Origin of the sequence: Microbispora sp. ZYX-F-249 (assembly GCF_039649665.1) — a bacterium.
Lineage (GTDB): Bacteria > Actinomycetota > Actinomycetes > Streptosporangiales > Streptosporangiaceae > Microbispora > Microbispora maris.
The window spans coordinates 1-110,817 of the sequence record NZ_JBDJAW010000026.1 but is presented as its reverse complement, the minus strand read 5'-3'; the positions used below and the strand labels follow the sequence as shown (position 1 = coordinate 110,817).

At 71.4% G+C, this 110,817-nt stretch carries 115 protein-coding genes, 2 tRNA genes and 1 riboswitch (1 of these 118 only partly in view); of the genes, 60 read left to right on the top strand and 57 right to left on the bottom strand.

Annotated elements, in window-relative coordinates; translation table 11 throughout:
• Positions 1-15, bottom strand: partial view of a DinB family protein gene (locus AAH991_RS27405; RefSeq protein ID WP_346228791.1) — the start only. The gene continues 543 nt to the left of window position 1, outside the view; the window shows 15 of its 558 coding nt (coding positions 1-15); the start codon lies at positions 13-15; the stop codon falls past the left edge of the window.
• 95 nt (positions 16-110) lie between these two features.
• Here AAH991_RS27405 and AAH991_RS27400 point away from each other — a divergent pair, with 95 nt between their 5' ends.
• A complete protein-coding gene (locus AAH991_RS27400; RefSeq protein ID WP_346228790.1) occupies positions 111-1,064 on the top strand; it encodes a helix-turn-helix transcriptional regulator in 954 nt (317 codons plus the stop codon).
• Between the two features lie 44 nt (positions 1,065-1,108).
• Here AAH991_RS27400 and AAH991_RS27395 read toward each other — a convergent pair whose 3' ends face one another.
• Positions 1,109-2,281, bottom strand: a complete 1,173-nt coding sequence (locus AAH991_RS27395; RefSeq protein WP_346228789.1) for an RNA-binding protein — start codon at positions 2,279-2,281, stop codon at positions 1,109-1,111.
• A gap of 41 nt (positions 2,282-2,322) precedes the next feature.
• Positions 2,323-4,593, bottom strand: coding sequence for an LLM class flavin-dependent oxidoreductase (locus tag AAH991_RS27390; RefSeq protein ID WP_346228788.1), 2,271 nt, complete (start codon positions 4,591-4,593; stop codon positions 2,323-2,325).
• A 90-nt stretch (positions 4,594-4,683) separates the two neighbouring features.
• On the opposite strand from AAH991_RS27390, the gene AAH991_RS27385 reads away from it, so the two are divergent.
• On the top strand, positions 4,684-5,196 hold the full coding sequence (locus AAH991_RS27385; protein ID WP_346228787.1) for a MarR family winged helix-turn-helix transcriptional regulator: 513 nt from the start codon (positions 4,684-4,686) through the stop codon (positions 5,194-5,196).
• Positions 5,197-5,250: 54 nt separating this feature from the next.
• On the opposite strand, the gene AAH991_RS27380 is transcribed toward AAH991_RS27385, so the two are convergent.
• Positions 5,251-5,703 (bottom strand): MarR family winged helix-turn-helix transcriptional regulator, encoded by a 453-nt coding sequence (locus tag AAH991_RS27380; RefSeq protein ID WP_346228786.1) that lies wholly within the window; start codon positions 5,701-5,703, stop codon positions 5,251-5,253.
• 91 nt (positions 5,704-5,794) lie between these two features.
• On the opposite strand from AAH991_RS27380, the gene AAH991_RS27375 reads away from it, so the two are divergent.
• Positions 5,795-6,265, top strand: coding sequence for an SgcJ/EcaC family oxidoreductase (locus tag AAH991_RS27375; RefSeq protein ID WP_346228785.1), 471 nt, complete (start codon positions 5,795-5,797; stop codon positions 6,263-6,265).
• Between the two features lie 31 nt (positions 6,266-6,296).
• On the opposite strand, the gene AAH991_RS27370 is transcribed toward AAH991_RS27375, so the two are convergent.
• Positions 6,297-6,743, bottom strand: a complete 447-nt coding sequence (locus AAH991_RS27370; protein ID WP_346228784.1) for an Lrp/AsnC family transcriptional regulator — start codon at positions 6,741-6,743, stop codon at positions 6,297-6,299.
• A gap of 93 nt (positions 6,744-6,836) precedes the next feature.
• Between AAH991_RS27370 and AAH991_RS27365 the strand changes: the two genes are divergently transcribed.
• Positions 6,837-7,688, top strand: coding sequence for an LLM class flavin-dependent oxidoreductase (locus AAH991_RS27365; protein WP_346228783.1), 852 nt, complete (start codon positions 6,837-6,839; stop codon positions 7,686-7,688).
• Positions 7,685-8,110 (top strand): nucleoside deaminase, encoded by a 426-nt coding sequence (locus tag AAH991_RS27360; RefSeq protein ID WP_346228782.1) that lies wholly within the window; start codon positions 7,685-7,687, stop codon positions 8,108-8,110. The genes AAH991_RS27365 and AAH991_RS27360 overlap by 4 nt, the downstream gene beginning before the upstream one ends.
• Positions 8,111-8,117: 7 nt before the next feature.
• Here AAH991_RS27360 and AAH991_RS27355 read toward each other — a convergent pair whose 3' ends face one another.
• From AAH991_RS27355 to AAH991_RS27340, 4 genes are all read right to left on the bottom strand, one after another.
• On the bottom strand, positions 8,118-8,666 hold the full coding sequence (locus tag AAH991_RS27355; RefSeq protein ID WP_346228781.1) for a dihydrofolate reductase family protein: 549 nt from the start codon (positions 8,664-8,666) through the stop codon (positions 8,118-8,120).
• A gap of 106 nt (positions 8,667-8,772) precedes the next feature.
• A complete protein-coding gene (locus AAH991_RS27350; RefSeq protein WP_346228780.1) occupies positions 8,773-9,312 on the bottom strand; it encodes an NUDIX domain-containing protein in 540 nt (179 codons plus the stop codon).
• Positions 9,313-9,350: 38 nt separating this feature from the next.
• Positions 9,351-9,899 carry a dihydrofolate reductase family protein gene (locus tag AAH991_RS27345; RefSeq protein WP_346228779.1) on the bottom strand — a complete coding sequence of 183 codons (549 nt, stop codon included), beginning with the start codon at positions 9,897-9,899 and terminating at the stop codon, positions 9,351-9,353.
• Positions 9,900-10,121: 222 nt separating this feature from the next.
• The gene (locus AAH991_RS27340) at positions 10,122-10,289 is read right to left on the bottom strand and encodes a hypothetical protein (protein WP_346228778.1); all 168 of its coding nucleotides are present in this window, start codon (positions 10,287-10,289) and stop codon (positions 10,122-10,124) included.
• On the opposite strand from AAH991_RS27340, the gene AAH991_RS27335 reads away from it, so the two are divergent.
• Positions 10,279-11,673 (top strand): WD40 repeat domain-containing protein, encoded by a 1,395-nt coding sequence (locus AAH991_RS27335; protein ID WP_346228777.1) that lies wholly within the window; start codon positions 10,279-10,281, stop codon positions 11,671-11,673. The genes AAH991_RS27340 and AAH991_RS27335 overlap by 11 nt on opposite strands.
• A 10-nt stretch (positions 11,674-11,683) precedes the next feature.
• On the opposite strand, the gene AAH991_RS27330 is transcribed toward AAH991_RS27335, so the two are convergent.
• From AAH991_RS27330 to AAH991_RS27300, 7 genes are all read right to left on the bottom strand, one after another.
• Complete coding sequence (locus tag AAH991_RS27330) at positions 11,684-12,166, bottom strand: hypothetical protein (RefSeq protein WP_346228776.1); 483 nt, start codon at positions 12,164-12,166, stop codon at positions 11,684-11,686.
• Positions 12,167-12,490: 324 nt separating this feature from the next.
• Positions 12,491-13,369 (bottom strand): SMP-30/gluconolactonase/LRE family protein, encoded by an 879-nt coding sequence (locus tag AAH991_RS27325; protein WP_346228775.1) that lies wholly within the window; start codon positions 13,367-13,369, stop codon positions 12,491-12,493.
• The gene (locus AAH991_RS27320; protein ID WP_346228774.1) at positions 13,366-14,310 is read right to left on the bottom strand and encodes a sugar kinase; all 945 of its coding nucleotides are present in this window, start codon (positions 14,308-14,310) and stop codon (positions 13,366-13,368) included. The genes AAH991_RS27325 and AAH991_RS27320 overlap by 4 nt, the downstream gene beginning before the upstream one ends.
• Positions 14,307-14,939 (bottom strand): bifunctional 4-hydroxy-2-oxoglutarate aldolase/2-dehydro-3-deoxy-phosphogluconate aldolase, encoded by a 633-nt coding sequence (locus AAH991_RS27315; RefSeq protein ID WP_346228773.1) that lies wholly within the window; start codon positions 14,937-14,939, stop codon positions 14,307-14,309. The genes AAH991_RS27320 and AAH991_RS27315 overlap by 4 nt, the downstream gene beginning before the upstream one ends.
• Positions 14,940-14,944: 5 nt before the next feature.
• On the bottom strand, positions 14,945-16,090 hold the full coding sequence (gene dgoD, locus AAH991_RS27310) for a galactonate dehydratase (RefSeq protein ID WP_346228772.1): 1,146 nt from the start codon (positions 16,088-16,090) through the stop codon (positions 14,945-14,947).
• Entirely contained in the window at positions 16,087-16,791 is a 705-nt protein-coding gene (locus AAH991_RS27305) for a FadR/GntR family transcriptional regulator (protein ID WP_346228771.1), read from the bottom strand. Before AAH991_RS27305 ends, dgoD begins: the two co-directional genes overlap by 4 nt.
• 18 nt (positions 16,792-16,809) lie before the next feature.
• Positions 16,810-17,574, bottom strand: a complete 765-nt coding sequence (locus AAH991_RS27300; RefSeq protein ID WP_346228770.1) for an SDR family NAD(P)-dependent oxidoreductase — start codon at positions 17,572-17,574, stop codon at positions 16,810-16,812.
• 135 nt (positions 17,575-17,709) lie between these two features.
• On the opposite strand from AAH991_RS27300, the gene AAH991_RS27295 reads away from it, so the two are divergent.
• From AAH991_RS27295 to AAH991_RS27270, 6 genes are read left to right on the top strand one after another with little or no spacing between them, the layout of a single operon-like run.
• Positions 17,710-18,723 carry a substrate-binding domain-containing protein gene (locus tag AAH991_RS27295; protein WP_346228769.1) on the top strand — a complete coding sequence of 338 codons (1,014 nt, stop codon included), beginning with the start codon at positions 17,710-17,712 and terminating at the stop codon, positions 18,721-18,723.
• A gap of 48 nt (positions 18,724-18,771) precedes the next feature.
• On the top strand, positions 18,772-20,265 hold the full coding sequence (locus AAH991_RS27290; protein ID WP_346228768.1) for a sugar ABC transporter ATP-binding protein: 1,494 nt from the start codon (positions 18,772-18,774) through the stop codon (positions 20,263-20,265).
• Between the two features lie 8 nt (positions 20,266-20,273).
• Positions 20,274-21,290, top strand: a complete 1,017-nt coding sequence (locus tag AAH991_RS27285; protein ID WP_346228767.1) for an ABC transporter permease — start codon at positions 20,274-20,276, stop codon at positions 21,288-21,290.
• The gene (locus AAH991_RS27280; protein WP_346228766.1) at positions 21,287-22,354 is read left to right on the top strand and encodes a zinc-dependent alcohol dehydrogenase family protein; all 1,068 of its coding nucleotides are present in this window, start codon (positions 21,287-21,289) and stop codon (positions 22,352-22,354) included. Before AAH991_RS27285 ends, AAH991_RS27280 begins: the two co-directional genes overlap by 4 nt.
• On the top strand, positions 22,351-23,304 hold the full coding sequence (locus AAH991_RS27275; protein ID WP_346228765.1) for a DUF4380 domain-containing protein: 954 nt from the start codon (positions 22,351-22,353) through the stop codon (positions 23,302-23,304). Before AAH991_RS27280 ends, AAH991_RS27275 begins: the two co-directional genes overlap by 4 nt.
• 24 nt (positions 23,305-23,328) lie before the next feature.
• Entirely contained in the window at positions 23,329-24,195 is an 867-nt protein-coding gene (locus tag AAH991_RS27270; RefSeq protein ID WP_346228764.1) for a DUF72 domain-containing protein, read from the top strand.
• On the opposite strand, the gene AAH991_RS27265 is transcribed toward AAH991_RS27270, so the two are convergent.
• From AAH991_RS27265 to AAH991_RS27250, 4 genes are all read right to left on the bottom strand, one after another.
• The gene (locus AAH991_RS27265) at positions 24,196-25,362 is read right to left on the bottom strand and encodes a methyltransferase (protein WP_346228763.1); all 1,167 of its coding nucleotides are present in this window, start codon (positions 25,360-25,362) and stop codon (positions 24,196-24,198) included.
• Between the two features lie 89 nt (positions 25,363-25,451).
• Entirely contained in the window at positions 25,452-26,162 is a 711-nt protein-coding gene (locus AAH991_RS27260; protein WP_346228762.1) for a hypothetical protein, read from the bottom strand.
• The gene (locus AAH991_RS27255; protein ID WP_169983967.1) at positions 26,159-26,497 is read right to left on the bottom strand and encodes a PadR family transcriptional regulator; all 339 of its coding nucleotides are present in this window, start codon (positions 26,495-26,497) and stop codon (positions 26,159-26,161) included. Before AAH991_RS27255 ends, AAH991_RS27260 begins: the two co-directional genes overlap by 4 nt.
• A gap of 30 nt (positions 26,498-26,527) precedes the next feature.
• Entirely contained in the window at positions 26,528-27,262 is a 735-nt protein-coding gene (locus AAH991_RS27250; protein WP_346228761.1) for a CPBP family intramembrane glutamic endopeptidase, read from the bottom strand.
• 276 nt (positions 27,263-27,538) lie between these two features.
• Here AAH991_RS27250 and AAH991_RS27245 point away from each other — a divergent pair, with 276 nt between their 5' ends.
• Complete coding sequence (locus tag AAH991_RS27245) at positions 27,539-27,661, top strand: hypothetical protein (RefSeq protein WP_346228760.1); 123 nt, start codon at positions 27,539-27,541, stop codon at positions 27,659-27,661.
• A 52-nt stretch (positions 27,662-27,713) separates the two neighbouring features.
• Positions 27,714-29,159 carry a recombinase family protein gene (locus AAH991_RS27240; protein WP_346228759.1) on the top strand — a complete coding sequence of 482 codons (1,446 nt, stop codon included), beginning with the start codon at positions 27,714-27,716 and terminating at the stop codon, positions 29,157-29,159.
• Here the strand turns inward: AAH991_RS27240 and AAH991_RS27235 are convergent.
• Entirely contained in the window at positions 29,156-29,311 is a 156-nt protein-coding gene (locus AAH991_RS27235; protein WP_346228758.1) for a hypothetical protein, read from the bottom strand. The two genes, AAH991_RS27240 and AAH991_RS27235, sit on opposite strands and share 4 nt — an antisense overlap.
• Before the next feature lie 766 nt (positions 29,312-30,077).
• Between AAH991_RS27235 and AAH991_RS27230 the strand changes: the two genes are divergently transcribed.
• Both AAH991_RS27230 and AAH991_RS27225 read left to right on the top strand, forming a co-directional pair.
• On the top strand, positions 30,078-31,310 hold the full coding sequence (locus AAH991_RS27230) for a hypothetical protein (RefSeq protein WP_346228757.1): 1,233 nt from the start codon (positions 30,078-30,080) through the stop codon (positions 31,308-31,310).
• A gap of 1 nt (position 31,311) precedes the next feature.
• Positions 31,312-31,764, top strand: a complete 453-nt coding sequence (locus AAH991_RS27225; protein ID WP_346228756.1) for a hypothetical protein — start codon at positions 31,312-31,314, stop codon at positions 31,762-31,764.
• Between the two features lie 394 nt (positions 31,765-32,158).
• On the opposite strand, the gene AAH991_RS27220 is transcribed toward AAH991_RS27225, so the two are convergent.
• Positions 32,159-32,764, bottom strand: a complete 606-nt coding sequence (locus AAH991_RS27220; protein WP_346228755.1) for a MerR family transcriptional regulator — start codon at positions 32,762-32,764, stop codon at positions 32,159-32,161.
• A gap of 1,207 nt (positions 32,765-33,971) precedes the next feature.
• Between AAH991_RS27220 and AAH991_RS27215 the strand changes: the two genes are divergently transcribed.
• On the top strand, positions 33,972-34,982 hold the full coding sequence (locus AAH991_RS27215; RefSeq protein WP_346228754.1) for a pentapeptide repeat-containing protein: 1,011 nt from the start codon (positions 33,972-33,974) through the stop codon (positions 34,980-34,982).
• A 138-nt stretch (positions 34,983-35,120) separates the two neighbouring features.
• On the opposite strand, the gene AAH991_RS27210 is transcribed toward AAH991_RS27215, so the two are convergent.
• Positions 35,121-35,336, bottom strand: coding sequence for a hypothetical protein (locus AAH991_RS27210; RefSeq protein ID WP_346228753.1), 216 nt, complete (start codon positions 35,334-35,336; stop codon positions 35,121-35,123).
• 266 nt (positions 35,337-35,602) lie between these two features.
• Between AAH991_RS27210 and AAH991_RS27205 the strand changes: the two genes are divergently transcribed.
• From AAH991_RS27205 to AAH991_RS27170, 8 genes are all read left to right on the top strand, one after another.
• Complete coding sequence (locus tag AAH991_RS27205) at positions 35,603-36,682, top strand: site-specific integrase (protein ID WP_346228752.1); 1,080 nt, start codon at positions 35,603-35,605, stop codon at positions 36,680-36,682.
• Between the two features lie 611 nt (positions 36,683-37,293).
• On the top strand, positions 37,294-37,512 hold the full coding sequence (locus AAH991_RS27200) for a hypothetical protein (protein ID WP_346228751.1): 219 nt from the start codon (positions 37,294-37,296) through the stop codon (positions 37,510-37,512).
• 492 nt (positions 37,513-38,004) lie between these two features.
• The gene (locus tag AAH991_RS27195; RefSeq protein WP_346228750.1) at positions 38,005-39,297 is read left to right on the top strand and encodes a pentapeptide repeat-containing protein; all 1,293 of its coding nucleotides are present in this window, start codon (positions 38,005-38,007) and stop codon (positions 39,295-39,297) included.
• Positions 39,298-39,702: 405 nt separating this feature from the next.
• A complete protein-coding gene (locus AAH991_RS27190) occupies positions 39,703-39,975 on the top strand; it encodes a helix-turn-helix domain-containing protein (protein WP_346228749.1) in 273 nt (90 codons plus the stop codon).
• A gap of 32 nt (positions 39,976-40,007) precedes the next feature.
• Complete coding sequence (locus AAH991_RS27185) at positions 40,008-40,355, top strand: hypothetical protein (protein ID WP_346228748.1); 348 nt, start codon at positions 40,008-40,010, stop codon at positions 40,353-40,355.
• Between the two features lie 201 nt (positions 40,356-40,556).
• On the top strand, positions 40,557-41,000 hold the full coding sequence (locus AAH991_RS27180) for an HNH endonuclease (RefSeq protein ID WP_346228747.1): 444 nt from the start codon (positions 40,557-40,559) through the stop codon (positions 40,998-41,000).
• 52 nt (positions 41,001-41,052) lie between these two features.
• Positions 41,053-41,295, top strand: coding sequence for a hypothetical protein (locus AAH991_RS27175; protein ID WP_346228746.1), 243 nt, complete (start codon positions 41,053-41,055; stop codon positions 41,293-41,295).
• Entirely contained in the window at positions 41,285-41,575 is a 291-nt protein-coding gene (locus AAH991_RS27170) for a hypothetical protein (protein ID WP_346228745.1), read from the top strand. Before AAH991_RS27175 ends, AAH991_RS27170 begins: the two co-directional genes overlap by 11 nt.
• A gap of 246 nt (positions 41,576-41,821) precedes the next feature.
• On the opposite strand, the gene AAH991_RS27165 is transcribed toward AAH991_RS27170, so the two are convergent.
• Entirely contained in the window at positions 41,822-42,100 is a 279-nt protein-coding gene (locus AAH991_RS27165) for a GntR family transcriptional regulator (RefSeq protein WP_346228744.1), read from the bottom strand.
• Positions 42,101-42,192: 92 nt separating this feature from the next.
• Here AAH991_RS27165 and AAH991_RS27160 point away from each other — a divergent pair, with 92 nt between their 5' ends.
• Positions 42,193-42,492: a hypothetical protein gene (locus tag AAH991_RS27160; protein WP_346228743.1), complete on the top strand. Its 300-nt coding sequence runs from the start codon at positions 42,193-42,195 to the stop codon at positions 42,490-42,492.
• Between the two features lie 257 nt (positions 42,493-42,749).
• Here the strand turns inward: AAH991_RS27160 and AAH991_RS27155 are convergent, their stop codons facing one another.
• The 4 genes from AAH991_RS27155 to AAH991_RS27140 all read right to left on the bottom strand — a co-directional run bounded on the left by AAH991_RS27155 (position 42,750) and on the right by AAH991_RS27140 (position 47,281).
• Positions 42,750-44,936 (bottom strand): hypothetical protein, encoded by a 2,187-nt coding sequence (locus AAH991_RS27155; RefSeq protein ID WP_346228742.1) that lies wholly within the window; start codon positions 44,934-44,936, stop codon positions 42,750-42,752.
• Positions 44,926-45,891, bottom strand: coding sequence for a hypothetical protein (locus AAH991_RS27150; RefSeq protein ID WP_346228741.1), 966 nt, complete (start codon positions 45,889-45,891; stop codon positions 44,926-44,928). Before AAH991_RS27150 ends, AAH991_RS27155 begins: the two co-directional genes overlap by 11 nt.
• A gap of 107 nt (positions 45,892-45,998) precedes the next feature.
• Positions 45,999-47,018 (bottom strand): hypothetical protein, encoded by a 1,020-nt coding sequence (locus AAH991_RS27145; RefSeq protein ID WP_346228740.1) that lies wholly within the window; start codon positions 47,016-47,018, stop codon positions 45,999-46,001.
• A gap of 77 nt (positions 47,019-47,095) precedes the next feature.
• Entirely contained in the window at positions 47,096-47,281 is a 186-nt protein-coding gene (locus AAH991_RS27140) for a hypothetical protein (protein ID WP_346228739.1), read from the bottom strand.
• Between the two features lie 50 nt (positions 47,282-47,331).
• On the opposite strand from AAH991_RS27140, the gene thrS reads away from it, so the two are divergent.
• Positions 47,332-48,477 carry a threonine--tRNA ligase gene (gene thrS, locus AAH991_RS27135; RefSeq protein WP_346228803.1) on the top strand — a complete coding sequence of 382 codons (1,146 nt, stop codon included), beginning with the start codon at positions 47,332-47,334 and terminating at the stop codon, positions 48,475-48,477.
• A 39-nt stretch (positions 48,478-48,516) separates the two neighbouring features.
• Here thrS and AAH991_RS27130 read toward each other — a convergent pair whose 3' ends face one another.
• Positions 48,517-49,569: an LCP family protein gene (locus AAH991_RS27130; protein ID WP_346228738.1), complete on the bottom strand. Its 1,053-nt coding sequence runs from the start codon at positions 49,567-49,569 to the stop codon at positions 48,517-48,519.
• A 2-nt stretch (positions 49,570-49,571) separates the two neighbouring features.
• On the bottom strand, positions 49,572-50,150 hold the full coding sequence (locus tag AAH991_RS27125; RefSeq protein ID WP_346228737.1) for an RNA polymerase sigma factor: 579 nt from the start codon (positions 50,148-50,150) through the stop codon (positions 49,572-49,574).
• 139 nt (positions 50,151-50,289) lie between these two features.
• Between AAH991_RS27125 and AAH991_RS27120 the strand changes: the two genes are divergently transcribed.
• Positions 50,290-50,937: a PadR family transcriptional regulator gene (locus AAH991_RS27120; protein ID WP_346228736.1), complete on the top strand. Its 648-nt coding sequence runs from the start codon at positions 50,290-50,292 to the stop codon at positions 50,935-50,937.
• 168 nt (positions 50,938-51,105) lie between these two features.
• A complete protein-coding gene (locus AAH991_RS27115; protein ID WP_346228735.1) occupies positions 51,106-51,765 on the top strand; it encodes a class I SAM-dependent methyltransferase in 660 nt (219 codons plus the stop codon).
• 48 nt (positions 51,766-51,813) lie between these two features.
• Here AAH991_RS27115 and AAH991_RS27110 read toward each other — a convergent pair whose 3' ends face one another.
• The 3 genes from AAH991_RS27110 to AAH991_RS27100 form a co-directional block, all read right to left on the bottom strand.
• Positions 51,814-52,326, bottom strand: a complete 513-nt coding sequence (locus AAH991_RS27110) for an SRPBCC family protein (protein ID WP_346228734.1) — start codon at positions 52,324-52,326, stop codon at positions 51,814-51,816.
• Between the two features lie 92 nt (positions 52,327-52,418).
• Positions 52,419-53,648: an MFS transporter gene (locus AAH991_RS27105; RefSeq protein WP_346228733.1), complete on the bottom strand. Its 1,230-nt coding sequence runs from the start codon at positions 53,646-53,648 to the stop codon at positions 52,419-52,421.
• Positions 53,649-53,779: 131 nt separating this feature from the next.
• Positions 53,780-54,577 carry a glycerophosphodiester phosphodiesterase gene (locus AAH991_RS27100; RefSeq protein WP_346228732.1) on the bottom strand — a complete coding sequence of 266 codons (798 nt, stop codon included), beginning with the start codon at positions 54,575-54,577 and terminating at the stop codon, positions 53,780-53,782.
• Positions 54,578-54,983: 406 nt separating this feature from the next.
• Between AAH991_RS27100 and AAH991_RS27095 the strand changes: the two genes are divergently transcribed.
• From AAH991_RS27095 to AAH991_RS27075, 5 genes are all read left to right on the top strand, one after another.
• Positions 54,984-56,462, top strand: a complete 1,479-nt coding sequence (locus AAH991_RS27095) for a SpoIIE family protein phosphatase (protein ID WP_346228731.1) — start codon at positions 54,984-54,986, stop codon at positions 56,460-56,462.
• Positions 56,462-56,845, top strand: coding sequence for an STAS domain-containing protein (locus tag AAH991_RS27090; RefSeq protein WP_346228730.1), 384 nt, complete (start codon positions 56,462-56,464; stop codon positions 56,843-56,845). Before AAH991_RS27095 ends, AAH991_RS27090 begins: the two co-directional genes overlap by 1 nt.
• Before the next feature lie 110 nt (positions 56,846-56,955).
• The gene (locus tag AAH991_RS27085; RefSeq protein ID WP_346228729.1) at positions 56,956-57,432 is read left to right on the top strand and encodes a hypothetical protein; all 477 of its coding nucleotides are present in this window, start codon (positions 56,956-56,958) and stop codon (positions 57,430-57,432) included.
• Positions 57,429-58,604: a zinc-dependent alcohol dehydrogenase gene (locus tag AAH991_RS27080; RefSeq protein WP_346228728.1), complete on the top strand. Its 1,176-nt coding sequence runs from the start codon at positions 57,429-57,431 to the stop codon at positions 58,602-58,604. The genes AAH991_RS27085 and AAH991_RS27080 overlap by 4 nt, the downstream gene beginning before the upstream one ends.
• 437 nt (positions 58,605-59,041) lie before the next feature.
• A complete protein-coding gene (locus AAH991_RS27075; RefSeq protein WP_346228727.1) occupies positions 59,042-61,303 on the top strand; it encodes a HelD family protein in 2,262 nt (753 codons plus the stop codon).
• A gap of 235 nt (positions 61,304-61,538) precedes the next feature.
• Here AAH991_RS27075 and AAH991_RS27070 read toward each other — a convergent pair whose 3' ends face one another.
• Positions 61,539-62,039 carry a hypothetical protein gene (locus AAH991_RS27070; protein ID WP_346228726.1) on the bottom strand — a complete coding sequence of 167 codons (501 nt, stop codon included), beginning with the start codon at positions 62,037-62,039 and terminating at the stop codon, positions 61,539-61,541.
• Positions 62,040-62,178: 139 nt separating this feature from the next.
• On the opposite strand from AAH991_RS27070, the gene AAH991_RS27065 reads away from it, so the two are divergent.
• Both AAH991_RS27065 and AAH991_RS27060 read left to right on the top strand, forming a co-directional pair.
• Positions 62,179-62,712: a peptidylprolyl isomerase gene (locus tag AAH991_RS27065; RefSeq protein WP_346228725.1), complete on the top strand. Its 534-nt coding sequence runs from the start codon at positions 62,179-62,181 to the stop codon at positions 62,710-62,712.
• A gap of 117 nt (positions 62,713-62,829) precedes the next feature.
• Complete coding sequence (locus AAH991_RS27060; RefSeq protein ID WP_346228724.1) at positions 62,830-63,693, top strand: rhomboid family intramembrane serine protease; 864 nt, start codon at positions 62,830-62,832, stop codon at positions 63,691-63,693.
• On the opposite strand, the gene AAH991_RS27055 is transcribed toward AAH991_RS27060, so the two are convergent.
• Positions 63,686-64,399 (bottom strand): TetR/AcrR family transcriptional regulator, encoded by a 714-nt coding sequence (locus tag AAH991_RS27055; RefSeq protein ID WP_346228723.1) that lies wholly within the window; start codon positions 64,397-64,399, stop codon positions 63,686-63,688. The genes AAH991_RS27060 and AAH991_RS27055 overlap by 8 nt on opposite strands.
• Before the next feature lie 113 nt (positions 64,400-64,512).
• On the opposite strand from AAH991_RS27055, the gene AAH991_RS27050 reads away from it, so the two are divergent.
• Positions 64,513-65,247: an SDR family oxidoreductase gene (locus AAH991_RS27050; protein ID WP_346228722.1), complete on the top strand. Its 735-nt coding sequence runs from the start codon at positions 64,513-64,515 to the stop codon at positions 65,245-65,247.
• A 47-nt stretch (positions 65,248-65,294) separates the two neighbouring features.
• Positions 65,295-65,501 carry a 4-oxalocrotonate tautomerase family protein gene (locus AAH991_RS27045; RefSeq protein ID WP_346228721.1) on the top strand — a complete coding sequence of 69 codons (207 nt, stop codon included), beginning with the start codon at positions 65,295-65,297 and terminating at the stop codon, positions 65,499-65,501.
• A 141-nt stretch (positions 65,502-65,642) separates the two neighbouring features.
• Here the strand turns inward: AAH991_RS27045 and AAH991_RS27040 are convergent, their stop codons facing one another.
• Positions 65,643-65,888 (bottom strand): cell division protein CrgA, encoded by a 246-nt coding sequence (locus AAH991_RS27040; RefSeq protein ID WP_169983986.1) that lies wholly within the window; start codon positions 65,886-65,888, stop codon positions 65,643-65,645.
• 196 nt (positions 65,889-66,084) lie between these two features.
• On the opposite strand from AAH991_RS27040, the gene AAH991_RS27035 reads away from it, so the two are divergent.
• Positions 66,085-66,663: an anthranilate synthase component II gene (locus AAH991_RS27035; RefSeq protein WP_346228720.1), complete on the top strand. Its 579-nt coding sequence runs from the start codon at positions 66,085-66,087 to the stop codon at positions 66,661-66,663.
• Positions 66,664-66,833: 170 nt separating this feature from the next.
• Here AAH991_RS27035 and pknB read toward each other — a convergent pair whose 3' ends face one another.
• The 7 genes from pknB to AAH991_RS27000 form a co-directional block, all read right to left on the bottom strand.
• Positions 66,834-68,768 carry a Stk1 family PASTA domain-containing Ser/Thr kinase gene (gene pknB, locus AAH991_RS27030; protein WP_346228719.1) on the bottom strand — a complete coding sequence of 645 codons (1,935 nt, stop codon included), beginning with the start codon at positions 68,766-68,768 and terminating at the stop codon, positions 66,834-66,836.
• A 67-nt stretch (positions 68,769-68,835) separates the two neighbouring features.
• Complete coding sequence (locus AAH991_RS27025) at positions 68,836-70,341, bottom strand: serine/threonine-protein kinase (RefSeq protein WP_346228718.1); 1,506 nt, start codon at positions 70,339-70,341, stop codon at positions 68,836-68,838.
• Positions 70,342-70,348: 7 nt separating this feature from the next.
• Positions 70,349-71,803, bottom strand: a complete 1,455-nt coding sequence (locus tag AAH991_RS27020) for a peptidoglycan D,D-transpeptidase FtsI family protein (RefSeq protein WP_346228717.1) — start codon at positions 71,801-71,803, stop codon at positions 70,349-70,351.
• Positions 71,800-73,146, bottom strand: a complete 1,347-nt coding sequence (locus tag AAH991_RS27015) for an FtsW/RodA/SpoVE family cell cycle protein (protein ID WP_346228716.1) — start codon at positions 73,144-73,146, stop codon at positions 71,800-71,802. Before AAH991_RS27015 ends, AAH991_RS27020 begins: the two co-directional genes overlap by 4 nt.
• A gap of 26 nt (positions 73,147-73,172) precedes the next feature.
• Positions 73,173-74,447: a Stp1/IreP family PP2C-type Ser/Thr phosphatase gene (locus AAH991_RS27010; RefSeq protein WP_346228715.1), complete on the bottom strand. Its 1,275-nt coding sequence runs from the start codon at positions 74,445-74,447 to the stop codon at positions 73,173-73,175.
• A complete protein-coding gene (locus AAH991_RS27005; protein ID WP_346228714.1) occupies positions 74,444-74,908 on the bottom strand; it encodes an FHA domain-containing protein FhaB/FipA in 465 nt (154 codons plus the stop codon). Before AAH991_RS27005 ends, AAH991_RS27010 begins: the two co-directional genes overlap by 4 nt.
• 17 nt (positions 74,909-74,925) lie before the next feature.
• Complete coding sequence (locus tag AAH991_RS27000) at positions 74,926-75,666, bottom strand: FHA domain-containing protein (protein ID WP_346228713.1); 741 nt, start codon at positions 75,664-75,666, stop codon at positions 74,926-74,928.
• A 157-nt stretch (positions 75,667-75,823) separates the two neighbouring features.
• Here AAH991_RS27000 and AAH991_RS26995 point away from each other — a divergent pair.
• Positions 75,824-75,909: transfer RNA gene (locus AAH991_RS26995), tRNA-Leu, on the top strand.
• A 332-nt stretch (positions 75,910-76,241) separates the two neighbouring features.
• Here AAH991_RS26995 and AAH991_RS26990 read toward each other — a convergent pair.
• A complete protein-coding gene (locus tag AAH991_RS26990) occupies positions 76,242-77,246 on the bottom strand; it encodes a hemolysin family protein (RefSeq protein ID WP_346228712.1) in 1,005 nt (334 codons plus the stop codon).
• Positions 77,243-78,715 carry a hemolysin family protein gene (locus AAH991_RS26985; RefSeq protein ID WP_346228711.1) on the bottom strand — a complete coding sequence of 491 codons (1,473 nt, stop codon included), beginning with the start codon at positions 78,713-78,715 and terminating at the stop codon, positions 77,243-77,245. Before AAH991_RS26985 ends, AAH991_RS26990 begins: the two co-directional genes overlap by 4 nt.
• A gap of 255 nt (positions 78,716-78,970) precedes the next feature.
• Between AAH991_RS26985 and AAH991_RS26980 the strand changes: the two genes are divergently transcribed.
• Positions 78,971-80,221: an LCP family protein gene (locus tag AAH991_RS26980; protein WP_346228710.1), complete on the top strand. Its 1,251-nt coding sequence runs from the start codon at positions 78,971-78,973 to the stop codon at positions 80,219-80,221.
• Positions 80,222-80,351: 130 nt separating this feature from the next.
• Here the strand turns inward: AAH991_RS26980 and AAH991_RS26975 are convergent, their stop codons facing one another.
• Positions 80,352-81,002 (bottom strand): GOLPH3/VPS74 family protein, encoded by a 651-nt coding sequence (locus AAH991_RS26975; RefSeq protein WP_346228709.1) that lies wholly within the window; start codon positions 81,000-81,002, stop codon positions 80,352-80,354.
• A 43-nt stretch (positions 81,003-81,045) separates the two neighbouring features.
• Here AAH991_RS26975 and AAH991_RS26970 point away from each other — a divergent pair, with 43 nt between their 5' ends.
• From AAH991_RS26970 to AAH991_RS26955, 4 genes are all read left to right on the top strand, one after another.
• Complete coding sequence (locus tag AAH991_RS26970; protein ID WP_346228708.1) at positions 81,046-81,651, top strand: TenA family protein; 606 nt, start codon at positions 81,046-81,048, stop codon at positions 81,649-81,651.
• 88 nt (positions 81,652-81,739) lie between these two features.
• Positions 81,740-82,618, top strand: a complete 879-nt coding sequence (locus AAH991_RS26965; RefSeq protein ID WP_346228707.1) for an Fpg/Nei family DNA glycosylase — start codon at positions 81,740-81,742, stop codon at positions 82,616-82,618.
• Positions 82,619-82,692: 74 nt separating this feature from the next.
• Positions 82,693-83,016: a rhodanese-like domain-containing protein gene (locus AAH991_RS26960; RefSeq protein ID WP_346228706.1), complete on the top strand. Its 324-nt coding sequence runs from the start codon at positions 82,693-82,695 to the stop codon at positions 83,014-83,016.
• Between the two features lie 38 nt (positions 83,017-83,054).
• Positions 83,055-83,171, top strand: a riboswitch (TPP riboswitch).
• Entirely contained in the window at positions 83,162-84,511 is a 1,350-nt protein-coding gene (locus AAH991_RS26955; protein ID WP_346228705.1) for a purine-cytosine permease family protein, read from the top strand. Its footprint overlaps the riboswitch before it by 10 nt.
• Here the strand turns inward: AAH991_RS26955 and AAH991_RS26950 are convergent.
• Positions 84,508-85,101, bottom strand: a complete 594-nt coding sequence (locus tag AAH991_RS26950; RefSeq protein ID WP_346228704.1) for a methylated-DNA--[protein]-cysteine S-methyltransferase — start codon at positions 85,099-85,101, stop codon at positions 84,508-84,510. The genes AAH991_RS26955 and AAH991_RS26950 overlap by 4 nt on opposite strands.
• Before the next feature lie 192 nt (positions 85,102-85,293).
• Between AAH991_RS26950 and AAH991_RS26945 the strand changes: the two genes are divergently transcribed.
• Positions 85,294-87,210: a PAS domain S-box protein gene (locus AAH991_RS26945; protein WP_346228802.1), complete on the top strand. Its 1,917-nt coding sequence runs from the start codon at positions 85,294-85,296 to the stop codon at positions 87,208-87,210.
• Positions 87,211-87,318: 108 nt separating this feature from the next.
• On the top strand, positions 87,319-87,780 hold the full coding sequence (locus AAH991_RS26940; protein WP_346228703.1) for an ATP-binding protein: 462 nt from the start codon (positions 87,319-87,321) through the stop codon (positions 87,778-87,780).
• Between the two features lie 9 nt (positions 87,781-87,789).
• On the opposite strand, the gene AAH991_RS26935 is transcribed toward AAH991_RS26940, so the two are convergent.
• From AAH991_RS26935 to AAH991_RS26920, 4 genes are all read right to left on the bottom strand, one after another.
• Positions 87,790-88,314, bottom strand: coding sequence for a GNAT family N-acetyltransferase (locus AAH991_RS26935; RefSeq protein WP_346228702.1), 525 nt, complete (start codon positions 88,312-88,314; stop codon positions 87,790-87,792).
• A 27-nt stretch (positions 88,315-88,341) separates the two neighbouring features.
• A complete protein-coding gene (locus AAH991_RS26930) occupies positions 88,342-89,004 on the bottom strand; it encodes a YidC/Oxa1 family membrane protein insertase (protein WP_346228701.1) in 663 nt (220 codons plus the stop codon).
• Between the two features lie 75 nt (positions 89,005-89,079).
• On the bottom strand, positions 89,080-89,361 hold the full coding sequence (locus tag AAH991_RS26925; RefSeq protein WP_346228700.1) for a DUF6412 domain-containing protein: 282 nt from the start codon (positions 89,359-89,361) through the stop codon (positions 89,080-89,082).
• Between the two features lies 1 nt (position 89,362).
• Positions 89,363-89,530, bottom strand: coding sequence for a hypothetical protein (locus AAH991_RS26920; RefSeq protein ID WP_346228699.1), 168 nt, complete (start codon positions 89,528-89,530; stop codon positions 89,363-89,365).
• A gap of 337 nt (positions 89,531-89,867) precedes the next feature.
• On the opposite strand from AAH991_RS26920, the gene AAH991_RS26915 reads away from it, so the two are divergent.
• The 3 genes from AAH991_RS26915 (at position 89,868) to AAH991_RS26905 (ending at position 92,425) form a co-directional block, all read left to right on the top strand.
• Complete coding sequence (locus tag AAH991_RS26915; RefSeq protein WP_346228698.1) at positions 89,868-90,416, top strand: nitroreductase family protein; 549 nt, start codon at positions 89,868-89,870, stop codon at positions 90,414-90,416.
• 183 nt (positions 90,417-90,599) lie between these two features.
• Positions 90,600-91,313, top strand: a complete 714-nt coding sequence (locus AAH991_RS26910; RefSeq protein ID WP_182905073.1) for a response regulator transcription factor — start codon at positions 90,600-90,602, stop codon at positions 91,311-91,313.
• Complete coding sequence (locus AAH991_RS26905) at positions 91,310-92,425, top strand: sensor histidine kinase (RefSeq protein WP_346228697.1); 1,116 nt, start codon at positions 91,310-91,312, stop codon at positions 92,423-92,425. Before AAH991_RS26910 ends, AAH991_RS26905 begins: the two co-directional genes overlap by 4 nt.
• 3 nt (positions 92,426-92,428) lie before the next feature.
• Here AAH991_RS26905 and AAH991_RS26900 read toward each other — a convergent pair whose 3' ends face one another.
• The 3 genes from AAH991_RS26900 to AAH991_RS26890 all read right to left on the bottom strand — a co-directional run bounded on the left by AAH991_RS26900 (position 92,429) and on the right by AAH991_RS26890 (position 95,093).
• Positions 92,429-93,976, bottom strand: a complete 1,548-nt coding sequence (locus tag AAH991_RS26900) for a multicopper oxidase family protein (protein WP_346228696.1) — start codon at positions 93,974-93,976, stop codon at positions 92,429-92,431.
• A 10-nt stretch (positions 93,977-93,986) separates the two neighbouring features.
• Positions 93,987-94,457: a hypothetical protein gene (locus AAH991_RS26895; protein ID WP_346228695.1), complete on the bottom strand. Its 471-nt coding sequence runs from the start codon at positions 94,455-94,457 to the stop codon at positions 93,987-93,989.
• A 198-nt stretch (positions 94,458-94,655) separates the two neighbouring features.
• On the bottom strand, positions 94,656-95,093 hold the full coding sequence (locus AAH991_RS26890; RefSeq protein WP_346228694.1) for a hypothetical protein: 438 nt from the start codon (positions 95,091-95,093) through the stop codon (positions 94,656-94,658).
• Between the two features lie 224 nt (positions 95,094-95,317).
• Here AAH991_RS26890 and AAH991_RS26885 point away from each other — a divergent pair, with 224 nt between their 5' ends.
• From AAH991_RS26885 to serS, 7 genes are all read left to right on the top strand, one after another.
• Complete coding sequence (locus AAH991_RS26885; protein ID WP_030511009.1) at positions 95,318-95,668, top strand: STAS domain-containing protein; 351 nt, start codon at positions 95,318-95,320, stop codon at positions 95,666-95,668.
• A gap of 4 nt (positions 95,669-95,672) precedes the next feature.
• On the top strand, positions 95,673-96,413 hold the full coding sequence (locus AAH991_RS26880) for a glycosyltransferase family 2 protein (protein WP_346228693.1): 741 nt from the start codon (positions 95,673-95,675) through the stop codon (positions 96,411-96,413).
• A 334-nt stretch (positions 96,414-96,747) separates the two neighbouring features.
• On the top strand, positions 96,748-98,208 hold the full coding sequence (gene mptB, locus AAH991_RS26875) for a polyprenol phosphomannose-dependent alpha 1,6 mannosyltransferase MptB (protein ID WP_346228692.1): 1,461 nt from the start codon (positions 96,748-96,750) through the stop codon (positions 98,206-98,208).
• A gap of 2,244 nt (positions 98,209-100,452) precedes the next feature.
• A complete protein-coding gene (locus AAH991_RS26870) occupies positions 100,453-101,706 on the top strand; it encodes a glycosyltransferase 87 family protein (RefSeq protein ID WP_346228691.1) in 1,254 nt (417 codons plus the stop codon).
• Positions 101,707-101,728: 22 nt separating this feature from the next.
• On the top strand, positions 101,729-102,148 hold the full coding sequence (locus tag AAH991_RS26865; protein WP_346228690.1) for a DUF4446 family protein: 420 nt from the start codon (positions 101,729-101,731) through the stop codon (positions 102,146-102,148).
• Positions 102,149-102,375: 227 nt separating this feature from the next.
• The gene (gene pheA / locus AAH991_RS26860; protein ID WP_346228689.1) at positions 102,376-103,296 is read left to right on the top strand and encodes a prephenate dehydratase; all 921 of its coding nucleotides are present in this window, start codon (positions 102,376-102,378) and stop codon (positions 103,294-103,296) included.
• Between the two features lie 38 nt (positions 103,297-103,334).
• Entirely contained in the window at positions 103,335-104,600 is a 1,266-nt protein-coding gene (serS, locus tag AAH991_RS26855) for a serine--tRNA ligase (protein ID WP_346228688.1), read from the top strand.
• Between the two features lie 456 nt (positions 104,601-105,056).
• Here the strand turns inward: serS and AAH991_RS26850 are convergent, their stop codons facing one another.
• Complete coding sequence (locus AAH991_RS26850; RefSeq protein ID WP_041952879.1) at positions 105,057-105,260, bottom strand: cold-shock protein; 204 nt, start codon at positions 105,258-105,260, stop codon at positions 105,057-105,059.
• A 240-nt stretch (positions 105,261-105,500) separates the two neighbouring features.
• Here AAH991_RS26850 and AAH991_RS26845 point away from each other — a divergent pair, with 240 nt between their 5' ends.
• A complete protein-coding gene (locus tag AAH991_RS26845; RefSeq protein WP_346228687.1) occupies positions 105,501-106,298 on the top strand; it encodes a Cof-type HAD-IIB family hydrolase in 798 nt (265 codons plus the stop codon).
• A 19-nt stretch (positions 106,299-106,317) separates the two neighbouring features.
• Here AAH991_RS26845 and AAH991_RS26840 read toward each other — a convergent pair whose 3' ends face one another.
• Positions 106,318-106,845 carry a bacterial proteasome activator family protein gene (locus tag AAH991_RS26840; protein WP_346228686.1) on the bottom strand — a complete coding sequence of 176 codons (528 nt, stop codon included), beginning with the start codon at positions 106,843-106,845 and terminating at the stop codon, positions 106,318-106,320.
• A 126-nt stretch (positions 106,846-106,971) separates the two neighbouring features.
• Positions 106,972-107,934, bottom strand: coding sequence for an NAD(P)H-quinone oxidoreductase (locus tag AAH991_RS26835; RefSeq protein ID WP_346228685.1), 963 nt, complete (start codon positions 107,932-107,934; stop codon positions 106,972-106,974).
• Positions 107,935-108,048: 114 nt separating this feature from the next.
• Here AAH991_RS26835 and AAH991_RS26830 point away from each other — a divergent pair, with 114 nt between their 5' ends.
• Together AAH991_RS26830 and AAH991_RS26825 are read left to right on the top strand one after the other, a co-directional pair.
• On the top strand, positions 108,049-110,625 hold the full coding sequence (locus AAH991_RS26830; protein ID WP_346228684.1) for a nucleotide-binding protein: 2,577 nt from the start codon (positions 108,049-108,051) through the stop codon (positions 110,623-110,625).
• A 100-nt stretch (positions 110,626-110,725) separates the two neighbouring features.
• Positions 110,726-110,814 (top strand) — tRNA-Ser (locus AAH991_RS26825).
• Positions 110,815-110,817: the final 3 nt, after the last annotated feature.

Here is a 110,817-nt window from a genome sequence, read left to right as displayed (position 1 = left end):
CTCGTTGACGGTCACAGTCGTCCGCCTTTCGTTGGTCCGCTTCGGTCGAGAACCACGCTAGGAGCGATAACGGTCACTTTTTGACCTGAATCGACGAGACAATCGCGTCCATGGCGAACACCAGCACGCGGACGCTGCGGCTGCTCTCCCTGCTGCAGACCCACCGCTACTGGCAGGGCGGCGAACTGGCCGAACGGCTCGGAGTCTCCGTACGCACCCTGCGCCGGGACATCGAGCGGCTGCGTGAGCTGGGCTATCCGGTCCAGGCGCAGCGCGGTGTCGACGGCGGTTACCAGCTCGCCGCGGGCGCCGCGCTGCCGCCGCTGGTGATCGACGACGAGGAGGCGGTCGCGCTGGCCGTGGGACTGCAGACCGCCGTCCAGGGGGCGGTGGAGGGCATCGCCGAGTCCTCGGTGCGGGTGCTGGCCAAGGTGGTGCAGGTGATGCCCACCCGGCTGCGGCACCGGGTCGAGGCGCTGCGCACGATGACCGTGCCCGCCGGGTGGGACGGCCAGGCCGCGACGAGCGTCGATCCGGACGTGCTCACCACGGTCGCGCTGGCGTGCCGGGACCATGAACGGCTTCGCTTCACCTACACCCCCGCGGACGGCCGGCGGACCGACCGGCACGTCGAGCCGCACCGGCTGGTCCGTCTCGGCCGCCGCTGGTACCTGGTCGCCTACGACCTCACCCGGCACGACTGGCGGAATTTCCGGGTCGACCGGCTGGTCGAGCCGGAGGGGACCGGCTCCCGGTTTCGTCCCCGGGCCCTGCCCGCCGCCGACGCCGCCGAGTTCGTCCGCGCCGCCATGGACAACCTGCCCCGTCCGTACCGGGTGGAGGCGCTCGTCGAGGCTCCGGCGGTCACGGTGCGCCGGCGGGTCGGGCACTGGTGCACGGTCGAGGAGGTCGACGCCGGACGCTGCCGCATCCGGATGGTCACCCACTCCCTGCACTGGCCGGCCATGGCATTGGGCATGGCCGGCGTGGAGTTCCGCGTCCTCGCCCCGCCCGAACTGCGCGACGAGCTCCGTGAGTGGGCGGCCCGCTTCCACCGGGCCTGACACGGCCCGCTTCCACCGGGCCTGACACCCCGCCGGGAGGCGCTCTACCAGTCGCGTACGGAGTCCACGCCGGCCGCGAGCATGTCCGCCGCCGATTCGAGCCGCACGCCGAGAGCCTCTTCGGCGTCGCTCACCATGACGTCGAGGGCGGCGAAGAGTTCCTCGCGTTCCACCGTCTCGATGAACCCCGTCCGGCGGTCGAGCAGGTTGAAGCCCTCGCCGTACTCGCGGCCGATCTCGTGCAGCCGGGCCGGCCGGTCCTCCTGAGAGCCGTCGGAAAGCGCCGCGATCAGTGCCGCCCGCGTCTTCCTGTACTGCGCCACGGCCTTCTTGAAGCAGGTACCGCTGATCTGCTCGCGACCGTCCCAGTCGCGCAACGGGTTGCCGCGGTTGTCCGCGACCCATTCGGGTTTGCGGGCGGCGGTGATGTCGACGTAGGTGCCGTACGCGACCTGGGGGCGCCATCTCGACCGCATCGCCACGGCGTACTCGTGCGGGATGCTGTGCAGGCACACGAACTCCAGCGCGGGAACGCGTTCGGGCAGCAGCGCATCGGACGCGCTCATGCCGAAGAGATCGGTGATCCACAGCTCTCGAAGCGATGCCAGCCGGTTGAGACCCGACGCGTGGACGAGCAGGCCGAGGTCGCCGGACAGGCAGAGCGTCCTCAGCTCGGGAAAGCGCTCGGCGAGCCGGTCGCAATCGAGCGACTCGACCTCGGTGACGCGCAGGCGACGAATGTCCCGGCGCGGTTCACCGGGGTCGCTCGTCATCCGGCCGAAATCGGCGCCTGTGGTGATCATCTCGCGCGGATCCGGACAGGGGCCCCGCTCGCCCCTGTCCCAGCGCCTCTGCCGCGCGAGCTGGTCGCCGAGCCGCCAGCCTGTGGAGTAGCTCTGTGAGGGTGTGGCGCACAGCAGCGGCAACGAGCCGATGACCTTGTAGCTGCGCGGAAGGACCCACTCGTAATTGCAGTGGGACAGGCTGTCGGCCCAGTTGGCATGCGTCAGCACCAGGGGCGACACCTCGCCGAGGTCCGCCACCGAGGCGGGCTCCGGCCCCGACCAGTCCAGCTCGAGCACCCCCGCCGTCCGCCAGTCCGGGTTGAGGTCGGTGATCTGCGCGGCCGTCCACGCGCCGAGAGACTCGGAGAACGTCGCCACGACGTCCCCCGGTGCGATCGGCCGCGGGGGCGAGGTCGGTCTCCGGGCAGCCATGTCCGGAAGGGTAGTCGGCGAATGGATCACTCGCACGATGCTCAGTCGCCGGCGGGCTCGACGGGGAAGTTGGCGCGGAACACGTTGTCCGGGTCGTAGGCGCGTTTGACCTGCCGGAGCCGGGCGAGGTTGGTTTCACCGAACGCGTCGACGAGCCGCTCGGGCCGGGTGTCGGTGTCGAAGGACAGGTAGAGGCCGTCGGTGAACGGCGCCACCTCGGCGTCCCACGCGGAATTCAGGGCCGGCTGCGCGGCGCCCATGGCGGTGAGCAGGAAGTTCTGGTGCCGGTGCGGATAGGCGGTCGCGTCGGGAGCCAAATCGTGCGCGGCGCCGCCGGTGGCGCGTATCTGCAGGAAGTAGGACAGCCCGGAGCGTGCGATCCTCTCGAAGGCGCGGCTCACGTCGCCGTCCAGGTGCGTGACCAGGCCGGAGCGTACGGCCGGGTCGCCGCCGCCGGTGTGGTGCCTGTCGGCCGGCTGCACCACGCCCGAATAGGGCAGCACGTATCCCTGGTGCCCCAGCAGCGGGCCGGCCTCGGCGAGCCGCTCCAGCTCGTGCACCGCGGCGGTGGTGTCCGCGCCGGCGTAGACGGTCATGAGCTGGGCGACCGCGTCCTGGCCGCGACGCGGCGGGGACAGGATCAGGAAGCTGGTCAGCTCGCGCGGCGCCTTCTCCACGGCCGCACCCCAGCGCTCGAGCAGCCCGGCCGTGTCGCGGGCGTCCAGGGTCATCTGGGAGAAGACGACGTCGCCGAGCTCCATCGCCTCGATCTCGACCCAGGTCACCACCCCGAGATTGCCCCCGGCGCCGCGCAGGCCCCAGAACAGGTCGGGGTTCTCCTCGCGTGAGGCGTGCAGCACCCGCCCGTCGGCGGTCACGACCTGCGCGGCGACGACGTGGTCGATGGTCAGGCCGAACCTGCGCCCGAGCAGGCCGATCCCGCCCGTGGTCGCGAGGCCGCCCACGCCCACGCCGCCGTAGTCGCCCGAGCTGATCGCCCATCCGCGCGGCGTCAGGGCCTCGGCGACCGCGCCCCAGGTCGCGCCCGCGCCCAGCCGCACCCGGCGCGTGGCCGGGTCGACGACCTCGACGGCGCCGAGCGCGCCGACGTCCAGCACGATGCCGCCGTCGTTCGTGGACCGGCCGCTGATCCCGTGCCCGCCGGAGCGAACGCCGAGCGGCACGTCCTGGGAGCGGGCGTACGCGAGCCCCTCGACGACCTGGTCGACGGTCCGGGGGCGCAGCACCAGGCCGGGGGACCCGGCGCGCAGGTAGTTGTGCCGCACGGACTCGTACGAGCGGTCGCCGGGCTCGACGGCGCCGGCCGCGAGGCTCACCGGGACCTTGTCGTAGTCGATCCCGTCGCGGCGCAGTGCGAGCGCGGCCGCTCCGCGGCGGGCGGCCGCGGGGACGGTGCCGGTGGCCGCCCGCTCACGCGCCACCGCGTCCCGGACGGCGGGGGCGATCTCCTCGCCGTACACCTGGATGAGCCGGGGGTCGTCGGTGCCCAGGATGAACGTGCCGATGCCGTCCTCCAGCGCCAGCGCGGTCAGCTCCTCCACCCACTGCCCGACCGGCCCCCGCAGGAAGCCCTCCCGGGTGCCGGCGACCGCGCCGCCGATGTTCAGCAGGCGGCGCACCTGAGCGGGGTCGCGCCCGGCCTCCTCGGCGGCCTCGTCGATGACCTCGTTGCCGCGCCGCAGGTCGCCGTCCTTCAGGTAGGCGAGCGAGGGCAGCCAGCCGTCCGCCGCGCTCGCCACCAGGCGCAGCATGCGCGGCTTGTAGGCGCCGAGCCAGATCGGGATGTCGTGCGCGGGGGCCGGGCCGCGCTTGGCCCCGGCGACGCGGTGGTGTGCCCCGTCGACGCGCAGGACGCGGCGCTCGCCTATGTCCCAGATGCCGCGGATGATCTCGATGGCCTCCTCCAGCGCGGTCACGGACTCGGCCGGGGTCAGGCGCGTGCCGCCCATCGACGCGATCGCGTCCCAGAAGCCACCCGCGCCGATGCCGAGCGCGAACCGGCCGCCGGAGAGCAGGTCGAGCGACGCCGCCGCCCGGGCCAGCACCGCCGGCGGGCGCAGCGGCAGGTTCAGCACGTTGCCCGACACGGTGATCCGCTCGGTCCGCGCGGCCACCCAGGACAGCAGCGTCCAGGTGTCCAGGAACCCCGGCTGGTACGGATGGTCCTGGAACGTCACGAGATCCAGCCCGGCGGCCTCGGATACCTGGGCGAGCCGGACCGGCCCCTGGGGGTCCTGGTTCTGGGGTGTGAGGAACGTGCCGAAGGCCAGATCGTGGCCGTAGTCCGTCATGCCGGGCCTCTCCGAAAGTAATCTGTCGTACAGACTATATGCGGCACAACTTATCGGAGGATCAGCGTATTCCGGGTTAGGGTGGGAGCTGTGACCGCGCGCGAACAGACCGACACCCCGACGCCGTCCACGCAGGGATCCGTGTTCGGGTGGTCCCTCACCGTGCTGCTGAGGGAGTGGAGCACGCGTGTCGAGGACATCTCGCGCGACCTGCCGCACGGGGTGCGCGGCTACCAGGTGCTCTCCGCGGTCGTCCACGAGGCCCCGCCCACGCAGGCCGCGCTCGCCGCCCGCCTCGGCATCGACCGCACGGTCATGACGTATCTGCTCGACAAGTTCGAGGGGTGTGGTCTCGTGCAGCGCAGGCAGGACCCGGCCGACCGCCGCGCGCGGCGCATCGTGCCGACCGAGCACGGCCGGGGCGTCCTCGCCGAACTCGACGCGCGTGTCGCACGGGCCGAGGACGAGCTGCTCGCCGGGCTTCCGCCCGAGGATCGGCGGGTTCTCCTGGCGCTGCTGGAGCACGCCGCCACCGGGGCGGCCCCCGGCGAGGACCGCTGCGCCGCCGTCGCGAGGTCGGCCGCACTGACACGGGAGCCGTGACAGGGGAGCCGTGACACGGGAGCCGTGACGCCGGGCCGTGCGCGCCGGTGGCGGCTAGTCGGTCCGCTTGTCCTGGAGTTCCATGGTGGCCTCCAGGTACGCGTCGGCGGCGCGGGCGAAGTAGTCGAACAGGACGGCCTGGTGCTCGGGCGAGTAGCCCTGCACGATGGCGCCGATCCTCCGGCGGGCCGGGGCCAGGGCCTCGTCGAGGCCGCTGGGGTGGGCGACGAGCTCGACGATGACCTTGCGCCGGTCGCCCGGGTCGGACGCGCGGCGCACGTAGCCCGCCTGCTCGAGACGGTCGATCAGCCGGGTCGTGGGCCCGGTGGTCAGGCCGGTGCGCCGGCCGAGCTCGCCGGGGGTCATCGCGCCGCCCAGGCCCAGGACGTTCAGCGCGTACAGGTCGGTCGCGCCCAGGCCGACGGCCTTGGCGCCGGCGTGACCGTGCAGCATCACGGCGCTGAGGTAGCGCCGGTACACGACTCCCGCGTCGTCGCGTGTTGACACGTGCCCACCCTCTCTCTAATCTCTTCCTCTAGGAAGATAAATCTTCAAAGCAGTAAATGCTCAGAAGAAGCTATCATGAGAGGGAAGGGTCATGAACGCCTTCGAGACCACGCCGGAAACCGCCACCCGCCCCGGCGACACGGCCGCCGTCACCGCCGTCCTGGACCGTCTCACCGCCGCCTGGAACGCCGGCGACGGCGCCGCCTACGGTGCCGAGTTCACCGCCGACGCCACCTACATCACCTACGTCGGCACCCTGTACGTCGGCGCCGCCGAGATCGGCGCCGCGCACCAGGCCCTGTTCGACAGCTTCCTCAGGGGCACCCGGCTCGCCAGTGAGATCGTCGGCATCCGTTTCGCCGGCCCCGGCACCGCTCTGGTCGTCACCCGCGGCGACGTCCACAAGGGCAGGCCCGGCAAGCTCGGCAAGATCCAGACCTACACCGTGGTCCGCCAGGCGACCGGCGAGTGGAAGGTCGCCGCCTTCCAGAACACCAAGCACAAGGCCCTCATGGAGGCCATCTCCTTCAGGGCGCAGCCCGCCACCAGGCCCGCCGCCTGACGCCACGGGGCGTCGCGGGGCGTCGCGGGCGTCACGGGGCGTGCGGTCCGCGGTACGGCAGGGTCTCGCTGTAGACGATGTTGGTCGTGGTGCTGCCGAACTGCGCCAGATCGTCCACCACCTTCTCCAGGTGGGCCATGGAGGTCGCGGCGACCTTGAGCGTGTAGCAGTCGTCGCCGGTGGTGCGCAGGCACTCCAGGATCTCCGTGCGCTCGCCCAGCAACCGGTGCAGCGGCTCGTGCCGGCTGCCCGGATACTTGAGCCGCACCACGGCGAGCACGGGGTATCCGGCCTTCCCCAGGTCGACGACCGCACGGTAGCCGCGGATGACGCCGGCCGCCTCCATCCGCCGTACCCGCTCGGTCGTCGCGGAGGCGCTGAGGCTCACCCGCCGGGCCAACTCGGTGAGCGGTACGCGGCCGTCACGCTGCAACTCGGCCAGGATGGACCAGTCCGTCACATCAAGACTCTCGGCCATCGGCCGAATATACCGTGGAATCCACGGCCAGAGGGCCTCCAACCAGGGAGTTCTCTCTTCCGTACGGCCTGATCGCCTGAATAGGCTGGACCGGTGAAACTAGGCGTCAACGTCCCGAACTTCGGACCGGGCACCCGGCCGGACGTGTTGCGCGGCTGGGCGGAGACGGTGGAGGGGCTCGGGTTCGACCTGCTCATGGTCTCCGACCACGTCGTGGTGACCCCCGACGTGGCCGAGCAGTATCCCGCGCCGTTCTACGAGCCCTTCACCACGCTGTCCTGGCTCGCCGCGATCACCACCAGGATCAGGCTCGGCACCACCGTGCTGATCCTGCCCTACCGGCACCCACTGCTGACCGCCCGGATGGCGGCCAACCTCCAGCAGCTCAGCGGGGGGCGGCTGGTCCTCGGTGTGGGGGTGGGCTGGGCGCGGCAGGAGTTCGAGGCGCTCGGCGTGCCGTACGAACGGCGGGGGGCGCTGACCGACGAGCACCTGCGGGCGATCCGCCTGGCCTGGCGGGACGAGGCGGACTACCGCGCCGGGCACGTCCCGATCTGGGTCGGCGGCGGCAGCGACGCCGCCCTCCGCAGGGCGGTGCTCCTCGGCGACGCCTGGCACCCGCTGCGGTTCACCCTCCCGTGGCTGGACGAGCGGCTGGACCGGCTGTCCGCCGTCGCGGAGAGCCTGGGTCGCCCCGCTCCCGTGTTCGCCCCGCGCATCCTGCTGCGGCTCACCGGCACCCCGGTGACCGGCGAGGGGCGCCGGGCCGGCGAGGGCAGCCTCGACCAGATCATGGGCGACCTGGAACGGCTACGCCTCCTGGGCGCCGAGACCGTCCTGCTCGACCCCTTCCACGGGGATCCCGAGGAGACGAACCATCCCGAGACGGCGTGGCACATGCTCGAGGCAGTGGCCGCCGCGTACACCGAAGCGGAGCAGTCATGACACCCGACGACGAGAAGTTCCTCCGCAGGGCGATCGAGCTGGCCGCGCAGGCCCGGGCGGGTGGCAACCCGCCGTTCGGCTCGCTGCTGGTCGGCCCGGACGGCGACGTGCTCGCCGAGGAGCGCAACACGACGCTCACGGAGTCGGACATCAGCGCCCACCCCGAGCTGAAGCTCGCGCGCTGGGCCGCCCGTGAGCTCGACCCCGCCGCCGCGGCCGCGACCACCATGTACACGAGCTGCCAGCCGTGCGGCATGTGCGCGGGCGCGATCGAGCGTTCCGGGCTCGGCCGAGTCGTCTTCGCCCTCTCGGGCGAGCAGCTCGCCACGCTGAAGCCGCCGGCCGGCCCGCCGTCCGTGCGGCAGGAGGGGCCGGCGCTCTTCGACGAGGCGCGCCTGCCCGTCGAGGGCTACTACGCCTGACCGGCCGTCAGCCGGCGTCCGGGACGTACCTGAGGTTGAGCACGCCGGTCTTGAAGGTCTCGGACTTGACCAGCTTCAGCTTGTGCGTCGGGGTCTCCTCGAACAGCCGCTGCCCCTGGCCGACGACGATCGGGTGGACGAGCAGGTTCAGCTCGTCGAGCAGCCCGTTGGCGAGCAGCCACCGCACGGTGGTCGCGCTGCCCGACATCTGGAGGTCGCCGCCCTCGATCCGCTCCTTGAGCTCGCGCACCCTGGCCGCGACGTCGCCGTTGACGACGGTGGTGTTGTTCCAGTCCGCCTTCTCCAGGCTGTTGGACAGCACGTACTTGGGGGCGCTGTTGAAGGCCGCGGCGATCTCCGGGTCCTGGTCCGTCGTCGTCCAGTACGCCGACCACTCCTCGTACAGCGTGCGGCCCATCATCATTCCGGCCGAGTTCTGCATGCCCGCCTGGACCACGGCGCCCATCTCGTCGTTCCAGTACGGGAAGTGCCACTGCTCGGGCGACTCGACGACGCCGTCCAGGGAGATGAAGAAGTTCGCGACGATCCTGGCCATGTTGCTCTGCTCCTTTTTCCATGTGCCGGTGGCTGCGAAACAGGAGATTAGGCGACGCCGCTCGCTCCGGTCTTGTACAGAAACGACACGGCCGTGCCGTACGGCCTCATGAGCGGCGCAGCCGCCAGAGCATGTAGGCGGCGACGGAGGACGAGTCGCTGACGGCGCCGTCGAGGATCATCCGCTCGAACTCGGTGCGGTGCACCCAGCGCTGGCGCATGTCCTGCTCGGTGTGCTCGCGGCGGGGCTCGCCCCTGGTGAGGCCGGTCGCCACGTAGACGTGCAGCCCCTGGTCGGTCATCCCGTGGGCGCTGTCCATGCGCCCGAGATAGCGCAGCCGGTCGGCCCGGAGCCCGGTCTCCTCCACCAGCTCGCGGCGGGCCTCGTCCTCCCGCGTGTCCGCCTCGGCCCCGCCCTGGGGGAAGCTCCACGAACGGCGGCCGATCGGGTACCGGTACTCCTCCACCAGGTGGAAGCCGTCGTTCTCCTCCGGCACGATCAGCACGAAGTCGGGCCTCACCACGTATCCGTACAGGCCGGGAGAGCCGTCGGGGTGCTCGATCGCGTCCTCTCGTACGGTCATCCACGCGTTGCGGTAGACGACGCGAGAGGAGACCTGCCGGATCACGGGCTGCGCTTCGGTCACGTGGCCGGATACTACCGACGCCCGGACGGCCGCGGCGGTCACTTCTCCGTGGGCCGGTAGGCGAGGGAGAGCACGCCCGTCGGGAAGGCCTCCGAGGAGGCGAGCTTCATCGGGATCTCCAGGCCCTCCTCGAACAGCCGCTGGCCCTTGCCGACCACGATCGGGTGGACCAGCAGCCGGAGCTCGTCGAGCAGGCCGTGCCGCATCAGCGAGCGGACGAGGTTGGTGCTGCCGCTGATGCCGATGGTCCCGCCGGGCTGCCGCTTGAGCTTGGTGATCTCCTCCGTCAGGTCGCCGCTGACGAGGGTGGAGTTCTGCCATTCGACCGTGCCGAGGGTCGAGGAGACGACGTACTTCCGGATGTCGTTGATGAAGCCGGCGAAGGGGTCGTCCGCGTCGGTCTTGCCCGGCCAGTAGGCCGCCCAGGCCTCGTACGTGACCCGGCCCATCATCATCGCGTCGGACTCCGTCATCAGCGCGCCGACGGCCGCGCCCATCTCCTCGCTGAAGTAGGGGAAGTGCCACTGGTCGGGCGACTCGACGACCCCGTCGAGGGACATGAAGAAGCTGGCGACGAGCTTGCGCATCTGGATCTCCTCTGTCTCGCGCTTGCGTGACTCCAGACTCGCATCCGACGATCGGAACTGTCAAGACAAATTAAGTTTTCGGTGCGACGCCGGTGCCCGCATGGTGCGCGCGGAGAGGAGCGCCAGGAGGGGTATGCCCCTGCGTATACCCCGCCTGGCGATCCGGCGGCGCCCCTCCGGCGACGGGCGCGGGTCGCGGCCCCGCGCCCACCGTCCTCCCGGTCAGGTCCAGTTGCGCAGCCGGATCGAGAGCATGCAGTTGTCGGACGTGGCCTCGAGCCGGTAGTAGTGGCCGACGTTGAGGCCGTAGACCTTGAACGTCGTGCTGCTGCTCGCGAGATACTTGGTGCCTCCCGCGGCCCAGCTCCAGTTGTTGCTGGTGTCGGCCACGGGCGGAACCGAGCACCCTCTCGTCTGGGACGTCGCCTCCGGGGCGAAGGTCGCGGCGCTCGACGCCGTGAACGTGCACAGGCTGGGCTTCGACCCCGCCGGCGAATTCCTCGCCACGGGGTCGTCGCACTACGGCGTGCGGTTCTGGCGGATCGCGGACGGCCAGGTGACTCGGCTGCCGGGGCTGCCGAAGAGGTCGCCGTACACCTGGGACATGTCCGCTCCGGCCGGCGGCCGGATCGCCGTCGCCGACGAGGACGGCCTGATCACGATCTGGGACGTGGCGCGACGGCAGCCTGTCGAGACCTACCAGGACAGAAGCCGCACGGAGACGCTGTCCCTCGCCCTGAGCGCCGACGGCTCGATGCTCGCCTCGGGCGGGCTCGGCCGGACCATCGTGGTCCGCGAGCGTGCCGTTCCCCCGTTCAGCGGACACAACCAGGCCGTGAACGACATCGAGATCAGCCCGGACGGCCGGGTCGTGGCGTCGGCGAGCAGCGACAGGACCGTCCGGCTGTGGGACGTGCGGGGGAACCCGGTCGCCACGATCGGCGACCACCCCGACCATGTGCGGGCCGTCGCCTTCAGCCCGGACGGGCGCAGGCTCGCGACCGTCACCCGCAGTCACACGCTCACCCTCTGGGACGCCGGCAGCGGACACCGGCTCGGCACGGCCGCGTATCAGGGGCTCGGCGCGTCCACCGACGTCGGCTTCGACCCGCGCGGGCGCTTCGTCGTCGCCACCGCGCTCGGCCGGTTCCGCTGGGACGTCAGCGATCCGGGAAAGCCGGTCGAGGCGCCGCTTCCGGGCGGATACCTCGTCTCGGCGCTGGCGTTCAGCCCCCGCGAGCCGCTGCTCGCCACGACCGGCCCCGCCGGCGACCTCATCGTCTGGGACCTGGCCAGGGACAGGGAGGTACGCGCCCTCAGGACCGGGCAGGGCTCGGTGCTCGACGTCGCCTTCGGCCCGGACGGCACGTCCATCGCCACGGCGGGCGCCGACCGCACCGTCAGGCTCTGGGACACGCGGACCGGCGCGGGCCGCGGCACGCTGACCGGCCACACGGCCCCGATCCAGGTCCTCGCCTTCAGCCGCGACGGCCGTTCGCTCGCGTCCGCGGGGGACGACCGCACGATCGTCGTCTGGGACCTCCAGGCGATGCGGCCGTCGGCCACGCTGACCGGCCACACGGCTCCGATCAGGGGCCTGGCCTTCACCACCGACGGGGACCTGATCTCCGGTGGCGAGGACGGCAGGATCATCCGGTGGGGGCTGCGGCCCGAAGCGCTCGTGGGGCGGCTCTGCGCGGAGATCGGCCGGGGCCTCACCCGCGCGGAGTGGACCGCCCACTTCCCCACCGTGGACTACCGGCGCACCTGCTGAGACCGAGGGGTCAGACGAACGTGAGCGCCATGGTGTCGGTGTGTCCCGACCAGCTCAAGGTCAGGCGCCAGCACCCGGCCGTGGGCAGGCTGACCGACGAGGGCCCGGCGCCTCCCGTGATCTCACGGGTCACCGAGGTCGTCGTCCCGTCGAGGCGCGCCTCGATCGTCAGCGGCCGCATCGGCTCCTGCGGCAGCCGCGAGACCCACAAAATCTTGTTGCTCTCGTCGGGATCGGCGGACGCCTTCGGCGGATACTCGAACAGCACGGCGAGTATGTCGCCACGCTCGCCGAACACGTGCGGAATCCCCGACCCGTCGTCGCTGAAGCCCGCCCGCGCCCAGGCCGGCAGCGCCTCGCGGCTGACGGCGGACGCGCACGAGCCGGACGGCCGCCCGGCATCCCGGGCCCCGGGCTCCGCCTGACCACCCGCCGAGCATCCGGCGGCCGCGACGAGTGCGCTCAGGGCGCACAGGCCCCGTCTGATCACCACACCGACCTCCTCGTGGAGGGAGCCCGCGGCCCGTCCCGGCGTGCGCGCGGGACGGCGGCGGGAGCCCCCATCGGAACGCTGCGGCGGCTCCCGGCCCGCGAACGTCGTCCGTACCGGCGGCAGGGCTCTGCCCGGCCGGCTCCGCGTCCACGTCCGGGACCGCCGCGATGTCGTTCTCCATACGGCCGCCGGCCGCCGGAGGTTCCTTCCTCGCGGCAATCACGTCCGTGACGACGAGCGGCCCCGCGCCTCGGCCCGGTACGCGCCGCCCACGGCGATCGGCGGCATCGGCCGGCCCGCCGCCCGGATCAGCGGGCCGGGGGCCTATCCGGGAAACCGCGACAGGACGGCGGCGCGGGCCGGTGGGGCGGTCACCCCCGCGTCGCACGTCCACAACGCGCCGTCGGCCGGGGCCGGGTCGTCGAGGCCGTACCGCGCGGAGGTCACCAGAAGCCGCCTCCCGTCCCGGCCGCCGATCGCCACGGACGACGGCTGACGGCACGGCAGGCCCACCACGCGGTCGATCTCGCCGGACGGGCTGACGCGCAGGACACGGGACTCGCCCCAGACCGCCGTCCAGACGAAGCCCTCGTCGTCCACCGTCATGCCGTCGGGGCTTCCGCGGTCCAGCCGGATGAGCGGTTCCGGCGCGCCGAGCGCTCCGGTGCGGAGGTCGAGAGGGTAGGCGCCGACGACGCCGCGTGCGCTGTCGGCGAGATAGAGCCTTGTGCCGTCCGGGGAGAACGCGGGCCCGTTGGCGATGGTCACCCCGGTCAGCGCGGTGACCACGGTCCCGTCGGGATCGACGCGGTAGAGGCTGCCCGCGCCGGGCGTGCCGTCGTAGGCCATGCTGCCGGCCCAGAACCGGCCGCTGGGATCGACCGCCCCGTCGTTCATGCGGCAGCGCACGCTCTTGCCCGCCTCCGGGCGGGCCAGCCAGTCGGCGGCGCCGTCCGGGCCGAGGACGGCGACGCCCTCGCCTGCCGCCGCGAGCCAGTGCCCGGGACGGCCCTCGATCGGGGCGACCGCGCCCAGCGGCTCACCGCCGGTGCGCAGCAGCCGCGTCAGCGACGCGCCGGGTCCCGGGGAGACCTCGTACAACGCGCCGTCGAGGATGTCCACGACGACGAACCGATCCCCGAGCCAGCGGGCGCCCTCGCCGAGCTCGAGGCCGGCGTCGACCAGCATCTCGGGTGACGTCATCGCAGTGTCTCCCCTTCCGGCAGGGCCAGAGCGGGCAACTCGGCCCGGGTCGGCAGACCCTCCCAGTCCCCGGCGCAGGCCACGGAGGCGGCGCCGAGCAGGGTCGCCCGTTCGAGCCGGCCGTACGCGTCGAGCCCGTCGAGCCGTCCGGACAGGTATCCGGCGGTGAACGCGTCGCCCGCGCCGACGACGTCCACCACGGGCACCGTACGAGCCGGGGCGTCGATCGACGTCCGCGCGTCGTGGTAGCTCGCGCCCGCCGCGCCCCGCTTGACGACGACCTCCTCGACGCCGGCGTCCAGCAGGGCCGCCACGCGGTCGCGTTCGCCGTCGCCGTCCGCCACCAGGTCCAGCTCGTCGTCGGAGGCGATCAGCACCGTGACGTACGGCAGCAGCGGGCGCAGCGCCCGGGCGGCCGCCTCCCTGGACCACAGCAGCGAGCGGTGGTTGACGTCGAGGCTCACCCAGGCGCCGGACCGGTGCGCCTGCCGGGTGGCGGCGGCGACCGCCTCCAGCGGTGCGGGCCCGAGCGCCGGCGTGATGCCCGTGAGGTGCAGGCCCGCCTGACCCGCCTCGACGGCGGGGCGGACCTCCTCCCACGACAGCGTCGAGGCGGCCGAGTCCCTGCGGTAGTAGTGCACGCGGGCCCGGCCCCCGGCGGCCGTGTCCCGGAGCAGCAGGCCTGTCGGGGCGTCGGTACGCCGCACGACGTGATCGGTCAGGACGCCTTCGGCCCGCAGCGTGCGCAGGACCAGCTCGCCGGGCTCGTCGCTCCCGAGGGCGCCGGCCCAGCGGGCCGTGTGCCCGAGGCGGGACAGGGCGATCGCGACGTTGGCCTCGGCGCCGGCGGTGGACACCCGGGAGTCGCCGCCGAGGCGCAGCGGCCCGGCGCAGCGGACCGTGACCATCGCCTCGCCGATCGTCAGGACGTCCGCCCTCATGGCGCGCCCACCAGGTCGAGCGCCTTTCTCACGCGGCGGCGCAGGCCGTCCAGGTCGCCGCCCCGCGGGGCGTCGCCGAGCAGCGGCGAGCCGAGGCCGACCGCGACCGCGCCGGCCTCCAGATAGGCGTGCACGCTGTCGAGGCCGACACCGCCGACCGGGACGAACGGCACGGCGGGGAACGGGTCGCGCAGCGCGCGCAGATAGGAGGCCCCTCCCACCGAGGCGGGGAAGAGCTTGACGGCGGCGGCGCCCCGCGCGGTCGCGGCGATGACCTCGGTGGGGGTCATCGCCCCGGCGAGCACGGGCAGTCCGAGGCGCAGCGCCTCGTCCACCCCTTCGCCCAGGCCGGGCGTGACGACGAACGTCGCGCCCGCGTCCCCGGCCGCGACGGCGTCCCGCGCGGTCAGCACGGTCCCGGCGCCGAGGTGCACTCCTTCGCCCAGGGAGGAGGCCGCCTCCCGGATGACCGACAGCGCGTCGGCGCCGCTGAGCGAGACCTCCATCAGGGTCACGCCCTCTTCGGCGAGCACGCCGATGCTGCGCAGCGCCGCCGCCGGGTCGTCGCCGCGGACGATGGCCAGGAGGCGCCTGGTCGTGAGGAGATCGAGCAGGTCGTGTGATTGCACGCCGGTCACCATTCTGCGAAGGAGCGGTCGGGGTATCGCCAGATCGGCGAGCGCCAGCGGTGACCCCGCTTGTCGGCCTCACGCACCGCGGCCTCGTCGACCACGATGCCCAGACCCGGCCCGGTCGGCCGGGAGATCCGGCCGTCGGTGAAGGCGAAGACGGATGGGTCGATTAGGTAGTCCAGCAGTTCGTTGCCGTCGTTGTAGTGGATGCCGATGCTCTGTTCCTGGATGAGGAAGTTGGGGGTCGCGAACGCCACCTGCAGGCTGGCCGCCAGGGAGATCGGCCCCAGCGGGCAGTGGGGTGCGAGCAGGGCGCCGAACACCTCGGCCTGGGCGGCGATGCGGCGGACCTCCGAGATGCCGCCGGCGTGGGACAGGTCCGGCTGCGCCACGGCGACGCCCGCCTGGAACGCCGGCAGGAAGTCCCAGCGGGAGTAGAGCCGCTCACCCAGGGCGATGGGGATGTTGGACGCCTCCACGAGGCTGCGCACCTGGGGCATGGACTCCGGCACGACCGGTTCCTCGACGAACAGGGGCGTGAGCGGTTCGAGCAGCGGCAGCAACCGCCGGGCGTTCGGATAGGACACCCGGCCGTGGAAGTCGACCGCGACGTCCCGGCCCGGGCCGAGCACCGCGCGGACCGCCGCGACGCGGTCGACGACCTGGTCGATCTCGCCCGGGCCCGCGATGGGGGACATGCGGCCGCTGGCGTTCATCTTCACCGCGGAGAAGCCCGCCTCCACCTGGCGCCGGGCCTCCTCCTCGATCTCGCCGGGTTCGTCGCCGCCGATCCAGGCGTACGCCCGGACGTGCTCGCGTACGGGACCGCCGAGCAGTTCGTGGACGGGGACGCCGCGCGCCTTGCCCGCGATGTCCCACAGGGCCTGGTCGAGACCGGCGACGGCGCTGGCGAGCACGGGCCCGCCGCGGTAGAAGCCGCCCTTGGTCATGACCTGCCAGTGGTCCTCGATACGCAGCGGGTCGGCGCCGACGAGCAGTTCGGCGATCTCGCCGACCGCCGCCCTGACCGAGTGGGCGCGTCCCTCGACGACCGGCTCGCCCCAGCCGACGTGTCCCTCGTCGGTCTCCACCCGGCAGAACAGCCACCGGGGCGGGACCAGGAACGTTTCGATGCGCGTGATCTTCACCGGTCTCCCTGGAGGCGGGCCGCGCGGTCGACGTCGGCCGTGGACTTGTCGAGCAGCGCGAGCGCGCGCGTTCTGGCGGCCTCGCCGTCCCCCGCCCGGATCGCGTCGAGCAGGGCCCGGTGGCTCGGCACCGGGTCGTCGGCGGTGACGACGTCGTGGACGATGCGGTCCCGCTCCGCGAGCACGGACTCGATGACGACCTCCATGCGGACCAGAAGTTCGTTGCCCGTCGCCGCCAGGACGGCGCGGTGGAAACGCAGGTCGGCGGAGGCCGCCTCGGCCGGGGTGCCGGCCGCGGTCATGTCCTCCAGGGCCGCCTCGAGTTCGGCGAGGTCGGCCTCGGTGCGCCGGTCCGCGGCCAGCGCGGCGGCGGCCGGTTCGAACATCCGCCGCACCTCGGCGAGCTGCCCGAGCATCTCGCCGCCCCGGCTTTCGAACTCCCAGCTGATCACGTCGGGATCGAGCAGGTTCCACTCGCTGCGGGGGCGCACCACCGTGCCCCGCTTCTGCCGCGAGTCGACCAGGCCCTTGCCGGCCAGCACCTTCAGCGCTTCGCGCACCACGGTGCGGGACACCTGCAGCTCGGCTTCCAACTCGACCAGGTCGATGCGCCCGTTCTCGGCGAACTGCCCGGTGACGAGGCGGCGGCCGATGGTCTCGACGACCTGGCCGTGGATGCCACGCCCTTTGTAGGTGCTCATGCTCTGCGGTCATCCCTCTCAGGAGGAGTTCTTCGTCGCGCTCCAGCCGCCGTCGACGACGAGGGTGGTGGCGGTGATGTAGGACGCCTCGTCCGAGAGCAGGAACGCGATCGCCGCGGCGACCTCGGCGGGCTCGCCGAACCGCTTGGCGATCGTGGCCTCCACGCTCAGCCGCCGGTCCTCCTCCGCCACCCGGTCCCACGCGGGGGACATGATCGGCCCGGGCAGCACGGTGTTGACGCGCACCCCGGGACCGTAGTCCACGGCGAGCTGGCGGCCGAGACCCACCAGCGCCGCCTTCGTCGCGGCGTACGCCGGATGACCGGGCAGGCCGACGAGCGCGTGCACCGACGAGACGAGGACGACCGCCCCCGACGTCGCCTCCAGATCCTCGTGTAACGTGCGAAAGGCCAGGTAGGAGGCGGTGAGGTTCACTTCCAGCTGGCGGTTCCACGATGCCGCGCCCAGGTCGTGCAGGGGTTTCACGTCCACGACGTAGGCGTTGCTGACGAGGTGCCGCACCGGGCCGTACTCCCGGTGGGCGAAGCGGCGGAGTTCCCCCCACGCGCTCTCGTCGCTGACGTCCATGCGCACGAATCTTGCCGTGCCGCCCGCCTCGGCGACAGCCGCGGCGACGTCCTCCCCTGCCGGGGAGATGTCGCACAGCAGGACGGGCATGCCCGTCGCGCCGAGACGCCTGGCGGTGGCCGCGCCGATGCCGGAGGCGGCACCGGTCACGACCGCGCAGCATCCGGTCTCCGTTGAAGGTCCGGGGAGGTTCACGGCGCCACTCTACGATAAGTGTTTTTTTATGACAATTTATTGACAGGCGCGTTACGCCCGCCGCATCATCTGACGTGGCGCAGCGCGCCCTGCCAGTGGCGTCGCCAACCGAAGACAGACTCAGGGAGGCCATTCGTGGCATCAGTTCGACTCACGGTGATGCGGAGCATCGCCCTGCTGGCCGTCGGCGCCGTGCTCGCCGCCTGCGGTCAGTCCGCCGGGTCCGGCGGCGCCTCGGGAGCGAAGGAGCAGCTGCGCGTCGGGGTGATCTACCTGGACTCGCAGGGCTTCTACGCCGGTGTGAAGAAGGGCATCGAGACCGCCGCCGCACAGGACTCGCAGCTCAAGCTGCTGGGCAACAACGCGCAGGGCGACGCGGCCAAGGAATCCTCGTTCATGTCGACCCTGGTCGCCTCCAACGTGGACGCGATCATCACCTCGGCCGTCTCCGCCACGGCGTCCACCCCGGCGATCGCGGCGGCGAGCAAGGCCGGCATCCCGGTGGTCTGCTACAACACCTGCATCAACGACGCGGACGCCAAGAAGTACGTGTGGGGCTACGTCCTGTCGGACCCGTACGTCTTCGGCAAGAAGCTGGGCGAGCAGGCCGGGAAGTACTTCACCTCCCAGAAGATCGACAAGCCGAAGATCGCGATCCTGAACTGCGACTTCGTGGAGGTCTGCAAGGAGCGCAAGCGCGGCTTCAAGGAGGGCCTGGCCACGTCGGTGCCCGGCGCCCAGTACGTCGCCGACCAGGAGGGCGCGGTGGTCGACAAGGCCACTCCGGTCGCCGAGAACATCATCACCGCGAACCCGGACCTCGACGCGTTCTACGCCGTCGCGGGCGGCGGCACACTGGCGGGCATCAAGGCCGTCACCACGCGCTCCCGCGTCGGCAAGACCGTCGTCTTCGGCAGCGACATGACCGTCGACATCGCCAAGGCCCTGGTCGACGGCAGCATCCTCAAGGCGGAGATCGACGTCCCCGCGCAGACCGTGGGCAAGCTCGCGTACGAGGCCGCCCGCAAGGCGTCGAGCGGCGCCAAGAACGACTCGTTCGTCATCCCGGTGGACCCGGTTCTCTACACCGCCGACGACAAGGCGACGAACGAGAAGTGGCTGACCGAGCACGCCGACGGAATCCCGTAAGCCGCCCAAGGTCCCCTGTCCCCACCGAAGGCTCCCAGGAAGGCTCCCATGTCGAACACCGACGTCGTCGCGGAGGTGCGCGCGGGCACCAAGCGCTACCCCGGCGTCACCGCTCTCAGCGACGTCGACTTCGCGGTGCGGCGCGGCGAGGTCCGCGCGCTGCTGGGCAAGAACGGCGCCGGCAAGTCCACCCTGATCAAGGTGTTGTCCGGCGCCGAACACCTCGACTCCGGTGAGGCGCTCGTACGCGGCAAGCCGCTGGCGGGGCTCGGGACGCGGGACGTCGCCGCCCTGGGGGTCGCGACCGTCTACCAGGAGCTGAGCCTGGTGCCGGAGATGACGGTCGCGGAGAACCTGTTCCTGGGCGCCTGGCCGCGCTCCCGCGGCGCGCTCGACGTGCGCAGGATGCGCGCCGACGCGAAGGAGGCGATGGCGCGCATCGGCGTGGACATCGACGTCGACAGCCCGGTCGGCTCGCTGGGCTCCGCCGGGCAGCAGCTCGTGGAGATCGCCCGCGCCGTCAGCCAGCGGCCCACCCTGCTCATCCTCGACGAGCCGACCAGTTCCCTGGCCGCCGCCGAGGTCCGGCAGGTGATCGACGTCGTACGGACCGTCGCCGAGCAGGGCGTGGCGGTCATCTACGTCAGCCACCGGATGGACGAGATCCGGCAGGTGGCCGACACCGCCACGGTCGTCCGCGACGGCAGGATCGTGGAGACGCTGCCGGTACGCACGGCCTCCACGCACGAGATCGTCGCGATGATGCTCGGCACGGCGCCCGAGACCGTGGCGTCCCGGGACCGCCGCCCGAGCGCCGAGCCGCCGGTGCTGTCGGCGCGCGGTCTGGTGAGCGACCGGCTGAACGGCCTGGACATCGACGTGCGGCCCGGCGAGATCCTGGGCATCGCCGGCGTTCTCGGCTCGGGCCGCACGGAGACGCTGCGCGCGCTGGTGGGGCTCGACCGCCCGTCCGCCGGTGAGATCCGCCTGCGCGGCGAGACCGTACGGCCCGGCGCGTTCGCCGCGATGCTCCGCAGGGGCATCGGCATGACGCCGGAGAACCGGCGGCGCGAGGGCATCGTGCCGCTGATGGGCGTCGACGAGAACATCGTCATCAGCGACCTGCGCGGGGTCAGCAGGTCCGGTGTGCTGGACCGACGGGCGATACGGCAGGCCGCGCGGGCGCTCATCGACCGCCTGGCGATCAAGACGGCCCGTCCGGGGACGCCGATCGGCACGCTCAGCGGCGGAAACCAGCAGAAGGCCGTGCTCGCCCGGTGGCTGCACGCGGGCAGCGAGGTGCTGCTGCTCGACGAGCCCACCCGCGGCGTGGACGTGGAGGCCAAACGCCAGATCTACGACCAGATGCGCCTGCTGGCCGACGACGGGCGCGCCGTGGTCTTCGTGTCCAGCGAGGTGGAGGAGCTGGCCGACGTCTGCGACCGGATCGCCGTCCTGCGCGGCGGACGCGTCGTGGCGGAGCTGAGCGGCGACGAGATCGAGCTCAACCGGGTCATGGCCCTAGCGATTGCCGAGGAGTGAGGGAGAACATGAGCACGACCACGCCCACGGGCCCGCCCGTGGCCGGCACGAACGCCCGTGCGCGGGGCGGGCTGGGACGCAACACGCAACGGCTGAACGAGATCGGGCTCATCGGGGCCATCGTGGTGCTGTTCGTGGTGCTCTCCGCCACGGCGCCGGGGTTCCTGTCCGTGACGAACCAGCTGGCCATCCTGCGCGACGCGGCGACGATCGGCGTCGTGGCGTGGGCGATGACCCTCGTCGTCGTGGCCGGTGAGATCGACATCAGCATCGGCCCGGCCGTGGCGTTCTCCTCGGTCCTGCTGGCCAAGGCGACCGGGGAGTGGCACATCCCGTTCGCCCTCGCCGTGCCGGTCTGCCTCGCGGTGGGCCTGCTGCTCGGCGCCGCCGCCGGCTTCCTGCGCGCCCGCTGGGGCATCCCGTCGTTCGTGGCCACGCTGGGCCTGTGGAGCGCCCTGCGCGGTCTGGCGCAGTACATGACGGACGGCCTGCCGGTCCCGCTGGAGGCCAACGGGTTCCTCGACGTCCTGGCCGGAAGCATCCTCGGCATCCCGACCCCGGCCATCATCATGGCGGTCCTGTTCGCCGTGTTCCTCTTCGTGGCCAACCGCACGGCCTACGGCCGCTCGGTCTTCGCGGTCGGCGGCAACGCCGAGGCCGCCCGCCTCGCGGGAATCAACGTCTCCCGGATCCGGGTCCTCCTGTTCGCGACGACCGGCCTGCTCGCCGCGATCAGCGGCCTGCTGCTGGCCGCGCGCCTCGGGTCCGGCAACGGCGGCGCGTCGGTCGGCCTCGAGTTCGACGTGATCGCCGCGGTCGTGATCGGCGGCACCTCCCTCGCCGGCGGCAAGGGGTCCCTGCTCGGCACCCTGCTGGGCGTCGCCTTCATCACCATCATCGGCAACGGCCTCGTGCTGCTCGGGGTCAACGCCTTCTTCCAGGACGTGGTCCGCGGCGTCATCATCGTCGGCGCCGTGCTGATCAACGTGATGCTCTCCCAGCGGAACGGAGCCCGTAGCTCATGACCACCATGAAGGGCGTCTTCCTGCCCGGCGACTTCACCGCCGTGCTGCGCGACGTCGAGGTGCCCACGCCCGGTCCCGGCCAGCTGCTCGTACGGGTGGGCGCGTCCGGCATCTGCGGCAGCGACCTGTCCTACATCTACCGGGGGCACAAGACCCACGTCGGTCAGGAGGGCGCCGCCTACAAGGGAGTCGTCGCGGGGCACGAGCCCAGCGGCCAGGTCGTGGAGACCGGTCCGGGCTGCCGCCGTTTCGGAGTGGGCGACCGCGTGATCGTCTACCACATCTCCGGCTGCGGGCGCTGCGCCAACTGCCGCCGCGGCCACATGATCAGCTGCTCCGACCCCGAGCGCAGGTCGGCGTACGGCTGGCAGCGCGACGGCGGGCACGCCGAGTACATCCTGGTCGAGGAGAGCACGGCCGTGCCGCTGCCGGACGAGCTGTCCTACGTGGACGGCGCCCTGATCGCCTGCGGGTTCGGCACGGCGTACGAGGGCCTGCTGCGCACCGGGGTCGGCGGGCGCGACGACCTGCTGGTGGTCGGCCTCGGGCCGGTCGGGCTGGCGGCCGGCATGATCGCACGCGGCCTCGGCGCGACCCGGGTGCTCGGCGTGGAGCGGTCGCCCGAGCGCGCCGCGCACGCCCGTTCCCTCGGCCTGTTCGACGAGGTCCTGATCGCCGACGACGGGGTCGCCGAGGCGGTGGACGAGGCGACCGGGGGACGCGGCTGTTCGGTGACGATGGACTGCTCGGGCTCGGCCCCGGGCCGGAGCGTGGCGATCCGGGGGGCGGCCGAGTGGGGCCGGGTCTCCCTGGTGGGCGAGGGCGGCCGGCTGGAGACCGAGGTCTCCGATCTGCTGCTGCACCGCCAGCTCACCCTGTACGCCTCCTGGGTCACCTCGCTCCAGGCGATGGAGGAGCTGGCCTTCCGCCTGGTGCGGTGGGGCGCCAGCCCACAGCGGCTGGTGACCGACGTGCTGCCGCTGGAGAAGGCCGACGAGGCGTACCGCCTGGCCGACTCGGGGCGGACCGGCAAGGTCTGCCTGGTTCCCGCGCGAAGCGAATGATGAGGCCGGAGCCGCTGGTCAGGCTCGCCGCGCCCTGGGGGGAGGCGGTCGTCCTGCCGGGGCGCGGCGGGCGGATCATCTCGCTGCGCGCCGCGGGCCGCGAATGGCTGTGGCGCAACCCCGAGCTGCTCGACGCGTCGCTCGCGCTCACCCCCGCCGCGCGGCGGCTGCCCGCCCCCACCGGCTTCGCGAGCTGGGCGAACTGGGGCGGAGACAAGACCTGGCCCGCCCCGCAGGGGTGGTCGTCGGACGAGGAGTGGGCGGGGCCGCCCGACCCGGTGCTCGACGCCGGCGCCTACACCGTGCTGGAGCGCGACGGCCTGCGCGTACGGATGCGCAGCGGCGACGACCCGCGCACCGGGCTGGCCGTCACCCGCACGGTCACGATGTCGGCCGGCGAGCCCGTCCTCGTGGTGGACAGCGAGCTGGAGAACGTGAGCGACCGCCCGGTGCGGTGGGCGGCATGGACGGTCACCCAGTTCGAGACCGAGTCGTTCCACGACCACGACGATCCCCGCTGCGGCGTGTGGGTCGGGCTGACCGAGCGGCACCGGGTGCCGGTGACGTTGTTCGCGCCCGACGGCGCGCCGGTCCTGGAGCGCGTGTCCCCCTCGGCGGGCCGGGTGCCGGTGCGCGACGTGGTCGGCAAGATCGGCATCGGCGGCACGGCCGGATGGCTCGCCGTGGTGGCCCCCGGCGGGGCGACGCTGACGCAGCGGTTCGACGTGCGGCCGGGCGCGCCCTACCCGGACGAGGGCTCCGAGATCGCGATCTGGATGCAGTATCCCAAGGAGGAGGAGCTGGAGGGGCTGGAGGGACTGCGCCCCACCGCCCGGCTGGCCGAGGCCGAGACCATGTCGCCCCTGACCCGGCTCGCGCCCGGGGAGGTGCTGCGTCACCGCGTGACCTGGTCGGTGGCGGACGCGCCACCGCCCCTCGCCGGGGAGTGATCCGAACCGGATAGCGTCGGGGCCATGCGGCTTCATGTGGGATGCGCGATGTGGACGCACGCACCGTGGCGGGGGCGTCTGCTGCCGCATCCGCTTCCTCCCGACGAGCGGCTGCGGGCCTACGCGACCTGGTGCAACGCGGTCGAGGGCAACACGACGTTCTACGCGACGCCCTCGCGGAGCACGGTCGAGACGTGGGCGCGGCAGACCGATCCCGGCTTCCGTTTCGTGGTCAAGCTGCCCAAGCCGATCACCCATGAGCGCCGCCTCATGGGGGCGGACGAGGACCTGCACGCCTTTCTCGACGCGATCGAGCCCCTGGGCCCGCGCGCCCACGCGCTGTGGATCCAGCTTCCGGGCTCGTTCGGCCCGGCGGACACCGGTGTGCTGGCGGCCTTCCTCGGCCGCCTTCCCCGCGCGTACCGCTACGCCGTGGAGGTCCGGCACCGTGCGTTCTTCGACGACCCCCGGGCCGCGCGGCTCCTGGAGCGGGTGCTGTCCGGGGCCGGCGCCGAGTGGGTGCCCTTCGACACGACCGTCCTGTTCCGCAGCCCGCCGACCAGCGACGCCGAACGGGACGCCTGGTCGAAGAAGCCGCGCGTGCCGCTGCGTACGGCGGCACTCACCGACCGGCCGATCGTCCGCTACATCGGCCGCGACGACCCGGAGCGTACGGCCGAGGGCTGGCGGCACTGGGTGGACGCGGTCGCCGGGTGGCTGCGCGAGGGCCGCTCGCCGACGGTGTTCGTCCACACTCCCGACAACGCCGACGCGCTGACGCTCGCCCGCCGGTTCCACGACGACGTGCGCGCCGAGGTGCCCGGCGTGGAGCCGCTGCCCGAGCCCGTTTCGCGGGGGCCGGCGCCGGAGGAGCCGCTCACCCTGTTCTGATCACCGTTTGACGGCCCGCAGCACGACGAACTTCGGGTCGCTCGCGACCACCTCGCAGCCGCCGAAGAGCCGGCGCAGCTTGACGTGGTAGCCGAGGTGGCGGTTGCCGACCACCCACAGCTCGCCGCCCCGGCGCAGCGCGGCGCGCGAGCCGTTGAACATCCGCCAGGCGGTCGCGTCGGTCCTGCCCCGGTGGGAGTGGAACGGCGGGTTGTTCAGGACCAGGTCGGCCGTGCCGGGAGGGAAGCCCGACAGGCCGTCGGCCGCCACGAACCGGGCGGTGGCGCCGGCCGGGGCGTTCGCCCGGAAGGTGGCCTCCGCCGAGGCCAGCGCCTGGTGGGACTCGTCGATGAACGTCACCTCGGTCTCCTCGCCGGCCAGCGCGGCGGCGAGCCCGACGACGCCGTTGCCGCAGCCGAGGTCGACCACGTGGTCGCTCCCCGTACGCGCGGGCAGGTTGCGCAGCAGGAGCCGGGTGCCGGCGTCGAGGCGCTCGGCGGAGAAGACACCGGCGTGGTTGACGACGGTCAGGCCGGAGACGACCCCGGCGTCGGCGGGCAGCGGGTAGCTCCGCGGCCACGGGCTCACGCCCCGGGGCAGCCCGGGGCGGGGGGAGCAGAAGACGAGCCGCGCCTTCTTCACGGCCAGCGAGGTCCGGGTCGGCCCGAGGAGGCGTTCGAACAGCTTCAGCGTCGAGGTGTGGATCTCGGTGACCATCCCCGTGCCGGCGACGACGGTGTCCTCGTGCACGTGCGGGGCGAGGCGGTGCAACTGGTCCTCCAGGAGGGCGAGGCTCTTGGGCACCCGCACCAGCAGCACGTCGATCCGGTCCGGCGGCTCGTCCCTGGTCGTGCGCAGCCGTACGGCGCTCGCGTCCAGGCCGTTGCGTTCCAGGTTGGCGCGGGTGGCCTGCTGACCGAGGAAGGAGTCGCTGATCTGGACCGGCCGGTGGACGGGGCGGCGCGCGGCGAGCGCGGTGACGAGGGCGCCCCACCGGTCGCCCAGCACGACCACGGTCCCCGACAGGTCCACCGGCCCGCCCTCGCGTTCGTCGAGGTGCCGCAGCAGGTACTCGTCGGCCGCGTCCCACGCGCGGAGCGGGTCGCGGGGATCCTCGGGAAAGCGGGCGAGGTCGAAGTCGCCCCGCGCCGTCGTCATACGGTCCATCAGAGCCCCAGGCTAGTGCCGCGACCGACGAGGTTCGCCCGGGCGAGGACCGGCGAGGAGTCCGGGTGCCCGGGTTCGGGGACGGCGCTTCAGGGACGGCGGCGGGCCATCCAGAGCCACAGCGTGGCCAGGGCGGCGATCGCGACGCAGCCCCCGACGGCCATGCCGGCGAGGAAGCCCGGCCCGCCGTCGTCCGACGGCCCCCACAGGATCCCGGGCACGACCAGGGCGAGCAGGGCCACGGCCAGGACGAGGTAGAACCGCCGGCTGAAGAAGACGTTGCGGCCGGGGGCCGCAGGAGGGGAGTCGAGCTGCGCGGCCGGTCCCTCGCTGGCTGCCCTGGGCCGCTTGAAGTAGCGGTAGTACAACCAGGTGCCGCAGGGCTCCCAGCCCTCGGGCGCCAGCCGCGCCGCCAGCGCGCGGCCCCCGCCCGGAGGCACCAGCTCCCTGCGGTACTCCCACCGCTGCGGCCGTTCCGGATCGCGGTGGCCGACGAACCTGCCGAGGTGGTCGATCCGGTCGATCTCCCAGCCCTGGTCGCCGAACCGGGCCAACGTCTGCCGGTCGGCGAAGATGTCCGCGGTCCACCGCCATTCGGCCGCGTCCGCCGGGTCGGCCCCGGGCGCGCGCGCCGTCAGCAACTGGCCCGCGAAGTCGCCGACAGGCCCGAACTCCTCCTCCGGGTCGGCGCCGGTCTCCGCGACGTACGCGGCGAGGTCGGAGACGGTGGCCTCGATCTGCTCCGCGGGCACGCCGCCCTCGCGCAGCAGGGCCTTCAGCTCGTCAAGGTAGCTGCTCACTTCAGCCCTCCCGAGGCCAGCACCGTGCGTACGGACTCGTCGAACGCCAGCCACAGGCGGCCCTGCTCGGCCAGTGTCTGCCTGCCCTGTTCGGTCAGCCGGTAGTAGCGCCGGCCCGGCCCGCGCTCGGTCACCCGGAACTCGGCCGACACCAGGCCCGCCTCCTCCAGACGGTTGAGCACGGGGTAGAGCGTGCCGCCGCGGATCTGGCCGAGCCCGGAGCCGGCGAGCATCTTGGCGATCTCGTAGCCGTAGTTCTCGCCCTCCGTCAGGGTGGCCAGCACCAGCAGGTCGAGGACGCCCTTGAGCCAGCTCGCGCGGCGGTCGGTCGCCATGGAGTCATCCTCGCACGGTAGGACTACTACCTAGGACGCTTGACCGACCGTCTTCCGGGGAGGCGCCGGCAGGCACACGAGCCCCCGGACGTCGATCAGGACGTGCATCGCGATCGGCAGCAGCAGGCTGCCGGTGGCCAGGTACACGATGGTGAGCCAGAAGCCGAGGAGAGCCACCACGGCCATGCCCTTCCAGCCCTGGTACCAGTGGCCCGCCACGAAGACCGCCAGGGCCAGGGCGGCGGCCGCGGTGGTGCTCAGGCCCAGCGCGCCGACGCCGAGCGCGATGAGCAGGCCACGGTAGACGATCTCCTCGCAGACGCCCGCGGTGACCGCCATGGCCAGGCCGTGCCACCGCTCGACGGCAGTGCGGGGCAGCAACTCCGCCACGGCCGCCTGGCCGGGTACGACGCGGCCCGAGCGGGACAGGCGGTGCAGCAGCACGGTGCCGATCACGATTGCGCCGGTCATGCCGGCGACCGCCGGGGCGATCTGGCTGAGGTGGGTCGGCGTCGCGAAGCCCAGATCCGCGGCGCGGACCCCGGGGGACAGCACGAGGATGACCGCCGTCACGGCGACCCAGACCCACTCCTCGGTGATCCACAGCCGGTACGCCCGCACCAACGCCCCGGGCTCGTGGTCACGGCGTCGTGCCAGCCGGTCGTACTGACGCTTGCCCAGCAAGGGGGCGGCGACGGCCAGATAGGCGGTCAGCGCGCCCGCCAGGAGCAGGCCGGGGGTCGAGAAGCTCGCAGAGATGTTCATGGATCGCCGTCCTTCTTACCCGTGTTGGCGACTTAGACGATAAAGCGAGCTAGTTAGGAATGCAACATAGGTAGCAGAGAGGGGAGATCAAAACGGTTCGGAGACGATCAACGGCTGTGCTAGCGTTCGCGGCATGAAGCGCGCCTGCCTGACGACGACGCCGGAGACCGTCCCGGCGCGCTGACACGTACTTTCATCGAAGCCCCGGGGCGAGCGCCCCGGGGCTTCGCCGTCCGGTCACTCGCCTCGCCGCAGACGACACGCGAGGAGACCGCGATGCACGACCACCGGAAGCTCGGCCGCGAGCTCGGCCTGTTCGACACCGACCCGCTGATCGGCGCGGGACTGCCCTACTGGCTGCCCGACGGTGCAGGGTACTTCAAAGGACTATGCCGCTGATACCCTCCAGGGCCAGAACCCCCTCGTTCAGCACATAAAGGGACAGTCCCCCATGGTCCAGCAGCGCCGCCGTCGCGGCAAAGGTTACGTCAGGGTGTCGGCCATCATGGGCCGCGAAGAGCTGTTCTCTCCGGAGATCCAGGAGGAGTCGATCCGGCGGCTCTTCGAGCGGGAGAACATCGAGCTGCTCGACGTCGTGATGGACCTGGACAAGTCCGGCCGTGGGTTCGCTGAGCGCAAGATCAAGCAGATGATCCAGGAGGTCCAGCGCGGGGACTACGAAGTCGTCGGGGTCTGGAAGTGGAACCGCTTCGGCCGGAACATGCGCCTGTCGCTAGCCAACATTCACGAGCTGGAGGAAGAGGCCGGCGGCGAAGTGATGGCCGCGACCGAACCAGGAGACGGCCGGACCACCATGGGCCGGTTCAGCCGTAACCAGATGCTCAGCGTCGCGGAACTACAGTCGGACATGATCTCCGACTCGTGGAAGGACACCCATGCTGTCCGGCTCCGCATGGGGCTTCCGCATAGCGGCCATGCGCGCTTCGGCTACGTCAGGGACGGTAAGGGGTTCCGGCCGGACGAGGAGTTGAACGGCCCGGCGCTGGCCGAGGTCTACGAGCGTTGGGTCTCCGGTGAGAAGCTGTGGTCCGTGGCCCGAGACATGACCGAAATGGGTGTCCGGGCACCGAACGGCGACATCCTGGACAACAGTCGATGGCTCACGATCCTAGACACCGGGTTCGCGGCGGGCCTGATCCGCAAGCGCAAGCCGGGCAGCAGTTCCAAGCGGTTCGACAACTGGGACTGGTTCCCCGGGGCCCATGAGGCGCTGATCTCGCGGGAGTTGTGGGAGGCGTACACGCGCAAGAGGCTGGCCAGCCTCGGCCGGAACTGGGCTGACCCCAAGGCGAAGTACTCGCTGTCCGGACTGGTCACATGCGGCCGGTGCTTCCAGTTCAAGTGCGGAGCGACAGGCACGCCGAAGAAGCCCGGCGACGTCATGTTCCGGTGTCGGGGTGTGGTCACCAAGGAGTGCAAGGGCGTGTACGGAAACCTGAGCCTCGGCGAAGCCGCCGTCCTGGAGTGGCTGGAGAACCGCGCGACCGACGGCGGCAAGGTGGAGAGCCTGGCCCGGAAGGCGGCCACGGTGAGCCGCGAGGCTGCGGCGGCCCGGCGGCTGGAGAAGGTTATCGCTGACACCAGCTCGGCCCTGGACCGGCTTCTCGACCTCTACGAGTCAGGCGGGCTGTCCAAGGTCAAGTACCTGGAGCGGAAGGCCAAGCGTGAGGAAGAGCAGAGGCAGGCCAGGAGGGACCTGGAAGAACTGCGAGGGGACCGGGTCAAAGTACCGGCGACGTTCTATCGGGACCTGCACAACGCCTGGCCGAGGCTCTCGGACGACAGGAAGCGGCAGATGCTCAAGCAGGTAGTTAAGGAGATCGTTCTCCATCCGGCTGGCCACCCGGGCGAGCGCTGGGAAGTCGTTCCGTATTAGGCCGCCATGGGCTCCTCGGGGCCCTGGGCATCCGACAGCCGGCCCTCACGCCAGGCTTCGACAAGGCCGAGCGCCAGCACCGCATAGAACCGGTCCCAGCGCTCCTGCTCGGTGCATTCGCTGGGGTCCTTCGACCAGTCAATTTCTGTCACGAGTCCGAGGCTGCCTCAGCCGGCCCAATTCCGTTAGTTGGGATGCGGCGTGAGGAATTCCACACCCGGGGCGAGTTGGTCTGAAGCTGAGCAGGTCGGAGAATGGCCCTGAGGTCGCGCTGACGGCAATTCGGCCGGAGGCCGGGCATGCGACCCAAAGGCCGACGGCGGGAACCCGGCCGGAGGTGATCTGGTGGCCGGTCATTCCCGGCCGTAGGCCGATCTACCCGTTTCCGGCCTCCGGCCCTGTAGGTGGCCGGGAGTCCATTCCCCTCCACCCCTCGGCCCCGGGTTTGTCAGGTCCCCTCCGGGGTTCCCCACCCGGCGCCGGAGGCGCTGGGTGAAGTGCGAAGCACTTCTCTACACCCTCTAGAACCTCTTTATTTGGGGAGTCTCCGTGCACCCCAGCCGGAGTCCTGGTGCACCCCACCCGGAGTCTCCGTGCACCCCCCTGTACGCCAGCGCGTACAGAGGTGCCGTGCGACGCCCCGTAACTTCCCAGCACATCCAAACTTGCCGCCTGGCCTGGTGCGCCATTCGGTGGAAACGGGACTACAGACTTCCATCCCCGTCGAGTTGGGATTTCCTGTGGGATTCCTACAAGCGGCGGCCGGGATGGCCAGTCATCCGCTGGAATCGGCACCAGCGGCGATCATGTCGCCACGTATTCGGGGAGATTGCCCGCTATCCTGGAGATAGGTCCAAATGAAAAGGCCCGCGCGCTCTGGGAAAGCGCCGGGCCTGTGAGATGAGGAGTGTTCATCTGATGACCAGTATAGCAGGTCAGAGCGGCAATGAGCGATTCGCGCAGGCACGTCTTCGGGTTGCGCTCTCAGACCATCTAACAGCTTTCGACTGCCTGGTGTATTGGTACCTCCAGTCGACCACTGACTTCTTCAACGGCATGATCCCGCCGTTCACGAACGGTAATCTGGCCGCCGTTTTCGGCGTGAGCAAGGACACCGTCAAGAGGTCGATCTCACGGCTCAGGTCCTCCGGCTGGATCCTCTTCCAGGATCTCGGTCAGGACGGCCAGCGGCCGTTCCTCAACGACTTGCCGTCCAAGCCGGACACGTTCCACGGCATCGCCGACACGAAGTTCGCCGGGTACCTGGAGGGCACCGGTTGGGCGAGGCTCACCCGCGAGATCATGTTCAGCGGCCTGTCGTCTCGGCAGATCCGGGCCTGGGTCGTCCTGATGATCACCAAGGGGCACGACAAGAACCGGCCGGAGAGCTATGGCTGGGCCTACATCACACATGCTGAACTGGCCGCGCTGATCCACAATTCCGGGCCCGGGGCCAAGCTGCACCCGAAGACCATCAGCTCAGACATGGATCGACTGGAGGAACTGGGCCTCATGGAGGTTGACGAGTACGCCGTCCATGGCCGGATGAACCGGTTCCGGCCGAGCGGTCGTATTCAGATCATCGTGGCCGAGGCCGAGGCCGAGGCCGAGGCCGAGGCCGAGAACGAGACCCACGAGTACCGCGAGGACCAGAACGACGAGGACGACGCTGAGGACACGGTGGTGGACTACCTCGCCTTGTGCGCGAAGGACGACACGTCGAAGGGCATCGCCCGGTACTTCGATCGCCTGATGGCGCGGAACGGCCACCAGCTCGACACGCCCTGCGGGCTGATGTCGAGCACGTTCGACTACTGGCTGAGCAAGTTCACGGCTGACGAGATCAGGGACAAGATCGGCACGTTCGTCGAGAAGGCCGAGTTCGGTCCCCACGGCAACGCCTGGTCCTACTTCATCGAGACCTGCGGGCCGAAACCTGAACCACTGGTCACCCCTGATGAGGGAGCGCCGATAGCGAGGGTCTTCGCGCGCCTGTCCGCTCGTCATGAGGACACGGACCGCCACGAGTACCCGGCGCTGACAGAGGAGCACCGCGAGGTCGAGCTGGACGACGTCGAGAATCTGTCCTCAAGGGCCAGCATCGAGCAGCGCATGAACCGGTACCGGGCAGCGGCGGAAACGGCGGCCTGAGATGACCATGCAGCCCTTCCCGGCCGCGCCGTACGGGGATGTCCTGTTCCCGGACGATGACTACCTCGTCGTGCCGATGGCCCTGGCGGACGCCGACGTACCGCCCGGCGCCGCCGTGCTCTGGCTGCTGCTCGCGCGGCTGGCAGAGGGACATCCGGAGGTGTCGGTGTCGGCGGGGCAGCTTGAGCGGCATACGGGCTCGACCGCCGACGAAATCGGGGAGTACGTGCGCGCCCTGGCTGCTGATGGCTGGCTGAAGATGCGCCAGGGCCGCATGCCCGGCACGGTCGTCTATCGGATCCTCCGCAGGCCGACCGTCGAGCAGGTCAAGGACTGGGCCGAGGATCTGGCCGAGCCGGTACCGCCGACTCCGGAGGTACCGGTACACCGGCCGAGCGGACCACCAGCAGGCCCGAAGCACAGCGCGGCGTTCTGGCGCGGGATGGCCGACTGATCCACGACCCGGCGGCCGAAATTCGGGCCAGGCCGAGGCGCCGGAGGCCTCCTCGAACACCATCGGATACATAGCCGGAGGCCTCGGCCAGCTCCCCGCGTCGGCTACCGTGGCCAGCCCTCGGCCCCAGGTCGGATTTTCCCCGCCGCCAGTCCCTCGGCCGAGACCAGATTTTCGCTGCTGGACCACGTTTCCGCAGGTCAAAAATCCGGGGCCCATCAGCCGGCGAAAATCGGCGAGGGCCGAGGCCGATCCCCTTCCGTCCCCTACAGCGTCACCATCACGTCTGGTGCCCACCCTGGCCCCGTCGCCCAGCTCAGGGCCCGTTTTGAGCGCACGACCCCAAGACCCCCAGTCAAGCGCTCTGCCAAACGCCGGCCGTCGTCCCCGTGCATCAGGGGTTGAGTTCGGGCGGCTCCTCGTGGAACACCGCTCGCACGCGCTCGACGAAGCGGGTGTCCCGAAGACGCCGGGCGTGGGGCTTGAGAACGCCTTCCTCCTGAGCGATGCGGTAGATGGCCAGAATTTGGGCGCGCGTGTAGTGACGGCGTGTACCACGTTCGTCGTGACTGAAGGAACGGTCTCGGGCGGGAGGCAGGATGCCATCCTGCTCCCACTGCCGGAGCGTGTCGGGCTTACGGCCCAGAGCAGCGGCTAGCGCTCCAATGGGGAAGAGGTCGAATTCTCTGCCGCGCTCGGAGAAGACCAGGGCCCTGCGGCCTTGCAGCGGATCTGCCGGAGGCTCGGGAGCAGGCGGGACGGAGCCCGCGGAGTCGTCGTCGACGTCCTCTTGGTGCTGAAAATCGGCCTGGTCCCGATGGGCGTTCCGGAAGGCGAAGCGGAGCACATCACTGCGACGGGCACGAAGGTTGTTCCCGCCGATGTCGAATAGCACCAGGCCGTACTCCTCGGCGAACCCGAGGACCCAGGTAGGGCTCACGTCCAGGTACTCAGCGATCCGCTTGACGCTCCACAGGGGATCGTCCTCGTGCGGGACCATGCCCGCCATCCTGCGCCGCTCGCAGCCGGACGCCGCCGCCTACTGCCGACAGTTGACCAACTGCGGCGAACTTCCGGCCTTCCGATTACCAGGGCTTGGGCGCAGACGAGCGCATATCGGTCGGACACAGTGGCCCTTTCGGTCGCCGAGGCTCGAATGCTGCATCGCGTACAAATAATGTGATATAGATCACACTCAGTGTTCCCATTTGCTTTCCTGGCGAGCATGTCCAGGTCCGATGGCGCCACTTCGGGTGACTTCAGGACGCAGCTCCGTTATTTATCGGCCGACTTGGCGCCCCCGAATGCTGCAAGAGCCACGTGACCCGGCCGGGACGATTACGCTGTGAACAGTCGCATCGACGACATCTCTGACTCGGTCGGTACTCCCGCGCGGGATCGACCGGGGAAGGGCCTCACGGCGACCCCGAGAACACGAGGCCCACAGAGAGAGGGGAGACCCTATGTCGCCAGGGCGACACAGAAAGAAGCCGGCTTTAGCCGGCCGCAAGATCCCGACTTCCCCCGAGGGGCGCGTGCTCGCGATCAGAGCGGCGCTCACCCTGGCGGAGGCGGTTGTGCGGATGTTCTGGCCCTTCTAGGCCCGCCAGCCTGAAGGACCGAGAACATCTCGCATGAGGGGCCTCGGCTGATCGTTTCCGCGCTAAGCCGGGGCCTCTCCCCTTGTCGGGCCTATGCCCCACGGCATAGCCCCGCTCGTTAGACTAACCGACCTGCCGAATAATTGTGTACCCACACGATTATTTATTGACCCTTCCGCTGACCCCAGACCGCCCGCAAAGCCGTTAGACGCGACCTGAGGGCCGTCCAGAGGCATCGCGGATGGGCGGCGAGCGCCAGGCCAACGCCACCTGTTGAGAAGTGCGGCGCAGAAAGGGCTGTGATCGGCTACCAGGACCGCTCGCTGACGGTCCCACCGCTTGCGGATCGGGTTCGATGCGCTCCTTGCAGATCTCGCAGACGTACTCGTCGCCGCCGACGCTGCGGGACGCAGACCCCAACGGGGCGCCTTCCGACAGGCAGCGTTGCGGGTCTCCGACCCATTCCGAATTTCCATGTCTCTCCACGGGCCGTCGGGCAAAGTAGGCGACATGCCACGTCTCCCCCAGATCGTTCGGCGAGTCCTCCGCCGCCGTCAGCGCGGTCCCGATCCGCAGGCAGTCCGCCTGCTACCAATCGGCCGGGCCTTGGCCATCACTCTGGCGGTCGCCATCACCGCGACAGGCTTGCTGCTGCTCGGTGCGTTGGCCTGGCTTGGGCTCCCCTCAACCACCGGCCAGAAGCCAACCGTCGCCGAATTCCTCGACACTCTGAAGATCGTGCTCGCAGTCGTCGGCGGAATCGGCGGTGTGGTCGCCCTGGTGGTCGCCTACCGCAAGCAGCGCATCACCGAGGAGGAGAACCACCGCGCCCGGGAGACGGCTCGGCGCGAGGACATCAAGCTGTACGTCGACCGCTTCGATAAGGCATCCGGCAAGCTCGGAGACGCCTCTGCTGCCGTACGCCTAGCCGCCGTTCACGCCCTCGCCGCTCTCGCTGATGACTGGGAGGGCGGTCGGCAGATGTGCATCGACGTCCTGTGCGCCTACCTGCGCATGCCTCCCGACCCCGAACCTGACCGCGAGATCGATCCGGGCGCGCACACCGCCTGGCAGGCTATGGGCGAAGTACGCACCACCATCTGGCGCCTGATAGCCGTACACCTACGGGCTGACGCCCCAATACCCTGGCACGGCGCCGACCTGGACTTCACCGGGGTCACAATTAACAGCGACATTGACTTCACCTACACCGTCTTCTCCGGCCAGGTCTCCTTCGACCACGCCAGGTTCGCCGACGGTATGGTCTCGTTCCTGGGCGCAAGGTTCGTCGGCGGGCACGTCTCCTTCGAACACGCGGCCTTCTCGGGTGCCATGGTCTGGTTCGGCTCCGTCTTCGCCGGCGGTCATGTCTCCTTTGGACACGCGAACTTCTGCGGCAGCGAGGTCTGGTTCCGTGGCGCGATCTTCGCCGATGGCCGCGTCTCCTTCGACGACACGGCCTTCTCTGGCGGAGAGGTTTCCTTCGACCACGTAGCGTTCGCGGGTGGCCAAGTCTCGTTCCGCAACGCGAACTTTTCGGGGGCCAAGGTCTCCTTTACCGAGGTTGCCGACTGGTCCCATCCGCCTGAGGGCCTTCCGCCGGATATACAGACTTGAGGCATGCGCGCCGGGGTCTGAAGCCCTTCACCGGGCATACGGGGCATGTCCGCACCACGGCCGCGCAGTCACGATCGCTCTGCAGCGGATGGGAATCGAGATCGTCCGCTCGCGCCTGGGCACGCTTCGACCAGGCGTCTAGGCCGTCATGTCTTGCCACGTGAGCTGGTACTCGCCGAAGCCGACCTGGTCGTCGTACGGCGTCCGCAGGTCCGGACGGCAGTCCCGGTGACACGGCACCGGGCCCCAGACCCATGCCTTCGGCGCGCTGGAGTGCGTGACGCCCTCCACACGGACCTTGCCCCGGCCGTCGGGCTCGATGCGCTCCTTGCAGACCTCGCAGACGTACTTCATGAGGCCGAACCTACGTGACGAGCACGCCACCCGTTCGTGGTTCGCTGTCGGCGATCCTCCGTCGTCGGGCCCGGCCGAAAAGTCGACGGCATGGCGTACGTCACCGTCACCGGTACGTGAAATCGGTGATGTACCGAGGCTCGGCCGGACGACCCCGAAGTCACGCCGCCACCGACATCTGATCGTGACTGCTCAAAATCCGCTCTCGCTCTGGCTCCTGATAAACTTTCTTATCAGGAGTTAGCAGGAGTACCCAGGAGCCCCCCGTGACCGACCTTCTCCCCGCCCCCATCGTCTCGGCCACCGCCCCCGCGATGACCGCCGACGCCCGGCCGGTCTACTCGGCCGCCGATTTCGCCGTGAGCGAGGCCACGAGGGAAGCCATCCTGGCGGGCATGCCCGCGTCGACCCGGCGCGCGTACGCCGCCGACTGGACCGCTTTCGAGCGGTGGTGCGTCGAGCACGGCCGCGTCCCGCTTCCGGCGACGCCGGAGACCGTTGCCGGGTACGTCACGCACCTGACCAACACGCCCTCGGCCAAGACCGGTCGTCCGCTGGCCCCGTCCAGCATCGAGCGGGCCCTGGCCGCCATCCGCACGGCCCACCGCACGGCCAACGCCACGCCGCCGGAGACCAAGGCCGTCCGGAAGGTGCTCGACGGTTACCGGGAGCGCCTGGCCCTGGCCAAGGACCCGGCCGCCGTCACTCGCAAGGCTGACCCTGCCGTTCCGGACGCCCTGCGCGCGATGCTGGCCACGCTCGACCGCTCGACCCTGGCAGGCAAGCGTGACGCCGCCGCGCTGCTGCTCGGCTACTCCTGCGCCGCCCGTGTCTCCGAGCTGGTGGCCCTGGACATCGCCGACGTCCGCGAGACGCCCGAGGGCCTCCTGGTGACCATCTACCGGCGCAAGATCAGGAAGTTCACCGAGGTTGCCGTACCGTACGGCCGCGTCCCCGCGACCTGCCCTGTTCGCGCGGTGCGCGCTCTGGTGGCCGCGATGGCCGAGGCTGGCCGCGCGTCGGGCCCGCTGCTGGTTCGCATCGACCGCCACGGCCGCATCGCCCCGCCGATCACGCGGAACGGCAAGGAGATCGGCGACCCGAGCGGCCGTATGACCGCCGATGCCGTCGCCGACATCGTCACCCGCATCGCCTCGGCCGCCGGGTTGGAGGGCCGCTGGACCGGTCATAGCCTCCGGCGCGGGTTCGCCACGGCCGCCCGGCGCGCTGGCGCCGCCCTGGAGAGGATCGGCCGCCATGGCGGCTGGAAGGACGGGTCCACGGCCCTGCTCGGCTACATCGAGGAGGCCGATAGGTGGGAAGACAACCCCGTGAGCGGCCTGTAGTCGCCCGGCCTCGTCGGCCGTCTGGAGCGCCTGCCCTGCCGTGGGTGGGCGCTCTTGTCATGCCTGGCCCCCTGCTGCTCGGCCTCGTCGGCCGCCGGCTTCGCCCCCCCTTGACAAATGGCGACCCGAGGCACCCTTAAGTGCCCGAGCCCGGGAGCCCCCGGCCTGGTTTCCCATGTACGAAAACGCCCGGCCTGTCTGACAGTGGCCGATTCCGAAATGGGGCCGAGATCATTTCTGTCACTTGAGCCCCGCGAGTGGATCGCTCCAAGTTAAGCTCCCTCTCCCCCCCGATCAGGAAGGTAGCTGCGTTGCCGACCCCCCGTGCACCCAAGCAGCCCAAGCCAGCAACCAAGGCCCAGAAAGGATGCGGCTGCCTGCTGCTTCTCGCGGTGATGTTCGCGTTGTTCGCCGCGTGCGGCGCGATATTCGGGGACTCGGCTCCTCCACTTCCGTCACCGTCCCCGTTCCCGTCCTATACGGCGACCGACCTATTCGAACCGACCGATCCCACTCCTACCGAGACGCCAACGCCCAGTCCCTCTCCCACGGACGATTTCGACGGGGATGGGATCCGCGACCGTAGGGACCGCGACGCCGACGGCGACGGAGTGAACAAGTCGGTCGACCGGGACGACCTGGACCCCAGCAAGGGCCGCAAGCCGAGGTCGAAGCCCTCGCCGAAACCGGCGCCCCGCGAGACCGAGGACGACACCCCGTCGGTCATCTCCGGCGTGAACCCGGGCGGGTTCTGCGGCAACGAGGGGGCCGTCGGGATGAGCAACCGCGGCCGGACCTACGTCTGCCGGGACGGCCACTGGCGACGCTGAGCGCGTCCGGCTGGTGTGAAGGCCGGCATCTCCCTGTCAGGGATAACGATCGGAAGACACGCACGGCGAGATCGGGCGGTGTCGGATGGGATGGCGGTCATGCGTGGTGTGGGGTGGCTTCGTCGGCGTGCCCGGCCGGAAACGCCTGGGCCGAAGGCCGACCAGTCGCGGATCGAACTCTTGGAACAGCGGCTATCCCGGCTCCGCGAGCCACGGTCGGCCGGGTGGTGGATCGCCCTGGCAGTGCTGCTGACGGTATCGACCGTCGCGCTCACCAGTTGGCTGCTCCTGCGTGGCGTCGCCGCGCCCAGTCCGAGACCGGTCTCCACGGGGACCGCGAGCCCCGCCCCCACACCGACAGGGCCGACAAGCGTCGAAGTCTCAACGGCTACCAGCGAGGCCATACGTACCGCGCTGACTGCCGGGGCGGCGGTGGGGGCCGCGTTCACCCTGGCTCTAGCGTTCCGCCGACAGCGCCACCAAGAACTCACGATGGTGTTGACCGCGCTGCAGGCCGAGCGCGACGCAGCCTTCGCCGAACGCGACGCGGAGCGAGACGCCACGCACGCCGAGCGTGTCGCCGAGGACAACCGGCGCGACGCGCTCGAACGACGTATTACCGAGTTGTACACCAAGGCCGCCGAGCAGCTCGGCCACGGCAAGGCCGCCGTGCGGCTGGCTGGCATGTACGCGCTGGAGCGCCTGGCTCAGGACAACGAGGGCCACCGTCAGACGATCGTGAACGTCATCTGTGCCTACCTGCGGATGCCCTACAGTCCTCCCACGCCCTCCGATCCAGAGCAGGAGCGGCGGGAAGCGCTACGGGCCGCACGGCGCCGGTACCACGCAGCCCGCAACGGTCATTCTGGCGTCACTCAGCCGGCCGACCATGGGGTCCAGGGAGGAGACCCGGAAGGAGAGCGGCAAGTCCGGCTCGCAGCCCAGCGCATTCTCGCCGAGCATCTACGGGATAACCGGCCAGCCGACCAGCGTGACGGCCCCTCGCCTGATCCACGCTTCTGGCATGGCATGCGGATCGACCTGAGCGGCGCTACGCTCATCGACTTCCACTTCACGCGATGCCACGTCGCCGAAGGCATCTTCCAGGGGGCGACCTTCTTGGGAGGGGCATCGTTCGCTTGGGCGGACTTCACAGGCACGGCCGTGTTCGACGAAGCAACCTTCTTAGGGGAGGCCTGGTTCGGCTGGGCAAAGTTCTCCCGCGTCTCGTTCGTCGCAGCCACCTTCTGCGACACAGCCTCATTCGACTTGATAACCGTTCATGACGAGGGCGATTTCAACGGGGCGACCTTCCGCCGCGCAACGCGGTTCAGCCGTGCGACCTTCATCGAAGAGGCCTGGTTCGGTGGGGCCACGTTCATCAGAAGGGCATACTTCGACAGGGTCACCTTCTCCCAAACGGCCTTTTTCTACAATGCAGTATTCACCAGGGATGCCGATTTCCAAGAGGCGACCTTCTCCGGGAACGCCGACTTCAGGGTGGCGACCTTCTCTGGCGGCGCCGATTTCAAAGAGGCGACCTTCTCCGGGAACGCCGATTTCAAGAAGGCGACCTTCTCAGGGTCAGCTAACTTCGGCGATCCCACCGGAGAAGAGCTCTTCCGGCTAGACGAAGCCCGCGTGACCGATCCTGCGAGAGAACACCACTGGCCATCTGGATGGGCGGCTGCTCCCCACTCGGACGGGACTACCGAGCTTGTTCGAGTGCAGCCGGAAACGGCAATGGGTTACACCCTGGGTACCAGCGAAGAACGAGAGGATTAGCTTCTCCGGGTCAACCACGATCCTCCCGTAACAGGCGACGGCAGGCGACCTAACGACAGCCCTGGCGGCCTCCACGACAACCCCGTTACCGGGCAGTCGCCAGCCTGATGAATCGCCTGGAGTGCCCGCCCGCCGTGGGCGGCCGCCCTCGTCATGCCTGCCCCCCGCTGCTCGGCCTCGTCGCCGTCGGCCATCTCGGCCCCGCGCGCCGTGCCCACCTGCCCTCGGCCTCCTTGGCAAAGGCGGCCCCCACCCACCGTTAAGTCGGCCGCCCCAGGCATAGGGCGTTTGGTCTCCGACGTCGATTTCGTCGGTATTCAAAAGACAGTAGCTTATTCCGGAATTGCGTAGGGGTCCATCCTCGGCGCTACTATCCCGGAAATCATGTCTGCTACCGTGGTAGATATGAAAGGAATACTGGTGTCAGCGGATCGTTTCAAGGAGATCTGCGATGAGAAGGGAATGAGCCGATATGCGCTGGCCCGTCTAATCGGTAGCACCGACTACCAGATGTGGCGGCTGAGCAATGGGAAGCCGACCAGCTTTCGGTTCCTGGAGCGGCTTGTCCCCGTCTTCTCGCTGAGCGATATCGCTGACATCATCGCTGATCAGGACAAGAGCGACGCCTTCACCTTTTGGTACGTCGCGACTCACAAGCCCGACCGCAAGGCCGCCTGAGAAATCCCCAACCAACGAAAAGGAATTACCGAATGAGTACCAGCAATTTCTGGAGCCCGGATCGTATCGCCGCCCGCCAGACCCGCCAGGCCGCGCAGGTCGCAGCCCATCAGGCCGCGCAGCAGCAGGCCCAGCAGGCGGACTTCATGTCCACGGTCGGGAGGACCCTGGTCGACATCGTCAACCGCTACGTAGAGGTTGAGCGGCGTCCGGCCGACACCAAACAGGTTGAGCGCGATTTCCTGCGGACGTTCCCGAACGCCAGCTCTGCCGATTTCCGGCAGAGCGTCGAGACGCTGAAGCAGGAAGGCGTCCTGTACGAGCACCGTGGGTCCGAAGGTCTGATGGGGATTCGCGAGACCCGGCTCTACGTCCTGTAGCCAGTAGAGGAGGGCTGACGTACCACCCGGCAAATAAAACGGCTCCCGATACGGAAAATAATGGGCGCTCAGAGGAATCCCAATTTCTGGGCGCCCGGCCCTGCCTCCTGGTCCACCACGACCATGGAGAAGCAGTCAATGACTACCAGCATATTCGCCCGTGCGGTCTCCGATTATTTTCGCGGGAAAATCCTGCCGGGTATGGTCTACGGCACGGCCGTCCGCCGGTTCGCCGAGAAGATCGAGGTCCTAGAAAACGGCTGCTGGCGCTGGACCGGAGCCACCAACGGCCATCGGCCCGGCGGGCCTCGCGGTCTGTTCTGGACCGGCACCCGGTTTCAGACCGCCTACCGATGGGCGTGGGAGGCCAACAACGGGCCCGTCCCCGAGGGCCTGGAGATGGACCACTACCGGTTCCCCGATGACGGCTGTATCGGTCCGCTGTGTGCGCACCCTGAGCACGTACGGCCGGTGACGCACCGGGAAAACGTGTTGAGGGGCAACGGCCCATCGGCCAGGAACGCCCGGAAAACGGCCTGCCCGCAGGGGCACCCGTACGACCGCGTCGACAGCCGTGGCGTCCGCTACTGCTCCATCTGTAGGGCCGAGTACAGCCGCACGTACCGGGCGACCAGAGCCGCGTGACCATTCCCCTCGGCCGCCAGCAGGCCGACAGATCCCCTATGGAGGACTGACAGTGACCATGAATTGGGACTTCGTCTCTGACGTGACCGCCGCACAGCGTGCCCGCTTGCAGCGCTATACCGGCGCGCCCGACCCGGTCGGAGACGACCAGATCGGCGAGCTGGAGCATGTCGCCGCGGCCCTGGACCCTCGTCCGCACGAATTCGAGGCAGGTAGGGCCAGTCATACGGCGCCGGACGCCTCGGCCGCCGCCAGCCGCACCGCCCCGGCCGTGAGGCCGTCCCGTGAAGCGTAGGCCAGCCCTGGAGCGGGTGGGGCTGCTGCTGTCGGACATCGGCGGCGCCCTCGTCCGGCGATCGTTCACGGCCAGGGCCAGGGATGCCCTGGAGTGCGTCATCAGGGGTGACGAGGACGCCGCCGACGAGATCGTCCGCTACCGGCTCACCTTCGCTCAGGTCGAGCACCTGAAGCGGGCCATCGTCGGCCTCGGCCGCCTGCTCGACGCCCGGATGCTGGACCAGATCCTTCGGGAGTCCGAGCAGGTCCCGATGGGGCCCGACGGCCCCGCCGCATGACGAGGCCGGGGTGCCCGGGGCAAGTACTAACTATTGCGTCCCCGCGCCGCCCGGCCGTTTCTCGGAACTAACCCCGCCGGGAGTTGGATCCGCCCAGGTAGAGGGCGGAAGGCCCTCCCAACTGGCGGCCAGCCGCCGAGGCCTTCCCCGCGTCGCCCGCTACCCGCTCTGACCTGCGGCGACAATCAGCCGGCAAACCCCCGGCTGTCGAGCCCCTACTAACTCCCGTCCCCCGGCCCACGCTGGTCAAGTGGTCTCCGGCGTCTCTCCGTCCGGCCCGCCAGGTTCCACCACATACGTGCCCTTGGCGGGCAGGGTGACGACGAGGCCCCGGTCTCGTAGCTCCTCGATCGCCCGCCGCGCGGTGCCCAGCGCCACGCCGTACTCCTCGGCCAGCGCGCGTTCACCGGCCAGCCGGGCATTCACCGGGATCTCACCGGAGGCGATGCGCGCCGCGATGTGGTCGGCCATCCGCACGTAGACGTAACCGGGTACGGCCGCCTCGGGGTCAAAGTCGTCACGCATGCCGCCAACGTAGAACGGCCCTGAGCTGCATAAACCAACAGGTAGCGGCCTACCGCTGTACACCGCTCTATACCGCGTCATACGATCCGTGCATGACCCGTCACCCCCCGGAAATCCCCGAGTTTCGGGATGTCCGCCAGGACGACGACACCGGCCGCTGGCACGCCGTCCACGTCCGCACCGGCAAGCCCATTGAGGCCGCCACGTTCTCCGGCCTGGAGCGCATGGCCGCCGCCGTACGCATCGCGGCCGGGCTCAAGTCGGCGGGCCGCTCCTGGCCAGACGGAGCGCCCGTCACGGCCACCCAGGAAGCCGCCTTCACGCGCATGGCCGACACGGCCCGCCGCGCCCGCGAGCGGCTCATGGCCCGGCCTGCTGAGGCCGACCAGTAGACCCCCGGTCGCGTCCCTGACCGTCCGGGATGCCGGGGGCGCGACCGGGGCACCAAAGCGAAGGGCCGGAACCCGCGCGGGGGATCCGGTCCTTCATCCGTTTCCGCAGGTCGGTCGTCTCGCCCCCTCCCCTCGCATGCTGGTCTGCACGACACGCCGCAGTTGCCCTTTCCGCAGGTCAGGGGCTGCAAGGGGACTACACCGGAACGAATCGGGGTCGCCACCCTGACGACCAGGTGACGACCCCGATGCAGACGCTACGCCGAGGCCAGCAGGTCCCGCCCGGCCGCCGTCAGCAGCGCCGCACGCGGCCGTACGACGCCCGTCGACCGGCGCCGCGAGGGGATCCCCGCCGAGTCGAGCAGCGCGGCCGTCCGCATCTCGGCCGCCTTCCCCGGCGTCCAGCCCATCCGCTCGGCAGCCTGCGCCGCCAGCTCGGCCGCCGGGATCCACTCGGCCCCGTAGGCCTGGACGTCGTCGGCGATGGCCTCCAGCAGGGTCAGGGCCTCATCAGGAACCGGCTCCGGCTCGATCGTGGCCAGGGAGACCACCTGGGCGCCCTCGTCGTCCGTACGGACGTACACGCCCGCCGCGTCCAGGCCTGCGGCCGTCAGCGTGTCGACGTCGAGCAGCGGGCACCGGCCGAGGGTGGCGTACCGCTCGGCGCGGGACTGCGCCACGGCTCCCGCCATGTAACCGACCCGCATGGGCAACGCGATGTCCTCGCCCGCGCCGGCCACGTAGAACGTCCCCGCGTCGTTCGGGCTGTCGGCGCTCGTGGCGGGCTGGTACCGGCCCGGGTCCCAGCCGCGCGCCCTGGCGCCCGCGCCGAACAACAGGTCAGCCTGCCAGTCCTGGAGGCCCGGCCCGGCCGCGCGGAACGCCACCTGGCCCGCGATGCTGTCGCCGAGGGTGTCCTTCTTGGAATCTTGTGAAGCGAACACGATGAACACGGCCGCCTTCCGGCCGATCCGCAGCAGGGAGACGGCCGCCGCCTTCCCGGCCGGGGTGAGGCGCGGGTACTCGTCCACGATCACAGCCAGCGCGGGGCGCTCCGGCGAGGCCTGCCATGCGTCGCCCATGCCGAGCCTGCGCAGCAGCCGCGTCCGTGCCACGGCGATGGCCACGGCGTCCGTCAGCGCGGCCTCGCAGTCGCCCGGGTCCAGGGCCACCCTCCCCATAACGGCCGCCTGCGGTGCCTGGCCCACGCCCGACGGGTCCAGGTCCCACATGTGGACGTCGGCCGCCGCGCCGAGACCGTCCGCGATCAGCCGCAGCAGGATGCTCTTACCGCCGCCGGACGCGGCCAGGATCAGCGAGTGCTTGCTGGCGAACGCCGTACGGACCTGGGCGCCGTCGAGCCTCTGGCCCAGCCAAATCGGGTCCCGCACGGTCCAGTCCGGGCCCGCGTAGTCCGGCACCGTCGGCATGTCGGCCCACGGGTCCGACTCGACCACCCGGAGCGTGACCCGGGCCCGCCGGTCCCGGTGCGGGGTGACGAGCACGCCCGCCTCCCGGACGTCGAGCAGCGTCTCCAGGTCGGCCGCCGCGCGGGTGATGTCCCCGGGCTTGCCCTGGCGCATCTGGACGACCACTTCCCAGCCCCACGGCGTTGCGGTAGCCGACAGCGGCCGGACGTTCACCCGCTCGATGGCCAGGGCCCGCCGTACGGCCTCCATCGCAGCGTTCGGGTGCGAGCAGCCAGCGATCGGGACGGCCGGGAGCAGTTCCCCGCCCTCGCGCAGGCCGACGTCGACCCCGTCACGGACGACCAGCAGCGCGCGGCGCCGGTCATGCTCCCGCCGGATGCTCCCGCCCACGGCCGCCAGGCCAGCGAGACCGGCGGCAGGCAGGGCAACAGGGCTGGCCAGGTGGGCCACGGCCGCGACCGCGTCGGCCAACACGCCGTTGACACCGCCGAGGACGGTAGCCAGGAACGGATTCGCCGGCTGGGCGGCATACACCGCCTCGCCCGTGGTGACGCCCCAGGTCACGAGCGCCACGGGAACCTTCCCGACCTTCGCCCGGGTCCTCCACGGCCAGGCGGCGACCCTTGCCACGGCACCGGCCCGGCGGGCCCGGTCCTGCTGGAGCTTCGTGTACGCCGCCGCGTGCCGCTCGGCGACCTGGCCCCGGTGCGTGCCGCCGTCCCGCAGGTGGGCCAGCTTGAGCCAGTCCCAGGCCCGCTCCCAGGTGTGCAGGGGCGTCCGCAGGGCCCCGTGACCGACGACGCTCACGGCGTACCGCAGGGCCCCGGCGCCGCTCGGCGACAGCGGCCGACCGGCGGCGGTCTGCCGGGCGTCCTGGCCCGCCTGCTCGTCACTGGTGAGGCTCTGAGCACCCTTGCCTGACTCGGAGGTGTCCATGGTCATCTTGGCCCCGGAAACGGGCCGAGGAGCGCGCTCAGGGTCGCTCAGGCCGATTTCGACGGCGTCAGCGCTCATCGGTGCCTCCCTCGACGTCAGCGGGGCAGAAGGTGTGGAGGGGGTCGCGACCACAGCGGGGGCAGGTGATGCCCTCGGCTACATCGGCGTCAAGCTTCCGGATCAGGTCCGAGAACCGGCGAAGGTGCTCGTAGTCGCCGAAATTCGGGTCAGCGGCGAACCGGTGGGCGTAGGCCACGAGGGCCAGCGGGGAACGGTCGGCCAGGGCCTCGGCGATCCGCTTGAGCATCCGGGAGCGCAGCCAGGCCGGAGCCTTCCGGTAGTGGTCCGGCATCTGGCCGAGCACGTCCCCAGCCATCCGGGAAAGATCTCCCTGGTTCGCCGAAGGCGTCCGCGCGGCGCCTCGCGCGGTACGCACCGTACGCTCGCCTACGGCGAGAAGATGATCACTGGTCTTCTTCTTGTTCTTCTTCTCCTTGTTCTTCTTATAGAGGGTGGAAAATCCGTCGTTGGTGCCGACCTGCGACGATGCCCCGTTCTCGCTGGTCACGTCCTGCGACGGGTAATCCGGCGTAGGTGCGGCCTGGGCGTCGACCTCGTTTCCGCTGGTGGGGGCCTGTGACGGATTTTCCGGCGTAGGTTCGGGCTGACGAGGGCCACCAGGGACGGAAAATCCGTCGTTGGTGCTGACCTGCTGGTTTCCGGCGGTCCAGGGGTCGCACAGGATGTAGTCGGTGTCGCCGAGCCTGCCGTTGGCCGCGCGCTGGCGCTCCCGGATGAGGTAGCCGTGGCGCTCCAGCTCCTTGAGGGCGCCGCGTACGGCGTCACGCCCCTCCGGCGCGGCAGCGATGAGGGCCCTCTCGGAGACCCGGAACCCGACCTTGTGAGAGGCCAGCCAGGCGAGGACACCGCGCGCCTTCCAGGTCAGCCGCTTGTCGCGGACCCACCGGTTGCTGATCGTCGTGAAGTGGTCAGTAGGAAGTTCTGCCCGGCGAATGCCGGTACGGTGGTTCAAGGATCTCTCCTGGTCAAGCAGGGGCGGATCTCAGACCCCGGGCCGGTGTTGGCGCACCGACCGGGGTCGTTCTGGTTTCGGGGGCTGGCCCTCGTGGGCCGACTTCGTCAGGCGTTCTTGAGTTCGTCGCGGAGCTGTGCGGCGGTCTCCCGGGCGCATCCGAGCGCCTTCCGGATGGCCTCGGCCGACGGCCGCGCGTCGACCTCTCCGGCCTTGATCCGGGCCATCAGGTCGGCCCGGTGCTGGTCGATCGACCGGCCCCGCGCGGGGGTCACCGGACGGCGGTCGCCTTCCCTATCCGATCCCTGGTCGCCAGGGGTCCGGAGGGGCGTCCGACGAGGGGCCGAGACAGGCTTCCGGCCGACCGACGGGGAGGGGGCAGGGGCAGCCGCCTTGGGGGCGCCGTGGTCCAGGCCCGTGAAGGCCTCCAGGATGATCGGCAGGGCCGTCACCACAGCCACGGCCACGATGGGGCCGAGGATGTGCAGCACCAGGGCCGACAGGCTGAACTCGTCGGCGACGAACGGCAGGTGACGCCAGGCGTTCATGCCGAGCGTCAGAGCGAGGAACAGCCACTCGATCCGGGTCAGGGTCTTGGACTGAATCGGCTGGCCACGGGTGCCGAGGTAGGCCTTTGCGCCGACGACCACGAGCAGGGCCAGGGACATGAACGGCTCAACGAACCAGGCGAAGATCCAGGCCGGGGACCACATCGCGGCGCCCTCGGCCGCGAACACCTGCACGCCCGCCGTCGACCAGGTCAGCGCCAGGGCCAGCGACACCATGGACCCGGCCACGAGCAGCTTCCGCATGCGCGCGGCCTGCCAGGCCCGCATGACCGGGTCCTGGGCGAGCTGGTGAAGCCGCGCGGCCTCGTGGGCCTTCTTGCGCCGCTTGCGCACGCGGTCCGTGTCGAGCCGGAGCGGGGTGTCGTCGTTCTGCAGTTCGGCCAACAGGGCCGCCTCGGCGACCTCGGCCCGGAGCTGGCGCACGCGCCTGGTCTCGCCGTTAACGGCCGCCGACGCGGCGGGTACCGTCGCGGGCTGCTGGCTGGCCAGGAATGCCTCGGCCTCGCTGATCAGCGCGGAAACGTCTTCCGGCTCGGGGGTTCCTGTAACGTCGTTCATAGGTCCTCTCCTGGTTCCGCAGGTGGGGGTCAAGGCCCTGAGCAGGTGTTCGCTGCACCCGCTTGGGGCCGTTTTGATCAGGCGACCTCGTCGCCGAGGCTGTCTCGACGTCCCTCGTAAGTCTCAACGAGGTGCAGGAGCACGCCGGAGAACGCACCGAGTGCTCTGGTCCGGCTGTCGCCATCGGGGAGCCGGTAGCCGTGCTGCTCCAATACCTTGGTGACGTCGTAGATCAGTCCGATGGTGAACCGGCTATCAGCCATGTCTCCCGCTCCCTCGACGCCGGAGCAGACCTAGTTTTTTAGTCTGCCCGATAGGAGCCGTCATCCGGCACACCCTGGAGGAGTACATCCGCGACGCCGAACGGCGGGCGGGCTACCGGCACGTGTACTCCCCCGTGCTGGGCAAACGGGAGCTGTACGAGATCTCGGGGCACTGGTCCCACTACAGCGACGACATGTTCCCGCCGATGGACCTCGGGGGCGAGCAGGTCGTGCTGCGGCCGAGCCTGTGCCCCCACCACGCGTTGATCTACCGGTCCCGGTCGCACAGCTACCGGGAGTTGCCGCTGCGCGTCGCCGAACTGGGCGGCATGTACCGCTCGGAGCTCTCGGGCGTGCTCGGCGGGCTGACCCGCGTGCGGGCGATCCAGCTCAACGACGCGCACATCTTCTGCACCCTCGACCAGGTCGCCGCCGAGGCCGCCGGGGCCCTGGAGATGATCAGGAGCGCGTACGCCGTGCTCGGCATCCGGCCGGTCCGCCACCGGCTGTCGCTGCCGGGGGCCGGCGGGAAGTACGTCGCGGCTCCCGAGATGTGGCGGCGGGCGACCGCCATGCTGACCGAGGTGCTCGACCGCTCCGGACTGGCGTACGAGGCGGTGGAGGGCGAGGCGGCGTTCTACGGCCCGAAGATCGACGTGCAGATCGCCGACGGCGCCGGGCGCGAGGCCACCCTGTCCACCGTGCAGGTCGACTTCCACCAGCCGGAACGGTTCGACCTGCACTACATCGGCCCGGACGGCGGCAGGCACCGGCCCGTCATGGTCCACCGCAGCATCATCGGCAGCGTGGAGCGGGCCGTCGCGCACCTCATCGAGGTGTACGGCGGCGCCTTCCCCGCCTGGCTCGCCCCCACCCAGCTGGTGGTCCTGCCGGTGACCGAGGCCGAGCTGCCCCCGGCCGAGGCGCTCGTACGGCGCTGCGCCGAGCTGGGCCTGCGGGCGGAGGTCTCCGGTCCCGAGCACGGCAGCCTGGGCGCCCGCGTCCGGGCCGCCCGCCTGGCGCCCTACCAGGCGGTGATCGGCGCGAAGGAGGCCGGGAACGACCAGGTCGCGCTGCGGCTGCGCGACGGGCGCGCCCTGCCGGCGATGCCCGCCGCCGAGGCGCTGGCCCGCATCGGCGCTCTCGCCGAGGCCCGCGCCGCCGAGCTGTGGGAACCGGCCGTCCAGCGGGCCTGATCACGCGCCGCGACGCCGCCGGCCCCCGGCGCCGCGGGCTCACTCGTCGGCGAATCGTGCGAACAGGCGGGAGGCCTCGGGCTGCTTCCACTCGATCCGGTTCGGATCCTGCGCCGCGGGCCGCCACGGCACGGTCAGGGCCGTGACCCGGGTGCCGGCCCGCTGCACGTCCACGGCCAGCGTGACCATGGCGTCCAGGTCCAGCCCCGCGTCGGTGGTGACCGACGTGGCGGCCACGCGGACGAAGGAGACCAGGGCGGCGGGCTCGTCGAGACGGGAGGCCTTCTTCAGCATCGCCTGCAGCAGGGCCATGTTCCGCTTGATGCGGGCGATGTCGGAGCCGTCGCCCACGTACCGCAGGCGTGCGTACGCCACCGCGGTCTCGCCGTTCACCAGGGAGCGGCCGGCCGGCAGTTTCAGCTTCGACTTGGGGTCGTCCACCGCGTGGGGGAGGGTGACCTCGACGCCGCCGAGCGCGTCGACTAGCTTCGCCAGGCCGTCGTAGCGGATGGCGACGGCGTGGTCGACGCGCACGCCCGTCGTGGTCTCCACCGTCTTCCACGCACACGGCAGACCGCCGATCGAGTACGCCTGGTTGATGAGATCCTGATGCGCGGCGACGGTCCTGCCGTCGGCGGACCGGCACTGCGGAATCCGGACCAGGGAGTCGCGGGGCAGGCTGACGGCCGTCGCCCGCTTCCGGTCGGCGGACAGCCGCAGGAGGATCATGAGATCGCTTTGCTCACTCGATTCCGGGTCGCCCCAGGATGGGCGCCGGTCGGTGCCGAGGAGCAGCACGGTCAGCGCCTCGCCCTTCTTGAACGGACGGTCTCCCGTGGCCGGCGTCAGCAGGTGCGCGCCGGTGCTCCCGCGCAGCAGCACGGTCGGCACCACGACCAGCGCGGCGGTGACCACCGCGACCGCCGCCAGGGCGATCCAGCCCGCCCGGCGGCCGCCCGGCCATCTCGCCGGGCGCCGCGCGCGCCCGCCCGCCGCCTCGTCCAGCAGGCGGCCCCGCTGGCGTACGAGCCCGGCGGGAGGCTCGTGCTCGAGACCCCGGCCGAAATCGCGGAGCGTCGTGAGGTCGTCCATGGTCACTCCTCGTCCCGCAGCGGATTGGTGTGGCCGAGCGCCTCGCGCACCTTGCGGCGGGCCCGGTTCAGGCGTGAGCGCACCGTGCCCACGGGGATGCCCAGGGCCTGCGCCACCTCGTCGTACGACAGGTCGGCCCAGGCGATGAGCAGCAGGACGTCGCGGTCGCCCTTCGGCAGGCGCGCGAGCGCGGCGGCGAGCAGCGGGCGCACGGCCGTCGCGCGCACGCCGTCCTCGACCCGTTCGGCGGGGGACTCCGCGACGTCGTCGACAGGACTGCGGGTGAGCGCGCGGTAGCGGGCGGCCTCGTCGCGGTGGTGCCGGGAGACGAGCTTGCTGACGATGCCGAACAGCCAGGGACGGGCGTCCGGACGGGTGAGGTCGTAGCGGTCCCGGCGCCGGAACGCGACGAGGAACGTCTCGCCCACCAGGTCCTCGGCGACCTCCGGGCCGAGGCGGCGGGACACGTAGCGGTAGAGCATCGCCGCGTAGCGGTCGAACAGCGCCGCGAACGCCTCGGGCCGCGCCCTGGACTCGGCGATCAGGTCCGCGTCCTGGCGTGGGGTGGCAAGGGGGATCATCAACGACACCATGGCATCGAGCCGGAACCTAACCCTCGGGGATCTGACGGTCCTGTCTCTCCACTCGTGCCGCCGGGAGTTCACGGGCGCTACTCGCCGACGTATACTCGCATACGAGTATCAGGATGGGGTGAGGGAAATGGCCGGACGGCGCAAGGTGAACAACCTGCTGGGCCTGGCCGTGCTCGCCACCGTCGTCGAGCGGCCGATGCATCCGTACGAGATGGCCACGCTGATCCGCGCCCGCGGCAAGGACCGGGACATGGGCGTCAAGTGGGGCTCGCTCTACACGGTCGTGCGCAACCTGGAGAAACACGGGTTCCTGGCCGTGGAGGGGACCGTGCGCGAGGGGGCGCACCCCGAGCGCACGATCTACCGCATCACCGACGCCGGGCGGGCGGAGCTGACCGACTGGGCGCGCGACCTGATCGCGACGCCGGAGCGGGAGCAGTCACGGTTCCTGGCCGGTCTGTCGGTGGGCGCCGTGCTCCCGCCGGACGAGCTGGCCGGCCTGCTGCGCCGGCGGCTGGCCCTGCTGGACAAGGACATCGCCGCCCAGCGGGAGATGCTCGACACGGCACGCCGGGAGGTGCCGCGGCTGTTCCTCGTGGAGGCGGAGTACGAACTCGCCGTCCGCGAGGCCGAGGCGTCCTGGGTCCGCTCCTTCCTGGAGGAGCTGACCACGGGGTCGTTCCCCGGCCTTGACCTGTGGCGGGCCTGGCACGAGTCCGGGCGGATGCCGCCGGAGGCGGCCGATCTGGTGGAAAGGGGCCGCACGAAGGACTGAACCGTCGGAAGACGGACCCCGGCGAGGTGCGGGAACACCGGCCGGGGTCCGTGACCTCCGAACCGAAACCGCGGGCGGAATCCGGCCGGAAGGTGGCAACCGCAAGGATAGCCGGGCTCCCTCCGCGGGCCGGTTCGGACACGCATGATCCGGAACCGGAGGAGAACCATGGAAAAGATCACGAAGACCCAGGCGCCCGGCATGGAGGGCGCGATGGCGCGGTGGTACGCGCGGCAGCGCGCCTCGGCGCCCCAGATCGCCCTCGTACGGCGGTACGCCGCACAGGTCACCGCGGGACTGCCGGCCGGGGCGGCCGTCCTGGAGGTGGCTCCCGGGCCCGGTTACCTGGCCGTCGAGATGGCACGGCTCGGCTTCGCCGTGACCGCGCTCGACCTGAGCCGCACGTTCGTGGAGATCGCGGCGGACAACGCCCGGCGGGCGGGGGTGCGCGTCGACGTGCGGCAGGGCGACGCCGCCGACCTCCCCTTCCCCGGCGGCTCGTTCGACCTGGTCGTCTGCCAGGCCGCGTTCAAGAACTTCGGGCGGCCCGTCCGCGCGCTGGACGAGATGCACCGGGTGCTGCGTCCCGGTGGCGCCGCGGTGGTGCACGACATGAGCAGGGAGGCGTCCCGGGCCGACATCGACGACGAGGTCAGGCGAATGGGCCTGACGCCGCTGAACTCCGTCCTGACCAGGATGCCGCTGCTTATGCTGCGCCGCCGCGCCTACTCCCGCGACCTGTTCGCCCGCCTCGCCGCCGAGAGCGCGTTCGGCACGTGCGAGATCCGCACGGCGGGGATCTCCACCGAGGTCCGGCTGACGAAGTAGGCCCCGGGAGCCCGGGGTGGGGTTGCGGCCCCCGCCCCGGGCGTCCGGTCAGACGTACGCGGCGGTCATCGCGTCGAGCGTCTCGGTCATGTGCTTGCGCAGCTCCTCGAGGCGTACGTCGAGGATGATCGGCGCGATCTCCGGGTGGCTGAGGATCATCTCGCGCAGGCCGCTGTGCCCCGGGCCGTGCACGAAGCTGTGCCGCACCCGGGTCTGGCCGGGAAGGTCGCCGGGTTCGAGGTCGTAGCGCCAGAACGACGAAGGGCGCTCCGGGTCGGCGGCGCGGTCGAGCACCACCCACGCGAACGAGCGCTGGGGCTCGACCTCGGTCACCACGCAGTTCACCGTCCAGACCCGGCCCTCGCGGCGGTTGCGCCCCTCGAAGCGGGTCCCCACGGCGACCGGTCCCTCGCCGCCGTCGAGCAGGGCGGTGTGCTCGCACTCGGGGCTCCACTCGCTCACCCGGTGGACGGCGGTGATCAGGTCCCACAACCGCTCCCGAGGCATGTCGACGACGACCTCGAGGTCCACCCGCGCGCCGGTGATGCCGTAGTCCTCCATGCTGACCTCCGTATGCGGCGTCCCGTCCCTCTCACCATGGACCAACGGCGCGCCGGTGAACAGACCGGCCGTTATCGCAGAATGCGCGTTTCTCAGGACACGGTCGCGACGGACGCGGGCTCCTCGTCGGGGACCCGCAGCCCGCGTACGCCGGGGGCCAGGAGCGCGGCCAGCGTGACCAGCACGATGATCGTCCCGCAGGCGACCAGCGCCGGCCGCGGCCCGACCGCGATCGCCGCCGGCCCGGCCAGCAGCAGCCCGAGCGGCCCGAACATCAGGGACCCGAGCGCGTCGTAGGAGCTCACCCGCGACAGCGACTCGGCCGGGATCTCGCGCTGCATGGTGGTCTGCCACAGCACGCCGAAGATGTCGAAGCACACGCCCATGACGAACGCGCCGCCGACGACCGTCCACAGCGGCGCGCTCATGCCGAGGAGCAGGTACGGCAGAGCCGTGGGCAGGGTGACGAGCGTCCCGATCAGGATGGGCCGCCGCGGCCGCAGCCGCAGCGTGACGACCACCCCGACGATCATGCCGACGGCCTCGCCCGCCAGGACCGCCGACCAGGCGGGCGCTCCGCCGAGCGACTCCTTGGCGACCAGCGGCCCGAGCACGCCGTGGGCGGCCTGCAACGCCATGACCAGGATCGAGAACTGGGCGACGACCACCCACAGCCACTGCCGGGAGACGAACTCGCGCCACCCGGCCCGCAGGTCGGCCAGCACCGAGTGCCCGCCGGCCGAGGTCCGCTCGGCGGGGGTGAGCCGCAGCAGCGTGATCAGCGCGCCGGCCGTGGCGAACATCGCCCCGCTGACGGCCAGCGCCCATCCCGCGCCGAGCAGCACCACGGCGGCGCCGCTCAGCACCAGGCCGGCGACCCGGGAGATGTTCTGTCCCAGTCCCAGCAGGGCGTTGGCGGTCTGCAGCCGGTCGGCCGGCACGACGTCGGGGATGATGCCGGTCAGAGCGGGGAACAGGATCGCGGTCGCGATGCCGCTCACCGCGCTCGCGATCACCAGCGCGGGCAGCGGTGTCCATCCCGTCAGCATCATCGCGGCCAGGCAGAAGTACGCCAGCGCGTTGATCGACTCCCCCGCCGTCATGACCCGGTGGCGCGGCAGCCGGTCGGCTATCACCCCGCCCACCAGCATGAAGAGCACCATCGGCAACGCTTCGGCGGTGAGCACGGCCGACAGCGTCCTGCCGTCCGCGCCCGGGAGGCCGAGCACGCCGAAGGCGAGGGCCACCGGCGCGAAGGAGGTGCCGAGCACGGAGATCGTCCGGGCCGCCAGCAGCAGGGCGAACCGCCGATCCCTGAGCATGCCGAGATCATGGCGGAAGCCAGGCATGAGAGAACTCCGGATGACGTGGAACACGACGAGGGGGACACTCCATCGTGCCGTCCCCTCTCGTGCGCGTCACCTCATTTATGCCGTGGATCTATGCCGTGTATCTATGCCGTGGGCGCGTCGGCGGCGAAGGGGGTGGGATGTCGGCGGCATCTGCCGCCGAGCCAGGCGCGGTAGTCCGGGGTGTGACTGGTCATCACGCTGGTGGGGGCCTCGTCGAGCACGGTCTGCCACCGCGGCACGTTCAGCTGCCAGGGAGGTGGTGGCTCGTCCCACATGACGCCGTCGGTCCACTTCGCCGCCGAGCCCCGCAGATGCCCGGGCAGCCGGTCGGCGAGCTCCGCCTTGATCCACTGGTCCCGCGAGTAGACGAGGATCGGCTGGGCGTCCTGCCGTTCGACGACCGGGTCGACGATCTCCCGCCACGCGGAGGGTCCGTACGCCGGATCGGCCAGGACGGGCGCCGCGGACTTCTTGATCTCGAGCAGCGCGACCAGCCCCCGGGCGCGGACGTGGTCGAGCCACTCCCGCAGCGTCGGCACACGCTCGCCCGCGTACGGGCCGCGGGCGACGCGGCGGTCCCGCAGGTTGCCCGGCCCGTCGGCCCACCAGGTCTCGCGGATCTCCTGCCGGGGGCCGGTCAGGCCGTTGGTCGTCCTGTTGTGCCACATGACGGCCTTCGCGCCCCGCTTCGTGAGCTGGACATCGGCCTCCACGCCGTCGGCGCCCCACGACCACTGGTCGTCGACCGCCCGCAGCACGTTGGGCTGACGGATCGCGTCCTTCATCTTGGCCCCGGCGCTCTTCGGGTAGCCGCCGTGACCGAAGACCAGCGGGCACGGCGGCAGGTCCGCGGCGGGCGCGGGAGCGGCGAGCACCGCGACCGCGAGGGTCAGCGCCATACCCGCACCTGCCCCGGTCATCGTTCCTCCCGATTGCCGGCCAGCAGGCATTGTGCGCGGTCTCGGGGAGGACGGGCGACCGGGCACAAGGCCACAAATGGTAAAAAATTCCTCAAGTTTCCACGATCCGGCAAAGGACGTGTGCCCAGGGCGGAGGGCGGAACGTGACGGAACACCGCCGGGATGCCAAAGGGCGTCCAGCACCTATCCTCGGCTGTGGCAGGTAACCTCATCGGGAAGGCAAGAGCGATCCTCCCTACTGTCCGCTCTTGCGGATGCCTTGCGAAAGGTGGCCGGCGGATCGATGAGCGGAGGTGATCGCATTCTGCGGCTTACTCCAGTGAGCGGCCCGTCTGTCGACCAGGGCGCGTCGTCTGTCGAAGCGATGGCCGGGCTGGTGCAAGCCATGCTTGATGCGATTTCCATCCAGGGTGTCTGGCTGGTGCCCATCCGCGACAAGGCCGGCGCGATCGCCGATTTCGAAGTGCTCGCGGCCAGTCCCGGGGCGAGGGACGTCCGCGATCGGACCGGCAAGGAGCTCGTCGGCCTGCGCACGCTCGAGGCGTATCCGGGCGTCGGCGGTTCCCCGCTGTGGGACGCCTATCTCCGTGTCATGGAGACGGGGGAACCCGAGGACGTCGATCCCTACGTCCATCGGGAGAGTGGGGACGGCGTCGCTCACCTGTCCACCTACGGCATCCGCCTCGCCCGGCTGCACGGCGGCCTGTTCGCCTCCTGGGTGCGCCACGACAGGGAGGAGCGCCTGTCGGCCCGGCTGCTCCACACCGAGCGCCTGGGCCACCTCGGGTGGGGGCACTGGAGCCTCATCACCGGCGAGGCCGAGTGGTCGGACCAGCTCTACGTCATTCATGGGCGCGACCCGGCCGAGGGGCCGTTCGCGCTGGAGCACTACCGCGAGATCGCCCACCCCGACGACGTGCCGATCGTCGAGCACGCGCTCACGACGCTGACCAGCAGCGGCGGGCCGCACGAGTTCGAGGTCCGTATCCGCGTCGGCGACGAATACCGGCACGTCAGGGCCACGGCCGAGGTCAGCAGGGATGCGAACGGGCGGCCCGTCGAGATCCACGGCGTCGTGCAGGACGTGACCGACTGGCGCAGGACCGCCGACGAGCTCGCCGAGGTCACCCAGCGGCTGGAGGAGGAGTCGCAGCTCACCGCGCGACTGCAGAGCATCATCCTGCCCGTGCAGGACGCGGTGCCCGGACTGCAGATCGGTGTGCGTTACTTCCCCGCCGAGACCGCTCCGCTGGGCGGCGACTGGTACCAGGCCATCCACCTCGACCACGGGGAGGCGCTGCTTGCCGTGGGCGACGTCGCCGGGCACGGCCTGGCCGCCGCCTCCGCGATGGCCAAACTGCGGCACGCGATCACCGGGCTGGCCTTCGCCGACCACGACCCGGCCCAGATCCTCGTGGCGCTGAACCGGCTGCTGCGGCGGATGCGGCCCGACGTGCTGGCGACGTCGGTGGTGGCCCGCTACCGGACCAAGGACCGCACGCTGCAGTGGACACACGCGGGTCACCCGCCGATGCTGCTGGTCCGGGGGAGCAAGGTCCACCGGCTGCTGCACCCGGGCGTGCTGCTCGGCGTCTTCGAGGACGTGAGCTACAGCTGCGCCGAGATCCGGCTGGAGCCGGACGATCTGCTCCTCATGTTCACCGACGGTCTTATCGAGCGGCCGGGCCGGGACCTGTTCGAGGGCCTGGACATCCTCAGCGCCGCGATCGCCGAGACAGTGCCGAAGGTGCCACCGCAGGATCGCGTCGCGGCGGTGATGGAGGCTCTGGCCCCGAGCAACACCGGCGACGACACCTGCATTCTGGTCGCGCGCATTCTGCCGAACTCCACGGAAGTGTCCTGATGTCTGATCTGCACAACATCTCGACAGCCGAGACCACGTTCGCCGCCGAGAGCAGTGGAAGCATCGGACTGCTGACGGTGCGGGGGACCCTCGACTTCACCACTCACGAGGTGGCCACCGAATTCCTCGACAAGGCCTTCGCCCATTTCGGGCCGTACCTCGTGGTGAACCTGCTCGACCTGGACTTCCTCGACTCCAGGGCGACGGGCCTGCTGGTCAACTGCTGGAAGCGCGCGCTGGACGAGGGCGGCTGGCTGGGCCTCGTCGCGGTCGAGCAGGGTGCGGCCCGCGCGTTGTGGATCACCGGGCTGGCCTCCCACGTCCCGGTCTTCCCCACCGTCGCGGACGCTCTCGCCGCCGCGCCGTCCCGCGACGCGGAGTAGCCCGCCGGCCCGCCATACCGCGATCGACTTCCTCAGCTGCCGCCAGGGGCGGGTAGAGCCCCGGAGCCGGGGGTAGCACCCGAGGAGTCGGCCGTGGAGGGGGCGAAGTCATGAAACGTCTCGTTGCCGGAGCGGCGGCCCTCGCCGCCGCGGGCCTGGGAGCGGCTCGATGGGCGGCCTCGCGCAGGCGTGTGCCGGCCGCGGCGAAAGACCCCCTGGAGTCGAGCCGCTGGCTCGGCGTCACGGTCAACCGGCCGCCGGACGAGGTCGCCCCGGGCGGGCACCTGCCGGATCCGCTGGCCCGGGTGGACGCCGAGGTGCGGATGAACCGGGCGCCGGGCGACCGGGGCACGGAGATCTACGCCCGGCCGAGGGAGCACCGCGCCGGCGCCGACGGCGTCCTCGCCCGGCTGCGGGGCGACGACCCCCGTACGGCGGTCCGTACGGCGCTGCGAGAGACGAAGTCCCTGCTGGAGACCGGCGACGTGCTGCGGTCGGACGAGGAGCTCGCCACGACCAGGCCGACGATGCCGGGCAAGGTGCTCGACATGGCGCTGGGACGCGCGGCGGAGGGGGGACGGCTGTGAAGGCGCTGTGCTGGCAGGGCGTGAACGAGCTGTCGGTCGAGCAGGTGCCCGACCCCGCGATCCTCAACGCCCAGGACGCGATCGTGAAGGTGACGGCGAGCACCACCTGTGGTTCCGACCTTCACCTGCTCGGCGGATACATCCCCGCGATGCGGGCCGGAGACGTCATCGGGCACGAGTTCATCGGCGAGATCGTCGACGTCGGCCCCGAGGTGAACAACCACCGCGTGGGCGACCGCGTCGTGGTCTGCTCCATCATCGGATGCGGCCGCTGCTGGGCCTGCCGGCACGACCAGTGGTCGCTGTGCGAGAACAGCAACCCCAAGCCGGGCGTCACGGACCTGATGTGGGGAGGCACGACCGCCGGCATCTTCGGCTACTCCCACGCCATGGGCGGCTTCCGGGGCAGCCACGCCGAGTACATCCGCGTTCCGTTCGTCGACTACAACGCGTTCACCGTCCCCGAGGGCATCTCGGACCTCGACGCGCTGTTCGCCTCCGACGCGGCCCCGACCGGCTGGATGGGCGCCGAGCTCGGCGGCGTGAAGCCGGGAGACGTGGTCGCCGTGTGGGGGTGCGGCGGCGTCGGCCAGATGGCCGCCCGGGCCGCCATGCTGCTCGGCGCCGAGCGGGTCATCGCGATCGACCGCTACCCGGAACGCCTCGCCATGACCGCCCGCCACGTCGGCTGCGAGGTGATCGACTACACGAGCACCGACGTGACCGCCGAGCTGCGCGAGCGCACCGGCGGCCGGGGCCCGGACGTGTGCGTCGAGGCCGTCGGCATGGAAGCCGACAGCACCGGGATCCAGCGCGTGTACGACGGGATCAAGCAGCAGCTCCGCCTGGAGCAGGACCGCCCGATCGCGGTACGCGAGGCGATCCACGCCTGCCGCAAGGGCGGCTCGGTGTTCGTGCTGGGGGTCTTCGCCGGGTTCGTGGACAAGTTCCCGCTCGGCGCGCTGATGAACAAGGGCCTGACGCTGCGGGGCGCGCAGCAGCACGGCCAGCGGTACATCCCGAAGCTCCTCGACCGGATCGCGAAGGGCGACCTGAAGACCTCCTACCTCGCGACGCACACGATGACGCTCGACGAGGGGCCGAGGGGCTACGACATGTTCAAGCACAAGAAGGACGGTTGCGTCCGCGCCGTCTTCCGCCCCTGGGCGTGACGTGAGGGGTCGCCCGCCGCCCCGAGGTGGGGCGGCGGGCGGGTGATCTCAGCGTACGGCTGGGGCGGCCAGCCGTTCCGCCTCATGGTGCAGTGCCTCGATCAGGACGAGCTCCAGGCGGAGTTCGTCGTCCACGAGGCCTTCGAGGACGTCCATCCGGGCCTCCTTGTTTCCAAAGACGTCCCGCGGCACGCGGCGGTTGACCATGGCGCGACGCGAATCCGGATGGAACGAGGCAAGATCTCCAGCCGGCCGCGCCGGACCTCGGCTACCCAGAACGGACGCGCCATCACTCACATCCGTCACAAAAGTCTCGGAAAACAAAAAATCCACCCCAAAGCGGAGTGGAGATCGAGGCATGCGCGTGCGATGCCTTATAGTGAGAGGTTCCCTGGTTATCTGCAAACAGACACCCTCACTAGGAGTTTATCACAGCAATGGGTGACCGTCAATCCGACTCCGCGCGCACCGAAGCCCTGCGAATCGAACAGTCCTACGTCTCCATGCTGTACGACCGTCTCGACATCGCCCGTGAACGGGCCGAGCACGGCATGCGCGAGGCCCTGGCCCGCGGCGGCACGGGCACCCGGCAGGCCGTCGTGGAGCGGGATGTGAGGGCGTCCGAGCACGCCCGCCGCCTCGCGCAACTGTCGGCCGTCGAACGCGGCCTGTGCTTCGGCCGCATCGACGACGCCGGCGGCGAGAGCCTCTACATCGGCCGCATCGGGTTGCGCGACGACGACCACACGTCCGTGCTCGTCGACTGGCGGGCCCCCGCCGCCCGTCCCTTCTACGTCGCCACCCCCGGCGACCCGGGCGCCCTCGTACGCCGCCGTCACCTGCACACGCGGCACCGCGAGGTCGTGGGCATCGACGACGAGGTCTTCGACCTCGACCGGATGGCCGACGGAGACCGTCGTACGCTCGTCGGCGAGGCCGCGCTGCTCGCGGCGCTGCGCCGCGGGCGCACCGGACGCATGGGCGAGGTCGTCGCCACCATCCAGCGCGAGCAGGACCGGGTGATCCGCTCCGGCCTGGCCGGCGCGCTCGTCGTGCAGGGCGGTCCGGGCACGGGCAAGACCGTCGCCGCCCTGCACCGCGCGGCGTACCTGCTCTACACGCACCGCGACACGCTGGAGCGTCGCGGCGTGCTCGTCATCGGTCCCAACGCGACGTTCTCCCGTTACATCAGCCAGGTGCTGCCCGCGCTGGGCGAGACGCAGGTGGTGCTGACGAGCATGGGCGGGCTCCATCCCGGGGTACGGGCCACCGCCGAGGACGAGCCGGCCGCCGCCGTCGTCAAGGGCGACCCGCGCATGGCCCGGGTGGTCGAGGAGGCGGTGCGCGACCGCCAGCGCGTGCCGGAGGGCGACCTGGAGGTGAGGATCCCCGTCCGGACGTCGGTACGCGGTGGCGTGGAGGTGGTGGTCGAGGAGATGCCGCTGCGGGTGGACCACGCCACCTGTCTGCGGGCCCGGGACCGTGCCCGCGGCCTGCGGCGTCAGCACAACATCGCCCGGTGGACGTTCGTGGACCGGATGCTGCGGGCACTGGCCCTCGACGAGGCGGCACGGCTCGACCGGCCGCTGGAGGACGGCGACCTGAAGTACGCCGCCACGACCCTGTGGGAGCACCGGGCGGTGCGCGACGCGCTCGACTCCCTGTGGCCGGAGATCACCCCGGAGCGGCTTGTCCGCGAGCTCCTGTCGGATGAGGAACGGCTGCGCGCGGCGGCCGGGCCGTACCTGACGGAGGAGGAACGCGCGCTCCTGCTGCGGCCCCGCGAGGCGCCGTGGACGGTCGGCGACGTCCCCCTGCTGGACGAGGCCGCCGAACTGCTCGGCGAGTACGACTACGGGGCCGGGGCCAGGCGGCGCCGCGCGGAGGAGGAGCGGCGCGAGGAGGAACTGTACGCCCGGGAAGTGCTGACGATCACCGACGTCGACCCCGTGCTCGACGCGGCCCTGCTGGCCGGCCGCAACCGCGACGACGGGGCGTACGTGACGACCGCGGACCGGGCCGCCCGTGACCGCACCTGGGCGTACGGGCACGTGATCGTGGACGAGGCGCAGGAGCTGTCGGCGATGGCGTGGCGGACGGTGATGCGACGGGTCCCGGCCCGCTCCCTCACGGTGGTCGGCGACATCGCCCAGACCGGCTCGGCCGCCGGCGCGCGCTCCTGGGGCGAGATGCTCGACCCCTATGTGCAGGGACGCTGGCGGGAGGAGCGCCTGCTGGTCAACTACCGGACGCCGACCGAGATCATGGAGGTAGCCGCCGACGTGCTGCGCGCCGTGGCGCCCGGGGAGGAGCCGCCCGAGTCGGTCCGGTTCGGCGGCGCCCGCCCCCGCGCCGTGCCCGTCGCCGGGACCGACCTGCGGCTGCTCGTGGAGGCGGAGCTGCGCGAGATCGGAGAGGGACGGGTCGGCGTCGTCACGCCGGACGCCCGGCACGCGGAGGTCGCCGCGCTGTTCCCCGAGGCCGTCGACCCCCTGGACAGCCCGGTCGCCGTCCTCACCGTACGGAGCTCCAAGGGCCTGGAGTTCGACGCCGTGGTGGTCGTCGACCCCGAGGGCATCTTGAGCCAGTCGCCCAACGGCGGCCAGGACCTGTACGTCGCCATCACCCGGGCGACCCGTCGGCTCACCGTGCTCTACGAGGACCGCCTGCCCGCCATGCTCCACCGCTTGGCCGTCTGACCGTGCCTCCGGCACGACCCCGCCGGGAGTGAGCGCCCCGACGAGTGACGCGGGTAACACCGAGCGAGCCGGAGGGGCGCGCCGGTGTCTGGACTGAGGAGCGCGCGCAGCGAGGAACGAGCGAGCACGTGACGAGGGAAGACACCGGGAGTGAGCGCCCCGACGAGTGACGCGGGAGACACAGTACGGCCGGCGTGGGGGACGCCGGCCGTACCGGGTGGCTGTGAGGGATTGGCTAGGGCATTTTTCCCGAGATTTCGTCGGCGGCCTTGTCGGCCTTCTCGCCGACTTCCCCGGCCTTGTCTCCGACCCACTTGCTGGCGTCGGAGCCGGTGTGCCGCATGCTCTCCCGCATCGTCTCGGTCCAGCGCTGGGCGTTGTTCCGGTACATCGCCACACCGACCGCGCCGATCGCGACGCCGCTCAGCAACGCGAGGACCGGCCAGCGCCGGCGCGTCTTCTTGGTGCTGGACACGTCGATGCGACGAGCCATCTCGGTCAGGAACGCGCTCACGATCGGCGCGATCTGCTCCTCGACCGACTGTGCCGCCTGGTCGAGCTTCGGCGCCGCCCAGACCCTGGCGTCCTCGATCCGGTGCGTCGCGAGATCCCGGGCGGTCTCCGCCACCGGGCTCATCCGGCCGCCGGCTCTCCTCGCCTGGTCTCTCATCCTGCTCAGCCACGTCTGCGGGATGACCACCTCGGCGCGGCGCCTTCTGTTCATTGTCAGGGACACGATCAACCTCCCCAATCGACGGGGCCCCGGAACGACCCCTTCCCGCATGGTCGCCGCTCAATCACGAGCAGTGCTTGAAGGCATGCTCGATACCCTGTTCACGGACAACAAACACGATCAGACAAAGGGGGCGGCCCTCGTGGCTGACAACCTCATCGCGAATCTGCGCACGAACCACGGCACGATCCGCGTCCAGCTTTTCCCCAACAAGGCGCCGAAGACCGTGCGCAACTTCGTCGAACTCGCCGAGGGCACCCGGGAGTGGACCCACCCGGAGACCGGCGAGAAGCAGACGAACGTCAAGCTCTACGACGGCACGATCTTCCACCGGGTCATCAGCGGCTTCATGATCCAGGGCGGCGACCCGCTCGGTCAGGGCGTCGGCGGCCCCGGCTACAGCTTCGACGACGAGATCCACCCGGAGAACCAGTTCAACCGGCCCTACCTGCTCGCCATGGCGAACGCGGGCAAGCGGTTCGGCAAGGGCACCAACGGCTCCCAGTTCTTCATCACGGTGAGCCCGCAGCCGCACCTCAACCAGGGGCACACGATCTTCGGCGAGGTGATCGAGGGCACCGAGGTGGTCGACGCCATCGCCAAGGCCCCCACCGGCCGCAACGACCGTCCGGTGAACGACGTGGTGCTCGAAGAGGTCACCATCGAGCGGTCCTGACGCCGCAACGTCCGATCCCGGCGCCCCGGCCGCAGCGAACGCGCGGCCGGGGCGTTCCCGGCTTATAGGCTGGCTCGTGGATGCGCTCCCGCACAGGGACACGCCAGGAAGGACCCCATGACCTCCCAGCCTCCGCCGCCCCCGCAGCCGGGGGCGCAAGCCGTACCCACCTGCTATCGGCACCCCGACCGCGAGACCTACGTCCGCTGCCAGCGCTGCGAGCGCCCGATTTGCCCGGACTGCATGCGGGATGCGGCGGTCGGTCACCAGTGCCCCGAGTGCGTCCGTGAGGGCAACCGGGAGGTGCGGCAGGCCCGCGCCACGTTCGGCGGCGCCGCCGTCGCCACGCCCCGCGTCACGTGGACGCTGCTGGTTCTCAACGTGCTCGCGTACGCGGCCGAGGTCCTGCGCCCGGACGAGGTCGTCCAGCGGTTCGCGATGTGGTCGCTCGGCGTCCATCTGGGCGAGTGGTGGCGCCTGATCACCAGTGCTTTCCTGCACGCCCCGCCGCCGTCCTTCTGGCACATCCTGTTCAACATGTGGGCGCTCTACGCCCTCGGCCCCGAGCTGGAGCGCAGGCTCGGCTCGGGCCGGTTCGCCGCGCTCTATCTGTTGTCGGCTCTGGGCGGCTCGGTCGCCATCTACCTGTTCGGCACGTCGGCCGTCGGCGCGTCCGGCGCCATCTACGGCCTGTTCGGCGCGTTGTTCGTCGTGGCCCGCAGGCTCGGGTACGACGCGCGCGGCGTTCTCTGGCTGATCGGCATCAACGTGGTGCTGACGTTCGTCGTGCCCGGCATCAGCTGGCAGGGCCATCTGGGCGGCCTCGTGGCCGGCGCGATCGTCGCGGCGGGCTTCGCCTACGCGCCGCGCCGCAACCGCGCCCTCGTGCAGTTCGGCGTCGCCGCGGCCGTGCTGGTGGCGCTGGTCCTGCTCGTCACCATGCTCCCGCCGTACGGTCTGCTGCAGGGCGCCCTCACCTGACGTCGCTCGCGCCGGGCCGCGTGATGCGGTCGAGCCAGCGCAGCAGCAGGGCGGTCTCGACCGGCTCCAGGGCCTCGGTGCCCGCGAGGTCGAGCTGCGCGCGCAGGCGCAGCGCGGCCTCGCGCAGGGGGTCGCCGTCGTCCCGCGTGGTCGTCTCGGTGAGCACGTGCGCGAACACGGCGTCACGCATGCGGTGCGACACCGCGGGGTCGTCGAAGCGCTCCGGACCGGCGATGTGATCGAGGGCGGTGCCGACGCTCGCGGACAGGATCAGCCGGGCGGCGACGCGCGGCTCGACCTTCAGCGCGCCGATCGCCGCGCACCGTACGAGCGTGGCCTCCAGGAGGTCGAACACCCGGTCGCGAGCCGTGGAGTGGGACCACGGCCTCGGAGTGAACATGAGCTGGTAGAGGGCGGGGTTCTCCCGCGCGAAAGCCATGTGCCCGTCCCAGCCGGCCCGCAGGTCGGTCACCGGGTCGGCCGTCTGCTCCTGTGCGGCCTTGAGCGCGGCGTAGCGCTCGTACCCGTGGTCGGCGACGGCGTCGAGGAGCCCCCGCTTGTCGCCGAACAGCCGGTAGAGCACTGGCTGGGTCACGCCGACGGCCTCACAGACCGCCCGCGTGGCGATGTCGTTGTCGGACGACGACGCCAGTTGCTTCTCGGCGGCCTCGATCATCGCCGCGCGTAGGGACTCCGCACCTGCCATGTAACCATGGTACGGACTTCCGCTAGCGCCGATACGCAGTTCGTGCTAGCGTCTGGTCTCGTAACGCCGATACGTACACCACGTATCGGCGATATTGACAAGGGAGTTCTCCAATGAGTGATCAGCGCGTGGCCGTCGTCACCGGCGGCTCCCGCGGGATCGGCCGGGCCGTCGCGACGACGCTCGCCGCACGCGGTCTCGCCGTCGTCGCGGGTTACCAGGGATCGTCCTCGGCGGCGGGCGAGGTGGTTGACGCGATCACGTCGGCCGGCGGCCGGGCGATCGCGGCCCGGGCGGACGTCGCCGACGAGAACGCGGTCGCGGCGATGTTCGACGCGGCGGAGAAGGAGTTCGGCGGAATCGACGTCGTCGTCAACTCGGCGGGGCGCCTGTCGCTGTCCCCGATCGCGGATCTCGACCTCGCCGACCTGGACGCCCTGCACCGGACCAACATCCGGGGCACCTTCGTGATGGCGCGGGAGGCCGCGCGCCGCGTGCGCGACGGCGGCGCGATCATCACGATGTCCACGTCCGTCGTGGGCCTGCAACTGCCCAACTACGGCGCGTACGTCGCCAGCAAGGGCGCCGTCGAGGCGATGACCCTCGTGCTCGCCCGCGAGCTGCGGGGGCGGGACGTCACCGTCAACGCGGTCGCGCCCGGACCGACCGCGACCGAACTGTTCTTCGAGGGCAAGGACGAGGCCACGATCGAGCGGATGGCCAAGCAGCCCCCGCTGGAACGGCTCGGCACCCCGGAGGACATCGCGGAGGTCGTCGCCTTCCTGGCGAGCCCCGCGGGGCACTGGGTCAACGGGCAAATCGTGCGTGCCAACGGCGGCATCGTCTGACGCCGCCGGGCCGCCTCACTTCAGACCGACATCACCGGAGGTAACACATGCCGTTCGCCAACCTCAAGGTGCCCGCCGGCACCCTGACCACCGAGTCCAAGAAGAAGCTCATCGACGCCGTCACCGACGCGTACGCCGCCGTGTACGGCGAGCGGGCCCGGGCGACCACGTTGGTCCTCGTCGAGGAGGTCGCCGACGGCGGCTGGGGCCTCGGCGGCAACGTCCTCACCGCCGAGATGCTCGGTCGCAGCTGAGCCTCTCCGGGGCCGGACCGGACGCTCCGCGCACCGGTCCGGCCCGGACCGCACGTCAGGTCCGGACGGCCCGAGCCCGTTCGGTCACGAGTTGCCCACAGGCTGTGGATAAAGACTGTGGAAAGTTTTTGGGAAAGTGCTCTAGCGCCACTTCGTGGAGAGCACGACGCCGACGATGATGAGCCCGAACCCGATCAGCAGGTTCCAGTTCTGCAGGCTGGAGATCCCCGGCACGTTCGGCGCGATGTAGTAGACCGCGATCCAGGCGATACCGATGATCCAGGTGGCCACCATGACGGGGGCGAGCCAACGGGGGCTGACCTTCACCGTCTGCGCCTTCTGCGGCGGGGTGTAGACGGCCTTCTTGCGAGTCTTCGACTTGGGCACGGGAGTGTCTCCTGGTGGGTACCCGCGCGGTCGTGCGGGCTGGTGTCAATAGCGTAATCGCTGTGGCGGTGAAGTCCCGAGCAAGGATAGTCGGCCCGGACCCCGCCGGGCGATCCCCCACGAGGGATTGCCGTACGCTGAAAGTCCGATTTTCGCCCTGCAACGTCCAGCCACGCCGGTCAAGCGGGAGACACCTATGAGCCCGACCAGGGTTCTCGTGGTCGACAATCACGACAGCTTCGTGCACACGATCGTGCAGTATCTGCGCGGTCTGGGCGCCGACTGCGACGTGCGGCCGCGTGACCACGTCGTCGTGGACGACGCCGACGGCTTCGACGCCGTGCTCGTGTCCCCCGGGCCCGGCACGCCGGAGGCGGCGGGGGTGTCGGTGCCCCTCGTCCGGCACTGCGCCGAGCGCGGCCTGCCGCTGCTCGGAGTCTGCCTCGGCCACCAGGCCATCGCCGTGGCGTACGGGGCCGTGGTGGAGCGCGCGCCGGAGCTCATGCACGGCCGCACCAGCCTGATCTCCCACGACGGACGGGGCGTGTTCCGCGAGCTCCCCTCGCCGGTCACGATGACGCGCTACCACTCGCTCGCCGTGGTCCCGGGCACCGTGCCGGACCCGCTGGAGGTGACGGCCACGACGCCCGACGGCGTCATCATGGGCCTGCGCCACCGTGCGGCGCCCGTCGAGGGCGTGCAGTTCCACCCCGAGTCGGTGGTGTCCGAGCACGGCCACCGGCTGCTCGGAAATTGGCTCGCGCAGATCGTGTAACGCTTTCCGCTCCTGTTACGACTACAAGAGTGAGGGCTTCCGCCATTGCCCCCGAGTGGCGGAAGCCCTTCCTCATGTCCACGCCGGGACGCCGTACGCCGTGCCCGGCGGCCCCCCGGAAACGCCGACGGCGGCCACCGCCTCGCGATGACCGCCGTCCGCCCGTGTCGTCAGTTGCCGAACGGGTTGTCCCCGCCCTCTCCCGGCGGTCCGACCTGGACGCTGTCGCCGCCCCCACCGTCACCGGTGCCGTCGCCGCCGTCTCCCGTGCCGTCACCGGTGCCGGTGCCCGTTCCGTCGCCGGTGCCGTCCGTCGGCGTGTCGCCGGTCGGCTGCTGGGTCGGCGGCTGCTCCTGCGAGGGGCCGCTGGAGACCGTGAGCGTGATCGTGGTGCCGGGGTTGAGCTTGGCCCCGGGCTGCGGCGCCTGGTCGATGACGTTGCCCTCCGGCACCGTGTCGCTCGGCTGCGGCGAGGTCTTGACCTTGAAGCCGGCGCCTTCCAGCGTCTGCTTCGCGTCGTCGACCGTCAGCCCGACCACGCTCGGGACCTCGGTCATCTCCTTGGGCACGTACAGCGTGACCAGGGCGCCCTTCTCGACCTTCTCACCCGGCTTGGGCTTGGTGTCGAACACCTGGCCCTGCGGCTTGGTGGAGGCCTTCGGCACGATGCTGACCTTGAGCTCCAGTGCCTCCAGCTCGGCCCTCGCCTCCTCCGGCGACTTGCCGAGCACGGTCTCCGGGATGACGACCTTCTCCTGGCCCTTGGAGACGACGACGGTGACCGTGGACCCCGGGTCGGCCTGCTCGCCCCCGGCGGGATCGGTGCTCACGACGGCCCCCTTGGGCACGTCGCCGTTGAACTCCTCCGGCCCGAAGGCGACCTTGAACCCGGCCGCCTTCAACGCCTGCTCGGCCGCGGCCTTGGTCTGGTTGGTCACCGACGGCACCTCGACCTTGTCGGCCGCGGAGGAGCCGCCGGACCCGAGGAACTTGTAGCCGACACCGATCATCGCGCCGATGACCAGCAGCGGGATGAGGATCCACAGGGCCGTCTTCAGCGCGTTGTTGCCGCCGCCGTTGCTGCGCCGCCGGCCGTCGTACCTGCCGCCGCCGCGCTCCTCCTGGGCGTACTCGTAGTCGGGGATGGCGCGGGTGTTCTGGGTCATGGGGGCGCCGCCGGCCGTGGTCATCGTCCGCGTGCGGTCCGCCCCGCCGTACCCGTTGTACTGCTGGGTGGCCATCGCCATCGTCTGCGGGTCGACCGGCATGCCGGACAGCGCCCGCTGGATGTCTCCGCGCATCTCGGCGGCGCTCTGGTAGCGCTGGACCGGGTCCTTGGCCATCGCCTTGAGCACGATCGCGTCGGCCCACTGCGGGATCTCCGGGTCGATCCGGGACGGCGGGATGGGGTCCTCCCGCACGTGCTGGTAGGCGATCGCCACGGGGGAGTCGCCGGTGAAGGGCGGCTGGCCGGTGAGCAGCTCGTACAGCACGCAGCCGGTCGAGTAGATGTCGCTGCGCGCGTCGACGCGCTCGCCGCGGGCCTGCTCGGGGGACAGGTACTGCGCGGTGCCGATCACCTGGGCGGTCTGGGTCATCGTGGCGGCGGAGTCGGCCATCGCCCGGGCGATGCCGAAGTCCATGACCTTGACCTCGCCGTTGACCGTCAACATGATGTTGGCCGGCTTGATGTCCCGGTGGACGATGCCGCCCCGGTGGCTGTAGTCCAGCGCCCGCAGGATGCCGTCCACCAGCTCCATCGCCCGCTCGGGCAGCAGCCGCCGGTCGGCGCGCAGCAGGTCGCGCAGCGTCCGCCCGTCGACGAACTCCATCACGATGTACGGCACGGGGGTGGCGTCCATCATGTCCTCGCCGGTGTCGTACACGGCGATGATCGACGGGTGGTTGAGCGAGGCGGCGGACTGCGCCTCACGCCGGAAGCGCGCCTGGAAGGTGTGGTCCCTGGCGAGGTCGGAGCGGAGCGTCTTGATGGCGACGACACGGTCCAGGCGGATGTCCCGGGCGCGATACACCTCGGCCATGCCGCCACGCCCCACGACGCCATCGAGCTCGTAGCGTCCGCCGAGAAGTCGTGGCTGAGTCATTTCCTGCACTGTCCCTTGCCGTTCATCTTGGGGTGCCGCCGGTCTCCATCATCGACCCCTCTCCTCATCACTCCCCCTCATCCGGAGGGCTCGTGTCGTCGGGTGGGGCTTCCGTCGGGAGCGGAGTCTCATCGGTTTCCGGGGCCGAGGTGGACGTCGGAGTCGGGGTCGAGGTCGGGGACGAAGCCGGTGTGGGCGACTGGGTTGTCGATGGTGCCGACCTGCTTACGGTAGCCGACGGAACGGCGCTCGGCTCGGCCGACGTCGCCACAGGAGACGGCCGATGCGTCCGCGGAACCTCTGACCTGTGCGTACGTGCCGGCGACGGCGATGGCGACGGCGAGGACGACGGTGTGACGGGCGCGGCGGTCTCGCCCGGGTCCGGCGGCGCTTCGCCGGTCCGGGCGGCGGTGAAGGCCAAAACCCCGATGCCGACCGCGGCGGCACAGCCGGCCGTCGCGAGGAGCAGGGTCGCCGGACGGCGGCGCCGCCCCCCGGCGGGTCCGGCGGGTCCGTCGGGGCCGCCCGGGCGCCGCGTACGGGCGCCGGGGACGCCGGCGGGAGCCCTGCGCGGGGCGGCCGGGGCCGGGCTCAGCGGCGCGGTGGCGCCGGGACGCGGGGCGCCGGCCGCGGGCTCACCCAGGGGCGCCGTCAGGCCGGGCGCGGCCGGAGGGATGGTGCGGCCCGCACCCCCGCCTGCCGCGGGGAAGCCCTGCGGGTCGGTCAGCGACCCGAGGACCGCCGTCGAGGCCGCCGTGCCCGCGAGCGTCTCACGCAGCACCCGCACCCTGTCGAGGAGCACCGCCCCGGTCTCGGGCCGCGCGGCGGGGTCCTTGGCCAGCATGGCCATGACGAGGGCCGCCACCGGCGCGGGCACGGTCCCGGGCAGCGGCGGGGGCGTGTCATTGAGGTGCCGCAGCGCCAGCGCCACCGGGGTCTCCGCCGTGAACGGCGGACGGCCCGCGAGGCACTCGTAGGCCACCACCCCGAGCGAGTAGACGTCGCTCGCCGGGGTCAGGGCCGTGCCGGACGCCTGCTCCGGGCTCACGTACTGGGCGGTGCCGAGGATCAGGCCGGTCGCGGTCAGCGGCGCCGCCTCCAGCGCGCGGGCGATGCCGAAGTCGGTGATCTTGACCTGCCCGGCCTCGGTGACGAGCAGGTTGCCGGGCTTGACGTCGCGGTGGATCACCCCGGCCCGGTGCGCGGCGTACAGGCCCCGGGCGGCCTGCTGGACGACGTCGAGCGTGACGTCCGGCCCGAGCGCGCCGTTGCGGGCGAGGATGGCCGACAGCGGCTCGCCCCGCACCAGCTCCATCACGAGGTAGGCGAGGCCGTCGGTCTCGCCGTAGTCGAAGACCTGGGCGATGCCGGGGTCGGTCAGGGCGGCGGTGATCCTGGCCTCGGAGCGGAACCGGTCACGGAAGGTGGCGTCGTCCGCGACGTGGCGGCCGAGCAGCTTGATCGCCACCTCCCGGCCGAGCAGTTCGTCGTCGGCCCGCCAGACCTCGCCCATGCCGCCCGCGGCGATGGGGGAGGTCAGCCGGTATCGCCCGCCGAGCACCGTGTCGTTCATGCGTCCGTCACTGTCCCAGCACCGCCTGCATGACGTCGTGGGCGATCGGCGCGGCGACCGCACCGCCGGTGGCGTCGTTGCCGGCGCTGCCCGACTCCACGAAGACCGCCACGGCGACCTTCGGGTTGTCGACCGGGGCGAAGGAGATGAACCACGCGTGCGACGGCTTGCCCGGCAGGGTCTCCGCCGTGCCCGTCTTGCCGGCCACGGTGATCCCGGGAAGCTTGGCCGCGCCGCCGGTGCCGCGCTCGACCACGTTGATCATCATCTTGGTCAGCTCGCCGGCGACCTCGGGGCTGACGGCCTCGTCGAGCTCGTCGGGGTCGGTCCCGTCGATCTCCGAGCCGTCCGCCATGATCTTGTTGACCAGGTACGGCTTCATGACCGTGCCCTGGTTGGCGATGCCGGCCGCGACCATCGCCATCTGCAGCGGGGTCATCTGGTTGCTCTGCTGGCCGATGGCGGTCTTGGCGAGGGCGGCCTTGCTCTCGTCCGGGCCGATGTCGCTGGGCGAGACCTCCAGGGGGATCTCCAGCGGCTGGCCGACCCCGAACTTCTCGGCCTGCTCCTTCAGCTTGTCGTAGCCGACGTCCATGCCCATGATGGCGAACGGCGTGTTGCAGGAGATCGTCAGCGCCTCGACCAGCGTCGCCCGGCCGCCGCACGACTCGCCGTGGTAGTTGGGCAGCGAGATGTTCGTGCCCGGCAGCGGCAGCGAGTCGGGCGCGTCGACCTGTGTGTTCTCGTCACGCGACTCGTCGTCGCTGAGGTAGGCCGCGGCGGTCACGGTCTTGAACGTGGACCCCGGGGCGAACGTCAGGTTGATGGCCCGGTTGAGGAGCGGCTTGTTGTCGTCCTTGTCCAGCTTGTTGTACGCCTTGTTGACCGTGGCCTTGTTGGCCACCGCCAGCGGGTTCGGGTCGTACGACGGCACCGACACCATCGCCAGGATCTTGCCGGTCTTCGGCTCGAGCGCGACGACCGCGCCGCGCTTGCCGGTGCCGGCCAGGTCCTTGTACGCGATCTCCTGGGCCTTGGTGTTCAGCGTGAGGTCGACGCTCGCGCCCTTGGCGGGCTTGCCGCTGACCATGTCGATCGCCCGGCGGACGACCAGGTCGGGGTGGCTGCCGTCGAGGTAGCGATTCATCGCGGCCTCGATGCCCGAGGCGCTCTCCGGCGCGAACCAGCCGACCACGTGCGTGAACGGCTTGCCGAGCGGATACTCCCGCTCGAACCGGAACTGCTTGTCGCCGGTGTCCACCGTCTTGGCCAGGGTGGTCTTGCCGTTGTCGGCCGTGATCCAGCCGCGGTCGACGTTGTAGCGGCCGTACAGCATGCGCACGTTGCGGGAGTCGTTGCGCAGCCCCTCGGCCCGCACCGCGCCGAGATACGTCACATTGGCCATGAGCAGGCCGAACATCAGCAGGCAGGCCACGGAGACACGCTTGAGCGGGCTGTTCATCGCTGCATCACCTGGGTCATTCCCTCGTCCTGGATCGCCTGCGGCGGCGGGCGGCGGGCCGCGTCGGACATCCGTACGAGCAGGGCGATGAGCATCCAGTTGGCCAGCAGGGCCGAGCCTCCGGCGGACATGAACGGCGTGACGAGACCGGTCAGCGGGATCAGCCGGGTCACGCCGCCGACGATGATGAACACCTGCCAGGCCAGGATGAACGACAGGCCGCCCGCGAGCAGCTTGGTGAACGGGTCGCGGGCCGCCAGCGACGTGCGCAGCCCCCGCTCGACGATCAGCGCGTAGACCATGAGGATGGCCATCAGGCCGGTGAGGCCCAGCTCCTCGCCCACCGCCGGAAAGATGAAGTCGGAGAACGACAGCGGGATCTTGTACGGGTAGCCCTGCCCGAGGCCGGTGCCGAGGATGCCGCCCGAGCCCATCGCGAACTGGCCCTGCATGAGCTGTTCGCTGCCGCCCACGGCCGTGTAAAGCCTCTCGTCCTCCGCGTGCAGCCAGACGTCGAAGCGGGCCTCGACGTGGCTGAAGATCTGCCCGGCGACGAAGGCGCCGCCGACGAACAGCAGGATGCCGATGAGCACCCACGAGGTGCGCTGGGTGGCGACGTACAGCATCACGATGAACGCGCCGAACAGCAGCAGCGAACTGCCGAGGTCCTTCTGCAGGACCAGGACGCCGAGGCTGATCACCCAGGTGATGACGATGGGACCGAGGTCGCGTGCCCGGGGCAGGTCGATGAACAGCAGGCGGCGGCCCGCGAGGGCCAGCACGTCGCGCTTGGCGACCAGGTAGCCCGCGAAGAAGACGACCAGGGCCAGCTTGGCGAACTCGGCGGGCTGGATGCTGAAGGGGCCGACGCCGACCCAGATGCGGGCGCCGTTGATCTCCTTGCCGATGAAGGGCAGCATGGGCAGCACCAGCAGGCCCAGCCCGGCGAAGCCGGCGGTGTAGGTGAAGCGCTGCAAGACGCGGTGGTCTCTCAACGCGATCAGGACCGCGGAGAACATCACCACGCCGAGCGCCGTCCACATGAGCTGGTTGGCGGCCGACGCGAGTTTCTCGCCGGCCAGCTCGATCCGGTAGATCATCACCAGGCCGATGCCGTTGACCAGCGTCACGAGGGGAAGCAGAAGGGGGTCGGCCCATGGCGCCCACTTGGCCAGCACCAGGTAGGCCGCGAGCATCAGACCGCCGAGGCCGAGGCCGTAGCCGAGCATGCCGGAGGGGACCTTGCCGTTGATCCCGAGCCCGACGCCGGCGTACGCGCCCATCACGATCAGCACGGCGAAGGCGAGCATGCCCAGCTGGGCCCCCCGCCTCTTCGCGGTCATCGGTACGGGCGTGGCTTCGACAGCAGTCACTTACTGGACCTCGTGGGGGTCGGCGTCGCCTCGGTGTCCGGCGTGGGGGCCGACGAGGCGCCGAAACTCTTGATCCTGGTGATCCCGGCCTGCAGGTCGTCGACCGGGATGCCGCTGCGGACCTGGTCCTGCTGCACGGCCGGCAGCGACGAGACGCGTAGGGGGTCGGTGTAGGCGACCTTCTTGAAGGACACCGGCCCGACCTCCGCGTCGACGCCCTGGAAGACGACGAGTTCGTCCCCCTTGGCGCCCACGTAGAACTGGCTCTGGGTCCACTCGTAGCCGAAGTAGCCGCCGGCCCCGAGCGCGGCGGCGACGACCAGCACCCCGGCGGCCACTTTCGGCCCCGACCGGCGCTTGCGCGAACGCCGCGCGGAGGCCTGGGCCTCGCGCGCGGGTTCGTCGTCCAGGTCGTCGTCGATGATCACCGGTTGCGGCGCGGTCACGGTGGCGGCCCGACCGGCGGGGGTGTCCGGCGGCGCGGAGCGCACCCGGCCGGAGCCGGCCGCGCCCACGACCGCCGCCGCCCCGAGCGGTGGCTGAAGGTCGTCCACCTCGATCACGTCGGCGACCACACAGGTGATGTTGTCCGGCCCGCCGCCCCGGTTGGCGAGGTCGATGAGCTGCCGGACGACGTCCTCGGGATCGTCGATCGTGGTCAGGGTGTGGTGCAGGGTCTCGGCGCTGACCACCGTGGACAGGCCGTCCGAGCACAGCAGGTAACGGTCGCCCACCTGGGCCTCCCGGTCCTGCAGGTCGGGGTCGACCTCGCCGCTCCCGTCCAGCGCGCGCAGCAGGATCGAGCGCTGGGGATGGTTGGCGGCCTCCTCCTGGGTGATCCGCCCGTCGTCCACGAGGGACTGCACCAGCGTGTGGTCGTGCGTGATCTGGTACAGCTCGCCGTTCCTGAGCAGGTACGCGCGGGAGTCACCCACGTGGACCAGCGCGAAGCGTGCACCGCTCCAGAGCATCGCGGTGAGGGTGGTGCCCATGCCCTTGAGGCTCGGGTCACGGGCCACCATCGCGTGCAACTGGTGGTTGGCGTCCCGGACGGCCGCCTCGATGGCGCTGAGCAGGTCACCACCGGAGGCGTCCCGGTCGAGGGACGACAGTGCGGCGATGGCGACCGAGCTGGCCACCTCGCCGTGGGCATGCCCGCCCATGCCGTCGGCGACGGCAAGCAGGCGGCCGCTGGCGTACGCCGAGTCCTCGTTGCCTTCACGGAGGAGCCCGACGTCCGAGCGAGCGGCGTAGCGGAGTGCGATGGTCATTTGCGCAATTCGATGACGGTTTTGCCGATGCGGATCGGAACTCCGAGGGGCACCGGGGTCGGGCGGGTCACTTTCGAGCGTTCGAGGTACGTGCCGTTCGTGGAACCGAGATCCTCCACGATCCACTGGCCGTCCTGGGGAAAGAGCCGGGCGTGCCGGCTCGAAGCGTAGTCGTCGCTGAGAACCAGCGTGGCGTCGTTCGCCCGGCCGATGGTGATTGGCGTCTCCGTGAGGTTGATGATGGTCCCTTGCAGGGGACCACCGGTGACGATCAGCTGGCGGGGTTCGCCCTTCTTGGGCTTGGAAACCGGCCGGGGTTGCTTGGCCGGCTTGCGTGCGGGCGCGGGAGCCGTACGTGGACCGAACAGGTCTGTCCGGATGACGCCGACCGCGGCGATCACGAAGAACCACAGCACCGCCAGGAAGGCGAGCCGGATCAGCAGCAGCGTTAGCTCGGACATGGACCGTCTGTCTACCTCTAATCGCGCCTGAACACCAGTGTCGTGCGGCCGAGGGTCACCCTCGTCCCGTCCTGCATCTCGACCCTGCGGACCGGCTGGCCGTTGACGAAAGTGCCGTTGGTCGACCCCAGGTCCACGAGCACGACCTGCGGCCCTTCCACTCTTAGCTCGGCATGATGCCGTGATACGCCGGGATCCACCAGCCGAAGATCACAATCGGTTCCGCGGCCGAGCAGCGTCACCGGTGTGGTCAGCTCGTACGACCGCTGGCCCTGGGGGTCGTCCTGGGTCGAGACGAGCAGCCGGGGACGCCCCTGGAACGCGCTGGGCCTGCCGGCGGGCACGTCGGTCGGCGGCTGACGGATCTCGTCCTGCTCCACCGTCGCGCCGCGGATCACCCCCGACCGGATGCGGAAAAGCCCGACCGCGAGGTCGTCGGCGGTCTCGAACCGCACCCGTACCGGCCCGACGAACGAGTAGCCCTGCTCCTTGGCGTACTCCCTCGCGAGAGTGGCCAGTTCATGGCTGATGCTGTCGGCGTACACCTCCAGCCGTTCGCTGTCGGTCGTCGACAGCTCCACCACGAAGTCGTTCGGCACGAGCGTGCGACCCTGAGCGACGATCGCGGCGCGCTCGTCCATCTCCCTCTGCACGGCGCTGGCAACCTCGACCGGCTGGAGATCGGACTTGAACGCCCTTGCGAAGGCCCCTTCAACCAACCCTTCGAGCCTGCGCTCGAAGCGCTGAAGGACTCCCACCGGATACCTCCCTTCCACTGCCACTACGGTCGCGATCGCTCCGGTGCTGCACTGAGCTCCTTCGCATCGTCGTTTAGAGGGATCGTATCCGGGTTCGTAAGCACGGGCGGATACGTGCTAACCTTTCCAGGCACCCAGAGATGGGGGCCAACCGCAAGGGCAAGTGGCGGAATGGCAGACGCGCACGGTTCAGGTCCGTGTGTCCGAGAGGACGTGGGGGTTCAACTCCCCCCTTGCCCACCAGAAACAAGCTCCGCTCGGCAGTCGCCGGCCGGGGCTTTTTTCTTGTGTGGCTCAGTGGGGCAGCCCCTTGGGGCGCTCGGCCGGACGACGCGCCTCGCCTGGTCGCAAGCGAAGCATCCACGTCCGGCCTCCCCTCCCGGCCCGTACGGCACGGGCCTCGTGTGCGTGTCGCACAGGGGGCCCCGAAGATCGGGGCCCCCTCCGCGCGCACTGCACATTCTCCGGAGGCCGCCTTTCAAACCACTTTCCGCAGACTTGCAGGCGGCGACCTTTACCATCTGTCCCAGTTAGTGAGAGTTTGCGTCTCGTGATGAGAGACGTTCCCGCACTTGTCAGGCCACGAGCAGCTCACCGACCAGGGTGGTGAGATCGATCACACCGACGGGCGTGCCGCCGGCGTCCGTGACGAGGCCGAGCTGGGCGCGCGCCTCCTGCAGCAGAGTCACCGCGTCGGAGATCGTGGTGTTCTTCGCCATCCGGGGGACGGGGGTCGCGAGCTCCCCGGCCCGGCGTCCCGGCTGGATGACCGAATCGCGCACGTGGAGCACGCCGACCACGTCGTCGGGGGTGACGACCAGCATGCGCAGGCTCCCGCCGCGCGCCGCCGTCCGGCGTACGAGCAGGTCGTCGGCGTTCGCGGGCACCGAGGGCGCCTCGCCGACGGGCACCATCAGCCGTTCGACCGGCTGGGAGTGCACCCGCAGCGCGCGGGTGAGCAGGTCGTGCTCGTCGCGGTCGAGCATGCCCATCCGGCCCGACTCGGCCACCAGCATGGCGAGCTGGCGCGGCGTGCGGGTGGTGGCCAGCTCGTCGCGGGGCCGTACGCCGGCCAGCCGCAGCACGCCGTTGGTCAGCGCGTTCAACACGGCCAGGATCGGGCGGACGATCCAGGCGAAGCCGCGGAACGGCAGCGACAGTCCCATCGCCGCCCGCTCGGGATGCGTGAGCGCCAGCGACTTGGGGGCCATCTCGCCCACGACCATGTGCAGGAACGTCACCAGGGCCAGCGCCACGACGTACGCCACGGGGGTGCGCAGCGACTCGGGCAGCAGCGTGAGCACCGGCTCCATCAGGTGCTCGATGGAGGGCTCGGCGACCATGCCGAGGCCCAGGGAGGCCAGGGTGATGCCGAGCTGCGCCCCGGCGAGCATGAGCGACAGCTCGCGCCCGCCCCTGACCGCGGCGCGGGCCGTGATCTTGGCCAGCCGGCCGCCGCTGACGGCGACCTCCTCCAGCCGGTGCCTGCGTGCCGAGACGAAGGCGAACTCGGCCGCCACGAAGAACCCGTTGGCGGCCAGCAGCACGATGCCGAGCAGAACGCCGGTGAGAGAACTCATGCGGGCCTGCCCTGGAACAGTGCGGAGAACAGCTCGGTGGCGTAGTCGGCGCCGCTCTGGTCACGGGCGGCCGTGCGGGCCTTCTCCCGCTCCGGCCGCTCCTCCTCCGGCGCCTGCGCCGACTCCACCGCGGACGTCTCGGTCGACACCCGCACCCACTCGGGGACGCGGCGGCGCACGCTCAGCACCGTGAGCACGGCCCGCTCGGCGTCCTCCCCCTCGTCGTCGAAGAGGTGGGGCTCGGGCACGAGGGGGGAGACGACCCGGTCGCCGGGCTCGGCCATCCGGCCGAGGAGCGCGAGGACGAGCCCGGCCACGGTCTCGTAGTCCTCGCTCTCGGGCAGCCGCACGCGCGTCGCGCGCTCGACCTCGTCGAGGCGGAGGGTGCCCGGCACGTCCCAGACGTCGTCGCCGTGCCGTACCACGCCGAGCGGTTCGGGGTCGTTCTCGTCCATCAGCTCGCCGACGAGCTCCTCGGCCAGGTCCTCCAGCGTCACCACGCCGGCCAGCCCGCCGTACTCGTCGATCACGCAGGTGAGCGTCTCGCCCGCGGAGGTCATCCGCCGCAGCAGCTCGGGCAGCGGCAGCGTCGCGGGGACGAGCAGCGGCGCGCGGGTGATGCCGCCGACGAGCCCGTCGGACGGGGCGCCTGCCTTCAGATACTCGGGCAGCCCGGCCACGCCGACGACGTCGTCGGCGTCGGTGCCGAGAACCGGGTAACGGGAGTGGCCGTGCGTACGCAGGGCGTCGAGGAACTCGCCGACCGGCCACTCGGCGCGCAGCGAGACCACGCGCGGGCGGGGGACCATGACGTCCTCGGCGGTGCGGTCGCCGAACTCGAGCGCCCGCTCCAGCGTGTCGGCCAGCCGGGGCGGCAGTTCGCCCGCCGCGGCCGACTCCGTCACGATGCGCGACAACTCTTCGGGGGTGGCGCCGTGTTCGAGCTCTTCCACCGGCTCGATGCCGAACAGGCGCACGAGCCTGGTCGCCGAGGCGTCGAAGAAGCGGATGACGGGCCCGGCGACCACGAGGTAGACGTGCGTCGGGCGAGACAGGAACTTCGCGACGTCGTCGGGGCGGGCGATACCGAGGTTCTTGGGGGCGAGCTCGCCGAGGATCATCTGCACGATCGTGGCGATCGCGACACCGAGGGCCACGGAGACCCCGGGGACGGCGGCCGCGGGCAGCCCGGCGGCCTCGAGCGGGCCGCGCAGCACGCCGGAGATCGCGGGCTCGGCGATGAAACCGACCAGCAGGGTGGTGACGGTGATCCCGAGCTGCGCGCCGGAGAGCATGAACGACAGGCGCCCGGTGATGTCGAGGGCCCGGCGCGCGGCGCCGTCACCGGCCGCGGCCTGCTCGCGGAGGGTGCCGCGATCGGCGGCGACGAAGGCGAACTCCTGCGCCACGAAGAACCCGGTGGCCAGGGTCAGAAGCAGCACGGCCAGGAGGCCGAGGGCGGCGCTCATCGGGCGCCCGCCATGCGATCATGAGATCCCGTGCGTATGCACGGGCAGGTACTCCAGGGGTCCGAAACGGACACGACGATCCTTTCGCGTGGTGGTATACCACCGTAACGGCTGGAATCTCTCCTGTGTTTCCCGGCAGCCTTTACTGACTGCTTAGAGGGCGTCTGGGTACCGTGAAGAAGGGGGCGCATCGGCAAAGACTTCGGCCGCTGCGGTCAAAGCAGGCGCAAGGACGCTGAGGGGCTGGGGGTTCAGGTGGCCGACGAGGACGAGGCGACCCGCGCGTACCGCCGTACGGCCCGGCCTCCGGCGGCACCGCCCCCGGCGGCACAGCCCCGCGCGGAGGCTCCGGCCGCCCGGGCGGGGTCCGGCAGGGAGGACACGGTCCCCCGGGTCCGTTCCAAGGTGTACGGCAAGCCGCGCTCCGGCGACACTCCGATCCGCCCGCTCGGCGGGAGCGGGCACGAGGCCGGGGACCGGGACGGCGGCGCCCCGCACGGTGGCGGCGGCGGGCCGAGGGGCCGCGACGGGGCCGTGCGCGGCGGTGGCCGCGGACCGCGGCGGACCGGCAGGACCATCCTTCGGGTCGTCGTGGTGCTGGTCGTGCTCCTGCTCGTCGCCGCCGTAGCCGGATATTTCTGGATCGGTTCCCGGCTGAAGCCGGTCGAGTCGCTGACCGACTACAGCGGACGGCCCGCCGAGACGCCGGGCGAGGACTGGCTGCTGGTCGGGTCCGACAGCCGGGCGGGGCTGACCGCGGCACAGCGCAGGAAGCTCGCCACCGGCAAGGCCGTCGGCAAGCGCACCGACACGATGATGCTGCTGCACATCCCCGACAGCGGCCGGCCGACCCTGGTCAGCCTGCCGCGCGACTCGTACGTCCCGATCGAGGGGCACGGCAGCGGCAAGCTGAACGCGGCGTACGCCTTCGGCGGGCCGAAGCTCCTGGCCAAGACCGTCGAGCGGGTGACCGGCATCCGGATCGACCACTACATGGAGATCGGGTTCGGCGGGTTCGTCGGCATCGTGGACGCGGTCGGCGGGGTCAACATCTGCGTGAAGCAGGACATCAAGGACCCGAAGGCCGGGATCGACCTGAAGAAGGGCTGCCAGGACATGGACGGCGGCACCGCGCTCGGTTATGTCCGCACCCGGGCCACCGGCGCCATCCCGGACTTCGAGCGCACCCAGCGGCAGCGTCAGTTCTTCTCGGCCGTCGTGCAGAAGGCCGCGAGCCCGGGCACGCTGATCAACCCGTTCACCTCGGTCCCGCTGGCGCTGAGCGCGGCCGACTCGGTCGCCGTCGACCCCGGCACCGGCCTGTTCGACCTGCTGTCGGTCGGTCTGGCCATGCGCGAGGGACCCGTCGCCACCGCCGTGCCGATCGGCTCGCTGCCCACGATCGGCGGCCAGGCGGTGGTGAAGTGGGACACGCAGAAGGCGCTGCGCCTGTTCGAGGCGCTCGCCGCCGACAAGCAGGTCCCCAAGGACGTGATCACCAAGTAGCCGCGGCGGCCGTGCGACGCGCCCGGCCGCTCACGTGGGCGCGCGGGGTGCGCGGGATGCGCGGGATGCGCGGCACGGGCGGCGGGGCTCCCTCCGGTTCCGGCAGGGTCGGCCGCCGGTTCCGGCCGGGTCAGCCTCCGGCGGTGGCGGCGACCGTCGCGGCGGTCGTGGCCGCGACGACGGCGGCGTGCACGGACGCGATCGTCTTGCGGACCGCCTCGCCCGTCCACTGGCCCTGGGCGATCTCCTTGACCCGGTCCTTCGGCGCCCCGGGGAACGCCTTGCGGTCGAGTCTGGCCGCATGCATGACCGCGAACAGCACCGCCGTCCGCTCGTCGGGCTCGGCCCCGGTCAGCACGTTCTGGACGCGCTCCCGCACGCCCTGCTCGTGGCGCGGGTCGAGCTCGGGATAGCGCGTGGTGGGGAAGATTCCCAGGACCTTGCCCTCCTGCTCGCTCAGCACGCCCCGGGCGGCGAGGCGGGTGAGCAGCCGCTTGCGCAGCCTGCCCATGCGGAGCTTGCCCACCCACCAGCCGGCGTCGTGCCGCCCGGCCTCACCGATGATCCGGGACAGCGTCGCGTCCAGTTCCTCGTCACCCAGCGGGGAGCCGTTCTCGACCCGCAGCTTCTTGCCGTCGAAGCCGACGCGTCCGCGTACGGCGAGCTCCGCGAGCAGAGCACCCGCCAGGGCGCAGTCGAGCTCCATCGACCCGATGATCGGCTTGCCGGTGTCCTCCCGGTAGGCCAGCAGCAGCACTTCCTCGGCGATCGTCAGTGTCACGTGATCGAGCGTAACGCGCCGATCCAGGCCAGAATGTGCCTTTATGGGAATATCTGACGAGCTGCATGCCATCGGGCGGCCGATGCTGGACGCCCAGCTCGCGCACCCGACCGTACGCGGCATCGCGGCGGGCGACCTGCCCGAGCCGGTCTTCCGGTCGTGGCTTGAGCAGGACTACCTCTACCTGCTCGACTACGTCCGGGTGTTCAGCCGGCTGGCCTGGCAGGCTCCGGACGGTCACCTCGGCGACCTGGTCGATCTCGCGTACGCCACCTGGCACGACGAGCTGGACCTGCACCGGTCGCTGTCGGCCGAGTTCGGCGCCGACCTCGACGGCGCGGTGAAGGGCCCGGCCTGCGCGGCGTACACCTCGTTCCTGCTGGAGGCGGCGGCCGACTACGCGGAAGGCCTGGCCGCGCTGTACCCCTGCATGTGGGGCTACTCGACGCTCGGCCGGATCCTGGCCGCCGACCCGCCCGCCGAGCCCCGGTACAAGGCGTGGGTGGACACCTACGCCGATCCCGGCTTCGCCGCCCTCTCCGCGCGCATCGCCGTGATGATCGACGAGGCGGCTCCCGACCCGGCGCGCGCCCGGGAGCTGTTCGTCCGGGGCATGGAGCACGAGCTCGCGTTCTGGGACGTCCCCTGACCCTGCCGGGCCGGAGAGTGTCCCGTGATCTTCCGCCGTACGCCGCGGCGGGCTGAAAAGATCACGGGACGCGACCTAGTCTGAAGGCATGCCGGAGCTGCCCGAGGTCGAGGCGCTCGCCGAGTTCCTCCGCGAGCACGCCGTCGGCCATGCCGTCGTCGGCGTCGACGTGACCGCCTTCCAGGCCCTGAAGACCGTCGACCCGCCCGTCACCGCGCTCGCCGGGCTGCTCGTCACCGGCGTGGCGCGGCACGGCAAGTTCCTCGACGTCGACTGCGTCGGCCTGCACTTCGTCACCCACTTGGCGCGCGGCGGCCGGCTGCGCTGGCGCGACGACCTCACGGGCGCGCGGCCGGTGCGGCCGGGCAAGGGCCCGCTCGCGGTCCGCGTACGGCTGTCGCCCGGCGAGGACGGCCGCGCCCCCGGCTTCGAGCTCACCGAGCTCGGCACGCAGAAGCGCCTGGCGGTGTACGTGGTGCGCGATCCCGAGGACGTCCCGGGGGTCGCCGGCCTCGGGCCCGACCCGCTGGCGGAGGACTTCACGCCAAGCGTGCTGAAGACGATCGTGGGCGGCAGCCGGACGCAGATCAAGGGCCTGCTGCGGGACCAGAAGGTGATCGCCGGCATCGGCAACGCCTACTCCGACGAGGTGCTGCACGTCGCGAAGATGTCCCCCTTCAAGATCGCCGGAACGCTGACGGACGGCCAGGTCGCCGACCTGCACGACGCGATCGTGAGCACGCTGCGGGACGCGGTCGGCCGGGCCAGGGGGCAGGCCGCCAAGGACCTCCAGTCGGACAGGAAGCCGGGCCTGCGCGTGCACGGCCGTACGGGCGAGGCGTGCGAGGTGTGCGGCGACACGATCAGGGAGGTGTCGTTCGCCGACTCCTCGCTGCAGTACTGCCCGACCTGCCAGACCGGCGGCAAGCCGCTGGCCGATCGCCGGATGTCCCGCCTCCTCAAGTAGCGTCCGCGGATCACCGTGGGTCACAGCTTCCGGCCTTGGCCCGGGCATCGGCGGCGTGCGGCCACAATGGGCGCATGACATTGCCGGAAATCACCCCCGACGCCCTGCCCGACGACGCGTACCTGCTCGACGTCCGTGAGAACGAGGAGTGGGTGGCCGGTCACGCGCCCGGCGCCGTCCACATCCCGCTCGGCGAGCTGCAGGCGCGGGTGGACGAGGTGCCGCACGACCGGCCGGTGTACGTGGTCTGCCGCGTCGGCGGACGGTCGGCGCACGCCGCGATGTGGCTCAACCATGTCGGCAGGGACGCCGTCAACGTGGACGGCGGCATGCAGCTGTGGGCCGCCGCCGGGCGCCCGATGGTCAGCGAGACCGGCGGGGTGCCCTACGTCGCATAGGAAAACGGTCAAAGAAGTGTCATAATCCCAAAGACATCATCAATACCCGCGGGAGCTCGGGCGTGACCGGGCTGAGAGGGCGGATCGAAGTCGTGCCGCCGACCGCATGAACCTGTCCGGATAATGCCGGCGTAGGGAGCGTGTGATGACTTCTGCCGTCGTCGACGACGCGCACGCGGAGGTTCCGCTCACCCTGGACGAGGAGGCCCCGAGAACCCTGGGCCTGCTCGACCAGGGGGCGTTCTGGGCCAATCTCGGCGTCAGCCTTCTCGGCTTCTCGGGGGCGTTGTTCCTGCTCGACCCGCTGGGCGGCAAGCCGCTGACCTTCACCGCGGCGGTGGTCGCGGCCGTCGTCGGCAGCCTGCTCGGGACGGCGATGGTCGGTCTGGCCGCGATCCCCGGCACGCGGACCGGGCGGCCCGCGATGGTGCTGCTGCGCGGCCTGTTCGGGGCCCGTCTGTCGTACGTCCCCACCGTGCTGAACATCGTGCAGATGCTCGGCTGGGGCGCCTTCGAGCTGTGGGTGATCGCCAACGGCGCGCAGGCCCTGTTCGGCACGGCGGTGCCGTACGCGGTGTGGGTGCTCGCGGCAGGTGCGCTGACGATCGCGCTGACGATCCGGCCTCTCGGCGCGCTGCGACTGCTGCGCCGCTACGTCACGGCGGGCGTGGTGATCGCGATGATCTGGCTGTCGGTCGCCCTGTTCAACCAGGGGCCGTCCGTGGGGGGCGGCTCCTGGGACGCCTTCGCCCCCGCCGTCGACTACGTGATCGCGCTGTCGGTGTCGTGGGTGCCGATGGCGGCCGACTACGCCCGGCACTCGCGGTCGAGCGGCGCGGCGTTCACCGGCGTGGTGGCGGGATACACGATCGCGCAGGTGGCCTGCCTGGCCCTCGGCATCGCCGCGCTCGCCCTGGTGGGCAACGACGGGGACAAGGTGTGGGACCCGTTCGTGGCCGCCCCTCTCGGGGTCGTGTTCTTCGGCATCCTGGTGCTGCGCGAGGCCGACCAGTCGTTCGCGAACGTCTACTCGACGACCGTGTCGATCCAGAACCTCGCGCCGCGCTGGGACCGCCGGGTGGTCTCGGTCGTGATCGGTGTGCTCACCACGCTGATCGCGCTGTTCGCCGACGTGAACTCCTACGGCGCGTTCCTGAGCGTGATCGGGGCGGTGTTCGTGCCGATGTTCGCCGTCCTCGTGGTGGACTACTTCCTGCTCGGCGGGGCCGCCCGGTGGAACACGGCCGAGGACGCCCCCTCGCGCTGGCTCATGGTCGTGCCGTGGATCCTCGGGTTCGTCGCGTACTGGATCGTGACCTCCACCCCGACCGTCGGCTGGTGGGACGGGATCTGGACCGAGGTCCGCCTCGCCCTCGGGTTCGTCCACCAGCCCTGGATGAACGCCGCGCTCGCCGCGTTCCTGGTGGCCGCGCTGGCGACCGTGGCGGTGTCCGTCCCGGCCCGCCGCCTCCGTTCCCGGGGCCGCGCGGCCTAGGGCCGGCCCGGCACCGGGCCGGAGCCGGGCTGGAGCGCGCCCTCCAGGCGGAGCAGGTGCTCCTTGGCCGCCTGGCCGCCCGCGTAGCCGCCCAGCGCGCCGGGGCCCTCCACGGCGCGGTGGCACGGCAGGAGCAGGCAGACCGGGTTGCCGGCGAGGGCGTTGGCCACCGCGCGGGGCGCCTGCGGCCGCCCGATCCGCTCGGCGATGTCCTGATAGGTGGTGACGCTGCCGTACGGCACGGCCGGCATGAGCTGGATCACCGTACGGCTGAAGCCCGTGACCAGACGCAGGTCCACGGAGAGGGAGAAGGTGCGCAGCCTGCCCGTGAAGTAGGCGTCGAGCTCCCTGCGGAGGGGATCGAGGCGGCGCGGGTCCGGCCCGATGAACGAGCCGACGGCGCGGGAGATCCGGGCGAAGACCTCGTGCTCGCCCTCGTAGGTGCAGGCGAGCACGCCGCGTGCGGTCACCGCGAGGACCAGGCGGCCCACCGGCGCGTCGGTGGTGCCGAAGGCGACCTCGGGCGGGGTCTCGCCGACGTAGCCCGGCGAGGTCACGCGGAGCAGGGCTTCGAGGTCCTCGGTGGACATGGGCGGCCCCACTTTCTCTTCTCTGCGTGCAGGCAGCGTATCGGAGCGATTGCGAGGTGACGGAAAAGGCCATGATCAAAAGGTGAAAGAAGGCACGATGGGGGCGTGGGTGACAGCAGCGTGGACGGCCGGGCGGCGGACATCGCCCCCGTGGTCGCTGACGCCGCGGACGTGCTCGCGGGCGAATTCGACATGGAGCCGGGCGGCGGCCCCGGCGCGGAACTCCACGGGAGCGACGTCGAGGAGGGCCTCGCGCGTGCGGTCCTGGCCGGCTCCCCCGACGCGATCGTCGCGCTCGATCGCGACCTGGCCGTGCTGAGCTGGAACGCGGCGGCCGAGCGGATGTTCGGCTGGCCCGCGGCCGATCTGCTCGGCAGGCGGGCGCCGATCGTGCCCGACGAGTTGATGGCCGAGCACAACGCCGTACTCGAACGCGTACGCGCGGGCGGCCGGGTGTCGCTGACCACCAAACGTCTCCACCGCGACGGGCGGCTGCTCGACCTGCGGGTGGACACGAGCGCGCTGAGCTCGCCGGGCGGCGTCCTGCTGGGGTACGTGAACGTCTACCACGCCGCCGAGGACGACGACGCGGCGCACGGCAGGATGGTGCGGCGCGCCCGCCTGGTGCGGAGGCTGACCGACGTGGTCGGCGACATCAACGCCGAACTCGACCTGCCCGTCGTGCTCGACCGGATCGCCGCGAGCCTGACCGAGCTGACCGGCGCCGACGCCGGCGGTTTCGTGTCCATAGAAGGGGACCGGCTGCGCCTGGTCGGCGTCCACCGGCTGCCGGAGACGCTGCGCGGGGCCACCGCCGACCTGCACACGAGCCTGGTCGCCAAGCTCCTGCGCACCGGCAAGACCGTGCTGCTGGAGACCGGCCCGGAGGGCTTCCCGGACCTGATCTGGGCGCGCCTGCCCGGCCTGCACACGATCGCCGTCGGCATCGCCGCCGTCGGCGGGCGTCCCTATGGAGCGCTCTACGCGTTGTTCGCCCGGCGCAAGGCGAGTCATCTGGAGCTCGAACTGCTCGAACTGCTCGCCGGGCACGCCGGCATCGCGGTCGCCAACGCGACGGCCTACCAGGACGCGGTGCGGCAGCGCGCCCACGAGCGGGCGGTCTTCGACGCGAGCGCCGACGGCATCGCGGTGCTGGACGGCGCGGGGGCGGTCGTGCGGTGGAACCCGGCCGCGGCCGAGCTGACCGGCCACCCGGCGGACCGGGTCATCGGCGGGCCGCCGCCCTTCCCGCTGCCGGCGCCGGGGGAGAAGCTCACCTTCCAGCTCCCGTCCGGCCGCTGGCTCGACGTGCTGTGCGCGGAGATCCGGGAGACGGGGGAGACCGTCGTCGACTTCCGCGACGTGACCCGGGCCAAGGAGCTGGAGGAGGCCAAGGACCTGTTCCTCGCCACCACCAGTCACGAACTGCGGACGCCGATCACGATCGTGCACGGCTTCGCCAGCACGCTCGACTCCCGCTGGGACCACCTGTCCGACGTGGAGCGGCGGGGGGCGGTCCACACGATCGCCGAGCGCGCCCGCTCGCTCGGGCAGCTCATGGACCATCTCCTGCTCGGCGCGCGGGCGGGCGCGGAGGAGCTGAAGGTCAGGGTCGAGCCCTTCGACCTGGCCGCCCGGGTGCACGCGGCGACGCTGGGGCTGCCGGTCCTGTCAGACCGGCACCGGCTGGAGGTGGACATCCCGCCCGACCTCCCCCTCGCGTACGGCGACGCCCTGGCCACCGACATCCTCCTGGCCCAACTGCTGGAGAACGCGTTCAAGTACTCCCCCGACGGCGGCCTGATCCGGGTCGAGGCGTGGCCGGAGGACGACCGGGTCGTGCTGGTGGTGGACGACGAGGGAGTGGGCATCGCGCCGGGCGACCGGGAGCGGATCTTCGAGCGGTTCGTCCAGGCCGACAGCGGCAACCGGCGCAGGTTCGGCGGGGTCGGCCTGGGGCTCTACATCGTGCGCAACCTCGCCCGGGCCCAGGGCGGGGACGTCGCCGCGCTGCCCCGGTCCGGCGGGGGAACCCGCATGCGGCTGGTGCTGAACTCGGCGGAATCTTCATCCTGCCAGGACAGATCGGAGCGTGGCGTCACCACTTAAGGACTGATCTATTGTCCAATGTGCACAAGCTGTGATGCGGGGCACGGTTTCCCGGCTGAGTGAGCGGGGCATTTCGGTCGTAGTTGCTCGTGCAGCAGATACGGGGGTATGGGGGAGGTGAGTGCGTCGAGCGTCGTGATGCTGCCGTACGCACCGTCGAGCGTCGCCGTCGCACGTCAGCGCCTGAGTGCCGAGCTTTCGACCGCGGGGCTGCTCGCCTCCGCCGTCGACGACGTCGTGTTGATCATGAGTGAACTGCTGAGCAACGCGCTGCGCCACGCCCATCCTCTCCCGTGCGGGCGGCTCAAAGTGGCCTGGGTCTGCTCGGATTCGCAGGTCGAGGTGGCCGTGAGCGACGGTGGCGCGTACACGGAGCCCCGGGCGGGCCGCCCGACGCTGTCGTCCCTCGGCGGCCGCGGACTCGGCATCGTGGAGTACCTCGCCGAGCGCTGGGGAGTCCGGCACGAGGAGGAGGCGACCACCGTCTGGGCCGTCGTGCCCGCCTCATGGCCTGACCGGAATGGGCACGCCGAGCTGTCCGAAATTCCGGTGCTGCGCGAGGTCGGCTGACGCGCGCCCTCACACCCCGCGCACGGCCGGGCCTCGGGACCGGCCGAGGGTGTGCTCCATGCAGATCAGGTCGTCACGGGAGTCCCACGGCGCGGTGACGGTGAACCCGAGCCGCTCGTAGAGGGCGATCGCCGTCGTCCGCCACCGCCACACCGACAGCCGTACCGACCGCAGGCCGGTCGCGTGCGCCCGGGAGAGCGCGGCGCGGACGAGCGCGGCGGCCACGCCCCTGCCCCGCTCGTCCGGGTCCACCCACAGGCGTTTGATCTCCGCCCGTCCACCCGCGGGCGCCGCGAGCACCACGCAGCCGATCGCGGCGTCGCCACGGCGCGCGACCAGCACGACGTCGTCCGCGAACGCCGCGCCCGGATCCTCGACCTCCGCCCGGTAGCGCTCGGGCAGGCGCGCCGCGTCGGCCACCGGGACGCCCTTCTCGGCCTCGGTCCGCAGGTGGTAGGCGGCCAGGAGCGCCCGCAGGTCCTCCCGGCCGTCGTCCCCGGCCGCCCAGGTCACGATCGCATGGTCACGGATCATGCCCGCCAGCATTCCACCGATCCGGGGTCAGGCCGCGCGGGGGTGGAGCACGGCCCGCTCGGCCGTCGTCCAGGCGCTGCTCACGAGCAGGTAGACGCCCGCCGCGAGCGGGAGGAAGGCCGCGGCGAGCACGGTCCAGAACGGCATCAGGACCGCCAGACGCCGCATCGGCGCGGTGGGCTCGACCCTGCGGGCGGCGATCACGGCCACGGCCACGAGCAGCGCGAGCAGCGCGGCGAACACCCCGGCGGCGGGGCTGACCAGGCCCGCCCCGGCGAGCACGGCGGCGAGGTGCTCCCCCAGCGGCACGCCGAGCACGCTCTGCGCCAGCAGCAGGTTCGGGTGGCCCGCGACGACGGCCGCCGTGAACAGCCGGTAGGTCACCGTGAAGAACGGCCACTGCGCGAACGCCGGGAGATAGCCGGAGAACCGGCCCACGCCCTCCTTGGCGTACAACGCGTCGACCTCGCGCAGGAGCCGCTGCGGGTCGTTCTTCCACCGAGTACGCAGCCCGTCCACCTGTGGCGCGAGCCGCATGCGGATCCGCTGCGCCCGCGCGACGCGGACGCTCAGCGGCAGCAGCGACAGCCGTACGGCGAGGGTGACCAGGACGATCGCGAGTCCGGCGCCGGTGAGGTGGCTGAGCGCGTCGATGAGCCGGTAGGCGGGGTCGAGCACGAAGTCGAACATGGGAAGCCTTTCGTCTGTGACCTGTTGCCCGTGGATGAGGGCATGACGAAAGCGCTCGTCCGACCGGATCTCCGGTCAGACGAGCGCGGGGCTTCCCGATGGTGCGCGGGGACGGGGACGGCCGGGCGTGCCGGGATCGCGCAGCCTGACCATCGCCGTCTCACCGGTGTACGACGGCCTGCCCGGCCCCTCACGCAGAACGGGGACGCCGGCCAGCCGGGAGAGCATCCAGGCGAACACCAGGACGGCCACTCCGGCCAGCCCGACCGCGGTCAGCGCGCCGGGGCCCGGGGACCCGGCGGCCGGCTCGGCCAGCAGCCAGAGGAGCGATCCGATGGCGGCCTGGAGCGCGTTCACGTCAGCGGGACAGCTTCCCGACGACGGTGACGGCGACCACGGCGACGAGGGCGACGATCCCGATGATCAGCAGGAACTTCAGCGTCGCGAACAGGGCGGGGATCACGAATCCGAACACCAGCCAGAGGGCCAGGAGGATCCCCAGTACGGTCAGTACGATACGGGCCATAGCCACAAGGTACGCGGTGGGCCCGACAACCGCGAGCTTGATCGTGTCCGTTCATCCTCGCCTGGTGATGCGTCCTCGCTCGCGACGGGCGGCATCTGTCGGACACTCCCCTGGTCAGAATCGGTTCGCATACCCGTGATTCATGAGGTTTCACGTGAATCATCGCGGTCGGCGGCAGTTCATCAACAGAGAGTCATGGCTCCTCCGCCGGCCGGTCCCATCGGCTGTCCGCAGCGCATGCGCCGTAGACTCCGCTTGATCACCGCGAAATCACCCGACTCGCGGCGTTCCTGGCGCGGCTGCACGGCGCACACCACCCGGTCCCCCTGGTTGAGGCATGAACCTTCCGCAACTCACACCGGCCCTCCGTGGGCGTTTCAGTCCTCTGCGCTTCGATCCGCGCCATCGGCTGTCCGGCTCGGACGTCGAGACCCTGCTGGAGGCGGCCCGGTGGGCTCCGTCCGCCGGTAACTCGCAGCCCTGGTCGTTCCACCTGCGCCGCCGCGGAGAGGACGGGCACGAGCACCTCGTGCAGCACCTCGCCGGCAGCTCGCGCCGGTGGGCGCCCGATGCCAGCGCGCTGGTCGTCAACCTGGCCCACCGCGAGACCGACGACAGCGGCCTGCTCTACTCCGAGTTCGCCGACTACGACCTCGGCCAGGCGGTGGCCCATATGACTGTGCAGGCCCATGCGATGGGCCTGTCCTGCCGGCAGTTCCGCGCCTTCGACCTCGAAGGGCTGCACACCCGGCTCGGCGTCAGGCCCGGCTGGCGGATCCTCACGATGACGGCCATCGGCGTGCCGCCCCTGGACGACACGACACCTCCCGCACGAGAGCGCCGGAGCATCGTGGACCTGCGTACGGCGGGAGTGTCGTCTCCCTGACGCGCCGTTCGCCTCCATCGAGCGGCTCGCCGGACGCGCCCTGACGCGGAGCCGCGGCGTGCGGGGCGGCCGTGTGCACGACGTGCGTGTTCTCCCCGACGCGCGACGGCCGCCGCGCGACTGGTTCTTACGGGGAGGTGACGGCGCTTCGCCGGGCCGCCCGGCGGACTTACCGTGGGGGACGTGCCCTCCTCGAGAACCTCCCAGAATCCCGCCCGCGTCCTGGTGGTGGAAGACGACCCCACCGTCGCCGAGGTGGTGGCCCGCTATCTGGAACGCGACGGGCACGAGGTCGAGTGCGTGGGCGACGGCGCCGAGGCGCTGCGCCGGGCGCTGGCCGACCCGCCCGACCTGATGGTGCTCGACCTGATGCTGCCCAAGCTCGACGGCCTGCAGGTCTGCCGGAAGCTGCGGGAGCGCCGGCCCGTCCCGGTGATCATGCTGACCGCCCTCGGTGAGGAGATGGACCGGGTGGTCGGCCTGGAGACCGGCGCGGACGACTACGTGACGAAGCCGTTCAGCCCGCGTGAGCTGGCCCTGCGCGTGCAGTCCGTGCTGCGGCGGGCCCGGGGTGCGCTGGTGCCCACCGGCACCGGCGTGCTGCGCGACGGCGACCTGGTGGTCGACGTCGGCGCCCACGAGGTGCGCCTGGGCGGCAAGGAGATCACCCTGACCGCCCGCGAGTTCGACCTGCTCGTCTACCTGCTGCGCAACCCCCGCCAGGCGTTCAGCCGTACGGCCCTGCTCGACCAGGTCTGGGGCTGGTCGTTCGGCGACTCCTCCACCGTGACGGTCCACGTGCGCAGGCTGCGGGAGAAGATCGAGGACGATCCGACCGACCCGCACCGGATCGTGACGGTCTGGGGCGTCGGCTACCGCTACGAGCCGCTGTCGTGATCGTCCAGATCGTCGCGGTCGCCGCCGGGCTCGGCCTCGTCATCGCGGCCCTCGGCCTGGCGCTGCTGCGGGTCCTGCGCCGCCGGTCGATCGGCGTGATGCTCGCGGTCGTGGCGGCGGTGACGGTCTCCGCGACGCTGGCCGGGGTGGTCGCCATCACGCTCGCCATGATCATCGACGGGCGGCCGAAGAACATCGTGCTCACCGTCGTCGGCATCGGCGGCCTGGTGGGGCTCGGCGTCGCGCTGGTGAACGCCCGGACGGTGGTGCGCGCCAGCAGGAGCCTCGTCGGCGCGCTGGAGAGCGTGCCGCCCTCCGGCCGGTTCGTCCCGCCGCCCACGCCGCTCCCGGCCGAGCTGCAGACCATCGGCACCGCGCTGGAGCAGGCGTACGAGCGGCTGCGGCTGGGCCGCGAGCGCGAGCGGGCGCTGGAGAGCGCGCGGCGCGAACTGGTCGCGTGGGTCAGCCACGACCTGCGCACCCCCCTGGCCGGCATGCGGGCGATGGTGGAGGCGCTGGAGGACGGGGTGGCCGACGACCCCGAGACCGTCAAGCGCTATCACGTCCAGATCAGGGTGGAGGTCGACCGGCTCGCCGGGATGGTGGAGGACCTGTTCGAGCTGTCGCGGATCCACGCGGGCGCACTGCGGCCCACGCTCACCCGCACGGGGCTCGGCGACCTCGTCGCGGACACCCTCGCCGCCGTCGAGCCGCTCGCCCGCGCCGGGGGCGTGCGGCTGACCGGGGAGGCGGACCCGCGCGTCCCGGTCCACGCCGACGCCGGGCAGCTCGGCCGGGCCGTACGCAATCTGGTGGTGAACGCCATCCGCCACACGCCCGCCGGGGGAACGGTCGTCGTGCGGGCGGTGACCGAAGGGACCACCGCCCGCCTGTCCGTGCTCGACGGCTGCGGCGGAATCCCGGAGGAGGACCTTCCCCGGGTCTTCGACGTCGCGTTCCGCGGCGAGGCGGCCCGGACGCCCGGCCCCGACGGCGGCGCCGGGCTCGGCCTCGCGATCGCACGCGGCATCGTGGAGGCCCACGACGGCGTGATCGGCGTGGCCAACGAGGGCCCCGGCTGCCGCTTCGAGATCACGCTGCCGCTGGCCTGAGGCTCACTCCGGCTCGTTCGCGGTGGTCCCGCCCACGGTGAAGGGCGTGGTGACCCCCTCGTACATGAGATGGGCGACGAGACCCTCGGTCGCGTGCGGCAGGTTGTGGCAGTGGTCCATCCAGATGCCGGGGTTGCCTGCCACGAAGGCGATCTCGTACGTCTCGCCGGCGCCGACTTCGAGCGAGTCCACCCACCACGGGCTGCCCGTCGCCCGTACGCCGTCCCGGCTCAGCACCACGGCGTGGTGGCCGTGCAGGTGCATGGGGTGCGGCTCGCCGCTGTCGTTGACGATGCGCACCCGCACCACGTCGCCCTCGGCGACCACGAACATCGGCACGTCGGGGAACATGTGGCCGTTGATCGTCCACCAGACTCCCGGACGTCCGTCCAGGAAGCCGGGGCGGCGCCCGATCTCGTAGTCGAACCGCCGGTCGGGCCGGTCGGCATCGAGCCCCAGCGGCGCCGGCGTGCCGTAGGAGAGCGGGTCGAGCGTGACCGCGGGCCGGGGGACGGCGGGCGCGTCGTACGACCGCGATCCGAGCACGACGCCGGCCCGGCCGCCGACGTGGACCCGCACCGGCGAGCCGTCCTCGGGCATGGTCACCTCGATGTCGGCGCGGCCGCCCGCCGTGACCAGCACGGCGGTGTCCCGCACGGGCGCGGGCCCGTGCAGGTCGGTGCCGTCGACGGCGGCGAGCCGGAACGGGGCCCCGCCGACCCATACGGGCGTCTGGCCGTTCTCCGTGTTGATCACCCGCACGCGCACCCGCTCGCCGGGGCGGGCTTCGGTCCGCACGTCGCCCTCCCTGCCGTTGATCGTGCGGGCTCCGTCGTAGAGGTGCATCAGCGCTACGACGTCGACGACGCCGGTGGACGGGCGCTCTGGGGCGACCACGAGGGCGCCCAGCAGGCCGCGGCGCACCTGCTCGTGGGAGACCTGGTGGGAGTGGTACCAGAAGGTGCCTGCCTGGCCGGCGACGAAGCGGTAGGTGAACGACCCGCCCACGCCGACCGCGTCCTGGGTGACGCCGGCGACTCCGTCGGCGGCGCCCGGCACGTCGACGCCGTGCCAGTGCAGCGTGATGCCGCCCGGCACCGACTCGTTCACCAGCCGGACCTGCACCAGCTGCCCGACGCTCGCGTGGATGACCGGGCCGGGCGAGGTGCCGTTCAGGGTGTAGCCGTCCACCGGGCGGCCGGTGGGCAGCCGGAACCGCTGCTCGCGGGCGACCAGGGTGATCGCGACGTCGGCCTCGCGGTCCGGGTCGGCGGTCAACGACGTCAGGCTGCGCGCCGCCGCGCCGTGCCCGGTGTGTCCGGCGCTGTGGCCTGAATGCTGTGGGTGCTGTGGGTGCTCTGAGTGCTCCGATGTGCCGGCCACGTGGGTCAGGGCGCCGCCGTAGTCGGGGTACCCCATGTCCATCACCGAGTACGTACCGGGCATGAGGCTGTCCTGCCAGAGCCAGGCCGGCGGGGCGAGCAGGGCGATGGTCGCGGCGCCCGCCAGGGCGAGGCGCAGCCGGGCGCCGCGACGGCGAGTCCTGTCCATCGGATCGCCGTCAGACGACCGTCTCGACACGGGCGTGCGACCGGCCCGGGACGCTCGCCTCCACCCCGCGGCCGCGGCGTGCGGCGTGGACGGCCGCGCTGAACAGCAGCAGCGCGTTCAGGCCGTGCAGGGCGCCCAGGGCGGGGATCTGGTGGCCGAGGAGGCCGAGGGAGACCTGGACCACGACGAGCAGGACCACGAGGGCGGCCCCCTTGACCGCCCCGGGGATCTTGGCGAAGAACGAGGAGATCAGCAGGAGCAGTGCGATCACCGGGATGACCATCATCCCGTTCATGCCGTGGACCATGAAGGCGAAGAATTCGGGGAACTGGATCCCCCCGCTCTCCGCGGTCGCCTTGTCGATCACGCCGCCCTGCTCGATGTACTTGAACAGGCCGGCGTCGCCGAGGACGACCATCATCGCCTGCACGGCGACCTCGGCGGCGACCAGTGAGGCCAGGACCTTGTAGACCAGTTTCATGACACTCTTCCCATCCGGGACCCGAAAGCCCATCCGCGTCCGGGCCCTGCGGTCCTCTCCTGTGTCGGCCGGCGTCCGTCTCCGTACGCCGGCCCTTACACAGGGGAAGTTAGGAGCGCCTCCATGGCGGCCGCTTAACGACGACTTCGCCCGCGCTTGGCGCCGCGTGAAGCCCCCAGAAAGCGCAGGTCGGCGGGGTCACGGTTCGCCCTGGTGCTCCAGCTGGCCACGCCAGGGAGGGATGCCGGGGGCGGCCTCACGGCGGCGCGGGGCGAACGCCTCCGCCATGGCCCGGAACGTGGGGCACGGCCAGCGCCACATGCAGCTCCGGCATCGCAGGATCGGGTTCGCCGGGTCGCTCGAGATGCCGCCCGCGTCCCTGGGCTGATGCAGGTCGAGCAGCCGGATGCCGAGCTCGGAGAAGCACAGCAGCTCCTCGCGGGCCTCGGCGAGGAAATCGAGGTCCTCGGTCGCCAGCCGGGCGCTGACCGGGACGTACCCCTCGCGGTTGACCAGGCCGCGCAGCGGCTCGGCCGCCTCGCGCCACGACGAGGCCTTCTCGGTGCGGACCTGGATGGTCTCCAGATGCTCGCGCAGCACGCGGCGCTGGGGATCCTCGGGTATCTCAGTGTTCATCTGCTCTCGGGCCCGCTGTGCTCGGCGCCCGCCCTCCTTTGCGAAGTGACGACCAAGACGCGGAGGTTCCGGGCCCTCCATCCGGCGACGCCGGTGTCGCATAGCGTCAAGCTTCGCGCACTCGCCGTTTACATGGGGCCGGAATCGGGGACAAAGGGCGGACGACTCTTCGACGAATCCGATGGAACGTGACCCGGGGCCGGGACGACGCTAGTGTGCGCCTCGTGGAGCTCAAAGTCGCGACGCAATCCCACGCCGGTCAGGCCGTCATGGCCGTCTTCGGCGAAATCGACCTATATACCGCGCCCCGGCTGCAGGCGGAGTTCACCCGCCTGCTGGAGACCGGGCCGGACCGGGTGGTCATCGACATGTCCGGAGTGGAGTTCTGCGACTCCACGGGCATGAACGTGCTGCTGTCGGCGCTCAAGCGGCTGCGCGAGCGGGGCGGCACGCTGGAGGTGGCGGCGCCGAGACCGGCGGTACGCAAGATTCTGCAGGTCACCGGGCTCGACTCGGTGTTCACCGTGCACGACACGGTGCCCGCCGATCTGCTCACGGCCGAGCACCAGGGTTAGGCGCATGGGGGAAATGGCAGTGCCCGAGCCGGACACCGCGGTGGTGATTCCGGCGAAGGACGAGGCCGACCGGATCGGCGCCACCGTGACCGCCGCCCTGAAGTTGCCCGGCGTGGATCTCGTGGTCGTGGTCGACGACGGCTCGTCCGACGAGACCGGCCGGGTGGCCAGGGCGGCGGGCGCCCGGGTCGTACGGCACAGCCGCAACCGGGGCAAGGCCGCGGCGATGGAGAGCGGGGCCGAGGCGGTGCGCCTCCTCGACGAGGAGCGTCCCCGGCACCTGCTGTTCCTCGACGCCGACCTGGGCGAGACGGCGGCGGCGGCCCTCCCGTTGATCGCGCCGGTGCGCGACGGCGAGGCCGACATGACCATCGCGGCGTTCGCGACCAGGGTCAAGCTCGGCGGGCACGGCATGGTCGTACGGCTGGCCCGGGACGGCATCAAGCGGCTCACCGGCTGGGAGGCGACCCAGCCGCTCAACGGGCAGCGGTGTCTCACCCGGGCCGCGTTCGAGGCGGGCCGGCCGCTCGCGCACGGTTTCGGCGTCGAGACCGGCCTCACCGTCGACCTGCTCAGGAAGGGTTTCCGGGTGGTCGAGGTCGAGGTCGAGATGTCGCACCGGGCGACCGGCACCGATTGGCGCTCCCAGTTGCACAGGGCCAGGCAGCTCCGTGACGTCGGCCTGGCTCTCGCCGCCCGCGAGCCCGCCGTGGGCCAGGCGCGCTCCGCCCTCCGCCGCCCCTAACCCCACACCGTGATCTTGTAGTTTGTCGCAGGCAGCGCGTCTACCTGGGCTGATGAGCTTTGTGATCATGCAGAAAGTGGCCTGCGGGTGCCCCCACCTGCGGATATGGTGTGCGTGATCTTGCACTGTCACGGCGAGATGCAAGATCGGCTGCCGAGATCTCGCAGGTGAGCATCCGGCGGTCGTGGCCGTTGCAAGATCGCGAAGGGGATAGCCCCTGGTAGACGCCGGTGCTTGCGACAAAGTGCAAGATCACGGAGGGTGGCGCCCCTGCTCATCCCCCACCCCTGCGACAAAATGCAAGATCACGGCAGGGGTGTGGTGGAATTTGCGGGTGGATTCTCGGGGGCGCGCACGGACCGCCGCCCGGCTGGCCCCGGCCGCCGGCGGCCTGTCGATCCTCCTCACGATCACGATCGGCGCCCTCGGGCCGTCCGCGATGGTGCCCGGACTGCCCGGGCGGCCGTGGCAGCCTCCCTACTCCCTCGGCCTCGCGCCCGGCGGCCACCTCGTCGTCGCCCTGGCCGCCGCGGCGCTCGTGCTCGGCGCCGTCGGCCTGGCCGCCGGTCTCGCGTACCCCGGCCGGATGCCTCGGGCGCGCACGCTGGTCGTCGCCGGGTGCGCCGCCGCCGCGGTCCTCGCGTTCCTGCCGCCCTCCGGGTCGGCCGACCACCTCAACTACGCGGCGTACGGCCGGATGGCGGCCCTCGCCCACGACCCGTACGTGACCGTGCCCGCCGACCTTCCCGCCGATCCCGTCGTCGGCAGGGTGGAGGAGTGGACCAGGACGCCCAGCGTGTACGGCCCGGTCGCGACGGCCGTGCAGGCGCTGGCGAGCCACGTGGGGGGCGAGTCGGTCCGGCTGACGGTCTTCGTGATGGCCCTGGTCAACGCCGCCGCGTTCATCGCCACCGGCCTGCTGCTCCACCGGGCCGCCGCCGGCGATCCCGTACGGCAGCGCCGCGCGGCCCTGCTGTGGACGGCCAACCCCCTGGTCGTCTACGAACTCGTGGCCGGGATGCACCTCGACACCGTGGCCATCGCGTTCGTCGTGGCCGGGCTGGCCGCCCGCCGCGGGGTGCCGCTCGGCCTGGGCGTGGCGGTCAAGGCCACCGTGGGCCTGGTGGCGCTGGGCACGGCGTGGGAGCTGCGCAGGAACCCCCGGCGGCTCGCCCTGGTCGCCGGGCTGGCGGCGCTGACCGCGCTCGTGGCGTACCTGCTGGCCGGGCCCCACGCGCTCGACCAGCTGCTGAACGCCAGCAAGTCGGTCTCGCTCGCCACGCCGTGGAAGCTCGCGCAGAGGGCGCTGCAGGCGCTGTTCGGTCCCGGGGCCTACCGGGCGTGGATCCAGGCCGGGTCGCTGCTCCTGCTGGCCGCGCTCGCCGTCCTCCTGCTCCGGGGACGTCCGGAGGCGGACCGTGAGGGGCCGGTGGTCGCCCTGGCCGTCGCCGTGGCCTGGCTGTTCGCCACGCCGTACGCGCTGCCGTGGTACGACGGGCTGGGGTTCGCGCTGCTGGCCCTGGTCGCCTGGCCCGGCCTGGAGGCGTTCCTGGTCGCCCGGCTCGCCGTGCTCTCGCTGGCCTACCTGCCCGCGCGCCAGGCGGATCAGCCGCGCGACCTGGGATGGCTCGTCGACGTCGTCAGGGCCTGGGTGGCGCCGTCGCTCCTGCTGGCGCTGACGATCGCGCTGCTGTGGTGGGCGGCGCGGTCTGCAGGGCGCGTACGGACGCCGCGAGCGCCAGCGGCACCGCGACCGTCAGGGCCATCGCCGGAATCGCGATCCCCGAGTCGTTGATCAGGAACCCGGCGAACGCCGCGGTCAGCGCGCCGATCAGCCCGGCCCGCAACTCCGGGACCCGCTCGTACGCCAGGCTGAGCGCGGCCGCGCCCCACCGCGACGGCCGGGCCAGCACGAGGAACAGGAACGCCAGCGCGACCAGCGACAGCAGCGTCAGCGGCAGGTTGCCCAGCGTGTGGAGCATCGCCGCGAACTTGCGCCCGACGACCGAACTGCCCTCGCCGGAGACGAGTTGCTGGACGAAGGCCCCCAGGTGGGTGCGCCGGTCGGCGGGCCGCAGCCAGTCGAGCACCGCGATCAGCGCGATGAGCACGACCCCCGCCACCGCGACCAGCCCGAGCCGGAGGACCGACACCCGCCCGCCCGCGGCCATCAGCACGCACACCGCCACGCCCAGGACGAACGACGGCACCCCGCCGAAGTCCGCCCCCCACGTCGGCCAGCCGTCCCCGACGATCGCGAGCAGGCCGTACGCCGTGCAGACGGCCACGGCGAGCCTCGGCCGGCGGCGCAGCGCGTGGGCGACGGCCGCCAGGAGCAGGATCGTGCCCGTCGAGTAGACGGCGAAGGCCATGTTGCCGAAGCCGTAGAACCGGCCGCCGGTCACGGGCTCGTACCCGGCCACGGCGTTCACCTGCAGCCGCGAGCCCGTCACCACGTCGGCGAGGAGCGCGAGCGAGCTGACCCCGGCGACCACGGCCGGCGGCCCCAGCAGGTGGCGGCGCCACGGCCCGGCGAACGCGAGCCCCGCCACCAGGGCGGCGAAGGCCAGGATCGTGCCGAGCAGGGCGGGCATCGGGTGCGCGAAGCCCCACCACGGCACGAGCTGGGCCAGGAAGATCGACACCGGGAGCGCGCCGCTGACCGTAGCCACCACCCGCGTGGTGGTGAGCATCCGCCGGTGGCGCCTGACCACGATCGCGGCCAGGGCGTAGAAGATCAGTTGCGCGACGACCAGCGTGATGAAGAAGGGCTCCCTGACCTCCCTGAGCATCTGGCTCGCCAGGTCGGCGTCGGCGAGCTCGCGGGCCGCGTCGGTCACGGGCGGCGCCGCGCCGTCGCCCGTCCAGGCCCTGCCGACCGCGCCCTCGGGAGTGGGGAGACCGAGCAGGTGGGTGACCGTCGCCGTGACGTCGGTGATCGTGACCAGCGCCCGCTGCCGGGTCGAGGCGGCGGTCAGCCACCCGTGCCCGTACGGCCCGCCCGCGGCGATCGCGACGTGCAGGTGGGCGGTGGACCCGGAATCGGACAGTCCCGCCACGAGCACGGTCGAACCGGCGGGCACCTTGGCGAGCACCTCCGCGACGGCCCGGTCGGCCGCGCTCACGGCCTCCCGGCGCGCCCGCACCCCGGTTCCGGCGCCGGGGATTCCCCCCGCCTCGGCGACCACGAGGGCGTACGGCGTGAGGTCGGGCGTCGCGGCGGGCGTCGCGGCGTACGTCGCGACCCTGCCGGAGGACTCGGCGGCGGTCAGGGCCGCCCCCGGGCCGATGGCCGCGATCCGTCCTCCGGCGGCGGTCACGGCGTCGGCGAGGAGCCCGAGCCGGGCCTTGAAGGGATTGGCCTGCTGCACGGCGACCAGCTCGGACCAGTTCGGGATCGTCGCCGCGCCGCCGGCGGCGGTGACGGGCTCGGGAAGGGGCGCGCAGCCGGTGCCGGGAGCCTTCGCCCGCTGGCCGGCGGACACCGTGAGCCATCCGGCGGCCGGGCAGGTCACGGACGACCCTTCGGGTGGGACGGCCCTCGTGGACAGCGACCCGCCGGAGCCGCGGCCGGCCAGATCCCACAGCGCGGGGGTCCGCTGCGGGTCGAGGTCGTCCCAGCGGAGCCCGGGCACCCCGATCAGCACGACCCGGCCCGTCACCGCGGCCTGTCCTGCGGCGGTGTCCTGTCCCGCGGCGGCGGCCTGTCTCGCGATGGCGGCCTGTTCCGCGGCTGACGCGGGGGCGGCGGGCAGGACGAGGGCCGCGATGAGAAGCATCAGCAGCGAGGCGAGGACGGCCGCGAACGCCCCACGCAGGGCGCCGGGAAGGCCGGGAAGGCCGGGCACGGCCGGCGGGCGCCGTCGCCCGGCCGTGGCGGCCCGGGCCGTGTTCGAGGGCCACGCCGGGCCACCCGGCCGGACGGAGGCCCGGATCGCCGGGCCCGCCGGAGCCGGTGCTGAACCAGGTGGCACTGTTCCGCGCTCCCTCATGATCGACGACGCTGTGGCCGCGGTCCTCCACGGTAACCTGCCTAATCATGACGACTGGCCGGATCGCCGGGGCCCGCCGGCCCGCCTGGGCATGGGCGCTCGCACTCGTGGCGGTGGCCGCCGCGGCCGCGCCGCTGATCGCCTACTGGCTGACCAACCCGGAGGACCAGCGTCTGGTGGACCTGGACGTCTACCGTACGGGCGGCTGGGCGCTGCTGCGGGGCCTGCCCGTCTACGACGTGATCACGCCGGCTCCCCAGTTGCTGCCGTTCACCTACCCGCCGGTGGCCGCCATGCTGGCGGTGCCGCTCGCCCTGATGTCGTGGCCGGTCGCGCAGTGGGTGTGGACGATCGCCATCGTCGCCGTCCTCGCCGTGACCGTCCGGCACGCCTTCCGGGCCTTCCTGGACGGCGTGCGCGGCGCCCTGGCCGCGCCGCTGCTGTTCGCCGTGCTGTGCGTCGCGTGCACGTATCTCATGCCGATCAGGGACCAGTTCAGGTTCGGCCAGGTGGATCTGTTCCTCCTGGCGTTGTGCCTGCTCGACTGCGTGGCGCGCAGGCCGTGGTGGCCGCGCGGGATGCTGATCGGCCTCGCGACCGCCGTGAAGCTCACCCCCGGCGTGTTCCTCGTCTACCTGGCGATCACCGCGTTCCCGCCCCGGGAGGGCGACACGGCGCAGCGCAGGGCCTTCCTCATGGCGGTGTTCACGGCCGCCCTGCTCACGCTGCTGCCGTTCCTGGTGATCGTCGACGACGCCCGGGACTTCTGGTTCGGGGCGCTGCTCGACTCCGAGCGGCTGGGCGCCAACGCCGCCACGACCAACCAGTCGCTGCGCGGCATGCTGCTGAGGCTCTACCTGCCTGACTGGCTGACCTCGGTCGCCTGGCTCGCCGCCGTCGCCGTGATCGGCTGGTACGGCTTCCGCCGGGCCCGCCGGGCGCACCTGGACGGCGACGTGACGACCGCGGTGGCGCTCACCGGGCTGATGGCGGTGCTGCTGTCGCCGGTGGCCTGGATCCACCACATCGCCTGGGTCGTGGTCGTGCTCGCGGCCCTCGCGGGGTCCGGGCGCGATCCGGTCCGGCTGCTGGTCGCGGCGGGCGTGTGGCTGTACTACGTGCTGCCCATCCCGTGGTGGGGGGTGGCGCTCAAGGCGCTGGAGATCCCCGTGATCAGCCCGGTCGCGGGGAAGATCGTGCAGAACGCGTTCGGGCTCGGCGCGATCGGCCTGGTCTGGCTCCTCGGTTTCTGGTTGCCGCGACGACGGGCCGCTGTCGCCGTTCCCGCTGCGGCGCCTTGACCGACTCATTACGCTCGGTGCCGTGCTGGTTACCGTTGTGGAGATGGCCGGTGTCCTGACGGGTGCGACCGGGGTGGCCGTCGGCCTGATCGCGCTGCGGACCGCCCGCCGCAGCGTGCGGGAGTGCCTGGACGTCCTCGCCCGGCGGGCCTCCGTCGAGGGCCGGGTGGACAGCAGGGCGATCCGCGACGTGGCGTTGTACCGGTACGACGCGCTCGACGAGATGACCGGCAGGCTGTCGTTCTCGGTCGCGCTCATCAACGGCTTCGGCGACGGAATCGTGCTGACGTCGATCAACGGACGCACCGAGACCCGCACGTACGCCCGTGCCGTACACGGGGGCAAGGGAGTGCAGCCGCTGTCACCGGAGGAGGAGCACGCCGTGTGGGCCGCGAGACTCGGCATCGGACCCGAGGCCGAGCCGCACCGCGTCCCTCGCTGACGCACGGTGCCTTTCACAGACGCACCGGGTCTCCTGCTGACGCACTGCGTTGCTCATGTGACGCTCCGCGCCCTCCGCTGGCGCACGGTGTCTTCCGGCGGCGCCTGGTGCCTCCCGCTGACCAGCGCCGACGCGGGCCGTCCACAGGGCAAGCGGACCCGCGGAGTTGTCCACAGGGAGTGTTTTTCGCATGCTCGCCACACCAACCTGCGGATACCCTTGAGGACATGTCGAAGCTCGCGTACCTGGGGCCTCAGGGCACCTTCTGTGAGGCGGCCCTGCGACTCCTGGAGCCGGACGCCGAGCGCCTGCCCTGCGCCAACGTCGGAGCCGCGCTCGACGCCGCCCGCGACGGCGAGGCGGACGGCGCGGTCGTCCCGCTGGAGAACTCGGTGGAGGGGGCGATCACTCAGACCCTCGACGAGCTGGCCGGGGGGAGGCCGCTCCACATCACCGGCGAGTGGCTGCTTCCGGTCGAGTTCTCCCTGCTGGTGCGGCCCGGCACCGAGCTGGCGCAGATCAAGCGGGTCATCACGCACCCGGCGGCCCACACCCAGTGCCGTGGGTACATCGAGCGTGAGCTGCCCGGCGCCGTGGTGATCGCGGCGTCCTCGACGGCCGCCGCCGCGCAGGAGGTCGCCTCTCCCGAGTCTCCGTACGACGCGGCGATCAGCCCGGCCATCGCCGGGGAGTACTACGCGCTCGACGCGATCGCCTCGAACATCGGCGACCGCTCCGACACCGTCACCCGGTTCATCAAGGTGAACCGTCCGGGGCGGCTGTCCGAGCCCACCGGAGCCGACCGCACCTCGCTCGTGGCCTTCCTCCGCGACGACCACCCGGGCGCGCTGCTGGAGATGCTGAGCGAGTTCGCGGTCCGCGGGGTCAACCTGACCCGCATCGAGTCGCGTCCCACCGGGGACGGCATCGGCCGCTACTTCTTCCACTTCGATCTCGAGGGTCACATCGCCGACGCCCGCGTCGGGGAGGCCGTGGCCGGCCTGCACCGGCTCTGCGACGACGTGCGCTTCCTCGGCAGCTACCCGCGCGCCGACCGGCTTCCCACCCAGATCAAGGAGGGTACGGCGGACGCGGACTTCGCCGAGGCCGCCGACTGGCTCACGAAGATCCGCGCCGGTCGCGCTTGACGGGCGGAAGCCACACCGGCTCCGGTAGCCTTTGAGCCGTGATTGACCTGCGAACCCTTCGTGAGGACCCTGACCGGCTCCGGGCGTCGCAGCGCGTCCGCGGCGAGGACGATTCGGTCGTGGAGACCCTGCTGTCGCTCGATGAGCGCCGCCGTGCCGCGCTCAACAACTTCGAGTCGCTGCGCGCCGAGCAGAAGAGCATCGGCAAGTCGGTGTCCCGCGCGTCCGGAGACGAGCGCCAGGCGCTGCTCGACCGCGCGAAGGACTTGGCCGCGCAGGTGAAGGCGGCCGAGGCCGAGGCCGCCGCGCTGGCGAGTGAGCTCGACGAGCTGCTCATGACCGTGCCGAACATCGTCGAGGAGGGCGCGCCCGCCGGCGGCGAGGACGACTACGTGGTGCTGGAAGAGGTCGGCGAGAAGCCGGTCTTCGACTTCGAGCCCCGCGACCACGTCGAGCTGGGCGAGCTGCTCGGCGCGATCGACACCGAGCGCGGGGCCAAGGTCTCCGGCGCCCGGTTCTTCTTCCTCAAGGGCGTCGGCGCGCGGCTCCAGCTCGGGCTGCTGAACATGGCGATCCAGCAGGCCGTCGAGGCCGGCTTCACGCCGATGATCACGCCCGTGCTGGTCAAGCCCGAGGCGATGGCCGGCACCGGCTTCCTCGGCGCCCACGCGAGCGAGGTCTACCGGCTGGAGGCCGACGACCTCTACCTGGTCGGCACCAGCGAGGTGCCGCTGGCGGCCTACCACTCCGACGAGATCCTCGACCGGGCGTCGCTGCCGCTCCGCTACGCCGGATGGTCGTCCTGCTTTCGGCGCGAGGCCGGGTCGTACGGCAAGGACACCCGGGGGATCATCCGCGTCCACCAGTTCGACAAGGTGGAGATGTTCTCCTACTGCCGTCCCGAGGACGCCCACGAGGAGCACCTGCGGCTCCTGGCCTGGGAGAAGGAGATGCTCGAGAAGGTCGAGCTGCCCTACCGCGTGATCGACGTGGCGGGCGGCGACCTCGGCTCGTCGGCGGCGCGCAAGTACGACTGCGAGGCCTGGGTGCCCACGCAGGGCCGCTACCGCGAGCTGACCTCGACCTCCAACTGCACCGACTTCCAGGCCCGTCGCCTGAAGGTGCGGTTCCGGGACGAGGACGGCAAGCCGCAGCACGTGGCCACCCTCAACGGCACGCTCGCGACCACCCGCTGGATCGTGGCGATCCTGGAGAACCACCAGCAGGCCGACGGCTCGGTGGTCGTGCCCAAGGCGCTGCGGCCGTACGTGGGGCTCGACGTCCTGGAGCCGCTGTCCCGATAGCGGGCTGCGCGGAGGACCTCCGGCGCGGCGGGCGACCGCCGGGTCCGGAGGTCTTCGTGTCTCATCGTGAGAAAGTCCTGGCCGCGGCGATTCGCGCGGGCACCGGCCGGCTCTGATGTCGGAAAGCCCCAAAGAGTGCGAAACGCGGCCCTTGGCGGTAGGGCCGTCAGGTGTGATGTAAATCTCTCAGTTCGGACGGGATTTGCGCGCCGGGAAGGCCTCGCGAGTGAAACTTTCATGCGCGGAGGGCTTTCGCGTGTACGGGGCGACCTCCCTCGCGGCCGCCCGGGCCCGGCTCTCGTGCGGGTAGGACCCCGCTCAGGCTGCGGGGCCCGTCGGCGCCGCTCTGCCCTGTCCGGACACCCCGGGACAGGCGCCGCTCTGCCCTGTCCGGACACTCCCGGACATGCGAAAGGCGGGGCTCGCCAGGCGAGCCCCGCCTTCCGTCACGTCAGGTCAGAGGCCGCGGACGTTCGAAGCCTGCGGACCCTTCGGACCGGCGATGACCTCGAACTCGACCCGCTGGCCGTCCTCCAGGTTGCGGTAGCCGCTGCCCGTGATCGCGGAGAAGTGCACGAACACGTCGGGCTCGCCGCCGTCCGGTGCGATGAAGCCGAAGCCCTTCTCAGCGTTGAACCACTTGACGGTTCCCTGAGCCATTACTGCTCTCCCTAAGGAAGTGAATCTTGGGGACCACACCTCGTGGACCCCGGGTGTGTCGCACAGCTCCCCGGGTGGCTCATACAGTCAAACTGGTTTTCGCTACGGGAACAGCTAATACAACGCCTTCACATCTAACACTATGTAGCCCGTTGGTGTTCCACGTCTGGAGGAGATTTCTCGCCCGGGGGGTGGCCGAGGACATGCCATGGCATATCTCGGTGCACACTGGAACCTGTCATGACCTGCCCCCGCCTCGTCGCCACAGACCTCGACGGCACAGCTCTGCGCACCGACGGCACGATCTCTCCTCGTACGGCCGCCGCCTTCGCCCGGGTGGAGGAGTCGGGCGGCACCCTCGTCTTCGTCACCGGCCGGCCGCCGCGGTGGATGCACACCGTCGCGGGGGCCGTACGGCACCGCGGGCTCGCGATCTGCGCGAACGGCGCGCTCGTGTACGACCTCCACACCGAGGAGATCGTGGAGTCGCACCTGATCGCGTCCGACGTCCTCGAGGAGTGCGTCGCCCGCCTGCGGCGGCATGTGCCGGATCTCACGTTCTCCGTCGAGTACGAGGGGGGCTTCGCGCACGAGGCCGACTATCCGCTGGGCGGGTGGGACGCCCGGGAGCTGTCCTTCGGCCGGGAGTTGGCGATCTCGGCACTGACGGCCCGGCCGTGCGCCAAGCTGCTCGCGCAGCACCCCTCGATGGACCCCGACGAGTTGCACCGCGGGGTGCTGGAGATCGTCGGTGACATCGTGACCCCGACCCACTCCAGCGGACGGGCGCTGATCGAGATGAGCGCGCACGGTGTGACGAAGGCCACGGCGCTGGCCACGCTGGCCGAGGAGCGGGGGATCAAGCCCGCGGAGGTGGTCGCGTTCGGCGACATGCCGAACGACCTGCCGATGCTCACCTGGGCCGGCGTCTCGTACGCCGTGGCGAACGCCCACCCCGACGTGCTGGCCGCCGTCGATCACGTGACGGCGGCCAACAACGACGACGGTGTGGCGGTCGTGCTCGAGACCCTGTTCTGAGTCAGCGCGTTCGGGGGGTCTAGAGGTAGGGGCCGCCCGCGCGGTGGCCCTGGTCGTCCTGCGCGGCCTGGCCCATCCCGCCGGGGAGTGCGCGGCGCATCTGCTCCAGTTGCGCCCGGGCGGCCATCTGCTGGGCGAACAGCGTGGTCTGGATGCCGTGGAACAGGCCCTCCAGCCAGCCGACGAGCTGGGCGTGCGCGACCCGAAGCTCCGCGTCGCTGGGCGCGGTGTCGCTCTCGTCGCTGAACGGCAGGGACAACCGCTCCAGCTCCTCCACCAGCTCGGGAGCCAGGCCCTCCTCGAGCTCCTTTATGGAGCTCTGGTGGATGTCCTTGAGCCGCTTGCGGCTGGCCTCGTCGAGAGGAGCCGCCCGCACCTCCTCCAACAGCTGGCGGATCATGCTGCCGATCCGCATCACCTTGGCGGGCTGCTCCACCAGGTCGGCGACGGACCGCTCCTCGTGCTCGCCCTTACCGTTGCCGCCGGAGACCGAAAGGCCCTGCGGCCCCACGACCACGATCTGCGGCGTGCTCTCGTCTGCGTTCATCGATCGCTTACAACTCCTGAATTCGCTCCGCTGGGGCACACCGTGCCAGGTCGTGCCTGCCGGACCACGGCCCTGCCGTGCGACGGGGCGGCGTCGTCAGGCACTCCCGACCCGATCCAACCTAACTCACCTGACCAGCAGGAGTTTGCCGACGTGTTCCCCTTCTTCGAGCGCCTGATGGGCGCGGGCGGCCTGGTCGAGGGGGATCCGCTCGTGCACCACGGGCCGTACGGACCCGGCCGCGACCAGCGGCCAGACGTTGTCGACGACGCCGCGGCAGATCACGCCCTTGTCGTCGGCTGGCCGGCTGCGCAGGGCGGTCGCGTGGACCGCCGCCCGCTTGGCGAGCAGCACGCCGAGGTCGAGCTCGCCCTTCGTGCCGCCCTGCATGCCGATGACGACCAGCCGCCCGCCGGTGGCGAGGGCACTCAGGTTTCCCGGCAGATACTTGGCGCCCATGATGTCGAGGATGACGTCGGCCCGGCCCTCGAACCGCTCGGCGAAGTCCTCCTCGCGGTAGTTCACGGCCTCGTCCGCGCCCAGCTCGCGGCACCGCTCGATCTTCTCGGGCGACCCCGCCGTCACCAGCACGCGGGAGCCGTACGCCTTGGCGAGCTGGATGGCCATGGTGCCGATGCCGCTCGCGCCGCCGTGGACGAGCAGGGTCTCGCCCTTCCTCAGGCGGGCGGTCATGAAGACGTTCGACCACACCGTGCAGGCGACCTCGGGAAGGCCGGCGGCCTCCTCCAGCGAGATTCCCTCCGGCGCCGGCATCACCTGCTGCCAGGGGACCGCCACCCGCTCGGCGTACCCGCCGCCCGCGAGCAGGGCGCAGACCCGGTCGCCCGGCGCGAGGTGCGGGACGTTCTCCCCGACCTCTATGATCACTCCGGAGCACTCCAGCCCGGGGATCTCGGAGGCGCCGGGCGGCGGCGGGTAGAAGCCGCGGCGCTGGAGCAGGTCCGCCCGGTTGACGGCCGACGCGGCGACGTCGATGACCACCTCACCTGCGGCGGGACGCGGGTCGGGGACTTCCTGCCAGGCCAAAACCTCAGGTCCGCCGGGTTCGGAAATCACTATCGCACGCATGTGACCTAAAGTAGCGTGGCGGAGAACTCGGCGGTTGCCCGTATTCACCGGGTTACGTGGCGCTAATCTGCAATGTGTTTGCTACCCCATTAGCCCAGCCCGAGGGGGTACACGGTGGCGAGACATGATCGTGAGGATCCCCATTCTCTCGAGGACCAGCTCGCGTGGCTCGACGCGATCAAGGAGATGCCCGACGAGGTGGAGATAGCGGTCAGCGCGGTCACCTCCGCCACCCTCGCCTCTCCACAGCCGCCGCCCGCCGACCCCGAGTCCGCCTCCCCGTACCCCGCCGACCCCTGGAGCCTCGTCCCGTCCGAGCCCGCCTCCGGCGGGCTGCTTCGCGGCGCCGCCGACAGCGCGACCGGCTCCGCGTACGGCGCCCCGTCGCGGGAGGACGCGGAGACCCACGAGGCCTCGGAGGCCGCCGAGGCGTCTGCCACCAGTCCCATCCGGGAGTCCGCCTTCGGCGGCTATTTGGGCGGCTTTGGGTATGAAAGTGATGAAAAGTCCGAATTTGGGTCCGCGTATGGCACCGAATCGGGCTACGGCGAGACGGCTTTCGGTGACAGTGGTTTCCGTGACACCGGCCTGGGTGATTCGGCCTTCGGCGACACGGGCTTCGGTGACACGGTCTTCGTGACCAGGCCCCAGCCCTCGTCCTCGGAGGAGGGCGAGGACGCGCCGGCCGCTTCGGAGGCAGCCGACGAGGGCCCCGCATCTGGCTCGGAGACGTCCCCGGAGGGCACCGCATTCGGCTCGGAGACGTCCGCCGCGTCGACCGGCCCCGTCAGCGCCCCGTCCTTCGAAACGTCCTACGGCTCGGCGTCCGAGTCCTCTTACGGTTCGCCGTCCGAGTCGTCCTACGAGCCGGCGGCCGAGTCGTCCTACGGACAGGCGCAGGACCGCTCGGCCGGGTCCTCCTTCGCGACGTCCTTCGGTCCGTCTTCCGACGCGAAGCCGGAGCCTTCGGAGGCGACGGCGGAGTCCCCGAGCGGCGACCAGGAGCCGGACGACGACGGCCATCCCATCCCGCCGCCGGGCGGTTCCTCGCCCTTCACCGCCCCCCTGTTCGGCGAACGGGGCTTCGGCGGCGTCATCCCCGGTTCCCCCGTGGACACCGACTCCTACAACGTCAGGACCTTCTCCGGCAGCGAGTCCGTCAAGCGCTACGCCCCACCGGCCTCCGGCGAGTCGTCCCCGTCCCCGTCGCAGGAGCCGCTGCGGGGTTGGCTGGAGCCGGCCGTACCCGTGCCGCCCGCACAGCAGGAACACGCCGCCGAGCCGGAGGAGCCTCCCGCACGCCCCTTCGGCCCTGAGCGGCCATTGGGCCCTGAGCGGCCCTTCGACTCTGAGCGGCCCTTCGGCCCTGAGCGGCCCTTCGGCCCTGAGCGGCCCTTCGGCCCTGCGCGGGCCGAGACCGCGTCTGACTTCACCGAGGACCGTTTCACGGGCTCGCTGCGGGAGGACCTGGCCGCCGAGGAACGGAAGCCGTACGAGCCGGGTCCTGTCGCGGTGCCCACGCCCGCGCCCACGCCCGTGCCGCCACCCGCGCCCGAGCGCGCGTCGGCACCGAGCCCCGCACCCGAGCAGGCGCCCGCGGTGGAACGGGATGCGGTGGCGGAGCGGGAGGCGTACCAGACCGCGCGCCGTCCGGCTCCTCCCGCCTCCGCCTTCAGTTCGCCGGCGCGTACGACAGGGTCGAAGGCGGCAGGGTCCAAGCCGACGGCTGACAGCCTCGACCCGGTCACCCTGCTGAGAGGGCGGAGGAACACCCCCGCGACGGGCTGGCGGCGGCTGGTCTACAAGGCGTCGGCCGGACTGATCAAGCCGGGCGAGGCCCCGGAGGTGCGGCGGCGCCGTGAACTCGTGCAGCGTGCCCGCACGCCCGTCGCCACCGGCCACCACCGGGTCGCCGTGCTCAGCCTCAAGGGGGGCGTGGGGAAGACCACGACGACCGTCGGCCTCGGCGCCACGCTCGCGCAGGTGCGCGGCGACCGTGTCATCGCCGTCGACGCCAACCCCGACCGTGGAACGCTCTCCGACAAGGTCGAGCTGGAGACGGCGGCCACCGTACGCGACCTGCTGAACGAGCGTGCGCAGATCAAGCGGTACGTCGACATCCGGGCCTTCACCTCGCAGACGCCCTCACGGCTGGAGATCCTGGCGTCGGACCGTGACCCGTCGGTGTCGGAGGCGTTCAGCGCCAAGGACTACCACGCGGTGGCGCAGGTGCTGGAGAACTTCTACTCCATCTGCATCACCGACTGCGGCACCGGTCTCCTGCACTCCGCCATGTCGGGCGTGCTCGGCATGGCCGATCAGATCGTGCTGGTCAGTTCGCCGTCCGTGGACGGCGCCCGCGCGGCCTCGGCCACGCTGGACTGGCTGGAGGCGCACCATTACGGCGACCTCGTCCGGGCCGCCACGGTCGTGCTGTGCAGCGTACGGCCCCGGTCGAAGTCCACCGTCGACCTCGACAAGCTGGAGGCCCACTTCGCCGCCCGCTGCCGCACCGTGGTCCGCGTGCCGTACGACCCTCACCTGGAGGAGGGCGCGGAGATCGACCTGGACCGGCTCCAGCAGACGACCCGGGACGCCTACCTCCGCCTGGCCGCCTCCGTGGGCGACGGCTTCGCCGGCCCGCAGGCGCTGTCCGAGCGCAGGTTCTCCGAGATTCCCGACCACCTGTAGGCGATCGAAAGGGCGGGAATGATCTCTTTCGCGGTCGCGGTCACGTGCCCGCGAGTGAGAGGCTAGGCTGCTGCGTGGCGCCTCCAGCGCGGGGCGCCGGGGAGAGCTCGCCTAGTGGACGATGGCGGCGGTCTTGAAAACCGCTAGGCCGGGTGACCGGTCTCGTGGGTTCGAATCCCACGCTCTCCGCTC

Bases quoted from the DNA above. Each gene is read 5' to 3' on its own strand.
- AAH991_RS27400 (WP_346228790.1), top strand. From the start codon at position 111: ATGGCGAACACCAGCACGCGGACGCTGCGGCTGCTCTCCCTGCTGCAG.
- AAH991_RS27395 (WP_346228789.1), bottom strand. From the start codon at position 2,281: ATGGCTGCCCGGAGACCGACCTCGCCCCCGCGGCCGATCGCACCGGGG.
- AAH991_RS27390 (WP_346228788.1), bottom strand. From the start codon at position 4,593: ATGACGGACTACGGCCACGATCTGGCCTTCGGCACGTTCCTCACACCC.
- AAH991_RS27375 (WP_346228785.1), top strand. From the start codon at position 5,795: ATGAACGCCTTCGAGACCACGCCGGAAACCGCCACCCGCCCCGGCGAC.
- AAH991_RS27370 (WP_346228784.1), bottom strand. From the start codon at position 6,743: ATGGCCGAGAGTCTTGATGTGACGGACTGGTCCATCCTGGCCGAGTTG.
- AAH991_RS27360 (WP_346228782.1), top strand. From the start codon at position 7,685: ATGACACCCGACGACGAGAAGTTCCTCCGCAGGGCGATCGAGCTGGCC.
- AAH991_RS27355 (WP_346228781.1), bottom strand. From the start codon at position 8,666: ATGGCCAGGATCGTCGCGAACTTCTTCATCTCCCTGGACGGCGTCGTC.
- AAH991_RS27345 (WP_346228779.1), bottom strand. From the start codon at position 9,899: ATGCGCAAGCTCGTCGCCAGCTTCTTCATGTCCCTCGACGGGGTCGTC.
- AAH991_RS27325 (WP_346228775.1), bottom strand. From the start codon at position 13,369: ATGACGTCACCCGAGATGCTGGTCGACGCCGGCCTCGAGCTCGGCGAG.
- AAH991_RS27320 (WP_346228774.1), bottom strand. From the start codon at position 14,310: ATGAGGGCGGACGTCCTGACGATCGGCGAGGCGATGGTCACGGTCCGC.
- AAH991_RS27305 (WP_346228771.1), bottom strand. From the start codon at position 16,791: ATGAGCACCTACAAAGGGCGTGGCATCCACGGCCAGGTCGTCGAGACC.
- AAH991_RS27290 (WP_346228768.1), top strand. From the start codon at position 18,772: ATGTCGAACACCGACGTCGTCGCGGAGGTGCGCGCGGGCACCAAGCGC.
- AAH991_RS27285 (WP_346228767.1), top strand. From the start codon at position 20,274: ATGAGCACGACCACGCCCACGGGCCCGCCCGTGGCCGGCACGAACGCC.
- AAH991_RS27280 (WP_346228766.1), top strand. From the start codon at position 21,287: ATGACCACCATGAAGGGCGTCTTCCTGCCCGGCGACTTCACCGCCGTG.
- AAH991_RS27275 (WP_346228765.1), top strand. From the start codon at position 22,351: ATGATGAGGCCGGAGCCGCTGGTCAGGCTCGCCGCGCCCTGGGGGGAG.
- AAH991_RS27270 (WP_346228764.1), top strand. From the start codon at position 23,329: ATGCGGCTTCATGTGGGATGCGCGATGTGGACGCACGCACCGTGGCGG.
- AAH991_RS27265 (WP_346228763.1), bottom strand. From the start codon at position 25,362: ATGGACCGTATGACGACGGCGCGGGGCGACTTCGACCTCGCCCGCTTT.
- AAH991_RS27255 (WP_169983967.1), bottom strand. From the start codon at position 26,497: ATGGCGACCGACCGCCGCGCGAGCTGGCTCAAGGGCGTCCTCGACCTG.
- AAH991_RS27250 (WP_346228761.1), bottom strand. From the start codon at position 27,262: ATGAACATCTCTGCGAGCTTCTCGACCCCCGGCCTGCTCCTGGCGGGC.
- AAH991_RS27245 (WP_346228760.1), top strand. From the start codon at position 27,539: ATGCACGACCACCGGAAGCTCGGCCGCGAGCTCGGCCTGTTCGACACC.
- AAH991_RS27240 (WP_346228759.1), top strand. From the start codon at position 27,714: ATGGTCCAGCAGCGCCGCCGTCGCGGCAAAGGTTACGTCAGGGTGTCG.
- AAH991_RS27230 (WP_346228757.1), top strand. From the start codon at position 30,078: ATGACCAGTATAGCAGGTCAGAGCGGCAATGAGCGATTCGCGCAGGCA.
- AAH991_RS27225 (WP_346228756.1), top strand. From the start codon at position 31,312: ATGACCATGCAGCCCTTCCCGGCCGCGCCGTACGGGGATGTCCTGTTC.
- AAH991_RS27220 (WP_346228755.1), bottom strand. From the start codon at position 32,764: ATGGTCCCGCACGAGGACGATCCCCTGTGGAGCGTCAAGCGGATCGCT.
- AAH991_RS27210 (WP_346228753.1), bottom strand. From the start codon at position 35,336: ATGAAGTACGTCTGCGAGGTCTGCAAGGAGCGCATCGAGCCCGACGGC.
- AAH991_RS27195 (WP_346228750.1), top strand. From the start codon at position 38,005: ATGGTGTTGACCGCGCTGCAGGCCGAGCGCGACGCAGCCTTCGCCGAA.
- AAH991_RS27190 (WP_346228749.1), top strand. From the start codon at position 39,703: ATGAAAGGAATACTGGTGTCAGCGGATCGTTTCAAGGAGATCTGCGAT.
- AAH991_RS27185 (WP_346228748.1), top strand. From the start codon at position 40,008: ATGAGTACCAGCAATTTCTGGAGCCCGGATCGTATCGCCGCCCGCCAG.
- AAH991_RS27180 (WP_346228747.1), top strand. From the start codon at position 40,557: ATGGTCTACGGCACGGCCGTCCGCCGGTTCGCCGAGAAGATCGAGGTC.
- AAH991_RS27165 (WP_346228744.1), bottom strand. From the start codon at position 42,100: ATGCGTGACGACTTTGACCCCGAGGCGGCCGTACCCGGTTACGTCTAC.
- AAH991_RS27160 (WP_346228743.1), top strand. From the start codon at position 42,193: ATGACCCGTCACCCCCCGGAAATCCCCGAGTTTCGGGATGTCCGCCAG.
- AAH991_RS27155 (WP_346228742.1), bottom strand. From the start codon at position 44,936: ATGAGCGCTGACGCCGTCGAAATCGGCCTGAGCGACCCTGAGCGCGCT.
- AAH991_RS27145 (WP_346228740.1), bottom strand. From the start codon at position 47,018: ATGAACGACGTTACAGGAACCCCCGAGCCGGAAGACGTTTCCGCGCTG.
- AAH991_RS27140 (WP_346228739.1), bottom strand. From the start codon at position 47,281: ATGGCTGATAGCCGGTTCACCATCGGACTGATCTACGACGTCACCAAG.
- AAH991_RS27130 (WP_346228738.1), bottom strand. From the start codon at position 49,569: ATGGACGACCTCACGACGCTCCGCGATTTCGGCCGGGGTCTCGAGCAC.
- AAH991_RS27125 (WP_346228737.1), bottom strand. From the start codon at position 50,150: ATGATCCCCCTTGCCACCCCACGCCAGGACGCGGACCTGATCGCCGAG.
- AAH991_RS27120 (WP_346228736.1), top strand. From the start codon at position 50,290: ATGGCCGGACGGCGCAAGGTGAACAACCTGCTGGGCCTGGCCGTGCTC.
- AAH991_RS27115 (WP_346228735.1), top strand. From the start codon at position 51,106: ATGGAAAAGATCACGAAGACCCAGGCGCCCGGCATGGAGGGCGCGATG.
- AAH991_RS27110 (WP_346228734.1), bottom strand. From the start codon at position 52,326: ATGGAGGACTACGGCATCACCGGCGCGCGGGTGGACCTCGAGGTCGTC.
- AAH991_RS27105 (WP_346228733.1), bottom strand. From the start codon at position 53,648: ATGCTCAGGGATCGGCGGTTCGCCCTGCTGCTGGCGGCCCGGACGATC.
- AAH991_RS27100 (WP_346228732.1), bottom strand. From the start codon at position 54,577: ATGGCGCTGACCCTCGCGGTCGCGGTGCTCGCCGCTCCCGCGCCCGCC.
- AAH991_RS27095 (WP_346228731.1), top strand. From the start codon at position 54,984: ATGCTTGATGCGATTTCCATCCAGGGTGTCTGGCTGGTGCCCATCCGC.
- AAH991_RS27090 (WP_346228730.1), top strand. From the start codon at position 56,462: ATGTCTGATCTGCACAACATCTCGACAGCCGAGACCACGTTCGCCGCC.
- AAH991_RS27085 (WP_346228729.1), top strand. From the start codon at position 56,956: ATGAAACGTCTCGTTGCCGGAGCGGCGGCCCTCGCCGCCGCGGGCCTG.
- AAH991_RS27075 (WP_346228727.1), top strand. From the start codon at position 59,042: ATGGGTGACCGTCAATCCGACTCCGCGCGCACCGAAGCCCTGCGAATC.
- AAH991_RS27060 (WP_346228724.1), top strand. From the start codon at position 62,830: ATGACCTCCCAGCCTCCGCCGCCCCCGCAGCCGGGGGCGCAAGCCGTA.
- AAH991_RS27055 (WP_346228723.1), bottom strand. From the start codon at position 64,399: ATGGCAGGTGCGGAGTCCCTACGCGCGGCGATGATCGAGGCCGCCGAG.
- AAH991_RS27050 (WP_346228722.1), top strand. From the start codon at position 64,513: ATGAGTGATCAGCGCGTGGCCGTCGTCACCGGCGGCTCCCGCGGGATC.
- AAH991_RS27045 (WP_346228721.1), top strand. From the start codon at position 65,295: ATGCCGTTCGCCAACCTCAAGGTGCCCGCCGGCACCCTGACCACCGAG.
- AAH991_RS27035 (WP_346228720.1), top strand. From the start codon at position 66,085: ATGAGCCCGACCAGGGTTCTCGTGGTCGACAATCACGACAGCTTCGTG.
- pknB (WP_346228719.1), bottom strand. From the start codon at position 68,768: ATGACTCAGCCACGACTTCTCGGCGGACGCTACGAGCTCGATGGCGTC.
- AAH991_RS27025 (WP_346228718.1), bottom strand. From the start codon at position 70,341: ATGAACGACACGGTGCTCGGCGGGCGATACCGGCTGACCTCCCCCATC.
- AAH991_RS27020 (WP_346228717.1), bottom strand. From the start codon at position 71,803: ATGAACAGCCCGCTCAAGCGTGTCTCCGTGGCCTGCCTGCTGATGTTC.
- AAH991_RS27015 (WP_346228716.1), bottom strand. From the start codon at position 73,146: ATGACCGCGAAGAGGCGGGGGGCCCAGCTGGGCATGCTCGCCTTCGCC.
- AAH991_RS27010 (WP_346228715.1), bottom strand. From the start codon at position 74,447: ATGACCATCGCACTCCGCTACGCCGCTCGCTCGGACGTCGGGCTCCTC.
- AAH991_RS27005 (WP_346228714.1), bottom strand. From the start codon at position 74,908: ATGTCCGAGCTAACGCTGCTGCTGATCCGGCTCGCCTTCCTGGCGGTG.
- AAH991_RS26990 (WP_346228712.1), bottom strand. From the start codon at position 77,246: ATGAGTTCTCTCACCGGCGTTCTGCTCGGCATCGTGCTGCTGGCCGCC.
- AAH991_RS26985 (WP_346228711.1), bottom strand. From the start codon at position 78,715: ATGAGCGCCGCCCTCGGCCTCCTGGCCGTGCTGCTTCTGACCCTGGCC.
- AAH991_RS26970 (WP_346228708.1), top strand. From the start codon at position 81,046: ATGGGAATATCTGACGAGCTGCATGCCATCGGGCGGCCGATGCTGGAC.
- AAH991_RS26965 (WP_346228707.1), top strand. From the start codon at position 81,740: ATGCCGGAGCTGCCCGAGGTCGAGGCGCTCGCCGAGTTCCTCCGCGAG.
- AAH991_RS26960 (WP_346228706.1), top strand. From the start codon at position 82,693: ATGACATTGCCGGAAATCACCCCCGACGCCCTGCCCGACGACGCGTAC.
- AAH991_RS26955 (WP_346228705.1), top strand. From the start codon at position 83,162: ATGACTTCTGCCGTCGTCGACGACGCGCACGCGGAGGTTCCGCTCACC.
- AAH991_RS26950 (WP_346228704.1), bottom strand. From the start codon at position 85,101: ATGTCCACCGAGGACCTCGAAGCCCTGCTCCGCGTGACCTCGCCGGGC.
- AAH991_RS26945 (WP_346228802.1), top strand. From the start codon at position 85,294: ATGGAGCCGGGCGGCGGCCCCGGCGCGGAACTCCACGGGAGCGACGTC.
- AAH991_RS26940 (WP_346228703.1), top strand. From the start codon at position 87,319: ATGGGGGAGGTGAGTGCGTCGAGCGTCGTGATGCTGCCGTACGCACCG.
- AAH991_RS26935 (WP_346228702.1), bottom strand. From the start codon at position 88,314: ATGATCCGTGACCATGCGATCGTGACCTGGGCGGCCGGGGACGACGGC.
- AAH991_RS26930 (WP_346228701.1), bottom strand. From the start codon at position 89,004: ATGTTCGACTTCGTGCTCGACCCCGCCTACCGGCTCATCGACGCGCTC.
- AAH991_RS26920 (WP_346228699.1), bottom strand. From the start codon at position 89,530: ATGGCCCGTATCGTACTGACCGTACTGGGGATCCTCCTGGCCCTCTGG.
- AAH991_RS26915 (WP_346228698.1), top strand. From the start codon at position 89,868: ATGAACCTTCCGCAACTCACACCGGCCCTCCGTGGGCGTTTCAGTCCT.
- AAH991_RS26900 (WP_346228696.1), bottom strand. From the start codon at position 93,976: ATGGACAGGACTCGCCGTCGCGGCGCCCGGCTGCGCCTCGCCCTGGCG.
- AAH991_RS26895 (WP_346228695.1), bottom strand. From the start codon at position 94,457: ATGAAACTGGTCTACAAGGTCCTGGCCTCACTGGTCGCCGCCGAGGTC.
- AAH991_RS26890 (WP_346228694.1), bottom strand. From the start codon at position 95,093: ATGAACACTGAGATACCCGAGGATCCCCAGCGCCGCGTGCTGCGCGAG.
- AAH991_RS26880 (WP_346228693.1), top strand. From the start codon at position 95,673: ATGGGGGAAATGGCAGTGCCCGAGCCGGACACCGCGGTGGTGATTCCG.
- AAH991_RS26870 (WP_346228691.1), top strand. From the start codon at position 100,453: ATGACGACTGGCCGGATCGCCGGGGCCCGCCGGCCCGCCTGGGCATGG.
- pheA (WP_346228689.1), top strand. From the start codon at position 102,376: ATGTCGAAGCTCGCGTACCTGGGGCCTCAGGGCACCTTCTGTGAGGCG.
- AAH991_RS26850 (WP_041952879.1), bottom strand. From the start codon at position 105,260: ATGGCTCAGGGAACCGTCAAGTGGTTCAACGCTGAGAAGGGCTTCGGC.
- AAH991_RS26845 (WP_346228687.1), top strand. From the start codon at position 105,501: ATGACCTGCCCCCGCCTCGTCGCCACAGACCTCGACGGCACAGCTCTG.
- AAH991_RS26840 (WP_346228686.1), bottom strand. From the start codon at position 106,845: ATGAACGCAGACGAGAGCACGCCGCAGATCGTGGTCGTGGGGCCGCAG.
- AAH991_RS26835 (WP_346228685.1), bottom strand. From the start codon at position 107,934: ATGCGTGCGATAGTGATTTCCGAACCCGGCGGACCTGAGGTTTTGGCC.